The sequence below is a fragment of the Pseudomonas imperatae genome, from assembly GCF_057128625.1.
Genome location: NZ_JBSKHP010000024.1, coordinates 1 through 108,727, shown reverse-complemented (window position 1 = coordinate 108,727; position 108,727 = coordinate 1). Strand labels below are relative to the sequence as shown.

At 64.2% G+C, this 108,727-nt stretch carries 96 protein-coding genes; 55 read left to right on the top strand and 41 right to left on the bottom strand.

Annotated features, from left to right (window positions below):
* Positions 1 to 1,201 precede the first annotated feature (1,201 nt).
* The 4 genes from ACWKWX_RS25335 to ACWKWX_RS25320 all read left to right on the top strand — a co-directional run bounded on the left by ACWKWX_RS25335 (position 1,202) and on the right by ACWKWX_RS25320 (position 4,699).
* Positions 1,202 to 1,480, top strand: coding sequence for a DUF3077 domain-containing protein (locus ACWKWX_RS25335; protein WP_483829232.1), 279 nt, complete (start codon positions 1,202 to 1,204; stop codon positions 1,478 to 1,480).
* Between the two features lie 888 nt (positions 1,481 to 2,368).
* The gene (locus ACWKWX_RS25330) at positions 2,369 to 3,487 is read left to right on the top strand and encodes an acyltransferase family protein (RefSeq protein ID WP_483829231.1); all 1,119 of its coding nucleotides are present in this window, start codon (positions 2,369 to 2,371) and stop codon (positions 3,485 to 3,487) included.
* 383 nt (positions 3,488 to 3,870) lie between these two features.
* On the top strand, positions 3,871 to 4,200 hold the full coding sequence (locus ACWKWX_RS25325) for a type II toxin-antitoxin system TacA family antitoxin (RefSeq protein ID WP_416422710.1): 330 nt from the start codon (positions 3,871 to 3,873) through the stop codon (positions 4,198 to 4,200).
* Positions 4,157 to 4,699, top strand: coding sequence for a GNAT family N-acetyltransferase (locus ACWKWX_RS25320; RefSeq protein WP_416422709.1), 543 nt, complete (start codon positions 4,157 to 4,159; stop codon positions 4,697 to 4,699). Before ACWKWX_RS25325 ends, ACWKWX_RS25320 begins: the two co-directional genes overlap by 44 nt.
* Positions 4,700 to 4,770: 71 nt before the next feature.
* Here ACWKWX_RS25320 and ACWKWX_RS25315 read toward each other — a convergent pair whose 3' ends face one another.
* The 3 genes from ACWKWX_RS25315 to ACWKWX_RS25305 all read right to left on the bottom strand — a co-directional run bounded on the left by ACWKWX_RS25315 (position 4,771) and on the right by ACWKWX_RS25305 (position 7,412).
* On the bottom strand, positions 4,771 to 5,598 hold the full coding sequence (locus tag ACWKWX_RS25315) for an isocitrate lyase/PEP mutase family protein (protein ID WP_483829230.1): 828 nt from the start codon (positions 5,596 to 5,598) through the stop codon (positions 4,771 to 4,773).
* Between the two features lie 119 nt (positions 5,599 to 5,717).
* Complete coding sequence (locus ACWKWX_RS25310) at positions 5,718 to 6,896, bottom strand: GGDEF domain-containing protein (RefSeq protein WP_483829229.1); 1,179 nt, start codon at positions 6,894 to 6,896, stop codon at positions 5,718 to 5,720.
* Positions 6,897 to 7,124: 228 nt separating this feature from the next.
* Positions 7,125 to 7,412: a helix-turn-helix domain-containing protein gene (locus ACWKWX_RS25305; protein WP_476294956.1), complete on the bottom strand. Its 288-nt coding sequence runs from the start codon at positions 7,410 to 7,412 to the stop codon at positions 7,125 to 7,127.
* Between the two features lie 371 nt (positions 7,413 to 7,783).
* Here ACWKWX_RS25305 and ACWKWX_RS25300 point away from each other — a divergent pair, with 371 nt between their 5' ends.
* From ACWKWX_RS25300 to ACWKWX_RS25285, 4 genes are all read left to right on the top strand, one after another.
* On the top strand, positions 7,784 to 8,512 hold the full coding sequence (locus ACWKWX_RS25300; protein ID WP_483829228.1) for a class I SAM-dependent methyltransferase: 729 nt from the start codon (positions 7,784 to 7,786) through the stop codon (positions 8,510 to 8,512).
* Positions 8,509 to 8,904 (top strand): lysozyme inhibitor LprI family protein, encoded by a 396-nt coding sequence (locus ACWKWX_RS25295; protein ID WP_483829227.1) that lies wholly within the window; start codon positions 8,509 to 8,511, stop codon positions 8,902 to 8,904. The genes ACWKWX_RS25300 and ACWKWX_RS25295 overlap by 4 nt, the downstream gene beginning before the upstream one ends.
* Positions 8,905 to 8,991: 87 nt before the next feature.
* Positions 8,992 to 11,811: a chemotaxis protein CheB gene (locus ACWKWX_RS25290; protein ID WP_483829226.1), complete on the top strand. Its 2,820-nt coding sequence runs from the start codon at positions 8,992 to 8,994 to the stop codon at positions 11,809 to 11,811.
* A 12-nt stretch (positions 11,812 to 11,823) separates the two neighbouring features.
* On the top strand, positions 11,824 to 14,007 hold the full coding sequence (locus ACWKWX_RS25285) for a putative bifunctional diguanylate cyclase/phosphodiesterase (protein WP_483829225.1): 2,184 nt from the start codon (positions 11,824 to 11,826) through the stop codon (positions 14,005 to 14,007).
* A 6-nt stretch (positions 14,008 to 14,013) separates the two neighbouring features.
* On the opposite strand, the gene ppk2 is transcribed toward ACWKWX_RS25285, so the two are convergent.
* The gene (ppk2, locus tag ACWKWX_RS25280; protein ID WP_416422701.1) at positions 14,014 to 14,931 is read right to left on the bottom strand and encodes a polyphosphate kinase 2; all 918 of its coding nucleotides are present in this window, start codon (positions 14,929 to 14,931) and stop codon (positions 14,014 to 14,016) included.
* A gap of 305 nt (positions 14,932 to 15,236) precedes the next feature.
* Here ppk2 and ACWKWX_RS25275 point away from each other — a divergent pair, with 305 nt between their 5' ends.
* The 3 genes from ACWKWX_RS25275 to ACWKWX_RS25265 all read left to right on the top strand — a co-directional run bounded on the left by ACWKWX_RS25275 (position 15,237) and on the right by ACWKWX_RS25265 (position 16,761).
* The gene (locus tag ACWKWX_RS25275) at positions 15,237 to 15,647 is read left to right on the top strand and encodes a DUF4087 domain-containing protein (RefSeq protein WP_416422700.1); all 411 of its coding nucleotides are present in this window, start codon (positions 15,237 to 15,239) and stop codon (positions 15,645 to 15,647) included.
* A 63-nt stretch (positions 15,648 to 15,710) separates the two neighbouring features.
* Entirely contained in the window at positions 15,711 to 16,370 is a 660-nt protein-coding gene (locus tag ACWKWX_RS25270; protein WP_416422699.1) for a DJ-1/PfpI family protein, read from the top strand.
* Positions 16,371 to 16,491: 121 nt separating this feature from the next.
* Positions 16,492 to 16,761: a hypothetical protein gene (locus ACWKWX_RS25265; protein WP_416422698.1), complete on the top strand. Its 270-nt coding sequence runs from the start codon at positions 16,492 to 16,494 to the stop codon at positions 16,759 to 16,761.
* Here the strand turns inward: ACWKWX_RS25265 and alaC are convergent.
* The 8 genes from alaC to hmpA form a co-directional block, all read right to left on the bottom strand.
* Positions 16,758 to 17,978 carry an alanine transaminase gene (gene alaC, locus ACWKWX_RS25260; RefSeq protein ID WP_416422697.1) on the bottom strand — a complete coding sequence of 407 codons (1,221 nt, stop codon included), beginning with the start codon at positions 17,976 to 17,978 and terminating at the stop codon, positions 16,758 to 16,760. The two genes, ACWKWX_RS25265 and alaC, sit on opposite strands and share 4 nt — an antisense overlap.
* Before the next feature lie 317 nt (positions 17,979 to 18,295).
* Positions 18,296 to 19,183 (bottom strand): heme o synthase, encoded by an 888-nt coding sequence (gene cyoE, locus ACWKWX_RS25255; RefSeq protein ID WP_416422696.1) that lies wholly within the window; start codon positions 19,181 to 19,183, stop codon positions 18,296 to 18,298.
* A gap of 10 nt (positions 19,184 to 19,193) precedes the next feature.
* Entirely contained in the window at positions 19,194 to 19,529 is a 336-nt protein-coding gene (gene cyoD, locus ACWKWX_RS25250) for a cytochrome o ubiquinol oxidase subunit IV (protein ID WP_416422695.1), read from the bottom strand.
* Positions 19,529 to 20,158, bottom strand: coding sequence for a cytochrome o ubiquinol oxidase subunit III (cyoC, locus tag ACWKWX_RS25245; RefSeq protein ID WP_416422694.1), 630 nt, complete (start codon positions 20,156 to 20,158; stop codon positions 19,529 to 19,531). The genes cyoD and cyoC overlap by 1 nt, the downstream gene beginning before the upstream one ends.
* Positions 20,159 to 20,161: 3 nt before the next feature.
* On the bottom strand, positions 20,162 to 22,183 hold the full coding sequence (cyoB, locus tag ACWKWX_RS25240) for a cytochrome o ubiquinol oxidase subunit I (RefSeq protein WP_416422693.1): 2,022 nt from the start codon (positions 22,181 to 22,183) through the stop codon (positions 20,162 to 20,164).
* Between the two features lie 3 nt (positions 22,184 to 22,186).
* A complete protein-coding gene (gene cyoA, locus ACWKWX_RS25235; RefSeq protein WP_416422692.1) occupies positions 22,187 to 23,122 on the bottom strand; it encodes a ubiquinol oxidase subunit II in 936 nt (311 codons plus the stop codon).
* A gap of 587 nt (positions 23,123 to 23,709) precedes the next feature.
* Positions 23,710 to 24,216, bottom strand: coding sequence for a disulfide bond formation protein B (locus ACWKWX_RS25230; protein WP_416422691.1), 507 nt, complete (start codon positions 24,214 to 24,216; stop codon positions 23,710 to 23,712).
* Between the two features lie 244 nt (positions 24,217 to 24,460).
* Positions 24,461 to 25,630 carry an NO-inducible flavohemoprotein gene (hmpA, locus tag ACWKWX_RS25225; protein WP_416422690.1) on the bottom strand — a complete coding sequence of 390 codons (1,170 nt, stop codon included), beginning with the start codon at positions 25,628 to 25,630 and terminating at the stop codon, positions 24,461 to 24,463.
* A gap of 153 nt (positions 25,631 to 25,783) precedes the next feature.
* On the opposite strand from hmpA, the gene norR reads away from it, so the two are divergent.
* From norR to ACWKWX_RS25205, 4 genes are all read left to right on the top strand, one after another.
* The gene (gene norR, locus ACWKWX_RS25220; RefSeq protein ID WP_483829224.1) at positions 25,784 to 27,325 is read left to right on the top strand and encodes a nitric oxide reductase transcriptional regulator NorR; all 1,542 of its coding nucleotides are present in this window, start codon (positions 25,784 to 25,786) and stop codon (positions 27,323 to 27,325) included.
* Between the two features lie 173 nt (positions 27,326 to 27,498).
* Positions 27,499 to 28,398, top strand: a complete 900-nt coding sequence (locus ACWKWX_RS25215) for a chemotaxis protein (RefSeq protein ID WP_476294974.1) — start codon at positions 27,499 to 27,501, stop codon at positions 28,396 to 28,398.
* 7 nt (positions 28,399 to 28,405) lie between these two features.
* The gene (locus tag ACWKWX_RS25210; RefSeq protein WP_473005501.1) at positions 28,406 to 28,870 is read left to right on the top strand and encodes a GNAT family N-acetyltransferase; all 465 of its coding nucleotides are present in this window, start codon (positions 28,406 to 28,408) and stop codon (positions 28,868 to 28,870) included.
* Positions 28,871 to 28,949: 79 nt separating this feature from the next.
* Positions 28,950 to 29,273: a hypothetical protein gene (locus tag ACWKWX_RS25205; protein ID WP_483829223.1), complete on the top strand. Its 324-nt coding sequence runs from the start codon at positions 28,950 to 28,952 to the stop codon at positions 29,271 to 29,273.
* Positions 29,274 to 29,276: 3 nt separating this feature from the next.
* On the opposite strand, the gene ACWKWX_RS25200 is transcribed toward ACWKWX_RS25205, so the two are convergent.
* Positions 29,277 to 29,564 (bottom strand): hypothetical protein, encoded by a 288-nt coding sequence (locus ACWKWX_RS25200; protein WP_416422685.1) that lies wholly within the window; start codon positions 29,562 to 29,564, stop codon positions 29,277 to 29,279.
* A 238-nt stretch (positions 29,565 to 29,802) separates the two neighbouring features.
* Here ACWKWX_RS25200 and ACWKWX_RS25195 point away from each other — a divergent pair, with 238 nt between their 5' ends.
* The 7 genes from ACWKWX_RS25195 (at position 29,803) to ACWKWX_RS25165 (ending at position 39,749) form a co-directional block, all read left to right on the top strand.
* Entirely contained in the window at positions 29,803 to 30,966 is a 1,164-nt protein-coding gene (locus ACWKWX_RS25195) for an efflux RND transporter periplasmic adaptor subunit (protein WP_483829222.1), read from the top strand.
* A complete protein-coding gene (locus ACWKWX_RS25190) occupies positions 30,963 to 34,064 on the top strand; it encodes a multidrug efflux RND transporter permease subunit (protein WP_473005497.1) in 3,102 nt (1,033 codons plus the stop codon). The genes ACWKWX_RS25195 and ACWKWX_RS25190 overlap by 4 nt, the downstream gene beginning before the upstream one ends.
* 9 nt (positions 34,065 to 34,073) lie before the next feature.
* On the top strand, positions 34,074 to 34,751 hold the full coding sequence (locus tag ACWKWX_RS25185) for a heavy metal response regulator transcription factor (protein ID WP_008366030.1): 678 nt from the start codon (positions 34,074 to 34,076) through the stop codon (positions 34,749 to 34,751).
* Positions 34,741 to 36,105: a heavy metal sensor histidine kinase gene (locus ACWKWX_RS25180; RefSeq protein WP_473005496.1), complete on the top strand. Its 1,365-nt coding sequence runs from the start codon at positions 34,741 to 34,743 to the stop codon at positions 36,103 to 36,105. Before ACWKWX_RS25185 ends, ACWKWX_RS25180 begins: the two co-directional genes overlap by 11 nt.
* A 123-nt stretch (positions 36,106 to 36,228) precedes the next feature.
* Positions 36,229 to 36,450, top strand: a complete 222-nt coding sequence (locus ACWKWX_RS25175) for a hypothetical protein (RefSeq protein ID WP_416422680.1) — start codon at positions 36,229 to 36,231, stop codon at positions 36,448 to 36,450.
* 205 nt (positions 36,451 to 36,655) lie between these two features.
* Positions 36,656 to 38,002 carry an OprD family porin gene (locus ACWKWX_RS25170; protein WP_483829221.1) on the top strand — a complete coding sequence of 449 codons (1,347 nt, stop codon included), beginning with the start codon at positions 36,656 to 36,658 and terminating at the stop codon, positions 38,000 to 38,002.
* Between the two features lie 241 nt (positions 38,003 to 38,243).
* Positions 38,244 to 39,749, top strand: a complete 1,506-nt coding sequence (locus ACWKWX_RS25165; RefSeq protein ID WP_483829220.1) for a sensor domain-containing diguanylate cyclase — start codon at positions 38,244 to 38,246, stop codon at positions 39,747 to 39,749.
* 77 nt (positions 39,750 to 39,826) lie between these two features.
* On the opposite strand, the gene ACWKWX_RS25160 is transcribed toward ACWKWX_RS25165, so the two are convergent.
* Positions 39,827 to 40,282, bottom strand: coding sequence for a ferritin-like domain-containing protein (locus ACWKWX_RS25160; protein ID WP_416422677.1), 456 nt, complete (start codon positions 40,280 to 40,282; stop codon positions 39,827 to 39,829).
* A gap of 204 nt (positions 40,283 to 40,486) precedes the next feature.
* Between ACWKWX_RS25160 and ACWKWX_RS25155 the strand changes: the two genes are divergently transcribed.
* Positions 40,487 to 40,723: a DUF3820 family protein gene (locus ACWKWX_RS25155; protein ID WP_483829219.1), complete on the top strand. Its 237-nt coding sequence runs from the start codon at positions 40,487 to 40,489 to the stop codon at positions 40,721 to 40,723.
* Between the two features lie 78 nt (positions 40,724 to 40,801).
* Here the strand turns inward: ACWKWX_RS25155 and ACWKWX_RS25150 are convergent, their stop codons facing one another.
* Genes ACWKWX_RS25150 through zwf form a run of 3 tightly spaced genes read right to left on the bottom strand, consistent with a single transcriptional unit; the run spans position 40,802 to position 43,666 of the window.
* Positions 40,802 to 41,479, bottom strand: coding sequence for a bifunctional 4-hydroxy-2-oxoglutarate aldolase/2-dehydro-3-deoxy-phosphogluconate aldolase (locus tag ACWKWX_RS25150; RefSeq protein WP_416422676.1), 678 nt, complete (start codon positions 41,477 to 41,479; stop codon positions 40,802 to 40,804).
* 17 nt (positions 41,480 to 41,496) lie between these two features.
* Positions 41,497 to 42,210 carry a 6-phosphogluconolactonase gene (gene pgl / locus ACWKWX_RS25145; protein WP_473005495.1) on the bottom strand — a complete coding sequence of 238 codons (714 nt, stop codon included), beginning with the start codon at positions 42,208 to 42,210 and terminating at the stop codon, positions 41,497 to 41,499.
* Entirely contained in the window at positions 42,197 to 43,666 is a 1,470-nt protein-coding gene (zwf, locus tag ACWKWX_RS25140; RefSeq protein ID WP_416422674.1) for a glucose-6-phosphate dehydrogenase, read from the bottom strand. Before zwf ends, pgl begins: the two co-directional genes overlap by 14 nt.
* Positions 43,667 to 43,879: 213 nt before the next feature.
* On the opposite strand from zwf, the gene ACWKWX_RS25135 reads away from it, so the two are divergent.
* Positions 43,880 to 44,731, top strand: a complete 852-nt coding sequence (locus ACWKWX_RS25135; protein ID WP_416427542.1) for a MurR/RpiR family transcriptional regulator — start codon at positions 43,880 to 43,882, stop codon at positions 44,729 to 44,731.
* Positions 44,732 to 44,816: 85 nt separating this feature from the next.
* On the opposite strand, the gene ACWKWX_RS25130 is transcribed toward ACWKWX_RS25135, so the two are convergent.
* The 11 genes from ACWKWX_RS25130 to edd form a co-directional block, all read right to left on the bottom strand.
* Positions 44,817 to 45,671, bottom strand: coding sequence for a D-hexose-6-phosphate mutarotase (locus ACWKWX_RS25130; RefSeq protein ID WP_416422673.1), 855 nt, complete (start codon positions 45,669 to 45,671; stop codon positions 44,817 to 44,819).
* Between the two features lie 229 nt (positions 45,672 to 45,900).
* Positions 45,901 to 47,244, bottom strand: a complete 1,344-nt coding sequence (locus ACWKWX_RS25125) for a carbohydrate porin (RefSeq protein WP_476294984.1) — start codon at positions 47,242 to 47,244, stop codon at positions 45,901 to 45,903.
* Between the two features lie 100 nt (positions 47,245 to 47,344).
* Positions 47,345 to 48,505 carry an ABC transporter ATP-binding protein gene (locus ACWKWX_RS25120; RefSeq protein WP_416422671.1) on the bottom strand — a complete coding sequence of 387 codons (1,161 nt, stop codon included), beginning with the start codon at positions 48,503 to 48,505 and terminating at the stop codon, positions 47,345 to 47,347.
* Between the two features lie 4 nt (positions 48,506 to 48,509).
* Positions 48,510 to 49,355, bottom strand: coding sequence for a carbohydrate ABC transporter permease (locus tag ACWKWX_RS25115; RefSeq protein ID WP_416422670.1), 846 nt, complete (start codon positions 49,353 to 49,355; stop codon positions 48,510 to 48,512).
* Positions 49,348 to 50,256, bottom strand: coding sequence for a carbohydrate ABC transporter permease (locus tag ACWKWX_RS25110; protein ID WP_416422669.1), 909 nt, complete (start codon positions 50,254 to 50,256; stop codon positions 49,348 to 49,350). Before ACWKWX_RS25110 ends, ACWKWX_RS25115 begins: the two co-directional genes overlap by 8 nt.
* A gap of 101 nt (positions 50,257 to 50,357) precedes the next feature.
* Entirely contained in the window at positions 50,358 to 51,638 is a 1,281-nt protein-coding gene (locus ACWKWX_RS25105) for an ABC transporter substrate-binding protein (protein WP_416422668.1), read from the bottom strand.
* A gap of 106 nt (positions 51,639 to 51,744) precedes the next feature.
* The gene (locus ACWKWX_RS25100; RefSeq protein ID WP_483829218.1) at positions 51,745 to 53,010 is read right to left on the bottom strand and encodes a D-mannose isomerase; all 1,266 of its coding nucleotides are present in this window, start codon (positions 53,008 to 53,010) and stop codon (positions 51,745 to 51,747) included.
* A 295-nt stretch (positions 53,011 to 53,305) separates the two neighbouring features.
* On the bottom strand, positions 53,306 to 54,706 hold the full coding sequence (locus ACWKWX_RS25095) for a sensor histidine kinase (protein WP_416427541.1): 1,401 nt from the start codon (positions 54,704 to 54,706) through the stop codon (positions 53,306 to 53,308).
* Positions 54,707 to 54,737: 31 nt separating this feature from the next.
* Positions 54,738 to 55,457, bottom strand: a complete 720-nt coding sequence (locus tag ACWKWX_RS25090; RefSeq protein WP_416422665.1) for a response regulator — start codon at positions 55,455 to 55,457, stop codon at positions 54,738 to 54,740.
* 63 nt (positions 55,458 to 55,520) lie between these two features.
* Positions 55,521 to 56,477 carry a glucokinase gene (locus ACWKWX_RS25085; protein ID WP_483829217.1) on the bottom strand — a complete coding sequence of 319 codons (957 nt, stop codon included), beginning with the start codon at positions 56,475 to 56,477 and terminating at the stop codon, positions 55,521 to 55,523.
* The gene (edd, locus tag ACWKWX_RS25080; protein WP_416422663.1) at positions 56,474 to 58,303 is read right to left on the bottom strand and encodes a phosphogluconate dehydratase; all 1,830 of its coding nucleotides are present in this window, start codon (positions 58,301 to 58,303) and stop codon (positions 56,474 to 56,476) included. Before edd ends, ACWKWX_RS25085 begins: the two co-directional genes overlap by 4 nt.
* Before the next feature lie 279 nt (positions 58,304 to 58,582).
* Between edd and gap the strand changes: the two genes are divergently transcribed.
* The 8 genes from gap (at position 58,583) to ACWKWX_RS25040 (ending at position 68,962) form a co-directional block, all read left to right on the top strand.
* Positions 58,583 to 59,584, top strand: coding sequence for a type I glyceraldehyde-3-phosphate dehydrogenase (gene gap / locus ACWKWX_RS25075; protein WP_473005490.1), 1,002 nt, complete (start codon positions 58,583 to 58,585; stop codon positions 59,582 to 59,584).
* A gap of 183 nt (positions 59,585 to 59,767) precedes the next feature.
* Positions 59,768 to 60,283 (top strand): RNA polymerase sigma factor, encoded by a 516-nt coding sequence (locus ACWKWX_RS25070; RefSeq protein ID WP_473005489.1) that lies wholly within the window; start codon positions 59,768 to 59,770, stop codon positions 60,281 to 60,283.
* Between the two features lie 138 nt (positions 60,284 to 60,421).
* Positions 60,422 to 61,324 carry a FecR family protein gene (locus ACWKWX_RS25065; protein ID WP_483829233.1) on the top strand — a complete coding sequence of 301 codons (903 nt, stop codon included), beginning with the start codon at positions 60,422 to 60,424 and terminating at the stop codon, positions 61,322 to 61,324.
* Positions 61,325 to 61,518: 194 nt separating this feature from the next.
* Positions 61,519 to 64,092, top strand: a complete 2,574-nt coding sequence (locus ACWKWX_RS25060) for a TonB-dependent receptor (RefSeq protein ID WP_483829216.1) — start codon at positions 61,519 to 61,521, stop codon at positions 64,090 to 64,092.
* Positions 64,093 to 64,206: 114 nt separating this feature from the next.
* The gene (locus tag ACWKWX_RS25055; protein ID WP_416422659.1) at positions 64,207 to 64,821 is read left to right on the top strand and encodes a biliverdin-producing heme oxygenase; all 615 of its coding nucleotides are present in this window, start codon (positions 64,207 to 64,209) and stop codon (positions 64,819 to 64,821) included.
* Between the two features lie 58 nt (positions 64,822 to 64,879).
* The gene (locus ACWKWX_RS25050) at positions 64,880 to 65,275 is read left to right on the top strand and encodes a YbaN family protein (protein WP_483829215.1); all 396 of its coding nucleotides are present in this window, start codon (positions 64,880 to 64,882) and stop codon (positions 65,273 to 65,275) included.
* A 107-nt stretch (positions 65,276 to 65,382) separates the two neighbouring features.
* Positions 65,383 to 67,521, top strand: a complete 2,139-nt coding sequence (locus ACWKWX_RS25045; RefSeq protein ID WP_476294990.1) for a methyl-accepting chemotaxis protein — start codon at positions 65,383 to 65,385, stop codon at positions 67,519 to 67,521.
* A 79-nt stretch (positions 67,522 to 67,600) separates the two neighbouring features.
* Positions 67,601 to 68,962: a CoA transferase gene (locus ACWKWX_RS25040; RefSeq protein WP_483829214.1), complete on the top strand. Its 1,362-nt coding sequence runs from the start codon at positions 67,601 to 67,603 to the stop codon at positions 68,960 to 68,962.
* A gap of 93 nt (positions 68,963 to 69,055) precedes the next feature.
* Here the strand turns inward: ACWKWX_RS25040 and arcD (ACWKWX_RS25035) are convergent, their stop codons facing one another.
* Positions 69,056 to 70,483, bottom strand: a complete 1,428-nt coding sequence (gene arcD, locus ACWKWX_RS25035) for an arginine-ornithine antiporter (RefSeq protein WP_483829213.1) — start codon at positions 70,481 to 70,483, stop codon at positions 69,056 to 69,058.
* A 425-nt stretch (positions 70,484 to 70,908) separates the two neighbouring features.
* Between arcD (ACWKWX_RS25035) and arcD (ACWKWX_RS25030) the strand changes: the two genes are divergently transcribed.
* The 14 genes from arcD (ACWKWX_RS25030) (at position 70,909) to ACWKWX_RS24965 (ending at position 86,336) form a co-directional block, all read left to right on the top strand.
* Positions 70,909 to 72,336 (top strand): arginine-ornithine antiporter, encoded by a 1,428-nt coding sequence (gene arcD / locus ACWKWX_RS25030; protein WP_416422655.1) that lies wholly within the window; start codon positions 70,909 to 70,911, stop codon positions 72,334 to 72,336.
* Positions 72,337 to 72,367: 31 nt separating this feature from the next.
* Complete coding sequence (arcA, locus tag ACWKWX_RS25025; RefSeq protein WP_416422654.1) at positions 72,368 to 73,624, top strand: arginine deiminase; 1,257 nt, start codon at positions 72,368 to 72,370, stop codon at positions 73,622 to 73,624.
* A 27-nt stretch (positions 73,625 to 73,651) separates the two neighbouring features.
* A complete protein-coding gene (locus tag ACWKWX_RS25020) occupies positions 73,652 to 74,662 on the top strand; it encodes an ornithine carbamoyltransferase (protein ID WP_416422653.1) in 1,011 nt (336 codons plus the stop codon).
* A gap of 114 nt (positions 74,663 to 74,776) precedes the next feature.
* Positions 74,777 to 75,706, top strand: a complete 930-nt coding sequence (gene arcC / locus ACWKWX_RS25015) for a carbamate kinase (RefSeq protein ID WP_483829212.1) — start codon at positions 74,777 to 74,779, stop codon at positions 75,704 to 75,706.
* Between the two features lie 60 nt (positions 75,707 to 75,766).
* Complete coding sequence (locus ACWKWX_RS25010) at positions 75,767 to 76,138, top strand: DUF5064 family protein (RefSeq protein ID WP_416422651.1); 372 nt, start codon at positions 75,767 to 75,769, stop codon at positions 76,136 to 76,138.
* A 116-nt stretch (positions 76,139 to 76,254) separates the two neighbouring features.
* Positions 76,255 to 76,656 carry an MbcA/ParS/Xre antitoxin family protein gene (locus ACWKWX_RS25005; RefSeq protein WP_416422650.1) on the top strand — a complete coding sequence of 134 codons (402 nt, stop codon included), beginning with the start codon at positions 76,255 to 76,257 and terminating at the stop codon, positions 76,654 to 76,656.
* Positions 76,656 to 77,336 carry an RES family NAD+ phosphorylase gene (locus ACWKWX_RS25000; protein ID WP_483829211.1) on the top strand — a complete coding sequence of 227 codons (681 nt, stop codon included), beginning with the start codon at positions 76,656 to 76,658 and terminating at the stop codon, positions 77,334 to 77,336. Before ACWKWX_RS25005 ends, ACWKWX_RS25000 begins: the two co-directional genes overlap by 1 nt.
* 139 nt (positions 77,337 to 77,475) lie before the next feature.
* Positions 77,476 to 78,984 (top strand): sigma-54-dependent transcriptional regulator, encoded by a 1,509-nt coding sequence (locus ACWKWX_RS24995; RefSeq protein WP_473005479.1) that lies wholly within the window; start codon positions 77,476 to 77,478, stop codon positions 78,982 to 78,984.
* A gap of 288 nt (positions 78,985 to 79,272) precedes the next feature.
* A complete protein-coding gene (gene gcvH, locus ACWKWX_RS24990) occupies positions 79,273 to 79,650 on the top strand; it encodes a glycine cleavage system protein GcvH (RefSeq protein WP_416422647.1) in 378 nt (125 codons plus the stop codon).
* A 9-nt stretch (positions 79,651 to 79,659) separates the two neighbouring features.
* Complete coding sequence (gene gcvP / locus ACWKWX_RS24985) at positions 79,660 to 82,509, top strand: aminomethyl-transferring glycine dehydrogenase (RefSeq protein ID WP_416422646.1); 2,850 nt, start codon at positions 79,660 to 79,662, stop codon at positions 82,507 to 82,509.
* 141 nt (positions 82,510 to 82,650) lie between these two features.
* Positions 82,651 to 84,027: an L-serine ammonia-lyase gene (locus ACWKWX_RS24980; RefSeq protein ID WP_483829210.1), complete on the top strand. Its 1,377-nt coding sequence runs from the start codon at positions 82,651 to 82,653 to the stop codon at positions 84,025 to 84,027.
* A gap of 28 nt (positions 84,028 to 84,055) precedes the next feature.
* On the top strand, positions 84,056 to 85,177 hold the full coding sequence (gene gcvT / locus ACWKWX_RS24975; RefSeq protein WP_483829209.1) for a glycine cleavage system aminomethyltransferase GcvT: 1,122 nt from the start codon (positions 84,056 to 84,058) through the stop codon (positions 85,175 to 85,177).
* Between the two features lie 371 nt (positions 85,178 to 85,548).
* A complete protein-coding gene (locus tag ACWKWX_RS24970; RefSeq protein ID WP_007931076.1) occupies positions 85,549 to 85,761 on the top strand; it encodes a cold-shock protein in 213 nt (70 codons plus the stop codon).
* A gap of 89 nt (positions 85,762 to 85,850) precedes the next feature.
* On the top strand, positions 85,851 to 86,336 hold the full coding sequence (locus tag ACWKWX_RS24965; RefSeq protein WP_483829208.1) for an RDD family protein: 486 nt from the start codon (positions 85,851 to 85,853) through the stop codon (positions 86,334 to 86,336).
* Positions 86,337 to 86,386: 50 nt separating this feature from the next.
* Here ACWKWX_RS24965 and lptG read toward each other — a convergent pair whose 3' ends face one another.
* Both lptG and lptF read right to left on the bottom strand, forming a co-directional pair.
* A complete protein-coding gene (gene lptG, locus ACWKWX_RS24960) occupies positions 86,387 to 87,448 on the bottom strand; it encodes an LPS export ABC transporter permease LptG (RefSeq protein ID WP_416422642.1) in 1,062 nt (353 codons plus the stop codon).
* Positions 87,441 to 88,556, bottom strand: a complete 1,116-nt coding sequence (gene lptF / locus ACWKWX_RS24955; protein WP_473005474.1) for an LPS export ABC transporter permease LptF — start codon at positions 88,554 to 88,556, stop codon at positions 87,441 to 87,443. The genes lptG and lptF overlap by 8 nt, the downstream gene beginning before the upstream one ends.
* A gap of 301 nt (positions 88,557 to 88,857) precedes the next feature.
* On the opposite strand from lptF, the gene ACWKWX_RS24950 reads away from it, so the two are divergent.
* The 5 genes from ACWKWX_RS24950 to rlmF all read left to right on the top strand — a co-directional run bounded on the left by ACWKWX_RS24950 (position 88,858) and on the right by rlmF (position 95,330).
* Positions 88,858 to 90,348: a leucyl aminopeptidase gene (locus ACWKWX_RS24950; protein WP_473005473.1), complete on the top strand. Its 1,491-nt coding sequence runs from the start codon at positions 88,858 to 88,860 to the stop codon at positions 90,346 to 90,348.
* Between the two features lie 80 nt (positions 90,349 to 90,428).
* A complete protein-coding gene (locus ACWKWX_RS24945) occupies positions 90,429 to 90,857 on the top strand; it encodes a DNA polymerase III subunit chi (RefSeq protein ID WP_416422639.1) in 429 nt (142 codons plus the stop codon).
* A gap of 7 nt (positions 90,858 to 90,864) precedes the next feature.
* Positions 90,865 to 91,254 carry a DNA polymerase III subunit chi gene (locus ACWKWX_RS24940; RefSeq protein WP_473005472.1) on the top strand — a complete coding sequence of 130 codons (390 nt, stop codon included), beginning with the start codon at positions 90,865 to 90,867 and terminating at the stop codon, positions 91,252 to 91,254.
* A 185-nt stretch (positions 91,255 to 91,439) separates the two neighbouring features.
* The gene (locus tag ACWKWX_RS24935) at positions 91,440 to 94,286 is read left to right on the top strand and encodes a valine--tRNA ligase (RefSeq protein WP_416422637.1); all 2,847 of its coding nucleotides are present in this window, start codon (positions 91,440 to 91,442) and stop codon (positions 94,284 to 94,286) included.
* A gap of 99 nt (positions 94,287 to 94,385) precedes the next feature.
* Positions 94,386 to 95,330: a 23S rRNA (adenine(1618)-N(6))-methyltransferase RlmF gene (gene rlmF, locus ACWKWX_RS24930; protein WP_483829207.1), complete on the top strand. Its 945-nt coding sequence runs from the start codon at positions 94,386 to 94,388 to the stop codon at positions 95,328 to 95,330.
* 163 nt (positions 95,331 to 95,493) lie between these two features.
* Here rlmF and ACWKWX_RS24925 read toward each other — a convergent pair whose 3' ends face one another.
* Positions 95,494 to 95,775, bottom strand: a complete 282-nt coding sequence (locus ACWKWX_RS24925; RefSeq protein WP_416422635.1) for an HU family DNA-binding protein — start codon at positions 95,773 to 95,775, stop codon at positions 95,494 to 95,496.
* 410 nt (positions 95,776 to 96,185) lie between these two features.
* Here ACWKWX_RS24925 and yejK point away from each other — a divergent pair, with 410 nt between their 5' ends.
* Positions 96,186 to 97,193, top strand: coding sequence for a nucleoid-associated protein YejK (gene yejK, locus ACWKWX_RS24920; RefSeq protein WP_483829206.1), 1,008 nt, complete (start codon positions 96,186 to 96,188; stop codon positions 97,191 to 97,193).
* Positions 97,194 to 97,197: 4 nt separating this feature from the next.
* Positions 97,198 to 97,554: a glutaredoxin family protein gene (locus ACWKWX_RS24915; RefSeq protein ID WP_483829205.1), complete on the top strand. Its 357-nt coding sequence runs from the start codon at positions 97,198 to 97,200 to the stop codon at positions 97,552 to 97,554.
* A 62-nt stretch (positions 97,555 to 97,616) separates the two neighbouring features.
* Here the strand turns inward: ACWKWX_RS24915 and ACWKWX_RS24910 are convergent, their stop codons facing one another.
* From ACWKWX_RS24910 to ACWKWX_RS24870, 9 genes are all read right to left on the bottom strand, one after another.
* Entirely contained in the window at positions 97,617 to 98,555 is a 939-nt protein-coding gene (locus ACWKWX_RS24910; RefSeq protein WP_483829204.1) for a glutathione S-transferase family protein, read from the bottom strand.
* Positions 98,556 to 98,651: 96 nt separating this feature from the next.
* A complete protein-coding gene (locus ACWKWX_RS24905; protein ID WP_416422631.1) occupies positions 98,652 to 99,107 on the bottom strand; it encodes a DUF2442 domain-containing protein in 456 nt (151 codons plus the stop codon).
* A gap of 117 nt (positions 99,108 to 99,224) precedes the next feature.
* The gene (locus ACWKWX_RS24900; protein ID WP_416422630.1) at positions 99,225 to 99,530 is read right to left on the bottom strand and encodes a GIY-YIG nuclease family protein; all 306 of its coding nucleotides are present in this window, start codon (positions 99,528 to 99,530) and stop codon (positions 99,225 to 99,227) included.
* A gap of 12 nt (positions 99,531 to 99,542) precedes the next feature.
* The gene (locus ACWKWX_RS24895) at positions 99,543 to 100,013 is read right to left on the bottom strand and encodes a nuclear transport factor 2 family protein (RefSeq protein WP_473005463.1); all 471 of its coding nucleotides are present in this window, start codon (positions 100,011 to 100,013) and stop codon (positions 99,543 to 99,545) included.
* Positions 100,014 to 100,051: 38 nt separating this feature from the next.
* On the bottom strand, positions 100,052 to 101,278 hold the full coding sequence (locus ACWKWX_RS24890) for a CynX/NimT family MFS transporter (RefSeq protein WP_483829203.1): 1,227 nt from the start codon (positions 101,276 to 101,278) through the stop codon (positions 100,052 to 100,054).
* A 348-nt stretch (positions 101,279 to 101,626) separates the two neighbouring features.
* Positions 101,627 to 102,391 carry an amino acid ABC transporter ATP-binding protein gene (locus tag ACWKWX_RS24885; protein ID WP_158157103.1) on the bottom strand — a complete coding sequence of 255 codons (765 nt, stop codon included), beginning with the start codon at positions 102,389 to 102,391 and terminating at the stop codon, positions 101,627 to 101,629.
* Positions 102,392 to 102,401: 10 nt separating this feature from the next.
* Complete coding sequence (locus ACWKWX_RS24880) at positions 102,402 to 103,499, bottom strand: amino acid ABC transporter permease (protein WP_416422627.1); 1,098 nt, start codon at positions 103,497 to 103,499, stop codon at positions 102,402 to 102,404.
* Between the two features lie 10 nt (positions 103,500 to 103,509).
* Positions 103,510 to 104,688, bottom strand: coding sequence for an amino acid ABC transporter permease (locus tag ACWKWX_RS24875; protein WP_416422626.1), 1,179 nt, complete (start codon positions 104,686 to 104,688; stop codon positions 103,510 to 103,512).
* A 69-nt stretch (positions 104,689 to 104,757) separates the two neighbouring features.
* Entirely contained in the window at positions 104,758 to 105,786 is a 1,029-nt protein-coding gene (locus tag ACWKWX_RS24870) for an amino acid ABC transporter substrate-binding protein (RefSeq protein ID WP_416422625.1), read from the bottom strand.
* Between the two features lie 476 nt (positions 105,787 to 106,262).
* On the opposite strand from ACWKWX_RS24870, the gene ACWKWX_RS24865 reads away from it, so the two are divergent.
* Positions 106,263 to 106,919, top strand: a complete 657-nt coding sequence (locus ACWKWX_RS24865) for an alpha/beta hydrolase (protein ID WP_476295026.1) — start codon at positions 106,263 to 106,265, stop codon at positions 106,917 to 106,919.
* Positions 106,920 to 107,123: 204 nt separating this feature from the next.
* Entirely contained in the window at positions 107,124 to 108,587 is a 1,464-nt protein-coding gene (rhlB, locus tag ACWKWX_RS24860) for an ATP-dependent RNA helicase RhlB (protein WP_483829202.1), read from the top strand.
* Positions 108,588 to 108,727: the final 140 nt, after the last annotated feature.

Genomic DNA, 108,727 nt, shown 5'->3' with positions numbered 1-108,727 from the left:
CGAGCGCCGCCCGCGCGGCGCGACGCAGCCTGGCGGCAGCATCTACATTTGTTGCAACGTGCCATGGCCTGATGGATTGGCGTCGCCAGCCTTGTTTGCCCGCTTTAGATAGATATTGTCCTTCCGTTCCGGGCAGCGGCTTACCTGGGGGAGATGGCACAGGCGATAGTGCATGATTTGAAGATTCAGGTGGCACACAACAGCGCAGCGTGATCGCGTTGTGGCGCTGGACTGGATTAGCGGCTGGTTCGGCGCTTTGGGTTGACTGGGGATTGGCTGAGTTCGGCGGTAGGGCCACGAAACACAGAGAAACAAGACCAGAGGGAAGCAGCGCGACCGAAGCCGGTAAGATTTTCCCCGCCCGGATACGAAAATGGCCCCGCAGAGCGGGGCCATAAATACTTACCTAGTGTCATCACCAGCATGAACCAGAAGGACTTCTGGGAGAGGACGGGCTAGGGCTGCAGCACCAATATAATCGGTCATGCGAGGATGCGCAAATTTGAGCAATGCGATAGCAGAATCAGTCCTTGAAAGCCTTCTTTCCAAACCGAGAATCTCCCGCTATGCGCTTAATCCCCATGGCAACGCCTATCCATCGGACCATGGCACGTTGCAACAAATGTAGATGCTGCCGTCAGGCTGCGTCGCGTCGCGCGGGCGGCGCTCGATCTCAAGAGCGCCAGAGAAAACAAGGCATGCGCCTTCGCGCCCTGATGCGGTTGCACGTCAGGCACATCGGGCGTTCTTCGCAGGTTACGGCCTCGGATTGCGTCAAGGCCACCAAGCGCTAGCCGATGTTGTTTTGCCGCTGTTGAGATCGAGCGCCGCCCGCGCGGCGCGACGCAGCCTGGCGGCAGCATCTACATTTGTTGCAACGTGCCATGGCCTGATGGATAGGCGTCGACAGCCTTGTGTGCCCGCTTCAGATAGATATTGTCCCCCCGCTCCCTACACGATACCCTTCCGCCGTCGCCAACCAGCGACACGGACTTGGCGGTCCGTTCAGAACGCGCAACACCCCCAATCCTCACCCAGGCGGCTAACCCCTGCCCGGATGCAGATCTATGGCGGGTTGCGCAGGGACTTGTTCGCAAGTGCCGGTTCGTTCTGTCCGGTCCGCCAACCTTGTGCAATCCGTCACCCAAACCTGCTTGGCGGCAGGCGGTGCCGGTCTAACCTACAGAACGGATACTACCCAATGACCGATCCAACCCCGCACCAAACCCAAGGCCAAACCACCTTTGCCCCTTGCGGCCCCACCGCCACCCCACTGTTCACCGTCAACCCCGACGTCCCGCTCCTGGATGCCCTGGCCCACAGCGCCAACCTGCAACTCATCGCCAACCAACTGATGACAGACGCCGCCATGGGCGACGACGGTCCTCACCTGGCGTGGGCAGCAGCTTATTTGGGGGAGATGGCACAGGCGATCGTGCATGACCTGACGATACCGGTGGCATACAGCAACGCACGCTGATTGCGTTGTGACGCTGGGCTGGATTAGCAGCTGGTTCGGCGTTTTTTAATATCGGGTGGCTTAGAGCGCTTACGCGCCTCCAACAGGGCCCTCACATTACCTGCAGATGTATGAGCATTCGAAAGCCCCCACAACCTTGTGTCGAACGCACAAGGCTGGCAACGCCGATCCCACAGGCCATGGTACGTTGCAACAAATGTAGATGCTGCCGCCAGGCTGCGTCGCGCCGCGCGGGCGGCGCTCGTTCTTGAGAGCGACAGAAAAACCAAGGCATGCGCCTTCGCGCCCTGATGCGGTTGCACGTCTGGCACATCGAGCGTTCTTCGCAGGTTACGGCCTCGGATTGCGTCACGGCCACCAAGTGCTAGCCGGTATTGTTTTGCCGCTCTTGAAATCGAGCGCCGCCCGCGCGGCGCGACGCAGCCTGGCGGCAGCATCTACATTTGTTGCAACGTGCCATGGCCTGATGGATAGGTGTTGTCAGCCTTTCTTGTCCGCTCGGAAATGATGGATAGGTGGAGCAGACGCCCACTCCGTCGCATCTTTGACAAAACCTATTGACGACGCATTTAGTAACACCTTAAATGTCTCCATCAGGCATCAATCGTTCCCCCGGTTCTGCACAGTCTTGCAGGCCTGAAGCGAAGCCAATCTGGCTTCCACATCCCCTTCAAACATGTGCACACCTGCGCCTACGTCGCCCTTGGCGGTAGCGTGCCCCACCGTTTTCAACGCCAACCTGCCCATCACGGGGGCCCCATGCCCCTGCGCAGCGTTTGCGACTTGCCCCACCCTCGTCAACCCGGGCCAGGCTTACGGGTTAAACGCCCACTGACATGCCTCCCCCTTCCCGGGGCGCGTGTGGTTGCTTCTATAAAGGAACTTCCCATGACAGTCATCGACGCGCCAGTCCTGGCCCAGGAAAAAAGCGTGAATCGGCTTGCCTACCTCGATTCCCTCCGGGGCATTGCTGCAGTCCTGGTCGTCATCACCCACCTGTGGCTGCCTTCCCTAGGGGCGTGGTCGCTGCCTGATCACTTCCTGCTCGACATCGGCAAGATGGGGGTCATCTGGTTCTTCCTGCTCAGCGGGGTGGTCATCCCGTTCAGCCTGCACCCCGGCCCTGGCGGGGCCCGGCGCTTTATCGTGTCGCGTGGGCTGCGGCTGTACCCCACCTACTGGCTATCGATGGCGGTGTTCGTCGCCATGCTGGCGCTGACCGGCGCGGAGCTGCCGAGTGGCCGCGCCATCATGGCCAACCTGACCATGCTGCAGTCAGCTTTCGGCTACGACGACGTGGTGGGGCTGTACTGGACACTGTTCATCGAGTGGGTGTTCTACGCCCTGTGCCTGGGCCTGATGCTGATGAGCAGGCTGCACGATACGGCGTTCCGCGCCCTCTGCGCGCTGGGACTACTGCTGGTTGCGCTGGCCATGGGCATGGCGCGCATGCTGCTGCACCGCAAGCTGCCGGTCGCCCTGCCCCTGGGGCTTTCATTAATGCTGTTCGGCTCGATCTGGCGCGACTGGATACTGGGCCAGGCCACCGCCACCACCAAACGCTGCGCTGTTGCGCTGCTGGGCGCCTACTGCGTGCTGCTGCCGCCGACATTCTACGCGGCCTACGGCTTCGACACCGGCCTGGGCGAGTACTGGCTGCGTTACCTGTTCACCTACGCCCTGGCCATCAGCAGCTTCCTGGTGCTGACCCAGCGCGTGCGCCTGCAGCAGCCACTGCTGCTGTGGCTGGGCACCCGCAGTTATTCACTGTACCTGCTGCACCCCAGCATGGCGTTGCTGGCGGGCTACTGGCTGGGCAGTGCCAAGCCGTCGATTTTGCTGGCACTCGTGGCTACCGGCCTTGCGTTCCTGGCAGCCCATGTGAGTTACCACTACGTTGAGTGGCCCTTCATGCAGCTGGGCAAACGCCTCAACGGCAAAGCGCGGGCGCCCATGCCGTTCATTCCTGAGTTGCAGGTGCCTCAGGAAACCAGCAATCGATCATGATTTCAGTGGGATTTGCAGCAGAGAAACCGGCCCTGAGTCGGTTTTTTTGTGCCTGGGGTTTGGCCGGAGCGCTCTACCGTCCGCTTAGCAACTGGGTCGGCGCCTTGAAGGGCTCCGCGCCACTCCAGCCTCCCGACACAATCACATACGTACTATAGCCGTACGTCGTTTGACGCCGCCCCCGACCTGCCACTACCATACAACCTGTACGTCAGTTGTACGTACCGGACGCACTTGCAGTCAAACGCCTCCGATCGTAGATGCCACCCCCCAAGGAAGGAATCACCAGGAACCCCCACCCGGGGTGTTGTTCCCGAGAAGTCAGATGTAAGCACCACAGGACATGCATCAACTTACAATCAATACCCCCGAGGAACAGCACGATGTCTTTTTCAGCAGAGACACTTAAAGGTGCAAAAACCGCCAGGCTCGATCTGAAAACCACAGAGTTTGCGAAGGAATTCATCCGCAAGGCTGCTGCGATTTCCGGTTTGGACATGACGTCTTTCATCCTGGCATCCGCTTTCGAAAAAGCCGAAGCCGTCATGGAGACCTACCAACGCATTGAGCTTTCGGAAAAAGCCTTCGCCCGCGCCCATGAGTTAAATCAACAAAGCGCAGAAGCCCCAAAGCCCCACGAGAATCTGGTAAAACTTTTCAGGAGCAGAAATGAGCGATCCGGACCTGACCTACGCCCAGGTAAATCTGAATGAGGGTTTGGACACTGTAACTCTGCCGAAAACGTTTAACTGTGGAGACTCCGTCCTCGACAAATACGTGACTTCGGGAAACCTGAAGAGGGCTATCAAGGCAGAGAACCTGCATGCCACCGGCCTATTTGACGAGTCCCAGACGCTCATCGGCTTCATGACGCTGGGTTTCGCCTTACTCGACAAAGCGCGGGTAAAAACGTTCTTAAGGTCCAATCAACCTCCACAGCTTCCCGTCGCGAAAATAATCATGATTGCCGTGGACTCACGCTATCAAGGCCGTGGGCTTGGCACCGACTTGATGCTCGAGGCATTTACCAAGGCTGTCTCAGTGCACCGGACGATTCCCTTGAAGGGTGTCTATCTGGATGCCGCGCCCGGTAAAGCAACCTTCTATTCCGAGATGTTCGGGTTCACCGCCCTGGAGGAGCCTTCCACTGCCACCAGTACCCCGATGTATATCCCTATCCAAGACATCATAGCTGCGCTATGCGAGGGCTGATTCTGATTGCCAATACCTCGACCGCTGCGCCGCCTCGTCCAACACAGGCTACGGCATGAGCGTACTGCACATTATTGAGCCCCCATCACCCCGTTCGCCTCCCGAAACCCAAGCGCCTCATCAGCAAACTCAAACGTCCCGCCATCCCTCACCTCCCGCGCCGCCCGCAACAACGCCCCCAGCGCCGCCCGGGCAAACGAGCTGCCCAGGCTGACCCTGCGCACCCCTGCCCCTTCCAGCTCGCGGGCAGTGAGTTTCGACCCCGCCAGCCCCATCACCACGTTCACCGGCTTGCCCAGCGCCGCGCACACCTGGCGAATGGCCTCGAGGCTGGGCAACGACGGCGCGAACAGCACGTCGGCGCCAGCCCGTTCAAAGGCCACCAGGCGGTGGATGGTGTCGTCCAGGTCCGGGCGGCCCTGGCTGAAGTTTTCCGCGCGGGCCACGAAGGTGAACGGGAACGGCAGGCTGCGTGCAGCTTCGACGCCGGCGATTACCCGTTCCAGGGCGTGGTTGAAGTCGTAGATGGGCGCCGCGGCGTTGCCGCTGGCATCTTCGATGGAGCCGCCCACCAGGCCGATGTCGCCGGCCATGCGGATGGTGGCGGCAACAGCTTCAGGGCTGTCGCCGAAGCCGTTTTCCAGGTCGGCGCTAACCGGCAGACCGGTGGCCTGGACGATGGCCTGGGCGTTGGCCAAGGTTTCGGCGCGCGACACGGCCCCTTCGCCATCGCGGCGGCCGAGGCTGAAGGCCAGGCCGGCGCTGGTGGTGGCCAAGGCCTGGTAACCCAGTGATTCGAGGATTTTCGCGCTGCCGGCGTCCCAGGCGTTGGGCAGGATGAAGAGCTTGGGCTGGGTGTGCAGGGCCTGGAAGGCCAGGGCTTTGTCGAGGGTTTGCATGAGAGGCCTCGCCAATAGTGGAGAGGTTTAAGTTGTAGCAGATCGCGAAGAGTACGACGTTCCCTGGTGTTGCCGATGGCCAGCGCAGCCTGCCGGCAGCGGCTACACCGAGAGGCCACTCACTGCGCGCGCACCGGCTCCCCACCCGCGCAGGTCCAGTCCACCAGGCGAATGCTGTCGCGGCCGCCGCGCTTGGATTCGTACAGCGCCGCGTCGCCCAGTTCGATCAAGGCCGTCAGGCTGGCCGGCGGCTGGTCGAACAGGTTGGCGCCAATGCTCAGCGTCACGGCTTCTGGGGTGGCGAAGGCCTCTGCGGCGGCGCTGTGGAAGCGGTCGCGCAGGGCACTGCCCAGTTCGACGATGGCGTCGCGCGAGGCGTTGCTCACCAGGATCACGAACTCGTCGCCGCCCAGCCGCGCGGCCAGGGCGTGCTCGGGCAGCACCGCGCGGATCATCTCGCTCAGGGCAATCAACAGGCGGTCCCCGGCGGTGTGGCCGTGCAGGTCGTTGACCAGCTTGAAGTTGTCGATGTCGATCAGCAGCAAGGCGCCAGGCCGCACGCTGGACACATCCTGCAGCAGGCGCGGCGCCCGCTGTTCCAGGGCGCGACGGTTGTACAGGGCGGTGAGCGGGTCGCGGGCGGCCAGGCGGGCGATGTGCTGCTCGCGGCGGTAGCGCTCGGTGCCGGTCATGGACAGGGCGATCAGCATGATCGCCATGGCGCCTTCCACCAGGGAGATCTGGATGATTTCGCCGCGGAAGGCCGCCAGGTCGATCAGGGTGCCGGGGATGACCACCGACAGCGCCTTGGCAAAGTAGAACAGGCCGTGCAGCAACAGCACGTAGCGCAACTGCACGGCGCCCACGCTGAGGGACTTGCCGTGGGGGCGCAGCAGGAAGCTGGCGCGCAGGGTGACCAGGCCGATCATGCTAGATTGCGTGGCCATCATCGCCTTGGACCACCAGGGCCCGTCGGGCAGGAACAGCATGCCCAGCCAGATGGCGATGATCAGGTACCAGGCCTTGGACAGCCGCGCCTCGGTGAAACGCGCCACGCCCAGCAGGAACAACCAGTGGGCGGTCACCAGCAGGCCGTTGGCGAACCAGATGCCCACCACCAGCAGGCCGCTGCCGCGCAGCAGGGCCAGGGTAGAGCCAACGGTGATGATGGCGAAACCGGCGCTCCACTGCAGCAGCGATGGCGAGCGCACGCTGGCCCACTCCACCGCCAGGTACAGCGCGGCAGCGGCAGCCAGGGCGATGGTGATCGTCAACATTGTGGGTGGGTCGAGCGCCATGTTCTGACAAGGCCTGTGCGGGTCATTTGCGATGAGCGGATTGTAAGCGTTCGGGCCGGATTTTCGGAGAGCCTGGTCAAGTTTTCGGATGACGGCCTTCTGCGACACGCTGTCGCCTGTGCCATCGGCGGCGCGGGCGGAATCTTTATTGATCGGGCGGGTAATTTTCGGCGGTTGCGGGCAGGCGGTGAGCGCTGGTGGCTGGTGGCACTACCCAGGCTCGGTTAGTCAATCCAGCGCAGATAACTCGCGCAAAACCTCGGGGTGCAGGCTGGCAACGCGAAGCAACGTCTGCGCCGCCCCGGTTGGCTGACGGCGACCTTGCTCCCAATCCTGCAAGGTACGCAGGCTCACACCGAGCAGCTTGGCAAAAACGCTTTGGGAAACGCCAACCCGCGAACGGGCCTCAGCCGCACGGGACAACGCCACTGGGGTGATTCGTGCTGCATGGCCTGCCTTCATCTGGCGAACCGAGGTCAGCAAATCACGCTGGAACTGTTCCATCTCAGCGTCCATTGGGTACCTCGTGTTTGAGTCGCTTGAGCAACGAGGCAGGCACCCTACGCAAAGCCGTACAACCCAACAACACCCAGACTATTTCCGTATATGAACAGAAGCGCAAATCGCGCCCAACAAAAAACCCGCCGAAGCGGGTTTTGTGTTTTGGCCCATTCAACTCCCTGTCGAAGTGAATCCTTTCGTGGCCTGTCATCCTGACGCCGGGCAACTCCTTTGCCTCAGCTGTTGGACGTAGATTAAGGCCACGGGCGGGTTTCCCATAGAGGCGATTGGAAGCACGGCGTGTAATACATTGGCTATTACACTATAGGCTCCGTCGCACCCGCATGGCTGTAGTACGCTTGGGAAAACGCCAAGGACCGCTGCCCATGACCCAGAACATCTACGACAACCCGGATTTCTTCGCCAATTACGCCCAGCTGGGGCGCTCGGTGCACGGCCTGGACGGCGCCGCCGAGTGGCCGGCGCTGCAGGCCATGCTGCCGAACATGCACGGGGTGCGGGTGGTGGACCTGGGCTGCGGCTATGGCTGGTTCTGCCGCTGGGCCGCCGAACAGGGCGCGCGCAGCGTGCTGGGGCTGGACGTGTCGCAGAAGATGCTGGAGCGCGCCCGCGCCACCACCGGCGACGCACGCATCCAGTACGCCCAGGCCGACCTGGAACAGTTGGTGTTGCCCGAGTGCAGCGTGGACCTGGTCTACAGCTCGCTGACCCTGCATTACCTCAAGGACCTGCCCGGCCTGCTGGCCGCGGCGCACAAAGCGCTGGTGCCCGGCGGGCACCTGGTGTTCTCCATCGAGCACCCGATTTTCATGGCCGCGCGCCAGCCGGACTGGCTGACCACCGCGGACGGGCGCAAGACCTGGCCAGTGGACAGCTACCAGCGCGAGGGTGAGCGAGTGACCAACTGGCTGGCCGACGGCGTGGTCAAACAACACCGTACCCTGGGCACGCTGCTGAACGCGGTGATCGACGCCGGCTTCACCCTGGCGCATATCGAGGACTGGGGCCCCACCGCGCAAGAGCTGGCGGCGGTGCCAGCACTGGCCGATGAGGTGGAGCGGCCGATGCTGTTGCTGGTGGGGGCGCACCGATGAGAACATTTGTACTCCTGCTGCTCGGCACCCTGGCCACCGGCGCGTTCGCCGCCAGCGAACCCAAGCCCGACTGCGCCAATGCGTTGACCACGGTGCAGATGACCCAGTGCGCAGCGCTGGATGCGGACGCCGCCGAGGCGCAATTGAACACGGCGTACCAGCAGCTGTTGAAACGGCTGGGCCAGCCCGACACCGCCACGGACAAGTTCAGCCTGATGCGCCAGAAGCTGCAGGTGGCCCAGCGCGCGTGGATCAAGTTCCGCGACGCCGACTGCGACGCGGTGTACCAGGTGAACGCCTCGGGCACCATCCGCGGGCTGGCGGCGCTGGGCTGCAAGCGGGCCCACGCCGAGCAGCGCACCAAGGAGCTGCAGGCCTACCTGGGGCCATGACCCCCTGCGGCAGCGGCTACAGGTTTGACGCACCCGCGTATCAAACCCGTTAAGATAAGCCTCTCCCCCGCCACCGCAGGCCCCACCGTGTCATCACTCATCGTCGCCCTCGGCGCTTCCGCCGGTGGCCTGGGGCCACTGGAAGGTTTCCTGCGCCTGATGCCGGGAGATTCGGGCGCCTGCTTCCTGGTGATTCAGCACCTGGACCCCGACCACCCCAGCCTGCTGGCCGAGATTCTTGGCCGCGCCACCACCCTGGCCGTGCTGGAAGCCACTGACGGCGCGCGCCTGCTGGCCAACACGGTGTACGTGATTCCGCCCAACCACGACCTGCGCCTGGCCGGCAAGCGCCTGGTGCTGGGGCCGCGCCAGCAGCCCGCGGGCCAGCACCGGCCGATCGATACCTGCTTCGCCTCCCTGGCCGAGCAACACGGTGCGCGCGCGGTGGGCATCGTGCTGTCCGGCACCGGCAGTGACGGCACCCGTGGCTGCCGGGCCATTCTCGACCACGGCGGCAGGACGCTGGTGCAATCCCCCGAGGAAGCCGCCTACAGTGGCATGCCCGACAGCGTGATCCAGGCCGGCAATGCCACCCAGGTGCTGACCGTGGTGCAGATGGCCGGGGCGCTGTTCAGCGAGCCGCTGCCGGTGGCCAATACCGCCCTGCAACACATTCTGCTGCACCTGCGGCAGAGCACGGGCCACGACTTTACCCAGTACAAGAAAAGCACCATCGCCCGGCGCATCGAACGGCGCATGCAGGTGCAGCAGGTGGCCAGCGAGGCCGACTACGTGCAACTGCTGGAAACCAGCGCCAGCGAGGCGCAATTGCTGTTCAACGAGCTGCTGATCAACGTCACCCAGTTCTTCCGCGACCCGCTGGCGTTCCAGGTGATGCAGGCGCAGGTGCTGCAGCCCATGTTGGCGGCCAAGGGCCGCGACGAGATGCTGCGCATCTGGGTGGCCGGCTGCGCCAGCGGCGAGGAGGCCTATTCGCTGGCCATTTTGCTGCACGAGCTGCTGCAGGGCCGCGACCAGCCGTTGACCGTGCAGTTCTTCGCCACCGACCTCGACGCCGACGCCATCGCCACCGCACGGGCCGGGCTGTACCCGCCCAGCATCGCCGAGGACGTGGGCGCGCACCGGCTGCAGCGCTATTTCACCCAGGAGGAAGCTGGCTACCGGGTGCGCAAGGAAATTCGCGAGATGATCGTGTTCGCGGTGCAGAACGTGATCAAGGACCCGCCCTTCACCCGGCTCGACCTGCTGTGCTGCCGCAACCTGATGATCTACCTGGGCCACGCGCTGCAGAACCGCCTGGTGCCCAGCTTCCATTACGCGCTGAAGCCGGGCGGCGTGCTGTTCCTGTCCCCCAGCGAGAGCATCGGCGGCCACGCCACGCTGTTTTCGCCGCTGCATCGCAAGTGGAAACTGTACCGGGCCATCAAGGGTACGATGCCCGCCTCCATGCCGTTGAACCGCAGCCTGTCCTGGGTGCCCGAACGGATCGCCAAACTACCGGAACACCCCGCGAAAATGACCCGTGAAAGCAACATCGCCGAACTCACCCGCCGCGCCCTGTTGCAGGACTTCGGCCCCGCGTCGGTGGTCACCGACCTGACCGGCACCATCCTCTACATCCACGGCGACACGGGCAACTACCTGCGCCCGGCGCCCGGCCAACCCAGCCTGAGCGTCATCGACATGGCCCGCGAAGGCCTGCAACTGGCCGTGCGCAACGCCGTGCAGCAAGCGGCCGACGGCAGCCTGACGCAGCCGCTCACCGTCACCACCGATGGCATCAACCGCCAGGTGCAGGTCAGCGCCCGGCGCCTGGCCGACAGCGCCCAGGGCGAACGCCTGTTGCTGATTACCTTCCAGGACCTGCCCGGTGCGCCTGCCACCAGCAGTGAGTCGCTGAGCCAGCCTAGCCCCGAGAACGTCACGCGCCTGGAGCGCGACCTGGCCTACACCCGCGCCAACCTGCAGGCCACCATCGACGAGTTGCAGGACGCCAACGAAGAGCTGAGCTCGGCGAACGAGGAAATGCAGTCCACCAACGAAGAGTTGCAGTCCTCCAACGAGGAACTGGAGACCTCGCGCGAGGAGCTGCAATCGGTGAACGAGGAGCTGGTGACCGTCAACGCCGAGCTGCAGGCCAAGATCGAGCAGCTGGGCGACATGCAGAACGACATGAAGAACCTGCTGGACAGCATCAACATCGGCACCATTTTCCTCGACACCCACCTGACCATCCGCCGCTTTACCCGCGACGCGGTGAAAATCTACCGGCTGATCCCCAAGGACGTCGGGCGGCCGCTGGCTGACATCACGTCGTACCTGGACAACCTCGACCTGCTGGTGCCCGCGCAACAGGTGCTCGACACCCTGATACCCCGCGAGATAGAGCTGTGCACCACCACCGGCGACTGGTTCATGGCGCGCCTGCTGCCCTACCGCACCCTGGACAACGTGATCGACGGCGTGGTCATGACCTTCCACGACATCAATGCCCGTGTGGCCAACGAACAGGCGATCCAGGCCGCCCGCGAGCTGGCCGAAGCCATGGTGGACACGGTGATCGAACCGCTTTTGCTGCTCGATCACGACCTGCGGGTGGTGACGGCCAGCCGCTCGTACTATCGTGAATTCCACACCGGGCCGGCGCAGACTGCTGGCCGTCGGCTATATGAGTTGGGCAACGGCCAATGGGATATCGTGGCACTGCGCAATCAGTTAGGCACCATTCTGCAGGACAACACCAGTTTCGATGGGTTTGTGGTGGAGCAGGTGCTGGCCGGCGGCGGCCCGCACACCATCACCCTGAACGCCCGTCGTGTCGCCGGCAGCGGCGCGCGGCCACACCTGATCCTGTTGGCCATGCAACTCCAACCGTCGAAAACCTAGAGGGTCTGCTCCATGAAGTTGCCGACACCTGCACAGGCGTTACCCCAGGATGTGCAGGCCGGCAACACGCAGCTGCTGTACGACCTGCAGATGCACCAGGTCGAGCTGCAGATGCAGAACGAGGAGCTGCGCAACGCCCACCTGGCCCTGGAGACCTCCCGCGACCTGTACCTGGACCTGTACGAGCACGCGCCGGTGGGCTACCTGACCCTGTCTACCCAAGGGGTGATCGAAGCGGTGAACCGCACAGGCGAGAGCCTGCTGGGCTGCGCGCGCGAGCGGCTGCTGCAACGCCGCTTCGCCAGCCGCGTGGCCAGCCATGACCGCGACCGCTGGCAGCAGGTGTTCGTGCGCATGTGCCGTGGCGCCCAGCCCGAGGAATGCGAGCTGACCCTGCGCCGCGCCGATGGCAGCCTGTGGCAGGCGCGGCTGAACTGCGTGCAGCACCCCAGCCAGCCGCCCAGCGTGCGCGTGAGCATCACCGACCTCACCGCCCGCCAGCAGCTGGAAAGCCGCCTGAGCCTGGCGGCCAGCGTGTTTACCCATGCCCGCGAAGGCATCATGATCACCGACGCGGGCGGCACGATCGTCGAGGTCAACGACGCCTTCAGCACCATCACCGGCTACGCCCGGGCCGAAGCGCTCGGCCAGAACCCGCGCTTCCTGGCCTCGGGCCTGACCGAGCCGGGCCTGTATGCCGACCTGTGGCGCAGCCTCTGCGAAACGCACCACTGGCAAGGCGACCTGTGGAACCGCCGGCGCAACGGCGAGAATTTCGCCACCCGCCAGACCATCACCGCCATCCTCGACCCACAGGGCAGGGTACAGCACTACGTGTCGCTGTTCACCGACGTCACCGAACTGCACGAACACCAGCGCCAGCTGGAATACATCGCCCACTACGACCCGCTGACCCACCTGCCCAACCGCGTGTTGCTGGCCAGCCGCCTGCAGCAGGCCATGACCCGTGCCTTGCAGGCGGGCAGCAAACTGGCCCTGGCTTATCTCGACCTGGACGGTTTCAAGGCCATCAACGACCTGCACGGCCACGAGGCCGGCGACCGCGTGCTGACCACCGTGGCCCGGCGCATGAAACACACCCTGCGTGATGCCTGCACGCTGTCGCGCCTGGGCGGCGACGAGTTCGTGGCGTTGATCGTCGACCTCGACCATGTGTGCGACAGCGCGCTGATGCTTGAACGCCTGCTGGCCGCCGCCAGCGAAGTGGTACACATCGGTGCGCTGCCCATCGAGCTGTCCGCCAGCATCGGCGTCAGCTATTACCCGCAGGAGGGCGAAGTCAGCGCCGACCAGCTGCTGCGCCAGGCCGACCAGGCCATGTACCAGGCCAAGCTGGCCGGCAAGAACCGTTTCCACGTCTTCGATGCCCAGCACGACCTCGACCTGCGCGGCCACAACGCGCGCCTCGACCGTATCGACCGCGCCATTCGCGAACAGGAGCTGCGGCTGTACTACCAACCCAAGGTCAACCTGCGCACCGGCCTGGTGGTGGGCACCGAGGCGCTGCTGCGCTGGGAGCACCCGGAAAAAGGCCTGTTGCTGCCTGACAGTTTCCTGCCCTTGGTGGAAAGCAACGCGCTGTCGGAAGTGATCGGCGACTGGGTGCTGGACGGCGCCCTGAAGCAGATTCAGGCATGGCAGCGGCAAGGGGTGCAGGTGCCGGTCAGCGTCAACGTCGGTGCCCGCCAGCTGCAGCACCCCGACTTCGTCGCCAACCTGACCGAGCGCCTGGCCGCGCACACGGACGTCGACCCGCGCATGCTGATGATCGAGATCCTGGAAACCAGTGCGCTGGAGGATATCGAAGGCGTGTCGCAGACGTTGCGCACCTGCGCGGCCATGGGCGTGCGCTTCGCCCTGGACGACTTCGGCACCGGCTATTCGTCGCTCAGCTACCTCAAGCGCCTGCCGGTGGCGCAGCTGAAAATCGACCAGTCATTCATCCAGGGCATGCTCGATGCCCCCCAGGATATCTCCATCCTGCAGGCCATCCTGGGCCTGGCCAGCGCCTTCGACCGCGAGATCATCGCCGAAGGCGTGGACAACGCCGCCCAGGCCAGGCGCCTGCTACAGATGGGCTGCGAGCTGGCCCAGGGCTTTGGCATCGCCCAGCCCATGGCCGCCGAAGCGGTGCTGGGCTGGATCAACGACTGGCAAGCCAGGTCGCACTGGTAGGCCGGCTCAATACACCTGCGGCACAATCAACTCTTCGGGCACCGGGCTGCGGGTGTAGTCCAGCTGGCGCTCGCGCTGGGGCAGCTCGATGGCCGGGTGTTCCACTTCCTCGTACGGCATCTGCGACAGCAGGTGGTTGATGCAGTTGAGCCGCGCCTTCTTCTTGTCGTCGGCCTGCACGATCCACCACGGCGCCTCGCTGATGTGGGTGCGCTGCAGCATCACTTCCTTGGCCTTGGTATAGGCCTCCCAGCGGCGCCGCGACTCCAGGTCCATGGGGCTGAGCTTCCACTGCTTGAGCGGGTCGTGGATGCGGCTGAGGAAACGCAGGTGCTGCTCCTGGTCGGAGATGGAGAACCAGTACTTGATCAGCTGGATGCCGGAGCGTGCCAGCATGCGCTCGAACTCCGGCACGCTGCGGAAGAACTCCTCGTACTGCTCGTCGTTGCAGAAGCCCATCACCTTCTCGACGCCCGCGCGGTTGTACCAGCTGCGGTCGAACAGCACGATCTCGCCGGCGGCCGGCAGGTGCGACACGTAGCGCTGGAAATACCACTGGGTGCGTTCGCGGTCGTTGGGCGCCGGCAGCGCCGCCACGCGGCACACCCGCGGGTTGAGGCGCTGGGTGATGCGCTTGATGACCCCGCCCTTGCCCGCCGCGTCACGGCCTTCGAACAGGATCACCACCTTGTGGCCGGTCTTCACCACCCAACTCTGCAACTTCACCAGCTCGCCCTGCAGGCGGAACAGCTCGGCAAAATACTGCCGGCGCGCGTGCTTCTCGGGGCTTTCGGGGATGTTGTTGTCGAACAGCTCATCGAAGTCGAAGCCATCGTCCAGCAACTCGAGTTCAAGCTCTTCGTCACCGTGGTCGACCAGCTCGCGGTGAATGCGGTGCATCAGGGTATCGGCGCTGGCGTGCATGATGGATTCTCCCGTGGATGTCGGACGTTTCCGAGATGGTAGGGAGAATTTGTGACCGGGTGGTTAAGCCTGGCGGCAGCTGCTACAGAAGGTTTATAAGCGCCTAAAACGCCATCATGAAAATTGTGACCGCCTCGTCATTTTAAGCACAACGCCATCAAAAGCACTCACGACGCTACATTTTTGACACCAAAAACCGTCAATATAATGTTACTAATAATAAGGTTATTGAGAAGCCAATCCCATTCTCATTGTTCATCTGGCTGCCGCGCTTTAGGTCGGCATGCCCAAGACACGGAGGTCTTATGCGCCTATTTCGCATTCCAGGCAGCGTCGCGCTGCTCGCTGTTTCCCTCATGCCCCTGGCCCATGCCGAAGAGGCCACCCAGGAACGCCTGTGTGGCTGGTACGAGAACCCTACCCCGCGAGTCATCAACCTCATCGACCACGAAGGCAGCTGGAAAGTCGCCACCGCCGACGGCTACAGCGCGCCAGGGCAGAAGCCGATTTTTCGCGCCAGCCAGTGGATACGCACCAACGGTGACTACGGCTATGGTTGCGCCTGCCTGTCCGGCGACATCGATGAACAGACCCACACGGTCAATGCCATTGCCACCGCCACCGCGCGCACGCTGGCAGCGTGCCGCTCTGACGCCAGCCTGCGTGAACCGTCGGCGTTGAAGGGCAAGAACGTGGTGGGCGCCATTGTGATGTAGCACGCAGGATTGGCAGAATTTGTGTGATTGTTGTCATTTCCGCCAATCGTCGGTCGAGCGATGATGGTTCCACCTCTCTGCGTGGAAGCCATCATGCTCAACGACCTGATTCGCCAACGCCCGCTGGACATCAACCTGCTGCTGTACCCCGAAGTCGAGATTCTCGACTTCGCCGGCCCCTACGAGGTGTTCAGCGTCGCCAGCCGCGTGGCCCTGCGCGACGGCGTGCTGGCTCACCCGGCGTTTCGCGTGCACACCGTAGCCACCCAGGCAGGCATGGTGCGCGCCCGTTACAACCTGCGCGTGGAGGCTGACGCCAGCCTGGAAAGCGCCCTGCCCTGCGACATCCTGATAGTGCCTGGGGGCGTGGTCGACCAGCCGCTGGGGGATCCGCACACCCTCGACTGGATAGCCACGACTGCCGCCCGCACCGCGCTGGTGACGTCGGTGTGCACCGGTGCGTTCGTGCTGGCCAAGGCCGGCGTGCTGACGAACCAGCGGGTGACCACGCATTGGGATGACATTGAGCTGCTGCAGCGTGACTTCCCTGCGCTGACGGTGGTTGCAGACGTGCCCTTCGTGGACCTGGGAAGCCTGATCACCTCTGCCGGGATTTCTGCTGGCATCGACATGAGCCTGCATGTAGTCGCTCGCCTGCTGGGTGCCGATACCGCGGCGAGCACGGCCCGGCAAATGCAATACCCCTGGCAAGACCAGCCCTGAAGGAGAAATTTCCTAGATCGTTTCGGGAAGCGTCCGAGGCAATACTGGAAGCATCCGGTTACGGTGTGGTGCGAGCGTCCGGATAATGCAGCCGCTTCCATCTCAGTAACGGATAGTGACAATGCCCCGACACGCCCTGAACACGCTGCCCTTCCTGCTGCTGGCCTTGACGCCGTTCGGCGCCCTGGCCACGGAAGGCATGATCCACTTCAGCGGCGCGGTGACCACGCCCCTGTGCCCGTTGCTCCTGGCCCCAGAGCAGCCTGTGCCGGCCCGCTTCGCGGCTGAAGGCCCGGGCTGCGAGGACAGTGGCCGGGTCGCGGAACTGCGGGTTGAGACGGTTGGCGAGCCGCAGGAAGGGCTCGCCGTGGTCACGGTGCAGGTGTTCTAGGCCTTGGCGGCCTTGCCGAAGCCATCGGCGCGGAACATCTGGCGAATACCGCGCAGCGCCTGGCGGATACGGTCCTGGTTCTCGATCAGGGCGAAGCGCACGTGGTCGTCGCCGTACTCACCAAAGCCGATGCCCGGCGACACGCACACCTTGGCCTCGGCCAGCAGCTTCTTGGCGAATTCCAGGGAGCCCAAGTGGGCGTACTGCTCGGGGATCTTCGCCCACACGTACATCGAGGCCTTGGGGTTCTCGACCATCCAGCCCAGCTCGTGCAGCCCCTTGACCAGCACGTTGCGGCGCTGGCGATACTGCTCGGCGATGTCCAGCACGCACTGCTGGTCGCCTTCCAGGGCCGCGATGGCCGCGACCTGCAGCGGCGTGAAGGTGCCATAGTCGTGGTAGCTCTTGATGCGCGCCAGGGCGTTGACCAGCTCCGGGTTGCCGACCATGAAGCCGATGCGCCAGCCGGCCATGTTGTAGCTCTTGGACAGGGTGAAGAACTCCACCGCGATGTCCTTGGCGCCGGGCACCTGCATGATCGAGGGGGCTTTCCAGCCGTCGTAGACGATGTCGGCGTAGGCCAGGTCGTGCACCACCAGCACGTCGTACTGCTTGGCCAGGGCCACCACGCGCTCGAAGAAGTCCAGCTCCACGCACTGGGCGGTGGGGTTGGACGGGAAGCCGAGGATCATCATCTTCGGCTTGGGGATGGAGCCACGGATCGCCCGCTCCAGTTCCTCGAAGAAGTCCACGCCGGGCACCAGCGGTACCGAACGCACCTGGGCGCCGGCAATCACGGCACCGTAGATGTGGATCGGGTAGCTGGGGTTGGGCACCAGCACGGTGTCGCCCTGGTCCAGGGTGGCCAGCATCAGGTGCGCCAGGCCTTCCTTGGAACCGATGGTGACGATGGCTTCGTTTTCAGGGTCGATTTCAACCTGATAGCGGTCGGCGTACCAGCGCGAAATGGCGCGACGCAGACGGGGAATGCCACGCGAAGTCGAGTAGCCGTGGGTGTCTTCACGCTGGGCAACGCTGACCAGCTTTTCCACGATATGCGGCGGGGTGGCGCCGTCGGGGTTGCCCATGCTCAGGTCGATGATGTCCTCGCCACGGCGGCGGGCGGCCATCTTGAGCTCGGCGGTGATGTTGAAGACGTAAGGGGGAAGACGATCGATACGCGAAAAGCGGCGCGGCGAAGAACCGTTGTCAGCCATGTTGAAACCTCGAGACGTAAGCGCCCGGAACCGTCCGAGCGACGCGGCCAGTGCGCTGGCCAGAGGCATAACAATAAGCCTGGGGAGGAAAAGCTGTCCAGCCCCTTTTCAGGGATATTTGAATTATTTACGGTGAAACCAGAAATTTCACCTTAAAACAAAACACAATTCAGTGGATTATCTTGAATAAGTGAAAAATCCATGACGCGGCCTACCGGCCGCTGCTACGGGAGCTCTTAAACGCGAAAACGCCCAGGACCTTTCGGTACGGGGCGTTTTCGGTGTAGCAGGACAGCGATCGAGTCGCGTACCTACACTCAGTGAGCGTAGGTCAGCAGCAGCTCCGTCGGCGCCTTGAAGTCCAGGGACATCATCACGCTCAGGGCCGTGATGGTGAAGATGGAGAACACGAACAGCTTGCGTGCCCACACCTTGTCATCAACTGCCTTGTAACCGGTCCAGGCCATGTACAGCCAGTACATGCCCATCGCTGCCGCCACTGCCAGGTAGCTCATGCCTGCGTAACCACCAAGGGTCAGCATGAGGGTCGCCAGCAGGAACGCCAGGATGTAGAGCAGGATGTGTTTCTTGGCTACAACGATGCCACGCTTGACCGGCAGCACCGGAATCGATGCGGCCAGGTAGTCGTTGAAGCGGAAGATCGCGATGGCATAGGAATGCGGCATCTGCCAGAGGCTGAACATCACCAGCAGGGTCAATGCAGCCATGTCGAAGTGACCGCTCACGGCCACGTACCCGATGACGGGCGGCATGGCTCCGGAGAGGCTGCCGACCAGGGTACCGTGTACCGATTTGCGCTTCAGGTACAGGCTGTAGAAACCCACGTAGATGATGAAGCCGATCAGGCCGCCCAAGGCCGCCAGCGGGTTGGCCATCTTGTACAGCATGGCCAGGCCCGCCACACCCAGCAGGGTGGCGTAGGCCAGGGCGACCTTCAACGAGATCAGGCCCTGGACCAGTACGCGGTTCTTGGTGCGTTCCATCTTCACGTCGATGTCGCGGTCAATGCAGTTGTTGAATGCACAACCCGACGCCACCACCAGTGAAGTGCCAATCACCGTGGCCAGGAAAAGGGCGAAATCTACATGCCCTTGCGAGGCCAGGAAAAAGCCGCCTGCCACAGAAAGCACGTTACCGAAAATGATCCCCGGTTTGGTGATTTGGATAAAGTGCTTAACGGACATGCAGTTTTCCTCAGTGCGCCATCATGACGGTATGGATGCTGACCATGATCCACAGCGCCAGGCCAACCAACAGCACGATGACGATGCCTGCGAACACGAAGGCGATGACGTTGTTGCGTTGCGCCTCACTACGGTCCAGGTGCAGGAAGTACACCAGGTGAACCAGAACCTGGATCACGGCAAATGCCAGGATCAGGAACAGCGTCGCCGACTTGGAGAACACTGGGTGCATGACCAGGGCGAACGGGATCGCAGTCAGGATGATCGACAGTACGAAACCGATCATGTACGACTTGAAGCTGCCGTGGCTGCCCGAATCGTGGGCGTGAGCGTGAGCGTTAGCCATTACAGGGTCCCCATCAGGTAAACAACGGTGAACACGCAGATCCACACCACGTCCAGGAAGTGCCAGAACAGGCTCAGGCAGCTCAGACGGGTGTTATTGGTCGGAGTCAGGCCGTGTTTCGAGACCTGGTACATCATCACCGCCATCCAGATCAGACCGCTGGTCACGTGCAGGCCGTGGGTACCGACCAGCGTGAAGAAGCCCGACAGGAAGCCGCTGCGCGACGGGCCGAAGCCTTCCGAGATCAGCTTGTGGAACTCGTTGAGCTCCATGCCGATGAAGCCCAGGCCGAACAGGAAGGTGATGAACAACCAACCCAGCACGCCACCCTTGTTACCCTTGTGCAGCGCCAGCATGGCGAAGCCGTAGGTGATGGAGCTCAGCAGCAGGCAGGCAGTCTCGCCCAATACGTACGGCAGTTCGAAGATGTCATGACCCGACGGACCACCTGCAACGTTGCCCGACAGTACGGCGTAGGCAGCGAACAGCGATGCGAACAGGATGCAGTCCGTCATCAGGTAGATCCAGAAACCAAATACGGTCATTGGACCCGCATCATGGTGTTCGTGGTCGTCGTGCCCATGGTCGTGACCATGGGCAGTTCCAGCGTTCAATACTATGTTCGACATTGTTTAAGCCTGTTCAAGCGCGTTGACGGGGGTCTTGGAGACACCAGCCACGTTTGCTTTCGCCAAGATTTGTTGACGTTCGCCTTCGATGCGAGCCACTTCTGCTGCAGGGACCATGTAGCCTTGATCATCACGCGCAGCGTGGATGATGAAGTAGCCAACACAGCCGATCAGGCCAACAGCGGCCAGCCAGAAGATGTGCCAGATCATCGCGAAACCGAACACAGTCAGGAAGGCGCTCATCACCAGGCCTGTGGCAGTGTTGTTAGGCATGTGGATATCCGTGTACTTCGTCGGGAACGTGTACGCGGTACCGTTGCGCTTGGCTTCGGTGAAGGCATCGATGTCGTTTGCGGTTGGCAGCACGGCAAAGTTGTAGAACGGCGGTGGCGAGGAAGTCATCCACTCCAGGGTGTGGCCGTTGTACGGGTCACCGGTCACGTCGCGGTTCTGATCACGGTCGCGGATCGACACGTACAGCTGGATGAACTGGCAAGCGATACCGGCCAGGATCAGCAGTGCACCACCCATGGCCACGTACAGGTACGGGGTCCAGTCCGGGTTGTCAGTGTGGTTCAGACGACGGGTCATGCCCATGAAGCCCAGTGCGTACAGCGGCATGAATGCCACGTAGAAGCCCGAGATCCAGAACCAGAACGCTGCCTTGCCCCACTTCTCGTTCAGGGTGAAACCGAACGCTTTAGGGAACCAGTAGGCGAAGCCTGCGATGTAGCCGAATACAGCACCACCGATGATCACGTTGTGGAAGTGAGCCACCACGAACAGGCTGTTGTGCAGCACGAAGTCAGCACCTGGAATGGCCAGCAGTACGCCAGTCATGCCGCCGATCGCGAAGGTGATCAGGAAGCCCAGGGTCCACATGACCGGCGCGGTGAAGCGCAGGCGACCTTGGTAGATAGTGAACAGCCAGTTGAACAGCTTCACACCCGTCGGGATGGCAATCAACATCGTTGCCAGGCCAAAGAAGGAGTTGACGCTGGCGCCCGAACCCATGGTGAAGAAGTGGTGCAGCCAAACCATGAAGCCCAGTACCGCGATGCAGCCAGAAGCCAGAATCATCGACACGTGGCCGAACAGACGCTTGCCGGAGAAGGTCGAGACCACTTCGGAGAACACGCCGAACGCTGGCAGGATCAGGATGTACACCTCAGGGTGACCCCATGCCCAGAACAGGTTGACGTACATCATCGGGTTGCCGCCCAGCTCGTTCGTGAAGATATGGAAGTCCATATAACGATCGAGGGTCAGCAGGGCCAGGGTGGCGGTCAGGATCGGGAACGAAGCCGCGATCAGGACGTTTGCCCAGGTGCAGGTCCAGGTGAAGATAGGCATGTCCATCAGTTTCATGCCTGGGGTACGCATTTTCAGCACGGTGACCAGGAAGTTCACGCCGGTCAGCGTCGTACCGATACCCGACAGCTGCAGTGCCCAGATGTAGTAGTCCACACCCACGCCCGGGCTATAGCCCAGTTCCGACAGCGGTGGATAGGCAACCCAACCGGTACGTGCGAATTCACCGACGCCCAGCGACAGGTTGATCAGTACCACACCGGATACCAGCAGCCAGAAGCTCAGGGAGTTCAGGAACGGGAACGCAACGTCACGGGCGCCGATCTGCAGTGGAACTGCAAGGTTCATCAGGCCGGTGAAGAATGGCATCGCCATGAAGATGATCATGATCACACCGTGGGCGGTGAAGATCTGGTCATAGTGTTCAGGCGGCAGGTAGCCCTCGCCGCCGTTGGCGGACAAGGCAAGCTGCGAACGCATCATCAGGGCGTCGGCAAAGCCACGCACCAACATCACCATGGCGACGACGATGTACATCACGCCAATTTTCTTGTGGTCGACCGAGGTCAGCCATTCGGTCCACAGGTAGGACCATTTCTTGAAGTAAGTGATCGCCCCGACCAGCGCCAGCCCACCCAGGATGATCATACTGATCGTGACCATCACTATCGGGACATGGAAGGGGATCGCTTCCAAAGTTAATTTACCAAACATCGTTTACTCCTCTGCCCCAGCAGCTGAATGCGAACCCATGTCCATACCTTCCATACCGGCGACTTCTTTGCCTTCGTGCGCCATGTGGCCTGGATTCATACCCTCATACTTGTCGATGATGGTCTGGAACAGGTTTGGCGTGAACGAGGAATAAAGCGCGACAGGTGCTTTCTCGCTTGGTTTGGCCAGAGCAGCGTATTCAGCCGAATCAAGCTGTTTAGGTGAATTCTTCACTTCCGCGACCCATGCATCGAAGTCCGCCTGGGTGGTGGCGACTGCCTTGAACTTCATGCCGGTGAAACCTTCGCCGCTGTAGTTGGCGGAGATACCATCGAATTCATGTGGCTGACTGGCCAGCAGGTGCAGCTGGGTCGTCATGCCGGCCATCGAGTAGATCTGGCCGCCCAGGCCCGGAATGAAGAACGAGTTCATCACCGAGTCAGATGTAATGCGGAAATTGATCGGGGTGTTGGCCGGGAACTCGATCTTGTTGACGGTGGCGATACCCAGGTCCGGGTAGATGAACAGCCACTTCCAGTCCAGCGAAACGACCTGGATGGTGATCGGCTTCACGTCGGACTCGATCGGGCGATACGGGTCAAGGGCGTGAGTGGACTTGTAGGTGATCACGCCCAGCACGATCAGCAGGCACAGGGGAATACCCCAGATGGCGGCTTCGATCTTGTTGGAGTGGCTCCAGTCCGGCGTGTATTTGGCCGAGGTGTTGGTAGCGCGGTATTTCCACGCGAACACGATGGTCATCACAATGACGGGTACCACCACCAGCAGCATCAGCAGGGTAGCGGTAATGATCAGGTTTCTCTCGTCGAGACCGATCGGCCCTTTCGGGTCAAGCAGGGTCCACTTGCATCCACCGAGAAAAAGCATGCCGAAAAAGGGCAATATGCCAAACAGTCTGGGGTAACGCTTTTTGCTCATCTCACGACCTCTAAGCAGCTTGCATCAGTGCAATTGTGTTTTGATCGCCAACACTTCGTCCTGCCAAGCGTCAGCATTTATCGAGTTGGATACGGGCATGCCTAGAGATCAGCTGCTGCTGTTTGGCAGACCTGTGTGGTACGGTAATTTCTTATTGTGCCTTTGCAGGCTAAGTGTCGGTTAGTCGGCAATAGCCTGTCTGCAGACCAAATCCATTTGGGTGCGGAAACACAAGGTGGGCTCTCAACCCCGCGCCTGACGTGGCCTGGAGCACTGGCGGGGGGCATTTCTGCCACCTGTCGAGCGTCTCGCAAAGCCTGGCCCAGCGGATTTTGCGGGGATTGTAGATACCTCAGGTTTCATTGACTATGGCTTATTTAGCAACAATAAGTTTCCGCTAGTGTAACAATGAAGCCCACTTTCAAGGGATTGCGACACGATGTCGCACCCCCTGTCACACCCCTAAAAGCCTGGTTTTGCTAGGGATAAAGCCCTTACAAAAGGTCTGTGCTTATCGGTCACGCCTTGGCAAGGCGGTGGAATCGGCACGATTAATGATTTGTAACTTGACCTCGAAGGGCGCCGTTTCAGCCCTTGCGGCGGTTGCGATAGATGCCCAGCGGCACCAGGACGATCGTCAGCACGAAGGCTACCAGAGCCCATTGTGCCAAGGACAGCCCCAACACGGGTGGATAGGGCGTGGTGCAGAAACCGCTGACCTGGAACACCATGGGCCAGGCGTCGGCCAGGGGCAGGCCGTCGACGAAGGGCTGCAGCACGTCGACGCCGCAGCTGGAGGAAGGGTTGGCCAGCACGTAGACGTGATTGCCGGCCGCCACCGCGCCGCCGACGGCGCTGAGCACCACCAGCGCCTCGAACACCGTGAGGCTGCGCTTGCCGGGCATGGCGGCACCGATGAAGGCGAACAGGGCAATGAACAGCAGCGCGTAGCGTTGCAGGATGCACAGCGGGCATGGCGCCTCTTGCAGCACCACCTGCATGTACAGCGCACCGCCGATCAACGCCAGGCAGATGATGCCCAGCAAGACCAGGAAACGCTTCTCGCGGTTCAGCTGCGATTTCACATCACTCATTGCTTGTCCCTTCATTGGTGTGGGTAGGCTGTCGTGCCGTTGCGCCCGCCAGTCTACACGCTCACCAAGACCTTGAAAAAACAGGAAGGTTCCGGGACTTGCGCGGGACTGTGGAGTAAACCGCAGCGAAATTAACCCTGCGTTAACCCGCCGTTAACCCACTGACCGCGTAGCAGCTGCCGAAGGCGGCGTCCGGGACAATTGCATCGCCCCTGACGCGGCCTGGCGTCCGCTGCTACGTGATTCAGATTTCGGCAGCCGGGCCGAAGAACTCATAGTGCGCCTGCCCTTCCGGCACGCCCAGCGCCTTGAGGTTGCCCTTCACCGCCTTCATGAAGCCCTTGGGCCCCAGGAAGTAGGCGTCCAGGTCACGCTCGGCCGGCAACCAGCGGTTCAACAGCGCGTTATCCAACAAGCCCACCGCATCCGCAGCCCCGCCTGCCTCGGCGTAGCAGTAGAAGCGCTTGAGCTGCGGGTGGCGCGCCGCCAGGTTGTCCACCCAGTCGCGGAAGCCGTGCACCGCGGCATTGCGCGCGCAGTGGATGAAATAGATCGGCCGCTGGCTGGGCAACGCCGCTTCCAGCATCGCCAGGGTCGGGGTGATGCCCACGCCACCGCTGATCAGCACCAGCGGCTTGCTGCCGGCGTGCAGCACGAACTCGCCGGCAGGCGGGAACAGCTGCACCTGGTCGCCTACCTGCAGGCGCTCGTGGAGGAAGTTGGAGACCTTGCCCCCGGCCTCGCGCTTGACGCTGATACGGTACTGCCCGGCCTTGGCCAGGGCCGACAGGGAGTAATTGCGGCGGTGCTCCTCGCCGTCGATCAGCAGCTTGATGCCGATGTACTGGCCGGCGCTGAAATCGAGGATGGCCTGGCCGTCCACAGGCTCGAAGTAAAAGGACACAATTTCGCTGCTCTCCTGCACCCGCGCTGCCAGCTTGAAGTCCCGGCCGCCGCGCCAGCCGCCTGGGGCGTCAGCCTTCTGCTGATACACCTCGGCCTCGGCGGCAATCAGGATGTCCGCCAATTGCTGGTAGGCGTTGCCCCAGGCCGCCAGCACCTGCGGGGTGGCGATCTCGCTGCCCAGCACTTCCTCGATGGCACGCAGCAGGCAGGCGCCGACAATGGGGTAATGCTCAGCCTGGATCTGCAAGGCCACGTGCTTGTTGATGATGCGCGCCAGCAGGCCGCCCAGCTGGTCGAGCTGGTCAATATGGCGGGCATACATCAGCACGCCATTGGCCAGGGCCCGCGGTTGGTCGCCGCTGGCCTGGTTGGCCTGGTTGAACAGCGGGCGCACACTGGGGTTCTCCTCCAGCAGGGTGCGGTAGAAATGGGTGATGAGCGCTTCGCCGCCACTTTCCAGCAGTGGGACGGTGGATTTGACGATGGCGCGATCCTGGGCACTGAGCATGGCGTAACTCCTTGAAGCGTAAGTTGAAAAGGTTGCCCAAGGTATTTCACGCTTCATGCCAACTATTTTATCTATACAAATCAATAACTTAACAAAATACATGGTCAAAATGACCACAACCAACTACAGTCATTATGACTACACGAGGTCATTATGACTGCAAAACCGCTGCTCACTGCCCTGCTGCCACTGGTCTCCGACCTGTCCCGCGACCTGCCCGAACGCGAGCGCTACCGCCGCCTGCTGCAAAGCCTGCGCACCCTCCTGCCCTGCGATGCCACCGCGCTGTTGCGCCTGGACGGCGATTGCCTGGTGCCACTGGCCGTGGACGGCTTGAGCACCGACACCCTGGGCCGGCGCTTCAAGGTCAGCGAACACCCGCGCTTCGAGATCCTGCTGAACAACCCCGGCCCGACCCGCTTCGACAGCGACACCACCCTGCCCGACCCCTACGACGGGCTGGTGGACGGCCTGCATGAAGACCTGCACGTGCACGACTGCCTGGGCTGCCCGCTGTTCGTGGAGGAGCGCCCCTGGGGCCTGCTGACCCTGGACGCGCTGGACCCGCAGCGCTTCGACAGCCTCGACCTGGACGCCCTGGAGGCGTTCGCCAGCATGGCCGCCGCCACCGTCACCGTGGCCGAACGCATGGACCAACTGGCCATGCGCGCCGAGGACGAGCACCAGCGTGCCGAGGTCTACCGCCAGGCCAGCGGCCAGCAACCCCATGAAATGATCGGCCAGAGCCCGGCGCTGCAACGCCTGGGTGACGAAATCCGCCTGGTGGGCGGCAGCGACCTCACCGTGCTGATCACCGGCGAAACCGGGGTAGGCAAGGAACTGGTGGCCCAGGCCATCCACCAGGCCTCGCCGCGCGCCCGGCAGCCCCTGATCAGCCTCAACTGCGCGGCGCTGCCCGACACCCTGGTGGAAAGCGAACTGTTCGGCCACGTGCGCGGCGCCTTCACCGGCGCCACCAGCGACCGGCGCGGCAAGTTCGAGCTGGCCAACGGCGGCACCCTGTTCCTCGACGAGGTGGGCGAACTGTCCCTGAGCGTGCAGGCCAAGCTGCTGCGGGTATTGCAGAGTGGCCAGCTGCAACGCCTGGGCTCGGACCGCGAGCACCAGGTGGACGTGCGCCTGATCGCCGCCACCAACCGGGACCTGGCCGAGGAAGTCCGCGAGGGCCGCTACCGGGCAGACTTCTACCACCGCCTCAGCGTGTACCCGCTGCAGGTGCCGGCGCTGCGCGAGCGCGGCCATGACGTGTTGCTGCTCAGCGGTTATTTCCTGGAACAGAACCGCTCGCGCCTGGGCCTGGGCAGCCTGCGCCTGAGCGCCGACGCCCAGGCCGCGCTGCTGGCCTACCCGTGGCCGGGCAACGTGCGCGAGTTGGAACACCTGATCGGCCGCGCCGCGCTCAAGGCCCTGGGGCAACAGGGCAAGCGGCCGGACATCCTCACGCTAACCGCCGCCGACCTGGACCTGCGTGCCGCACCCGGCAGCGCACCGCTGATCACCGACGACGCCGTGGCAGCGGGCATCGACCTGCGCCAGGCCACCGACCTGTTCCAGCGCCAGCAGATCCAGGCCTGCCTGGCCCGTCACCAGCACAATTGGGCCGCCGCCGCCCGCGAGCTGGGCCTGGACCGCGCCAACCTGGCGCGCCTCGCCCGTCGCCTGGGCTTGAAGTAGCCCTGCGGGGCGCCCGGACGCGGCCTGCCGGCCGCTGCTACGCCCTCAGGGCCGCGTCCCGGCCACCACGCAGCCCCAGGATGACAAACAACCGCCCACCGGCCTAAAGCCTGCCCGCGCCGGGTCGATAAACCTGGCATCGAATTGAAACCGGTCTGACAGAGAAGGTCCCCATGTCGTCCAAGAATGCCCGCGCAGATTCACTCTCGCTCCTGCTGTTTACCTTGCGCAGCGGCAAGTTGATGGCGATCAACCTGTTGAAGGTCAGTGAAATCATCCCCTGCCCGCCCCTGACCCGCCTGCCGGAGTCGCACCCCCACGTGAAGGGCGTGGCCACCCTGCGCGGCACCTCGCTGTCGGTGATCGACCTCAGCCGTGCCATCGGCGAAATGCCGTTGCTGGACCCCAGCGGCGGCTGCCTGATCGTCACCGACATCAGCCGCTCCAAGCAGGGCCTGCACGTACAGGGCGTGAGCAAGATCGTCCACTGCCTGACCACCGACATCCGCCCGCCGCCCTACGGCGCCGGGGTCAAGTCGTTCATCACCGGCGTCACCCAGGTGGACGGCGCGCTGGTGCAGGTGCTGGATATCGAAAAAGTCATCCACGGCATCGCCCCTGCGCCCATCGAGGCCGGCCACGAGCAACTCAGCGAAGAAGACGCGCAACTGCTGGCCCAGGCCAACATCCTGGTGGTGGACGACAGCCAGGTGGCCCTGCAGCAGTCGCTGCTGACGTTGCGCAACCTGGGCATCGACTGCCACACCGCGCGCAGCGCCCGCGAGGCCATCGACCGCCTGCTGGAGCTGCAAGGCACCGCCGAGCAGATCAACGTGCTGGTGTCGGACATCGAAATGTCGGAAATGGACGGCTACGCTTTGACCCGTACCCTGCGTGAAACCCCCGACTTCAAGGACCTCTACGTGCTGTTGCACACCTCGCTGGACAGCAAGATGAACAGCGACAAGGCCCAGGCCGCCGGCGCCAACGCCGTGCTGACCAAATTCTCGTCGCCCGAGCTGACCCAATGCCTGATCCGCGCCGCCCGCGCGGTAGCCGGCGTGCCCCACTGACACCGCCATGGCCGAGTGCATCCTGATGCGCAAGGCCCTGGGCATTGCCGAGGCCGCCGTGCGGTGGCCGCTCGGCGTGCAACTGCGGCCCTGGGAGCCTGCTGCTGCCGCAGCCGCCCACGCCTTGCTGCTGAGCGTGCAGCAACTGGAACCCACCAGCACGCCCCAGGCCTGGCTGGAACAACTGGCCAGCGACCCCGAGTTCGACCCGCGCCTGTGCCGGCTGGCCTACGGCCCCGACGGCCTGGCGGGGTTCGCCATGGGCTGGACCAGCAGTTTCATCCGCCACCTGGCCGTGCAACCCGACGCCCGCCGCCAGGGCCTGGGCCTGGCCCTGCTCAACGACCTGTTCAACGCCTACCGGCGCCGCGACGAGGGCTTCGTCGACCTGACCCTGCTGGCAGACAATGCCAACGCGCTGAGGCTTTATGCCCGCGCCGGCATGGCCGAGGTGCGCCGCTATAGTCAGTAGCTATATTCAGTAACAATGCTGGCCGCAAACCGGCCTTGGCCCTGGGTCATACTTCGCGCTTTCGCCAACGAGGCTACCGATGACTACCACCCGCTTTTCCGCGCTTCTGCTGCTGTGCCTGTGCGCCACCGCCCAGGCCTCCAGCGATGAAGCCTGGGCTGCCCACGACCAGCAGGTGATCGACGCCTGCGTGGCGGCCAGCCAACTCAAGGACAGCCAGCCCGTGGGCCGCCCCGCAGAATTCGACGACAGCGTCGGCTACAGCGCCCTGCTGTTGCAGGGCCGCTACCCCCAGGCGCACATGAAGAACCGCCAGGGCCGCGAACTATGCTTGTTCGACAAGAAACAGCAGCGCGCCCAGGTCAGCGAGTGGGACTCGATCATCAGCGTGCGCAAGCCCTGAGCTTCACAGCCAGACAAACCGGTACACCAGGTCCAGCCAGGGCTGCAGCCTGTCGCTGCTGCCCAGCAACGCCAGGCACAGCACGTTGGCCAACAGGCTGGCGAACAACGAGGCCTTGAACCAGGGGTTATCCTGCAGCAGGGCCACCAGGCACACCGCCAGGCCGCCCAGGCTGGCCAGCCAGGCCTTGCTGCCTGGCGCCACCGGCAGGTAGTGCAGCACCACCAACAGCAGCGGCATCAGCACGAGCGCAACGGGGTTCAACCATTTACCCAGGTGGGGGCGATTCAAGGGCAACCTCTGCAGGTGGACAAAACGTAACCAAGTGTCTCGGTATCAAAAAGTTACCGCTATTGGGCGTTTCCCTTTTGCTTGTAGGAAAAAGCCGAGATTACGTTCAACGCCTGACCGGGCCAGCGCCGCTTTCCTGACAAAACTGACAGCGACCCGTCATGCTCGCGACCCGATTGCCGCTATATAAAGAGAAGCAATCCCCCTTCCCTGCCCACGACCCCGGCGTCTCACCCGCATGCGCACACCGATAACAAGAAAACTGCTGTTGGCCCTGATCATCATTGCCCTGCTGGGCGCCGCCCTCTGGTACTGGAAAAAGCCGGCGCACAAGGTCGCGGCCGCCGCGCCCATCCCTGTGCGCGTGGTGCAGGTCAGCCGCCAGGACGTGCCCAAGTACCTCACCGGCATTGGCACCGTGCAGTCCCTGCAAAGCGTGACCGTGCGCCCGCAGATCGACGGCATCCTCGCCAAACTGGCGGTCAAGGAAGGGCAGTGGGTCAAGCAGGGCGACCTGCTGGCCAGCATTGACGACCGCGCCATTCGCGCCAGCCTTGACCAGGCCCGGGCGCAGCTGGGCCAGAGCCAGGCACAGTTGCAGGTGGCAGGGGTCAACCTCAAGCGCTACAAGGACCTGAGCGTCGACAACGGCGTGTCGCGCCAGACCCTGGACCAGCAACAGGCGCTGGTCGACCAGCTCAAGGCCACCATCGAGGGCGACCAGGCCAGCATCGCCGCCGCCCAGGTGCAGCTGTCCTACACCCAGATCCGCTCGCCGGTGACCGGCCGCGTGGGCATTCGCAGCGTCGACGAAGGCAATTTCCTGCGCGTGACCGACACCCAGGGCCTGTTCACCGTGACCCAGATCGACCCCATCGCCGTGGAATTCGCCCTGCCCCAGCAAAGCCTGCCCACCCTGCAGGCCCTGGTGCACGGCAGCGAGCCGGCCCAGGTGAAGGCCTTCGTCGATGGCGACAGCGACAACGGCACCTTGCTGGGCACCGGCCACCTGAGCCTGATCGACAACCAGGTGTCGGCCACCACCGGCACCATCCGCGCCAAGGCGCAGTTCGACAACAAGGGCCAGGCCCTGTGGCCCGGCCAGTTGGTGAACGTCAGCCTGCAAAGCGAGCTGCTGCACAACGCTTTGGTGGTACCGCCCCAGGTGGTGCAGCGCGGCGTCGACAACCACTTCGTCTACCGGGTGAAGGCCAATAGCGTCGAGTCGGTGCCGGTCAAGGTGGTCTACCAGGACAGCAGCCTGACCGTGATCGACGGCGTGGCCGCCGGCGACACCCTGGTCAGCGACGGCCAGTCGCGGCTCAAGCCCGGCAGCACCGTCGAAGTGGTCAGGCAGCAACCCCCAGCGGTTGCCGACACCACCGTGGAGCCACAGCCATGAGCGTGCGCGGCGGCGTTTCAGGCTGGTGCATCGACCACCCGGTGGCCACCCTGCTGCTGACCTTCGCCCTGGTGCTGCTGGGTTGCATCGCCTTCCCGCGCCTGGCCGTGGCCCCCCTGCCCGAGGCCGAGTTCCCCACCATCCAGGTCAGCGCCGCGCTGCCCGGGGCCAGCCCGCAGACCATGGCCTCGTCGGTGGCCACGCCGCTGGAGGTGCAGTTCAGCGCCATCCCCGGCATGACCCAGATGACCTCCACCAGCGCCCTGGGCACCAGCAACCTGATCCTGCAGTTCACCCTGGGCAAGAGCATCGACACCGCGGCCCAGGAAGTGCAAGCGGCCATCAACACCGCCGCCGGCCTGCTGCCCAAGGACATGCCCACCCTGCCCACCTGGAAGAAGGTCAACCCGGCGGACAGCCCGGTGCTGATCTACAGCATCAGCTCGTCGCAGATGCCCGGCACCGAACTGAGCGACTACGCCGAGTCGCTGCTGGCCCGGCAGATCAGCCAGATCGAAGGCGTGGGCCTGGTGAACATCACCGGCCAGCAGCGCCCGGCGATCCGTGTGCAGGCCTCGGCCGACAAGCTGGCCGCCATCGGCCTGACCCTGGCCGACGTGCGCGTGGCCCTGCAGAACACCAGCCTGAACCTGGCCAAGGGCGCGCTGTACAGCGACTCCAGCGTCTCCACCTTTGCCGCCAACGACCAGCTGTTCGAGCCGGCTGACTACTCCCAGGTGATCATTTCCTACAAGGACGGCGCACCCGTGCACCTGACCGACGTGGCGAAAGTCATCAACGGTTCGGAAAACGCCTACGTGCAGGCCTGGTCCGGCGACCAGCCGGGCCTGAACCTGGTGATCACCCGGCAGCCCGGCGCCAACATCGTCGACACCGTGGAACGGGTGCAGGCCGCCATGCCCGGGTTGCAAGCCATGATGCCGGCGTCGGTGCAGGTCACCACGCTGATCGACCGCACCCGCACCATCCGCGCCTCGCTGCACGAGGTGGAAACCACCCTGCTGATCGCGGTGCTGCTGGTGGTGGCGGTGATGGCGCTGTTCCTGCGCCAATGGTCGGCGACGCTGATCGTTTCCAGCGTGCTGGGCGTGTCACTGGTGGCCAGCTTCGCGCTGATGTACGCGCTGGGCTTCAGCCTCAACAACCTTACCCTGGTGGCCATCGTCGTGGCCGTGGGCTTCGTGGTGGACGACGCCATCGTCGTGGTGGAAAACATCCACCGGCACCTGGAAGCGGGCGAGGGCATGCGCGAGGCGGCGGTGAAAGGCGCCGGCGAAATCGGCTTCACCGTGGTCTCCATCAGCTTCTCGCTGGTAGCGGCGTTCATTCCGCTGCTGTTCATGGGTGGCGTGGTGGGCCGGCTGTTCAAGGAATTCGCCCTGACCGCCACCTCCACCATCCTCATCTCGGTGGTGGTGTCGCTGACCCTGGCCCCCACGCTTGCGGCCATGTTCATGCGCGCCCCGGTGCACCACGCCGACGCCCGGCCCGGCTTCGGCGAGCGGCTGCTGGCCGGCTACGAGCACTACCTGCGCAAGGCCCTGGCGCACCAGCGGCTGATGCTGGGCATCTTCGGCCTGTCGGTGGGCCTGGCCATCTGCGGCTACATCTTCATTCCCAAGGGCTTCTTCCCCATCCAGGACACCGGCTTTGTGCTCGGCACCACCGAGGCGGCGGCGGACGTGTCCTACCCGGACATGATCAAGAAGCACCTGGAACTGGCGAAGATCGTCGGTGCCGACCCGGCCGTGCAGGCCTACTCCCACTCGGTGGGGGTGACCGGCAGCAACCAGACCATCGCCAACGGCCGCTTCTGGATTGCCCTGAAAGACCGCGGCGACCGCGATGTCTCGGCCAGCGAGTTCATCGACCGCCTGCGCCCGCAGTTGGCCAAGGTGCCGGGCATCGTCCTGTACCTGCGCGCAGGCCAGGACATCAACCTCAGTTCCGGCCCCAGCCGTGCCCAGTACCAGTACGTGCTCAAGAGCAACGATGGCCCTACCCTCAACCTGTGGGCCCAGCGACTGACCGAAAAACTGCGCTCGCTGCCGGCTTTCCGCGACCTGTCCAACGACCTGCAATTGGGCGGCAGCATCACCCACATCAGCATCGACCGCAGCGCCGCCGCGCGCTTCGGCATCAGCGCCGCCGACATCGACCAGGCACTGTACGACGCCTTCGGCCAACGGCAGATCAACGAGTTCCAGACCGAGACCAACCAGTACAAGGTGGTGCTCGAACTGGACGCGGCCCAGCGCGGCAAGGCCGAGAGCCTGAACTTCTTCTACCTGCGTTCGCCGCTGACCAATGAGATGGTGCCGCTGTCGGCGCTGGCGCGGGTCGACGCGCCCAGCATCGGCCCGCTGTCCATTGCCCACGATGGCATGTTCCCGGCCGCCAACCTGTCGTTCAACCTGGCCCCTGGGGTGGCGCTGGGCGATGCGGTGCAGATCCTCAACCGCGCCCAGAGCGAGATCGGCATGCCGGCCTCCATCACCGGCAACTTCCAGGGCGCCGCCCAGGCGTTCCAGAGTTCGCTGGCCAGCCAGCCGTGGCTGATCCTGGCGGCGCTGGTGGCGGTGTACATCATCCTCGGCGTGCTGTACGAAAGCTTCGTGCACCCGCTGACCATCATCTCCACCCTGCCTTCGGCCGGCCTTGGCGCGCTGATCATGCTGTGGCTGTGCGGCCAGGACTTCTCGATCATGGCGCTGATCGGCCTGGTGCTGCTGATCGGCATCGTCAAGAAGAACGGCATTCTGATGGTCGACTTCGCCCTGGAGGCCCAGCGCCATGAAGGCCTGTCGCCCCACGACGCGATCTTCAAGGCCTGCCTCACGCGCTTCCGGCCCATCATCATGACCACCCTGGCGGCCCTGCTGGGCGCCCTGCCGCTGATGTTCGGCTTCGGCGCCGGCGCCGAGCTGCGCCAGCCCCTGGGCATGGCCGTGGTTGGCGGCCTGCTGGTGAGCCAGGCACTGACACTGTTCACCACGCCAGTCATATACTTGCAGCTGGAGCGGCTGTTCCATCGGCGCCAGGCGGCCCCTGCCGCGGCGCTGCCAGCCGGCCATTGAGAGCGGACCATGCGTATCCTGATTATCGAAGACGAAGAAAAGACCGCGGACTACCTGTACCGCGGCCTCACCGAACAAGGCTTTACCGTCGACCTGGCCCCCGATGGCATCGAAGGGCTGCACCTGGCACTGGAAAGCGACTACGCGGTGATCGTCCTTGACGTGATGCTGCCCGGGCTCGACGGCTACGGCGTGCTGCGCGCCCTGCGCGCGCGCAAGCAGACCCCGGTGATCATGCTCACCGCCCGCGAGCGCGTGGAGGACCGTATCCGCGGCCTGCGCGAAGGCGCCGACGACTACCTGGGCAAGCCCTTCTCGTTCCTCGAACTGGTGGCGCGCCTGCAGGCCCTGACCCGCCGCAGTGGCGGCCATGAACCGGTGCAGATCAGCGTCGCCGACCTGTGGATCGACCTGATCAGCCGCAAGGCCAGCCGCGCCGGCCAGCGCCTGGACTTGACCGCCAAGGAGTTCTCGCTGCTCAGCGTGCTGGCCCGGCGCCAGGGCGAGATCCTGTCGAAGACCGCCATCGCCGAGCTGGTGTGGGACATCAACTTCGACAGCGATGCCAACGTCGTCGAAGTGGCGATCAAGCGCCTGCGCGCCAAGCTCGACGGGCCGTTCGAGGAAAAACTGTTGCACACCATCCGCGGCATGGGCTACGTGCTGGAGAGCCGGCGTGAGTACTAACTCCATCGCCGTGCGCCTGAGCGCACTGTTCACCCTGGTGGCGATGGTCATCTTCCTGTTGATCGGCTGGGCCCTGTACCGCCAGGTCGACAAAAGCCTGGGGCTGCTGCCCGAGGCCGAGTTGGACGCACGCTACAGCGTGCTGGAATCGGTGCTGACCCGCGACGGCTCGCCCGAGCGCTGGGCGAAAATCGTCGCCAAGCTGCACTTGCTGGAAGAAGAAGACCGCCGCCTGCATTTCTGGGTGGTCAGCGGCAACCCGGCGTTTGAATACGGCCACCCCGACCCGCAGGTGCGCGACTTCGCCCTGGGCAGGCCGGGCAAGCGCGACCTGGTGCTGGCCGAGCACGCCTACCCATTGAAAGTGCTGGTGAACGCCCTGCCGGCGGTGGACCAGCGGCCACCGCTGCGCTTCCTGGCCGGCATCGAGACCGACACCTTTTCGCAAACCCAGCACACGCTGTTGATTGCCCTGATCAGCTTCGCCGCCCTGGGCGTGCTGCTGGCCTCGGCCTTGGGCTACTGGGTGGCGCGGGTGGGGTTGCGGCCGCTGGTGAGCCTGTCCCGCGAGGCGCAGAAGCTTGCGCCACCGCGCCTGTCCGGGCGCCTGCAACTGTCGCCGCTGCCGCCGGAGCTCAACGAGTTCGTCATGGCCTTCAACTCGTCACTGGAACGGGTGGACCAGGCCTACGGGCGCCTGGAGGCGTTCAACGCCGACGTCGCCCACGAACTGCGCTCGCCGCTCACCAACCTGATTGGCCAGACCCAGGTGGCGCTCACCCGTGGCCGCTCGGCCGAGCATTACTTCGAGGTGCTGCAGTCCAACCTCGAAGAGCTGGAGCGCCTGCGCAGCATCATCAACGACATGCTGTTCCTGGCCAGCGCCGACCAGGGCAGCAAGGCCACGCAACTGACTGCCAGCTCCCTGGCAGAGGAAGTGGCTACCACCGTCGACTACCTGGAGTTCATCCTCGAGGACGCGCAGATCAGCGTGCGCGTGAGCGGCGACGCCCAGGTGCACATCGAACGCGCGCACTTGCGCCGCGCCCTGATCAACCTGCTCAACAACGCTGTGCAGCACACCGCCGCCGGCCAGCAGATCGACGTGCGCATCACGCCCCACGGCGACCAGGTGCACATTGAAGTCAGCAACCCCGGCCCCGGCATTGCCCAGGAACACCTGCCCAAGCTGTTCGAGCGTTTCTACCGGGTGGACGCCTCGCGCAGCAACAGCGGCGCCAACCACGGCCTGGGCCTGGCCATCGTCAAGGCCATCGCGCTGATGCACGGTGGCAGCGTTTTCGTGCGCAGCGAACAGGGCGCCAACACCTTTGGCATCAGCCTTCCCGCCTGATTGCGCGCCACTGTTACAAGTTTCGTAAAGGCTCTTATCTTTATTTTCACTTGTTCCGTGGCGCCTCGCTTTATATATTTGTTGCACACCAACGAACTTGCAGACGCAAGAAGGTTTTCCAAAATGTCCAAATCATTGGGTATTGCCGGCGCTATTATCCTGTCTTCCCTGATGTTGTCCCCGCTGGCCATGGCAGAAGAATCGCCAGCCTTCGCGGCGCGGAACGCGGCTATTCAAGCCAACTTCGAACAGCATCAAGAGGCCGTGGCGCTCAAGGCCCAGCAACATCAGAATATTCAGCAGGCGCAGGCTGTAAAGCCTCAGAGCGACGCCAAGGACAGCTGAAATTGGAATTGAACCCCTTTTCCCTCGACGTTGCTTAGATGATGGTTGTCCAAGCGATTGATCTTAAAGCCGCTGCTTTCAGCGGCTTTTTTTTCGTCTTTTGAAAACACAGAGTTACGCGTGATTTTACCAACAACAAAAAACTGAGCTGATGAAAATAACAACTGCCAAAGTTAAAAAACATTTACCAAGGAGTTTAGAAACAGTGAAATCCACTTTCCGCTTCAGCCCTTTGTTCGTTGCATTGGCTGCAACGATGTCCGGTACCGCGTTCGCTGACGACGCCCCCGCGGCCAACAACCAGGACGGCTTCATCGCCGGCTCCAGCCTGACCCTGGACTTGAAGAACTACTACTTCAACCATGATCGGCACAACGGCCAGAATGACAGCAAGGAGTGGGGCCAGGGCTTCATCGGCATCTTCCAGTCGGGCTTCACCGAAGGCACCGTGGGCTTCGGTATCGACGCCAACGCCATGCTCGGCCTGAAACTGGACGGCGGTGGCGGCACCAGCGGCTCGAGTATCCTGCCGACGTCGCCGACCACCAAGGAAGGCAACCTGTACAGCGACGCCCCAGGCTCGTTCTCCTCGGCCGGTGGCGCGGTGAAAATGCGCGCGTTCAACACCATCGTCCGTGCCGGTGACCTGTTCCTCAACAACCCGGTGATCGCCGGCGGCTCCACCCGGATGCTGCCCATGACCTTCCGCGGCTTCGAGGCGACCAACACCAGCATCGACCACCTGACCCTGGACGCGGGCCAGGTCAGCTTCGACAAGCTGTTCAACCAGAGCGGCAACGGCCGCATCGGCACCTACTACGGCACCTTGCCCGACGGCAAGGAAAGCAAGCACATGGACTGGGCCGGCGGCACCTACACCGGCCTGCCGGGCGTGACCACCAGCCTGTACGCTTCGCAACTCAAGGACATCTGGAACCAGTACTACTACGATCTGGACTACACCTGGGCGCTCAATGACCTGGTCAGCCTGAACCCCGGCTTCCACTACTACCACACCGAAGACAGCGGCCAGGCCCTGCTGGGCCCGATCGACAACAACACCTTCAGCCTGCACCTGGGCGTGACCGTGGGCCACCAGACGGTGACCGCGTCGATGCAGAAGGTCAACGGCAACACGCCGTTCGACTATATCCAGGACGGCGACAGCATCTTCCTCGACAACTCGCAGCAGTACTCGGACTTCAACGCCCCGGGCGAGAAATCCTGGAAGCTGCAATACGCCTATGACTTCGTCGGCTGGGGCCTGCCAGGCCTGACCTCGGCAGTGTCCTACACCCGCGGCACCATGGACCTGACCAAGGCTACCCAGGACGCGGACTCGGGCTACAACTACTACAACGCCGACGGCAAGGACGCCAAGCACTGGGAACGCGACGTCGATCTCAAGTACGTGGTGCAGGAAGGCCCGGCCAAGAACCTGGGCGTGCGCCTGCGCTGGGCCACCAACCGTGGCGGCGACGGCTACAAGACCGTGGACCACAACGCCGACGAATACCGCGTAATCGTCGACTACCCGATCAACATCTTCTAATCAAACGTTTGTTCATAAAAAAGCCGGCACTTGATGCCGGCTTTTTGTTTCCTGCCTAAACCTCGGAAAGGCTTGAGAAATCAGGAAAATTGTCTGACTGTTCAGTCAAACCGTTCATCTGGCAAATTGCCATCATCCTGCCGGACGGGTTGTCCGCTCTGATACACACCCCTAGAATACCGCCGCTTTGCGCGCCCCACGCCCGTGTTCGTGGCGACAAACCCGATCAGAGTTCGCCATCTTGCGCCATTCCCACCCACCCTCGCGGCCGCAACTCCGCGCCCCGCTGCGGTACCTGAACATCGGCTGCGGGCTGACGATCCTGGCCATCATTGCCATCGTCACGTTCCTGCTGGCCCGTGAACATACCAACGCCGAACGGGATGCCGCGCGGGCGGCGAACAACATCGTGCAGCTGATCAACATCGACGTGCAGCGCAACGTCGAACTCTACGACCTGTCACTCAAGGGCCTGATCGAGGCCTCGCAGCATCCCGACTACCAACGCATTCCGCAGAGCCTGCGGCACCGGGTGCTGTTCGACGCCGCCATTACCGGCCCCTACCGCGGTGATATCCTGTGGCTGGGGCCACAGGGCGATATCGTCGCCGACTCGCGCGCCTACCCGCCACGCAAGGCCAACTTCAGCGACCGCCCCAACTTCCAGTACCTGCGCGACCACCCCGACGCCGGCCTGCAGATCAGCGACCCCTTCCATGATCGCATCGGCAACCTGGGCTGGTGCATCAGCTTCGCCCGGCGTATCTCCTCGCCCAGCGGCGAGTTCCTCGGGGTGGCCTCCGGCGCCCTGCGCCTGGACTACTTCGCCGAGCTGTTCAAGCGCCTGACCATCGGCCGTGACAGCAGCGTCAACCTGATCAGCGAGCAAGGGCTGTTCCTGGCCCGCGAGCCGGAAGTGCCTGGCCAGGACCTGATCGGCCAGGACTTCAGCCAGCGCCCCAACTTCAAGCGCGTGGTGCGCGAGCGCAACGGCAGCTTCGTCTCCATCTCCAGCTTCGACCACAAGGAGCGCCTGTACATCTTCGCCAAGGTGGGGCAACTGCCCATGGTGGTGATCGTCGCCCTGTCCACCGAAGAGGTCTACGCCTCGTGGCGGCGCACGGCTCTGTTCGTCGGCACCGCCACCGCAGCCCTGTGCCTGGCGCTGCTGTGGCTGTGCCTGATGATGGGCCGCGAACTGCGCCGGCGGCTCAGCGCCGAGCGCGAACTGGCCACCCTGGCCTCCACCGACAGCCTCACGGGCCTGGCCAACCGCCGCAGCCTGGACCGCGCGCTGCGCACCGAGTGGGCACGCTCACAACGCAGCGGCAAGCCCATGTCGGTGTTGATGATTGATGTCGACCACTTCAAGGCCTTCAATGAACGCCACGGCCACCCCGGTGGCGACGAGGCCCTGCGACGGGTAGCCAAGGTGATTCATGGCTGCGTGCGCCGCCCCGCGGATCTGGCGGCGCGCTACGGCGGCGAGGAGTTCATGGTGGTGCTGGCGGAAACCGACCTCAATGGCGCGCTGATCATCGCCGAGACCATCCGCAACGCCATCGAGGGCCAGGCGCCGTTCGCCGACGACGACCAGCCGGTGACCGTCAGTATTGGCGTGGGCACCCGGCGCACGGGGGCGGGCATGAAGCTGGAGGACCTGCTGGCGGCGGCAGACCTGGCGCTGTACCAGGCCAAGGCCAATGGCCGCAACCAGGTGGGCTTCTGCGAGAAAGCGGTCGCCTGAGGGGACGCGGCCTGCGGCCGCTGCTACAGGTGCAAAAAAACGCCGGCACGGGGCCGGCGTTCGGGGCTGCTCAGGTATCAGCTGGCGCGTGCGATATTGCGCAGCGCCTTGACCTGGTCATGGTTGCGCTGCACACCGTGGAACTGACGTTCGACGATGGCATACACATTGGCCGGCAGCGGCTTGGCCAGGGCTTCCTTGTAGGCCTTGATGGCGTGGTCTTCACCACGCTCGGCTTCATTGAGCACCGCTTCTTCGTCCTTGCCGGTGAACACCGACTTCACGTCCACCCAGCGGCGGTGCAGGTCGCCGGCCACGCTGGTGGAGTCTTCGGGATCACCACCCAGCGCACGAACTTCCTGTTGCAGTTCGCCTGCGGCCTGGGCGCATTCCTGGGAACGCTTGACGAACAATGCCTTCAGCTCAGGATTCTTGATATCTTCCGCACAGGTCTTGAAACCTTCCTGGCCATCCTTGCTGGTCTGAATCAGGTCGTTGAGTACCGAGATAACTTCTTTGGTTGGATTAGACATTTTCGATTCCCTCTGGGTTGAAAGGTTACAGAGGTATATCGCAGACTTCGTGCCATCTTTTTTATTTAATTAAATCGTTTAAATTCAATAGCTTATGATTTTTACGAATTGACACCACACCGCGTTCTGCATGAAACAGCCGTTGGCCCTCATGCAGAATGCAACTCTGTTCACCGTTGTTTTGCGCCCCGGTATTTACCATCCATGAACCCGGAAAAACTTGAATTATTGATTACCCGTGAAATGCCCTTCGGCAAATACAAGGGGCGCATCATCGCCGACTTGCCCGGCCCCTACTTGAACTGGTTCGCCCGCGAAGGCTTCCCCAAAGGGGAATTGGGCGGCCTGCTGGCGCTGATGCAGGAAATTGACCACAACGGCCTGAGCGACCTGCTGGAGCCCTTGCGCAAGAAACACAACCGCCCAGCGCCGAAGTACTGATAAAACGCAGGCAAAAAAAAGGGGGCGCCGACCAAGCGCCCCCAAAAGCCGTAAAACAATCAACAGCAAGCAACAAATTCAGTCGAACAGGGCCAGCGCCTCGGCAGTGCACTCCTGGATGCGCGCCCAGTCACGGTTCTTGATCCAGGCGCTTTCCAGCATCCACGAACCACCCACGCACATCACGTTGGGCTGGGCCATGTAGTTCTTCAGGTTCGCCGGGCCTACGCCGCCGGTGGGGCAGAAGCGCACCGACGGGAATGGGCCGCCGAAGGCCTTGATGGCGGCCACGCCGCCGCTGACTTCCGCCGGGAACAGCTTGAAGCGGCGGTAGCCCAGGGCGTAGCCCATCATCAGTTCCGACGGGCTGCTGATACCCGGCAGCAGCGGCAGCGGGCTTTCAACGCCGGCTTCGAGCATGTCCTGGGTCACGCCCGGGGTCACGGTGAACTGCGAGCCCGCCGCCTCGGTGGCGGCCAGCATGTGGCGGTCCAGCACGGTGCCCGCGCCGACGATCAACTCGGGGCGTTCCTGGCGCAGGATCTGGATGGCCTTCAGGCCCAGTTCCGAGCGCAGGGTCACTTCCAGTGCAGTCAGGCCACCGGCCGCCAAGGCGTCCGCGAGGGGCAGAATGTCTTCTTCACGGGCGATGGTAATCACCGGAAGAATCTTCGCCTTGGCGGCCAGCTTGTCGATCAGGGCGACTTTATCCGCCATGCGGTTTTGCACCAGTTGTTGTTTTTCGAGTGTCGTCATAGCGGCTGATCCTTGGCTCAGGGGCACCAGTAGATATCCAGTGGGGAGTGTAGGAACGCGCGCACCGGCATCTGGGCAACGTCGTCGCCCGCCAGCGCGTCGCGCAACGTGTTCAATTTGCCCGCCCCTTGCAGCGACAGCGCGGTGTAGCGGGCGCTGGCCAGCAGGGCACGGCTCATGGTCAGGCGCTGGTGCGGCACGGTCGGCGCCAGCATCGGCAGGCAGCGACGGCTGCCGGCAGGCTCCAGCGCCTCGGCCAGGTTCGGGCTGTTGGGGAACAGCGAGGCGGTGTGGCCGTCGTCGCCCATGCCCAGCACCAGCACGTCGATCGCCGGCAGCTCGGCCAACAGCGCGTCGGTTTCCTGCGCCGCCAGCTCCAGGTTCTGGGCCGGGTTGTACAGGCTGACGAAACGCGCCTTGGCCACCGCGCCTACCAGCAGGTAGCGCTTGAGCAGGCCGGCGTTGCTGTCGGCGTGCTCCACCGGCACCCAGCGCTCGTCAGCCAGGCTGATGACCACTTTCGACCAGTCCAGTGCCTGGCGCGCCAGGCACTGGAAGAACATCACCGGGCTGCGGCCGCCGGAGACCACCAGGGTAGCGACACCCTGGCGCTCGATGGCGCCGCGCAGTTGTTCGGCCACATGGGCTGCCAGGCCTTCGGCCAGCAGCGCTGCACTGGCGAAGTCACGTGGGACCACTTCGCTTGGCAGTTTGAGTTCAGATATCGCCATACCAGGACCTCCCATCGCGGGTAATCAGTGCGATGGAGCTCATCGGCCCCCAGGAGCCCGCCGCGTAAGGCTTGGGCGCATCACCGGACTTTTTCCAGCCGGCGATCAACTGGTCGCACCATTTCCACGCATATTCGATTTCATCTTTACGGACAAACAGGTTCTGATTGCCCTGCATCACCTCCAGCAACAACCGCTCGTAGGCATCGGGGATGCGCGCGCTGCGGTAGGTGTCGGAGAAGTTCAGTTGCAACGGCCCGCTGCGCAGTTGCATGCCTTTGTCCAGGCCCTGCTCCTTGGTCATCACGCGCAAGGAAATGCCTTCGTCCGGCTGCAGGCGGATGATCAGCTTGTTGCTGATCTGCAGGCGCTGCTCGGGGGCGAAGATGTAGTGCTGCGGTTCCTTGAAGTGGATGACGATCTGCGACAGCTTCTGTGGCATGCGCTTGCCGGTACGCAGGTAGAACGGCACGCCGGCCCAGCGCCAGTTGCGGATGTCGGCACGCAGGGCGACGAACGTCTCGGTGTCGCTCTGGGTGTTGGAATTCTCTTCTTCCAGGTAGCCCGGCACGGGCTTGCCCTGGCTGTAGCCAGCGATGTACTGCCCACGCACCACCTGGGTGGTCAGGCCTTCGGCGCTGATCGGCGCCAGGGCCTTGAGCACTTTTACCTTTTCGTCGCGGATGCTGTCGGCCGACAGGTCGGCAGGCGGGTCCATGGCGATCAGGCACAGCAGCTGCAGCAGGTGGTTCTGGATCATGTCGCGCAGCTGGCCGGCCTTGTCGAAGTAGCCCCAACGGCCTTCGATGCCGACTTCCTCAGCCACGGTGATTTCCACGTGGGAAATGTAGTTCTGGTTCCACTGGGTTTCGAACAGGCTGTTGGCGAACCGCAGGGCAATCAGGTTCTGCACCGTTTCCTTGCCCAGGTAGTGGTCGATGCGGTAGATGCGGTTCTCGGGGAAGAACTGCGCCACGGCGTCGTTCACCCGGCGCGACGACACCAGGTCGTGGCCAATGGGCTTTTCCAGCACCGCGCGGGCACGGTCGGCCAGGCCGACCTTGTGCAGGTTCTCGCAGATGGCGCCGTACACGGCCGCGGGGGTGGCGAAGTAGGCGATCAGCTGCTCGCTGGGCCCTACCTGTTCGGCGAGGTTGACGTAGTCAGCCTCGTTCATGAAATCGACATGCACGTAGGTGACCCGGGCCAGGAAGCGGTCCAGGGTTTCTGGCTCGATCTGTGCCTTGGCAACGAACAGGCGCAGGTGTTCCTCGATATTGGCCAGGTGCTGCTGCGGCGTACCCGGCTCACGGGCAAGCGCCAGGATGCGGGTGTCAGCGTGCAGCAGTTCGGCTCGATCAAGCTGGTAGAGCGCCGGGAACAGCTTGCGCAGTGCCAGGTCGCCCAGGGCGCCGAACAAGGCAAAAGTGCAGGGTTCTACGGAAGTCGAAGGCATGATGTTTGTTCTTTTATCAAGTTAGACTAGAAATACCTTTTTTCAAGGCACCATTCAAGGGAAAATGTAGTAATAAACACAACATTTTCCCGGTAGATCAGATTCGAGTGGTGATCGCACCTAGCCCTCAGTACGATAGGCCACCCGTGAATACAGCCGCGCCAGACAGCTGTACTGGCTGCATCCTCGACCCAAGGACATAACATGGACCGCGTGCGCAATCTCCTGGAGCAGATCCAGAGCCGCCTCGAAGAGCTGAACAAGGCTGAACGCAAGGTCGCCGAAGTCATCCTGCTCAACCCCCAGCAAGCCACCCGCTTCAGCATTGCCGCGCTGGCCCAGGCCGCCTCGGTCAGCGAACCGACGGTCAACCGGTTCTGCCGTTCGTTCGGCGTCAGCGGCTACCCCGAGCTGAAACTGCAATTGGCCCAGAGCCTGGCCAGCGGCGCTGCCTATGTCAGCCGCGCCGTGGAAGCCGACGACGATCCGGCCGCGTACACCCAGAAGATTTTTGGCAGCGCCATTGCATCATTGGACAGTGCCTGCCAGCAACTGGATCCGCAGCTGATCAGCCGCGCCGTGGACATGTTGATCCAGGCCCGGCAGATCCACTTCTTTGGCCTGGGCGCCTCGGCGCCGGTGGCGCTGGACGCCCAGCACAAGTTTTTCCGTTTCAACCTGGCCGTGTCGGCCCATGCCGATGTGCTGATGCAACGGATGCTGGCGTCGGTGGCGCACACCGGTGAACTGTTCGTGATCATTTCCTACACCGGCCGCACCCGCGAGCTGGTGGAGGTGGCCCGCGTGGCGCGGGAGAACGGCGCCTCGGTGCTGGGCCTGACCGCCAAGGACTCGCCGCTGGCCAAGGCCTGCAGCATGAGCGTGCACATTCCGCTGCCCGAAGACACCGACATCTATATGCCGATGACTTCGCGGATCATTCAGTTAACCGTACTCGATGTACTGGCCACCGGCATGACCCTTCGTCGCGGCGCGGACTTCCAGCCGCATTTGCGCAAGATCAAGGAAAGCCTGAACGCCAGCCGCTATCCCATGGATGAGTAACCGGGTGTGGGAGCTGGCTTGCCAGCGAGCTGTTGAGGCCCTAAAAGCTCGCTGGCAAGCCAGCTCCCACAAGACAGCTGCTACGTTAGTTGAGCAGGCGGGCCTGCAGGCTGATGTGGGCTTTCTCGCCGGGCGCCAGGCTGAGGTTGTCCTGGCTGCCGCTGGTGGCTTCCACGCACAGGAAACCCTGGCTTTCATTGCCCGCCACGCCCATCAGTGGCCGTGAACCGGGGTGCCACACCACGGTGTCGTCGCTGTCGGCGGTATGAATCGCCAGCTTGCGTGCCCAGGCGCGGTCCTGCAGTTGCACCTGGTTGGCGCCGCTGAACACTCGCTGGCAGGCGCCGGTCACTTCCAGTTCGCCCTTGTGGGTGGTGGTCTTGCGGCTGAGCTTGTCGTAGCTCTGCACGCCTTCCAGCCCCGCCAGGCTCACCTCGTTCACATCACCGATGCGCCAGTAGGCCAGCAACGCGTGGCTCAGCTGGCAGGGCTCGCTGTCCTGGTGTTCGGTGCTCAGGCGCAGCTCCATCTGGTCGCCCAGGCGGGCGTGCAGGTCCACCTGCCAGTCGCACAGCAGCAGGCGCCAGTGCAGGGTCACGCCCTCCTCGTCCTCGCTGCTGGCGTGCAGTTTCCAATCCACCAGGCGCCCCCAGCCATGGGCCGGCCACATGCCTTCGCTGGGATGGCGGCCATACCATGGCCAGCACACCGGCACGCCGCCACGAATGGCGCCGGCCTGGGGCCAGTGGGCCGAGCACCACAGCCACGGCTTCTGCCCCTGGGGGCGGAAATGCAGGAGTTGCGCACCCTGGCGGCTGAACACCGCCTGGCACTTGGGATGGTCGATGACCAGCACGTCACGTTGCTGAAAACGCTCCCATTCGAAGGTAGGCCGGGGCCGCTGCGATTTGAAGAAGCGCTGGAGCGGGTGGTCGTGCATGACAGTAGAAATCCTGGACACGGCGTGAAAGCTCACCTGGGTACGGCTGATATTGTTAGAGGTAGCGCTATCTTACCGATATAAACCGAATTTTCGCCGAGCTTTTTGCCGCATGGTCTCACACGATACTCGTAGCAGCGGCCGCCGGCCGCGTCCTGGGGCAACGCGGTGGTCGTGACGCGGCCTGGTGGTCGCTGCTACGGGTGGAGCAGCGGCCACCGTTACGCGGTTAGAACTTGGTTTGCAGTTTCAGGCCAGCCACTACCGCGTTCTGCACTTCATCCACACCGCCTGGGTGCTTGATGTACTGCAGGTTCGGGCGCACGGTCAGCCAGTTGGTGACGTGGAAGCCGTAGTAGATCTCGGCGTCGTACTCGGTGCTCTGCACCGGCAGGTAGCCCGGGTTGTCGTAGTCTTCGATGCCGCTCAGCTGGTTGACCAGGCGCGCGCGGTCCTGGGCGTCGTCGTTGACGTGAATGCGGCCGATGCCCACGCCGATGTCATCCTTGGGACGTGCATCGAACGGGCCCTTGTACACCAGGCCTACCTGCTGGTAGTTGTCGATGTAGTTGGTGGCCTTGTCGTGCACGGTGAAGTTGGCGAACACGTTCAGGCCGCGGCTGGCATCACCGTTGTGGGTGGTGAGTTGCTGCTGCGCCACGATCCACCAGCCGTGCTTGCCGTTGTGCTCCTTGTAGGTGCCCGAGACAGGTTGTGGCTGGCCGTCGGCGCCTTCGTAGACGTCGTCGGCGTTGGCGCTGCTGTAGTAGTAACCCAGGCGGTATTCGCCTGGCAGGCCGTTGACCTGCGGGGTCCACACCAACTCCACCGGCAACAGGGTGCCCTTGGTGCCGCTGCCGTTGAGCTTGAAGCCGTTGTTGCGGTCCAGGTTCGACGGGTTCTGGTTGAACGCACCCACCTGCGCGTACCACTCGGGGGTGATGTTGTACTTGATGCGGCCGGCCCACTGGCTGACCGGCCAGTTGTACCAGATGCCACCCACCCAGTTACCCACCTGCGAGCCGCAGAAGGTCAGGTTCTGGAAGTCGCACGGGAAGCTGTTGAAGTCCTCGCCCGGGCCGAAGCGGCCGACCTTAACGTCCAACGCACCGTCGAAGAACTTCTGCTTGTACCACATCTGGGTCAGGCGCCAGGTCTGGCCCCGGCCCCACACTTCCTGGGACGAGCTGAGGGTGCCGGCGCGCGGGTCGCCGATACGGTCGTTGGAAATGTTGCGGCCGCTACGCTCGGTGACGGTCAGCTTGAACTCGGCGTCCTGCCAGCCGAGGATCTTGTTCAGGTCCATGTCCACGCCCAGCGCGAACTGGTCGCTGTAGCGCGCGGTGACGTGCTTGTCGTAGCCGCCCCCCAGGTTGCTGCCGGCTTCGCCCACGTACTCCAGGGTGAAGTCATAGCCCTTTTTCATCAGCTCCGTACGTTCGCCACCCCAGTCGCCGAGCATCCATGGCGATTCAGGGTCGAAGGCGTCGTACGCATGGGCGCTGGTGGCCAGACCCAGTGCGCTGAGCACTGAAATCTGCAACAAACGATTGCGTGCCAACTTGGTATTCATGCGCTTTTTCATCCCTTGCTTCCTCGTCTTATTGTTATTGGCTGTTGATTAAACGCGGTGTAAATCGGTGTTACCGGGCGACAGGCCGCCCGGCACGAATTCAGCGGCCCTTGAACTGGGCGACGTTGTCGCCCGCCACGGGTGCCTGTGCACGCCCCACCGCCCCCAGGCGCTCGCCGGTCTTGGCGTCGAACAACAACACCTTGGCCGGATCGAATTGCAGATTCAGTGTTTCCCCCACCTGTGGCGCCACGTCCGGGGCCAGGCGGCAGCAGACCTTGGTGCCGTTGAGCGTGACGAACACCAGGGTGTCGGGGCCGGTCGGCTCGGTGATCTGCACCTCGGCACGAATGGTCGGCAGGCCGTTGGCCTCGGTGCCGGCCAGCACGATCTGCTCGGGGCGCATGCCCAGGATCACTTCGCGGTCCTCAAGGCCCGCATCGTTCATCGCCAGCGGCAGCTCGCAGCGCGCCTGGCCGCTGTCCAGCAGCGCCTGCAGGCGGCCGTCCTTGCGCTGCAGGCGCAGGGGAATGAAGTTCATCGGCGGCGAGCCGATGAAGCTGGCCACGAACAGGTTGGCCGGGTCGTTGTAGATCTCTTTCGGCGTGCCGAACTGCTGGATGATGCCGTCCTTCATCACCGCCACCTTGTCACCCAGGGTCATGGCCTCGATCTGGTCGTGGGTCACGTACACCGTGGTGGTCTTCAGGCGCTGGTGCATCAGTTTGATTTCGGTGCGCATCTCCACCCGCAGCTTGGCGTCGAGGTTGGACAGCGGCTCGTCGAACAGGTAGATCTTGGGCCGCCGCGCCAGCGCCCGGCCCATGGCCACGCGCTGCTGCTGGCCGCCGGACAGCTGGCCCGGCTTGCGGTTGAGCAGGTGCTCGATCTGCAGCAGCTTGGACACCCGCGCCACTTCCTCGTCGATGGCCTCGGCCGACATCTTGCGAATTTTCAGGCCAAAGGCGATGTTCTCGCGCACGGTCATGGTCGGGTACAGCGCGTACGACTGGAACACCATGGCGATGTCGCGGTCTTTGGGGCTCATGCCGCTGATGTCGGCGTTGTCCACCAGGATCGCGCCACCGCTGATGCTTTCAAGGCCCGCGATGCAGTTCATCAGCGTGGACTTGCCGCAACCCGACGGCCCCACCAGGATCAGGAACTCGCCGGAATCGATCTTCAGCTGGATATCTTTCAAGGTGTCCGGCAGGCCGGCGCCATACGTCTTGATTACATTGCGCAGTTCTAGCGTTGCCATGTTTCTACCCCTTGACCGCGCCGGCGGTGAGCCCACGCAGGAAATACTTGCCGGCCATGATGTACACCAGCAGTGTTGGAAGGCCGGCGATCATTGCCGCGGCCATGTCTACGTTGTATTCCTTGGCACCGGTGCTGGTGTTCACCAGGTTGTTCAGCGCCACGGTGATCGGCTGCGAGTCGCCACTGGCGAACACCACGCCGAACAGGAAGTCGTTCCAGATCTGGGTGAACTGCCAGATCAGGCAGACCATGATGATCGGGATCGACATGGGCAGCAGGATCTTGTTGAAGATGGTGAAGAACCCCGCGCCGTCCAGTCGCGCCGCCTTGACCAGCGCATCCGGCACGCTGACGTAGTAGTTACGGAAGAACAGCGTAGTAAAAGCCAGCCCATATACAACGTGGACGATCACAAGACCGGTGGTTGTGTTGGCCAGGCCGAATTTGCCCAGGGTGAACGAAGCCGGCAACAGCACGGTCTGGAACGGCAGGAAGCAGCCGAACAGCAGCAGGCCGAAGAACAGCTGCGAGCCGCGGAAACGCCACATGGACAGCACGTAGCCGTTCATGGCACCGATGAAGGTGGAGATCAGCACGGCCGGCACGGTGATCTTCACCGAGTTCCAGAAGAACCCGCCGACGATGTCCCAGGCCTTCAGCCAGCCGATGCCGGTGAACACCTCGGGCAGGCTCAGCAGGTTGCCGGTGCGGATGTCGTCAGGGGTCTTGAAGCTGGTCAGCAGCATCACCACCAGCGGCACCAGGTACACGGCGGCCGCCAGGATCAGCGTGGCGTAGATGGCCACGCGGCTGAAACTGAGCGAGGATTTGCCATAGGCATTAGTCATGGCGCTTGGTCCTCAATTCCGAATACAGGTACGGCACCAGGATCGCCAGGATCGCGCCCAGCATCAGCATGGCGCTGGCCGAGCCGATGCCCATCTGGCCACGGCTGAAGGTGAACGAATACATGAACATGGCCGGCAGGTCCGAGCTGTAGCCCGGGCCGCCCGCGGTCATGGCCGCTACCAGGTCGAAGCTCTTGATGGCGATGTGCGCCAGGATCATGAAGGCGCTGAAGAACACCGGCCGCAGGCTGGGCAACACGATCTTCAGGTAGATGGTGGGCAGGCTCGCGCCGTCCACCTGGGCAGCACGGATGATCGACTGGTCGACCCCGCGCAGACCCGCCAGGAACAGCGCCATGACAAAGCCCGAGGCCTGCCATACCGCGGCAATCACCAGGCAGTACACCACGCGGTCCTGGTCAATCAGCCAGTCCAGGCGGAAGCCTTCCCAGCCCCAGTCGCGCAGCATCTTGTCCAGGCCCAGGCCGGGGTTGAGCAGCCATTTCCAGGCGGTGCCGGTGACGATCATCGACAGCGCCATGGGGTACAGGTAGATGGTGCGCAGGAAGCCTTCGCGGCGGATGCGCTGGTCCAGCAGCACCGCCAGGAACACCCCCAGCACCAGGCTGATGGCGATGAACAGGCCACCGAACACCGCCAGGTTCTTGCTCGCCACCCACCAACGGTCGTTGTCGAGCAGGCGCGCGTATTGCTGCAGGCCGACGAAGCTGTACGTCGGCATGAAGGTGGAATTGGTGAAGGACAGCAAAAAGGTCCAGAAGATATAGCCATAGAAACCGACCAGCACGAGCAGCATGCTAGGCGCCAGCACCACTTTGGGTAACCAGCGTTGCAGCGCGTCGAACGGCGAGGCCTTGCTGAACACAGCCACAGAGCTCATCGGGAACATCCAGGGTAAAGGTCAATCGGCACCGAATCCCTGCGCCGGGGGATGGGGAAGGGGAACCCCGGCGCAGGTATCGGACGCGTTATCCGTCGGTGTTACTTGGCCGACGAGATGCCCGCATACAGTTGCTTGGCGGCCTTGGCCGGATCGGCGTTCTTGTCACTCATGAAGTTGGTGACAACGTCGAAGATCGCGCCTTGTACTGCCAGCGAGGTAGCCATGTTGTGCGCCATGCTCGGTTCCAGCTTGCCGGCCTTGTCGGCTTCGGCGAAGTCCTTGGCCGAGGCCTGGCCACAGCTGTCGAACTTGCTCATGTCCAGGTCATTGCGCACCGGGATCGAGCCTTTGTTCTGGTTGAACACGTACTGGAATTCGGGCTCCAGGGCGACCTTGGCCAGGTCGTCACGCGCAGCGTTGTTGCCGGGGGTGTCGTTCTTCTTGGCCAGCTTGAACATGGCCAGGGAGTCGATGTTGTAGGTGTAGCTGCCCTGGGTACCCGGGAACGGCACGCACTCGTAGTCGCTGCCGGCTTTCTTGCCTGCCGCGCTCCACTCGCTCTTGGCCCAGTCGCCCATGATCTGCATCCCGGCCTTGCCGCTGATGACCTTGGCCGCTTCCAGGTTCCAGTCCTGGCCAGCGCCGTCAGGGTCCATGTAGCCCTTGAGTTTCTTCAGCTCGGTGAACACCTTGGTCATCTGCGCGCCAGTGAGGGTGGCCTCGTCCTGGTCGATGAAGGCTTTCTTGAAGCCGTCGGCGCCCATGATGCTCAGCACCATGTCTTCGAACACGGTGCTGTCCTGCCACGGCTGGCCACCGTGGGCGATCGGGATGATGCCTGCGGCCTTGAGCTTGTCGCCGGCGGCGTAGAGTTCTTCCAGGGTGGTGGGGGCCTTGGCGATGCCGGCCTTCTTGAAGGCTTCCGGGTTCACCCACAGCCAGTTGACGCGGTGGATGTTCACCGGCACGGCCACGTAGTGGCCTTCGTATTTCATGGTGTCGGAGACGGTCTTGGACAGCAGCTTGTCCCAGTTGTTGGCCTTGGCCACGTCGTCGACGTTGGTCAGCAGGCCCAGGGAAGCCCATTCCTGAATGTCCGGGCCCTTGATCTGCGCGGCAGACGGCGGGTTGCCCGACACGGCACGGGTTTTCAGCACGGTCATGGCGGCGGCGCCACCACCACCGGCGACAGCGCTGTCTTGCCAGGTGTAGCCGTCTTTCTCGACCAGTTGTTTCAAGACACCCACAGCCTTGGCTTCACCCCCGGAGGTCCACCAGTGCACTACTTCCACGGTGCCTTTGGAATCGGCGGCGTGGGCGGCGAAAGGAAACAGGGTGGCAAGCGAAATGACAGCGGCGAGGCGATTGATCGCGTTCATCGGATTCCCTTTTTTTGTTGTTATGCATTGCAAGTCTGATGCTTGCGCTGCGATGGAGTGTAAACAGGGTAGTTAGTACGCCAGGTAACGAAGCGATGCACAATTGTCACCAGCCGGTGACAATGTGCTGCCCGCCCACTTTGGCCAGGCTGCAGGCCAGGCTGGGCGCCAGCGGCAGGCGCGGCAACAGCACGGCCTGCAACGCATGGTACAGGTCGGGCTTGCCGGCCCAGACCTTGGCGCCAGGGCGGTTGTGTTCGTCCAGTTCGTGGTGCCAGCTGCCGTGCACGCGGTCCAGCAGGTGCTCGGCGGCGAACTCCCAGAAATCCCGGTACCACTGCTCGTAGCCGTGCTCGCCGGTGCGCCGCAGCAGCGCAGCGGAGGCGGCGATGGCCTCGCAGGTGACCCAATGCATGCGCTGGCGCACTACGGGCTGGTCCTGCCAGTCCAGGGTGTACACCAGCCCCGGCGCGCCATCGACGTGCCAGGCGGTGCGGCAGGCCTGCGCGAACAGCCCGCGGGCGTCGGTCAGCAGCCAGGTGGGCGCCGGGCGCACGGCATCCAGTAGCGCGGCTTCCAGGTGCAGCAACAGCCGCGCCCATTCGAAGGCATGCCCCGGGGTGCTGCCGTACGGGCGGAAGGGGTCGTCGGGGCGGGCGTGGTTGTATTCCAGGTCGGCTTCCCAGCCGGGGTGGAAATGCTCGATCACCCGGTACTGGTTGTGCGCCGCGTGCTGGTGGATCACCCGCTCGGCAATCCGCAGGGCGCGTTCCAGCCAGCGCGGGTCGTGGGTGGCGTCGGCCAGGGCCAGGAACGCCTCGACGCTGTGCATGTTGCTGTTGGCGCCGCGGTAGGCCTCCTCGCGGCTCCAGATGCGGTCGAAGGACTCGCGCATGGCGCCCTCCTCCTCGTGCCAGAACCGCGTGTGGATCACCTCCACGGCCTCGTCCAGCAGCGCCTGGGCGCCGGGCCTGCCTGCCGCCACCGCGCTGCTGGCGGCCAGGGCCACGAACGCGTGCAGGTAGGCGGCCTTGCCCAGGTCGCCGTCAGCGGCGTGGGCCACGGCGTACCAGCCGCCCTGGTCGGCGTCGCGCAGGCAACCGTTCAGCGCGGCCAGGCCGTGGTCCACCAGCGGCGCGTAGCCGGGCAGGCCTTGCAGGGCGCCCAGGGCGAAGCTGTGGGTCATGCGGGCGGTGATCAGCGTCTGCGCCGGCGCATCGGGCAGCCAGCCGCGTTCATCCAGGTGGCCGAAGCCTTCGGGCAGCCGCGAAGCGCGGGCAAAGTCCAGCAAACGCAGGCCTTCGGCGGCCAGCCAGTGGTGATGGGCGGGGGTGTTGAGCCAGCTGTTGAAGTCCAGGTGCAGCCTGTCCATGGGAGTGCCTTGGTTTTTTTATTGTGGTGGAGTGAGTCTAAACAACGGATGGCGGGGGGCGGGTAACCAAATGTCACAGGGTTATGCGGCGGCCCCACGACCCGGCCTAACGGCCGGTGCTACAGGTTTGGCGCCGGTACCTGTAGCACCGGCCGTGAGGCCGGGTCGCGCCGTGCAAACGGCGCTCGCAGCAGGCGCACCGCAGCCGCTGACGACAGGCTGCGCTGGCCGGCGTGAACCCTGGAGATTTCCCTTGGGGCATAGGGCCAGCGCAGCCTGCGGCAGCGGCTACGGGTTAGGTGCGGGGCAGGTAGAGGGTTACGCGCAACCCCCGCTCTGGCAAATTCTGCAGGCTCACTTCGCCGCCGTGGCTGTGCGCGATGTTGCGCGCAATGCCCAACCCCAGCCCATAGCCATGCTGGTTGCCGGACAGGCGGAAGTGCGGTTCGAACACTTTCTCCAACCGCTGCGCCGGCACGCCCGGGCCTTCGTCGTCGACGTGGAGGATGAACGCCCGGGCGTTGTCTTCCACGTGCAGGTGCGCCCGTTCGCCGTATTTGAGGGCGTTGTCGATCAGGTTGCCCATGCAGCGCTTCAGCGCCAGCGGCTTGCCCGGGTAGGCCTTCCACGCGCCGCCGTGCAGGGTCACGCGACCGTTGCCTTCGGGGGCCACGAAGGGCTCGATCAGGCAGTCAAGCACATGGTTGAGGTCCACCGGTTCGATGTTCTCGTGGATGTCGGTGTCTTTCACGCACTGCAGGGCGCCTTTGACCAGCAGCTCCAGCTCGTCCAGGTCACGGGTGAACTTGGCGGCCAGGGGGTCGTCCTCCAGCAGTTCCACGCGCAGGCGCAGGCGCGTGATGGGCGTGCGCAGGTCGTGGGAGATGGCGCTGAACAGCTGGCTGCGCTCGGTCAGGTAGCGGCTGATGCGCCCGCGCATGGCGGTGAAGGCGCGGCTCACTTCGATGACTTCGCTGCCGCCGCCCTCCACTTCCGGCTCCTCGGGCTCGGCGCCCAGGGACAGCTCCCGGGCGGCGCGGGCCAGGCGCTTGAGCGGGCGGCTCTGCCAGTGCACCAGCAGGCCGATGAACAGCAGCAGGAACGAGCTGGTGAGCAGGATGAACCACCACTGCTGGGCCGGCAGGCCTTCTTCCTCAAGGCTGGTGTAGGGCTCGGGCAGCAGCGAGGCGATGTACAGCCACTCACCTTCGCCCAGGCGGATCTGCGTCACCAGCACCGGCGGGTTCACCGGTTCCAGGGTCAGGGAATAGTGCGCCCACGAGCGCGGCAGCTCGTCCAGGGCCAGGCCGCTGTTGAAGATGCGCAGGTCCTGGGGGCTGACGAACTGTACGGAGATGTCCATCTGCGAACCCAGGCTTTCGTGCAGCACCTCGTCGACGGCGTCGATGACCGCAGTCTTGCGTTGGGTGGCCGGCAGCACGCGCATGTCCAGCGGGCGGTCGTTGAGCGACACCACGAAGCGCGTACCGCCCATGCTGCGCAGCTGGTCCAGCACCATGGGCCGGTAGGCCAGTGGCAGCGAGCGGAAGTAGCTGACGCTGGCCGACATCGAATGGGCCAGGCTGCGCGCGCTGGTGACCAGGCCTTCGAGCTGGGTGGCGCGCAGCTGCGAGACCCAGATCAGGCTCGACAGCCCCTGCGCCAGCAGCACCACCAGCAGGGTCAGCAGCAGCATGCGCCCCAGCAGCGAGCGCGGCACCAGGCGCTTAAGCCGTGACAACGTTGGCCGCCAGCAGGTAGCCACTGCCGCGCACGGTGCGAATCAGCCGGGGCGGTTTGTCGGTGTCGCGCAGGCGCTGGCGCAGGCGGCTCACGGCCATGTCGACGATGCGGTCCAGGGGCATCAGGTCGCGGCCACGGGTGGCGTTGCCAATGGTGTCGCGGTCGAGGATCTGCTGGGGGTTGTCGAGGAACAGCTTGAGCAGGGCGAAATCGGCGCCCGAGAGGAACACTTCCTCGCCGTCGGTGTGGAACAGCCGGTGGCTGATCATGTCCAGGCGCCAGTCGTCGAACGCCACCACCTCGCCGCCGCGCTCCTGGCCAAACTGCGCGCGGCGCAGCAGGGCCTTGATGCGCGCCTGCAGTTCGCGCGGGCTGAACGGCTTGCCCAGGTAGTCGTCGGCGCCCAGTTCCAGGCCGATGACCCGGTCGGCCTCGTCGGAGCTGGCGGTGAGCATGATGATCGGCATCTGCGCCTGGCGCGGGTGCTGGCGCACCCAGCGGCACAGGCTGAAGCCGTCTTCGTCGGGGAGCATGACATCGAGGATAGCCAGGTCCGCCGGGGCCTCGTTCAAGGCCTGGCGAAATTGCTGGCCGTCACCCGTGGTGCGCACGGTGAAGCCGGCACGGGTGAGGTAGGTGTCCAACAGTTCGCGGATTTCCTGGTCGTCGTCGACCAGGAGGATCGTTTTGCCGGCAGTGGTCACGTGCTGCGTCCTTGTGTCCAGCGTCGGGTCGAGACGCCCGATCAATAAACGCAGATTAAACGCCTACCCCCGTGCTTGCTGCAAGGCCACACCGGCGCCAATCAGCCCCGAGAACTCGGCGGTCACAACCCAGACGGGAATGCCCTGGAAGTATTCGCTCATGCAACCCTTGTCGGCGAAGCTGTCGGCGAAGCCACTGGCCAGGAACAGCTCGATGAACCGCGGGATCACGCCGCCGACGATGTACACGCCACCGCGACCACCGACGGTGAGCACGTTGTTGCCGGCCACGCGGCCCAGGAAGCGGCAGAACTGCTCGATTACTGCCAGCGCCACCGGCTCGCCGGCCAGCGCCGCCGAGGTGATGGCCGCAGGGGTGGCCAGGGTCGCTTCATGGCCGTCGACCGCGCACACCGCCTGGTACAAGCGCAGCAGGCCGCCACCACTGAGGATGGTCTCGGCGCTGACATGGCCGATCTCGTCCTGGATGTGCTGACGCAGCTGTGCTTCGCGGGCGTTGCCCACCGGCAGGTCGACATGGCCGCCCTCGCCAGGCAGGGCCATGTAGCGCTGCTCGCCCAGGTTCAGCAGGGTGCCCACGCCCAGCCCGGTGCCCGGGCCGATGACTACGGCGGCGCGCTCAGGGTCCGGGGTGCCGGGGCACACGGTCTTGAACTCGCCGTCTTCCAGGCGGGTCATGCCCAGGGCCATGGCGGTGAAGTCGTTGATCAGCAGCAGGTGCTCAACCGCAAGCGTCTCGCAGAAGGCCTTGCGGCTCAGGCGCCAGTGGCTGTTGGTGAAGCGGAATTCGTCACCGCTGACCGGCCCGGCCACGGCCAGGCACACGGCGCCAATGGCCCCGCGCTCATGGCCCAGGTCCTTGAGGTACACGCCGATGGCCTGCTCGGGGCTGGTGTAGTCCGCGGTAGGGAACACCCGCACCGAGTGCAGGTTGTTGTCTTCCCACAACGCAAAGCGCGCGTTGGTACCGCCAATATCGCCAACAAGGGCGAGCTTCATTTGAGAATCTCCAGGCCGGACGTGAAGGCGCTGGCGCCCTGCTCCGCCGAGCTGAAGGCCAGTCGCATGAAACCGAACAGCTCGCGACCACAGCCCACCGCGTTGGCCAGTTGGCCCACGGCGGGGGTGCGCGCGGCAAATTCGCTGGCATCCATCAGCACCTCCAGGGTGCCCTTGACGCCATCCACGCGGATGATATCACCGTCGCGCACCTTGGCCAGCGCGCCGCCGTCGAAGGCTTCCGGGCACACGTGGATGGCGGCCGGGATTTTGCCCGAGGCACCGGACATGCGCCCGTCGGTGACCAGGGCCACTTTGAAGCCGCGATCCTGCAGAACGCCGAGGAACGGGGTCATTTTGTGCAATTCGGGCATGCCGTTGGAACGCGGGCCCTGGAAGCGCATCACTGCGACAAAATCACGCTCCAGCTCGCCGGCCTTGAAGGCGTCGGCCAGGTCCTGCTGGTCTTCGAACACCCGCGCCGGGGCTTCGACGATCTGGTGCTCGGGGGCCACGGCGGAGACTTTCATCACGCCACGGCCCAGGTTGCCTTCCATCACCCGCAGGCCGCCTTCGGGCGAGAACGCACGGGCCACCGGGCGCAGGATGTTCTCGTCGAGGCTGTTGGCCGGGCCTTCGCGCCATACCAGCTTGCCGTTGTCCAGGAACGGTTCCTGGGTGTAGCGGCTCAGGCCATGGCCGGCCACGGTGTTGACGTCTTCGTGCAACAGGCCGGCGGCCAGCAGCTCACGCACCAGGAACGACATGCCGCCGGCGGCCTGGAAGTGGTTGATGTCGGCCTTGCCGTTCGGGTACACGTGGGACAGGGTCGGCACCACCTCGGAGAGGTCGGCCATGTCCTGCCAGGTCAGAATGATGCCCGCCGCCATGGCGATCGCCGGCATGTGCAGGGTGTGGTTGGTGGAGCCGCCGGTAGCGTGCAGGGCAACGATGGAGTTGACCAGCGACTTCTCGTCGACGATCTCGCCAATGGGCATGAAGCTGGCGCCGCTGGCCTTGGTCATGCGCGTGACCTGGTGCGCCGCTTCCACGGTCAGCGCGTCACGCAACGGCGTGTTGGGGTTGACGAAGGAGGCGCCCGGCAGGTGCAGGCCCATCACTTCCATCAGCAGCTGGTTGGTGTTGGCGGTGCCGTAGAAGGTGCAGGTGCCAGGGCTGTGGTAGGACTTCATCTCCGACTCCAGCAGCTCTTCGCGGCTGGCCTTGCCCTCGGCGTAACGCTGACGCACGTCGGCTTTTTCCTTGTTGGAAATGCCCGACGGCATCGGCCCGCCTGGCACGAAGATCATCGGCAGGTGGCCAAAGCGCAGCGCGCCCATCATCAGGCCCGGCACGATCTTGTCGCAGATGCCCAGCATCAACGCGGCGTCGAACATGTTGTGCGACAGCGCCACGGCGGTGGACATGGCGATCACTTCGCGGCTGGCAATGCCCAGCTCCATGCCCGGCTCACCCTGGGTGACGCCGTCGCACATGGCCGGCACGCCGCCGGCGAACTGGCCCACCGAGCCGATCTCGCGCAGGGCCTGCTTGAGCTGCTCGGGGTAGGTCTCGTAGGGCTGGTGCGCCGAGAGCATGTCGTTATACGACGACACGATGGCCACGTTGGCGGAGTTCATCATCCGCAGCGCGTTCTTGTCCTCGGTGCCGCACCCCGCCACGCCGTGGGCAAAGTTGGCACATTGCAGCTTGGCACGCATCGGGCCATCGCTGGCAGCCCCGCGGATCAGTTGCAGGTAACGCTCGCGCGTCGCGCGGCTGCGATCAATCAGCCGTTGGGTAACCTCTAGAACACGGGGATGCATGTGAAGAACTCCAGGCTATGGGGGCAACCGCTGCACTCCTTCCCATTATCCCATTCGCCGCCCAGGCTCGTCGCACAGGCTTGCTTTTGATCAACAGGAACAGCCGCGCCGGTCACTCGTTGTAGATAAGACAAAATATTGCCATCAAAAAGGCTTGTTTTCTATTTTTTTGCGAATAATCTTGTAATTCCAATAACAAAACAGATTCTGTGAACGTTCTGCGGCTCCTTGGCTTCACATCTATAGGGCGCCCCACACAATCTGAACGCAGGTACCGACATGACTCTTCGCATTGCCATCAACGGTTTTGGCCGCATCGGCCGCAACGTGCTTCGCGCACTGTATACCCAAGGCTACCGCCAGGACCTGCAGGTCGTCGCCATCAACGACCTGGGTGACAGCGCCATGAACGCCCACCTGCTGAAGTTCGACAGCGTGCACGGCGCCTTCGATGCCACGGTGGAATCGGACCAGGAAAGCATCACCGTCAATGGTGACCGTATTGCCGTCAGCGCCATTCGCAACCCGGCCGACCTGCCGTGGAAAGCCGAGCGCATCGACGTGGTATTCGAATGCACCGGCCTGTTCACCGACCGCGCCAAGGCTGCCGCGCACATCAGCGCCGGCGCCCGCAAGGTGATCATCTCGGCCCCCGCCAAAGGCGTGGACGCCACCGTGGTGTACGGCGTGAACCATGACGTGCTGCGCGCCTCGCACCAGATCATCTCCAACGCCTCGTGCACCACCAACTGCCTGGCCCCGGTGGCCCAGGTGCTGCACCGCGAGCTGGGCATCGAGCAAGGCCTGATGACCACCATCCACGCCTACACCAACGACCAGGTGCTGACCGACATGTACCACAGCGACCCGTTCCGGGCGCGTTCGGCCACCCAGTCGATGATCCCCAGCAAGACCGGCGCCGCCGAAGCCGTGGGCCTGGTGCTGCCAGAACTGGCCGGCAAGCTGACCGGCATGGCCGTGCGCGTGCCGGTGATCAACGTGTCGTTGGTGGACCTGACCCTGAACCTGTCCCGCGAGACTAGCGCGGACGAGGTCAATGCGTTGATGAAAGAAGCGGCCCAGCATTCGAAGATCCTGGGCTACAACACCCTGCCGCTGGTGTCCTGCGACTTCAACCACAACCCGCTTTCGTCGATCTTCGACGCCAATCACACCAAGGTTGCCGGCAAGATGCTGAAAGTCATGGCTTGGTACGATAACGAGTGGGGCTTCAGCAACCGCATGCTGGATAACTGCCTGGCGCTGTGGAACGCGCAATAACCTGCGACCTGTAGCCGCTGCCGCCAGGCTGCGCTGGCCCGTGAGCCCCTTGAAGATTTTCAGCGAGGCATAGGCCCAGCGCAGCCTGCGGCAGCGGCTACGCAAGCTTGTTACACGGAAACACTTGACCAACGGCATAGATGATAAGCATTATCATTAACACCTTCCTGGTCCGGTACCGCCGTGAGTCAGTCACACTTCAATTCCGTCTTCCTGGCCCAGCGCCTCAGCCTGCTGCGCACCCTGCAGCGCATGGTCGACAACCCCAGCACCGCCGAAGACCTGCTGCAGGAAACCTACCTGCGGGTGACGCGCGCCCTGGGCGAGCGCGCCATCGAGCACCTTGAACCCTTTGTCTTCCAGACCGCGCGCAACCTGGCGCTGGACCACCTGCGCGCGCGCCGCGTGCAGGAACGCACGATGCTCGAGGACGTGCCCAGCGACGTGGTGCACAACGTGGCCGCCTGCCAGAGCACTCCGGAGGAAGCCGCCCATGCCGAGCAACTGCTGATGCGCCTCAATACCAGCCTGAGCCAGCTGACGGCCCGCCAACAACGCATATTCATCCTCAGCCGCCTGCACGGCTGCAGCTACCTGGAGATCGCCGGCGAACTGGACGTCTCCGCCAGCACGGTGCAGAAGGAACTGAAACTGATCATGGCCATCTGCGTCGGCGTGGCGCAACGCATGGACGTCTGACAGACGTGCCGTAGGACGCCTCTGAAGTGACACGACGTTCACCGCACAGGCTCCGACTCTTTGGTAAGCTTTGCCCCTTACCGCCGCCATGAACTCGCCGCCCGAGGAACCCGAGTGACCGAACCCGACGACAGCGCCATGGACCAGGCACTGGACTGGCTGATACGCCTGGACTGCGCCAGCGCCGACGAGCGCCTGGCCTTCGAGCAATGGCTGGCCGCCACGCCCGCCAACGCCCAGGCGTTCGCCCGTGCCAGCGCCGTGTGGAACGGCACGGCGGTGAACCAGGCCGCCCAACAGTTGCAGACGGTCACTGCGCGCTCGTGGCGCACGCGCCTGCGCCCATTCTTCAAGCCCATGGCTGCGGCAGCGGTCATCCTGGTGGGGGTGTTCAGCTTCACCAACCTGCCGCTGCGCCTGGAGGCTGACCACCTGACCGTGGTGGGCGAACGCCAGCGCCTGCAACTCGACGACGGCTCCAAGGTGCTGCTCAACACCAACACGGCGTTCTCCTCGGACATCGACCAGCACCGCCGCGAGGCGCGCCTGTACCAGGGCGAGGCCTTCTTCCAGGTCGCCGGCAACCGCCAGCAACCCCTGCAACTGCAGGCCGGCCCGGTGCGCGCGAGCATGCGCGACACCGATTTCGCCGTGCGCCTGCTGGACGGCGTGGCCCAGGTGCAGGTGCAGCGCGGCAACGTCGACCTGCTCAGCGAAGATGATGCCCACGTGCGCCTGAGCGCCGGCGACAGCATCCGCGTGGGGCCCAAGGGCTTTGGCCAGCGCCAGCACCTGGACGCGCAGAAAGACCTGGCCTGGGTGCAGGGCCGCCTGGTGTTCGAGAACTGCCCGTTGAGCCAGGTGCTGGACGAACTGCGCCGGTATTACCCGGGGTGGATCGTCAACACCAACGAGCGCCTGGCCAAGGTGGAAGTCACCGGCAACTACCGCCTGGAAAACCCGCTGGACGTGGTGCGCTCGCTGGCGCACATCACCTCGGCGTCGGTGAGCGAGTACCCGGCGTTGGTGATTCTGAACTGACCCCCCTTGTGGGAGCTGGCTTGCCAGCGAGTTGTTGAGGCCCAAAAGCTCGCTGGCAAGCCAGCTCCCACGCGCGATCCAATTTATTTTTACGCGATCACGCACCCTGCTTCGTCTCGTTATAGCCAATGCAACTGATTCGCATTTTGACTCAGTTCATAACTATAACGCCGCGCGACAGGGAGCGCCCTTCGATGTCCTCAGGTTTCAATCGTTTCAGCACCGCCAAACCCGGCCCACGCACGCTGTCCGTGCTGACCATGGCCATCATGCTGGCCGCCACCCAGGTGGCCCCGGCCATGGCCGCGGCACCGGCCGGCGGCAGCCAGGCCATGGGCAACTACAGCTTCGCCATCGGCCAGCAGTCGCTGGTGTCGGCCATCAACGCCTTCACCCAGGTGACCGGCTGGCAGGTGGGGCTGTCGGCAGACCTGGCCAAGGACGTGCAATCGCCGGGCGTGCGCGGCTCGCTCAAGCCTGAACAGGCTCTGGAGCGCCTGCTGGTGGGCACCAACCTGAGCGTGCACAAGCTGGGCCCCAACAACGTCGTGCTGGAAGCGCGCAACAACGGCGCCATCGCCCTGCAGCAGGTCACCGTCAGCGCCACGCGCAACGCCCAGGACGTCAACAGCGTGCCCGCCACCGTGACCGTGCAGGACCGCCAGACCCTGGACCGCAACAACGTCAACACCATCAAGGAACTGGTGCGCTACGAGCCCGGCGTGTCGGTAGGCGGCGCCGGCCAGCGCGCAGGCATCACCGGCTACAACATCCGCGGCATCGACGGCGACCGCGTGCTCACCCAGGTCGACGGCGTGGAAGTGCCGGCCAGCTTCTTCAATGGCCCCTACGCACAGACCAACCGCAACTATGTTGACCCGGAAATCGTCAAGCGCGTGGAGATCCTGCGCGGGCCGGCCTCGTCGCTGTACGGCAGCAGCGCCATCGGCGGCGCCGTCAGCTACTACACCCTCGACCCGGACGACATCATCAAGCCCGGCCAGGACTTCGGCGCCCGCCTGAAGACCGGCTACAGCTCGGCCGACCGCAGCTGGCTGAAGTCCGGCACCATCGCCGGCCGCGAAGGCGACTTCGACGGCCTGCTGCACCTGAGCCAGCGCGACGGCCACGAGACCCAGTCCTACGGCGACCACGGCGGCACCGGCCTGAGCCGCACCGCGGCCAACCCCGAAGACGCCAAGACCACCAACGTGCTGGCCAAGCTGGGCTGGAACTACGGCGACGATGCACGCCTGGGCCTGACCTACGAAAAGTACAAGGATGACCGCGACACCAACCAGAAAAGCGCGGTGGGCGGCCCCTTCGTCAACGGCGCCGGCTTTGGCATGTACAAGGCCCGCAGCGGCAACACCACCACCTCACGCGAGCGCTTCGGCATCGAGAACAGCTTCGGCCTGGACAGCTACCTGGCCGACCACGTGAAGATGAGCCTCAACTACCAGATCGCCAAGACCGACGAGAGCACCAAGGAAATCTACGCGCCGTCGCGCGTGGTGTACCGCACCCGCGACACCCAGTACAAGGAACGCACCTGGATCTTCGATGCCCAGCTGGACAAGTCCTTCGCCATCGCCGACACCGACCACCACCTGACCTACGGCACCACCCTCAAGCAGCAGAAGGTCACCGGCCTGCGCACCGGCGAGGGCATCTGCATGTCGGTAGCCACCTACTGCAGCGCCATCGGCGCGGTGAGCACCAACACCTCCGACACCCTGACGCCAGCCAGCGACTTCCCGGACCCGACCGTCAACACCTACAGCCTGTTCGCCCAGGACGAGATCAAGTGGGACCAGTGGACCTTCCTGCCGGGTATTCGCTACGACTACACGCAGATGAAGCCGCACATCACCCAGGAATTCCTCAACACCGCTGCCCAGAGTGGCGACGACGTCAGCGCCGAAGAAAAAACCTGGCACAAGGCTACCCCGCGCCTGGGCGTGACCTATGCCTTCAACGACAACTACACCTGGTACGGCCAGTACGCCGAGGGCTTCCGCACGCCGACCGCCAAGGCGTTGTACGGCCGTTTCACCAACACCTCCCAGGGCTACACCGTGGCGCCCAACCCGAACCTCAAGCCTGAGAGCAGCAAGAGCTTCGAGACTGGCCTGCGTGGCCAGTTCGAACACGGCACCTTCGACCTGGCGGTGTTCTACAACAAGTACCACGACTTCATCGACGAGAACTCGCTGACCCCGGGCTACACCGAGACCACCTTCCAGAGCGTCAACATCAAGAAGGCCACCATCAAGGGCGCCGAGGCCAAGGGCCGCCTGAACCTGGACACCTTCGGCCTGGCCAGCGGCCTGTACACCCAGGGCTCTGTGTCCTACGCCTACGGCCGCAACGACGACAGCGGCGAGCCGCTCAACAGCGTCAACCCGCTGACCGGGGTGTTCGGCCTGGGCTACGACCAGGACACCTACGGCGGCCTGCTGAGCTGGACCGTGGTGAAGAAGAAGGACCGCGTGGACAGCAGCAGCTTCCACACCCCGGACGGCACCAGCACCCAGTTCAAGACCCCTGGCTTCGGCATCCTCGACCTGACCGGCTACTACAAGGTCACCAAGGACGTCACCGTCAGCGCCGGCCTGTACAACCTGACCGACAAGAAATACTGGCTGTGGGATGACGTGCGCGGCTACGACAGCGTGGGCGAGGCCTCGGTGACCCAGCCGGCCAACCTCGACCGCCTGACCCAGCCTGGCCGCAACTTCTCGGTCAACCTGGTGTGGGACATCTGATGTCAATCGCGGTACCGTTGCCCTGGGCAACGGTACCGCAGCATTTTTTTTACTGAGTTTGCCCGGCTGATTCGTCTAGTAAGGCAGCCTTTCCCTTTTTTCAGGATCCTGCATATGAGTGCCATCGAAACCAACGCCGCCCCGGCCGCCGAGCAGCCGGCCCTGCGCTCGCTGCGCCTGCGCCAGGCCAGTGCCGTGCTGCACGACCAACTGGAACACGCCGTGGGCGCCCACGCGCCGTTCGAAAGCCGCGAAAGCTACGGCCGTTTCCTGCAGATGCAGTACCTGTTCCAGTCCGAACTCAAGGGCCTGTACACCGACCCGGAACTGAACCAGCTGTTCCCCGACCTGGCCTCGCGCTGCCGCGCCGACGCAGCCCTGGCCGACCTTGCCGACCTGGGCCTGGAGGTGCCGGCCGCCGTGCCGGGCGCCCTGGCGAACCCCAACCGCGCCACGGCGCTGACCTGGATCCGCGTGTCGGAAGGCTCGAAGCTGGGCGCCGCCATCCTGATCAAGCGCGCCGAGGCCATGGGCCTGAGCGAAACCTTCGGCGCCCGCCACCTGGCCGAGCCTGAAGGCGGCCGCATGCGCGGCTGGAAAGCCTTCAACGCCATCTTCGACGCCCTGCCCTTCACCCCCAGTGAAGAAGCCGACGCCGATCGGGCCGCGGTTGACGCCTTCGCGCGCCTGCAAATACTCTTGCAGCACACGTATTCCGCTCACGCTTGAGTCGACACCGGCCGGTGGCGTGCCACCGGCCGGCGAACACCTTTTACACGCTGATTCCATGACCCGCCCACTGCCCTCCAAAACCGCGCGCATCCTGTTTGGCCTGCTCGCCTACGTCAGCCTGGGCATTGGCCTGGTGGCCATCGTCATTCCCGGCCTGCCTACCACCGAATTCATCCTGCTGGCCGCCTGGGCCGCCACCCGCAGCTCGCCGCGCCTGAGCACCTGGCTGGAAAACCACCGCCTGTTCGGGCCCATCCTCAGCAACTGGCGCAACGGCAAGATCGTCGCCCGCCGGGCCAAGGTCAGCGCCACCTTGAGCATGCTCGCCTGCTCGGTGATCATGCTGCTGACGCTCAAGCACGCCTGGCCGGTGTTCGCCGCCATCGGCTGCATGCTGGTGGTGAACCTGTGGATTTGGTCGCGCCCCGAGCCTTCTGTCAAAAATATTTAAAGTTAGGCGCGTATACGCCGATCTCCCGGTATCGCTGAAGTGCTTCGGCGGGCGGGGTCGTGCTCGACCCCCGCTGTCCCGACTGGTCAACTTGTGAGTGCGCGCCCATGTTCGACAACCTTTCGATACGTCTGAAAATAGTATTGCTGGCCGGCCTTTGCCTATTGGGCGTGGCGGGCTTGATCGTCGGGATAAACCTGTACCAGACCAGCCAGAATGATGCGCTGGTGAGCGCGTCCAGCCGCAAGATGCTGACCGAAAGCGTCCAGAATTTGCTACAGAGCAAGGCCGCGGAAAAAGCCGCGCAGATGCAGAAGACCTTCGGCGACAACCTGCTGGTGGCCAACGCCGCCGCCGACCAGATCATGGGCCTGCGCGCCTTGGCCGTGAAGCGTGGCCTGCCGCCGGCGGCCCTGCGTGAAGAGCTCAACCAGGCGCTGAAAGCGGTGTTCGAACGCAACCCGAAAGTGCTGGGCGTGTGGACCTCGTTCGAGCGCCAGGCGCTGGACGGCCACGACGCCGAATTCGTCAACGACGACAAGCGCACCTCCAACGAAAGCGGGCGTTTCGCCCCCTACTGGAGCCGCTCCAACGGCACCGCGCTGAACACCGTCACCTCCGAAGGTGACATGAACAAGACCGAGCTGAACCTCACCGGCACCCCGTACAACATTTGGTACACCTGCGCCCGCGACAGCGGCAAGCCGTGCCTGCTGCAGCCCTACACTGACACCGTGGGCAACAAGCTGATGCTGATGACCAGCATCGCCGTGCCGCTGCTGGACCAGGGCAAGGTAGTGGGGGTGGTGGGCGTGGATCTGGCGCTGGACTCGCTGCAGACCTCGGCGGAAAAAGCCCAGGCCGACCTGTTCAACGGCGCCGGGCGCATCATGATCGCCTCCACCGCCGGCGCCCTGGCGGCCAACAGCGGCGACGCCAGCCTGCTGGGCAAGAAGATCGACCAGGTGCTGGGCGCCGACGGCAGCGAGATCATGCGCCTGATCGCCAGCGACCAGCCCAAGGTGCTGAAACAGGGCGACACCATTCGCGCCGTGTACCCGGCCGCGCCGATCACCGGTGGCACGCCGTGGGGCGTGGTCATCGACCTGCCGGAAAAGGTCCTGCTGGCCGACTCGGTCAAGCTGCAGGGCGTGCTCGACGCCGCCCAGACCCGCGGCACCATCACCGCCATCCTGGTGGGCATCGTCGCCACCCTGGTCGGCCTCGTGCTGATCTGGCTGACCGCCAGCGGCGTGACCCGCCCGATCAACAGCGTGGCGGCCATGCTCAAGGACATCGCCAGCGGCGACGGCGACCTGACCCAGCGCCTGAAATACACCAAGAAGGATGAACTGGGCGAGCTGGTGAGCTGGTTCAACCGCTTCCTCGACAAGCTGCAACCCACCATCGCGCAGATCAAGCAGAGCGTCACCGACGCCCGCACCACCGCCGACCAGTCTTCGGAAATTGCCCGCCGCACCAGCGACGGCATGCAGGTGCAGTTCCGCGAGATCGACCAGGTGGCCACCGCCTCCAACGAAATGAGCGCCACCGCCCACGACGTCGCCAACAGCGCGTCCAACGCCGCCAGCGCTGCCCGTGGCGCCGACCAGTCGGCCAAGGACGGCATGTCGATCATCGAGCGCAGCACCCGCGACATCAACCTGCTGGCCGAGGAAGTCAGCAAGGCCGTGGGCGAGGTCGAGACCCTGGCGGTGAACAGCGAGCAGATCGGCAGCGTGCTGGAAGTAATCCGCAGCATCGCCGAGCAGACCAACCTGCTGGCCCTGAACGCTGCCATCGAGGCCGCCCGCGCCGGCGAAAGCGGCCGAGGCTTCGCCGTGGTGGCCGACGAGGTGCGCAACCTGGCCAAGCGTACCCAGGACTCGGTGGAAGAGATTCGCCACGTGATCGAGCGCATCCAGAGCGGCACCCGCGGCGTGGTGCAGACCATGCACTCCAGCCACGCCAAGGCCCAGGAAAACGCCGGGCAGATCCACCAGGCCGTGCAGGCCCTGGGCAAGATCAGCCAGGCGGTGACGGTGATCAGCGACATGAACCTGCAGATCGCCAGCGCCGCCGAGGAACAGAGCGCGGTGGCCGAAGAGGTCAACCGCAACGTCTCGGCCATTCGCACGGTGACCGAGACCCTGACCGGCCAGGCCACCGAGTCGGCCCAGGTCAGCAGCCAGCTGAACGCGCTGGCCACCCAGCAGATGAAATTGATGGATCAATTCCGCGTTTGATGGTCCAACCCTGTGTATTGTTGCTGCAATGCACAGGGACTGTTGCCCCACGGTCCTTCACCTTGGAGGGCCGTTTGCGATGTCCGAACTACTCGCCACTTTCGCCCAGGCGCTGCAGCTGCCGCTGGAGCGACTGCCCGCCACCAGTTTTCCCGGCATGGGCGCCCTGCCCTCGACCTTCGCCGTCAGTGACCTGGCCAGCGCCAGCATTGGCGCGGCAGGCCTGGCCGTGGCCGACCTGCTGCGCCAGCAAGGCGTGCCCGCAGGCAGCCTCAGCGTCGACCGCCGCCTGGCCTCGTTTTGGTTCGCCAGCAGCCTGCGCCCCATGGGCTGGGCGCCGCCACCGCCCTGGGACCCGATCGCCGGCGACTACGCCACCCGCGACGGCTGGATTCGCCTGCACACCAATGCGCCCCATCACCGCGCTGCGGCCCTGCAGGTGCTGGGCCCGTGCGAGGACCGTGACAGCGTGGCCAAGGCTGTCAACCAGTGGGACGCCGAGGCACTGGAGCGCGCCGTGGTCGACGCCAACGGCTGCGCGGCGCAGATGCTGCAGTTGACGCAGTGGACCGGCCATGCCCAGGGCCAGGCCGTGGCCGGCGAGCCGCTGGTGCAGCTTGAACAGTTCGATGCGCAGGGCGTGCAGGGCTGGCGTGGCAGCCGCGCGCAGCCGCTGGCCGGGATCAAGGTGCTGGACCTCACGCGCATCCTCGCAGGGCCTGTGGCCACGCGCTTCCTCGCCTCGATGGGCGCCGACGTGCTGCGCATCGACCCGCCGGGCTGGGAAGAGCCGTCGCTGGCCCCGGAGGTGACCCTGGGCAAACGCTGCGCCCGCCTGGACCTGCACGACAGCCTGGACCGCATCAGCTTCGAGCGCCTGCTGGCCCAGGCCGATATGTTCGTCCACGGTTACCGCGCAGACGCCCTGGAGCGCCTGGGCTTCGGCGCCGAACGGGTGCGCCAGCTGAACCCCGGGCTGATCGACATCAGCCTGAATGCCTACGGCTGGACCGGCCCGTGGCGCAACCGGCGTGGCTTCGACAGCCTGGTGCAGATGAGCACCGGCATCGCCGCCGCCGGCCAGCAGTGGCGCCAGGCGGACAAGCCCGTGCCCTTGCCGGTGCAGGCGCTGGACATGGCCACCGGCTACCTGGCCGCCGCAGCCGCCATCAATGGCCTGCGCGAGCGCCTGGCCAGCGGCCGCGGCAGCGCGGCGCGGTTGTCACTGGCGCGCACAGCCAAGGCGCTGATCGACCATGGCCAGGTCACCACCGACTTGCCCCTGGCCGCAGAAACCGGCGCCGACCTGGCCAGCCAGATCGAGCACACCCCCTGGGGCCCGGCCCAGCGCCTGACGCCGCCGCTGGCCCTCGCCGGCACGCCCATGCAGTGGGCCTGCCCCGCCGGCCAGCTGGGCGCCAGCCCTGCGAGCTTCAGCTGAACCGCGGCGCAGTCGTTGTGGGAGCTGGCTTGCCAGCGAGCTTTACGGGGGCGAAAAACTCGCTGGCAAGCCAGCTCCCACAAAGGCCATTGCTCACAACGCCAGCACCCCGCTGTACAACCCATACGCCGCCAACCCGGCTCCCACCAGCACCGCCGCGAATATCAGTTTCTCCCACCCCGTGAACAACGGCTGCCCCTGCTCGCGCTTGGCCTTGGCGAACAAAATCACCCCCGGCGCGTACAACAGCGCCGACAGCAGCAGGTATTTCAACCCGCCCGCGTACAGCAGCCAGATCGCATACAGCAGCGCCACCGCCGCAATCAGCAGGTCACGCTGGCGCACCGCTGCCAGCCCCTCGTAGGTCTCGCCCCGCACTGCCAGCAGCACCGCATAGGCCGCCGACCACAGGTACGGCACCAGGATCATCGACGACGCCAGGTAGATCAGGCTGTTGTAGGTGCCCGCCGACACCAGGGTGATCAGCAGGAACAGCTGGATCATCAGGTTGGTCATCCACAGCGCGTTCACCGGCACGCCGTTGGCGTTTTCCTTTTTCAGGAAGCGCGGCATGGTGGCGTCGCGTGCGGTGGCGTAGAGGATTTCCGCGCATAGCAGCGCCCACGACAGCAGCGCGCCGAGCAGCGACACCGCCAGCCCCAGGCTGATCAGCAGCGCGCCCCAGCGCCCAACGAGATGCTCCAGCACCGCCGCCAGCGACGGGTTCTGCAGGCCGGCGAGTTCGCCCTGGCTCATCACCCCCAGGCTCAGCACGTTCACCAGCACCAGCAGCGCCAGCACGCCCAGGAACCCCAGCACCGTGGCCCGGCCCACGTCCGCGCGACGCTCGGCGCGCCCCGAATACACGCTGGCGCCCTCGATGCCGATGAACACGAACACCGTCACCAGCATCATGTGCCGCACCTGCTGCAGCACGCTGCCCAGGCTGGGGTTGCCGGCGCCCCAGATGTCCTGGGTGAAGATATCCGCCTTGAACGCCACGGCGGCGATGACAATGAACATCACCAGCGGCACCACCTTGGCCACGGTGGTCACCTGGTTGATGAACGCGGCCTCCTTGATGCCCCGCAGCACCAGGAAATGCACCGCCCACAGCAGCAGCGACGCGCAGCCGATGGCCAGCGGCGTGTTGCCCTGGCCGAACACCGGGAAGTAGTAACCCAGGGTGCTGAACAGCAGCACGAAGTACCCCACGTTGCCCAGCCAGGCGCTGATCCAGTAGCCCCACGCCGACGAGAAGCCCATGTAGTCGCCGAACCCGGCCTTGGCGTAGGCGTACACCCCGGAATCGAGCGCGGGTTTGCGGTTGGCCAGGTTCTGGAACACCAGCGCCAGCATCAGCATGCCCACGGCGGTGATGCCCCAGCCGATCAGCACCGCGCCCACCTCGGCGCGTTCGGCCATGTTCTGCGGCAGGGAGAAGATACCACCGCCAATCATCGAGCCCACCACTAGCGCGATCAATGCGCCCAATCGCAACTTCTGTCCATGTTCCGCCATGCGATTCTCCAGTGGCTAGTTGGGGCTACCCCGCGCAGTTAAATATATAAACAAGGGCAGCGCCGACAGCTTTAAGACTAAAAGAATATTATTTCAATCGCCACCAGCACTAAGAAAAGATAGCCAGCTAATTAACCATTCAGTACGATTTTCTAAGCACTGAACAAATGGTAAAAATTCTCGATAAAGGTTGCGAAATCGAAAAACCGGGCTAACTTGAAAGCTCTCGGCATCGCCAGCCCATGGCGAATAATCGCACGGAAGCCCCACAGCACAAGGCTTCCGTGCGACCGAGATTCATCTTTCCGCAAAACAAACGAACTTCCATTGCAACATGGAATAAGCACATTAGATGACCTGGATCATGCTCGAAGGTTAGGAACGGACTTACCCTATCGCCTCTTCTCCTAGCGTGGAGTCAAGCAATGTCAGCAGCTAACGACAAACTAAGGCTCGGCGCATTGGTAGCGCTGGTCGTGGGTTCGATGATTGGTGGCGGAATATTCTCACTGCCGCAAAACATGGCCGCCAGTGCCGACGTGGGCGCAGTATTGATTGGTTGGGCAATCACCGCCGTGGGCATGTTGACCCTGGCGTTCGTGTTCCAGACCCTGGCCAATCGCAAGCCCGACCTGGACGGTGGCGTGTACGCCTACGCCAAGGCCGGCTTCGGCGCCTACATGGGTTTTTCCTCGGCCTGGGGCTACTGGATCAGCGCCTGGCTGGGCAACGTCGGCTACTTTGTGCTGCTGTTCAGCACCCTGGGGTACTTCTTCCCGGTGTTCGGCGAGGGCAACACCCCGGTTGCCATCGTCTGCGCGTCCATTTTGTTGTGGGCGGTGCACTTCCTGGTGCTGCGCGGCATCAAGGAAGCGGCGTTCATCAACCTGGTGACCACCGTCGCCAAGGTGGTGCCACTGGTGCTGTTCGTGCTGATCGCACTGTTCGCCTTCAAGCTGGACATCTTCACCGCGGATATCTGGGGGCGCATGAACCCTGACCTGGGCAGCGTGATGAACCAGGTGCGCAACATGATGCTGGTCACCGTGTGGGTGTTCATCGGCATCGAGGGTGCGAGCATTTTTTCCGCCCGCGCGGAAAAACGCTCGGACGTGGGCAAGGCCACGGTCATCGGCTTCATCACCGTGCTGCTGTTCCTGGTGCTGGTGAACGTGCTGAGCCTGGGCATCATGACCCAGCCGGAACTCGCCAAGCTGCAGAACCCGTCCATGGCCGCCGTGCTGGAGCATGTGGTGGGCCACTGGGGCGCGGTGCTGATCAGCGTCGGCCTGATCATTTCGCTGCTGGGCGCCCTGCTGTCGTGGGTGCTGCTGTGCGCCGAGATCATGTTCGCCGCCGCCAAGGACCACACCATGCCGGCGTTCCTGCGCAAGGAAAACGCCAACCAGGTGCCGGTCAACGCGCTGTGGCTGACCAACGCCATGGTGCAGGTATTCCTGGTGATCACCCTGTTCTCGGCCAGCACCTACCTGTCGCTGATCTACCTCGCCACCTCGATGATCCTGGTGCCCTACCTGTGGTCGGCAGCCTATGCGCTGCTGCTGGCGGTGCGCGGGGAAACCTATGAACAGGCCCTGGCCGAGCGCCGCAAAGACCTGTTCATTGGCGCCATCGCGCTGATCTACGCCATCTGGCTGCTGTACGCCGGCGGCGTCAAATACCTGCTGCTCTCGGCCCTGCTGTACGCCCCCGGGGCGCTGCTGTTCGCCAAGGCCCGGCGCGAGGTGGGCCAAGCCATTTTTACCAACGTGGAGAAATTGATATTCGCCCTGGTGATCGTCGGTGCCCTGTTCGCGGCCTACGGGCTGTATGACGGGTTCTTAACGCTTTAACCCCTGTTTGTGAATCTGGAGGAACACTGCAATGTCCACGGAAAAAATCAAATACGGCGTGCATTCCGAGGCGGGCAAGCTGCGCAAGGTGATGGTCTGCTCCCCAGGCCTTGCCCACCAGCGCCTGACCCCCAACAACTGTGACGAACTGCTGTTCGACGATGTGCTCTGGGTGAACCAGGCCAAGCGCGACCACTTCGACTTCGTGACCAAGATGCGCGAGCGCGGCATCGACGTGCTTGAAATGCACAACCTGCTGACCGATATCGTCGGGCAACCCGAAGCCCTGGACTGGATACTGTCGCGCAAGGTAGTGCCCAACCAGGTCGGCGTCGGCCTGGTGGACGAGGTGCGCAGCTGGCTGCGCAGCCTGGAGCCGCGCAAGATCGCCGAATTCCTGATTGGCGGCGTGTCGGCCGACGACCTGCCCGACAGCTTCGGTGGCAAGACCATCCAGATGTTCCGCGACTTCCTTGGCCACTCCAGCTTCATCCTGCCGCCGCTGCCCAACACCCAGTTCACCCGCGACACCACCTGCTGGATCTACGGGGGCGTAACGCTGAACCCCATGTACTGGCCGGCGCGCCGCCAGGAAACCCTGCTGACCAGCGCCATCTACAAGTTCCACCCCGAGTTCACCGACGCCGACTTCCAGGTGTGGTACGGCAACCCCGACGAGGACCACGGCAGCGCCACGCTGGAGGGCGGCGACGTGATGCCTATCGGCAACGGCGTGGTGCTGATTGGCATGGGCGAGCGCACCTCGCGCCAGGCCATCGGCCAGCTGGCGCAGAACCTGTTCAAGCACAAGGCGGTGGAGCGGGTGATCGTCGCCGGCCTGCCCAAGTCCCGCGCCGCCATGCACCTGGACACCGTATTCAGCTTCTGCGACCGCGACCTGGTGACCATCTTCCCGGAAGTGGTGAAGCAGATCGTCGCCTTCACCCTGCGCCCTGACGACAGCAAACCGGGCGGCATCGACATCCGCCGCGAGGAAAAGCCCTTCCTCGACGCCGTGGCTGCGGCCCTCAACCTCAAGGCCCTGCGCGTGGTGGAAACCGGCGGCAACAGCTTCGCCGCCGAGCGCGAACAGTGGGACGACGGCAACAACGTGGTGGCCGTGGAGCCCGGCGTGGTCATCGGCTACGACCGCAACACCTACACCAATACCCTGCTGCGCAAGGCCGGTGTCGAGGTCATCACCATCAGCGCCGGCGAGCTGGGCCGCGGCCGCGGCGGCGGCCACTGCATGACCTGCCCGATTGTCCGCGACCCTATCGACTACTGATCGCCCCTCTGCCAAAGGAGATCCATCATGGCTTTCAACATTCGCAACCGCAGCCTGCTCAGCCTGGAACACCACACCACCCGCGAGCTGCGTTACCTGCTGGACCTGTCCCGCGACCTCAAGCGCGCCAAGTACACCGGCACCGAGCAGCAACACCTGAAGGGCAAGAACATTGCGCTGATCTTCGAGAAGACCTCGACGCGCACCCGCTGCGCCTTCGAAGTGGCCGCCTATGACCAGGGCGCCAATGTCACCTATATCGACCCCAATTCCTCGCAGATCGGCCACAAGGAGAGCATGAAAGACACCGCCCGCGTGCTCGGGCGCATGTACAACGCCATCGAGTACCGCGGCTTCAAGCAGGACATTGTCGAGGAACTGGCAAAATACGCTGGCGTGCCGGTGTTCAACGGCCTGACCGACGAATACCACCCCACCCAGATGATCGCCGACGTGCTGACCATGCGCGAACACAGCGACAAGCCGCTGCATGACATCAGCTACGCCTACCTGGGCGATGCGCGCAACAACATGGGCAACTCGCTGCTGCTGATCGGCGCCAAGCTGGGCATGGACGTCCGCATTGCCGCGCCCAAGGCGCTATGGCCCCACGAAGACCTGGTGGCGCGCTGCAAGCAGTACGCAGAGGAAAGCGGCGCGCGCCTGACCCTCACCGAAGACCCGAAAGCCGCCGTGAAGGGCGTGGACTTCGTGCACACCGATGTCTGGGTGTCCATGGGCGAGCCCGTGGACGCCTGGGGCGAGCGCATCAAGCAGCTGTTGCCCTACCAGGTGAACGCCGAGCTGATGAAGGCCACCGGCAACCCGCGCAGCAAGTTCATGCACTGCCTGCCGGCGTTCCACAATTCGGAGACCAAGGTGGGCAAGCAGATTGCCGAGCAGTACCCGCACCTGGCCAACGGCATCGAGGTAACCGACGACGTGTTCGAGTCGCCGGCGTGCATCGCCTTCGAGCAGGCAGAAAACCGCATGCACACCATCAAGGCGATCCTGGTGGCGACCCTGGCGGACCTGTAGACACCCGCGTAGCAGCTGCCGCCAGGCTGCGTCCGAGCGCACGACCGAGGTGCCTGGGGACGCCGCCTTCGGCAGCTGCTACGGGGGATCATTTGCTGATGAGAGGACTTATCCATGCGTATCGTCGTTGCACTGGGCGGTAACGCCCTTCTGCGGCGTGGTGAACCCATGACCGCCGACAACCAGCGCGCCAATATTCGCATCGCCACCGAGCAGATCGCCAAGATAGCCCCCGGCAACGAACTGGTGGTGGCCCACGGCAATGGCCCGCAGGTGGGCCTGCTGTCGCTGCAGGCCGCGGCCTACACCTCTGTCACGCCCTACCCCCTGGACGTGCTGGGCGCCGAGACCGAGGGCATGATCGGCTACATGATCGAGCAGGAACTGGGCAACCTGCTGGACTTCGAAGTGCCATTCGCCACCTTGCTCACCCAGGTGGAAGTGGACCGCAACGACCCGGCGTTCCAGCACCCCACCAAGCCCATCGGCCCGGTGTATTCCAAGGAAGAGGCAGAGCGCCTGGCGGCGGAAAAAGGCTGGAGCATCGCCGCCGATGGCGACAAGTTCCGCCGCGTGGTCGCCAGCCCCAAACCCAAGCGCATCTTCGAAATCCGCCCCATCAAGTGGCTGCTGGAAAAAGGCACCATCGTCATCTGCGCCGGTGGCGGCGGCATCCCCACCCTGTACGGCGAAGGCCGCAAGCTGCAGGGGGTGGAAGCGGTGATCGACAAGGACCTGTGCTCGGCGCTGCTGGCCGAGCAACTGGACGCCGACCTGCTGGTGATCGCCACCGACGTGCAGGCTGCATTCATCGACTGGGGCAAACCCACCCAGCAAGCCATCGCCCAGGCGCACCCTGACGCCCTGGACCAGCTGGGCTTCGCCGCCGGGTCCATGGGGCCCAAGGTGCAGGCAGCCTGCGAGTTCGCGCGCAATACCGGCAAAGTAGCGGTGATTGGCTCCCTGGCCGACATCGACGCCATTGTCCAGGGCAGCGCCGGCACACGCATCAGCACTGCCACGCCGGGCATCCGCTACCCGTAGTCGAACCAGAGGATGGGCCCCAGGGTCTATCCTCTACTTTTTCCGTGAAGGAGCCCCGCCATGGCCCAGTTCGAACCCGGTCACCTGCACATCCAGCGCACCGCGCTGCAACCCACCGACTTCAGCTACGACATCAAGCTCGACTACCAGGTGCTGCACGAGGCCAGCCGCGGCAAATACGTACAGTTCGACGTCGAAGGCCACATCAACGACAAGACCTTCAAGGACCAATTCGAACTGGGCAAGGACGACTGGTACAACTTCGCCAGCGCCGCCGACCACATCGCCCGCAAGAACGGCCTGCCCACCACCAGCGTGTTGTCACTGTCGATGCACAGCCATTACGACGCGGTGTTCGAGGACATTCGCAGCAAGATTGGCGCGCAGTCGGGGGATGCGGTGTCGCCTGAGCATCTTGACCCCTATGGTTGATTGAGAAACGCCTGACAAGAATCTGGGACCTTGCCTTCATCCGAATATGAATCATCTGATTTAATTCATTCGCATCGGGAGTATGATCGTTTCACCTGTCATATTCGGAGAAGACCATGACCTCCTCGGCCCCCTTGAAACATCCTGCCAGCGACAACGCTGAAATGGGTCGAGTGGCGCTTACATTCTTCTTCAACCTGATGGAGCACTGGCAATGCACGGCCGACCAGCAAAGAGTGCTGCTGGGCAGCATCGGCAACACCACCTACTTCAATTGGAAAAAACGTCCAACCGTGCGGCTGCCCCATGACACCCTGGAGCGTATTTCCTACCTGATGGGCATTCACAAAGCCCTGCGCATTCTGTTCAGCAACCAGCCGGAACGCAGCTATGAATGGCCCCGGCTGGCGAATTCGGCAGCGCCGTTCAACGGTCGCTCCGCGTTGGACTACATGCTGGGTGGGCGCGTGGTGGACCTGGCTGATGTACGGCGCTACCTCGACGCAGTGCGCGGTTGATGGCCCCCCCTGTGCTGCCTGATTGGGACCAGGCCTTTCGCATCGTCAACAGCGCCTTCCCGCCCATCAGCGTTTTCGAGGACACCCTAGACCCCGCAGACCTGGAAACAGCGTTTCTTATCGAGGGGCTGACCAACGATCGTTTGTGTGATGAAGCGGGGCAAATCCAGCGTGTCCCCCCGCAGGACCGAATGTGCGGGCCAGGGGCCACGCCTGTCATGGCGGCGTTCACCCATATCGGCCGGGCGAGCCGCTATACCGATGGAAGTTTTGGCGTTTACTACTGCGCCAATGCGATTGAGGCGGCGATCGCCGAGACTCGCCATCACCAGGAAGCGTTCTGGCGCGCCACCGCGCAGGACAACATCGAGGTGACCATGCGGACTTACATCAACAAGGTCACCAAACCTCTGGTGGATGTAAGAGACCGCGAGGACTTTCATTCCCAGGATGCTTCGAGCTACCCCTCGACTCAAGCATTCGCCCGTCAGCAACGCGATGAACAGGCATGGGGACTGCTGTATCGCAGCGTGCGCTCGCCGCGACATGAATGCGTGGCAGCCCTGCGACCACCGGCACTATCTCCCACCACCCAAGGCCCGCATTTCCGTTACTGCTGGGACGGCAAATCGCAAACCTTCAGCCACGTACTCGAAATCCGAGAGCTCCCCAACCCGTAGCAGCGGCCACAGGCCGCGTCCCCTGCCCCACCCATCAAGTACGTCCGGACGCAGCCTTCGGCAGCCGCCACGGGGGTGCGCGAAGCAGGCCAGACAAGGCATACTCGCCCTCCCTGCTGTCCAGATTCCCTGCCTGCCCATGCGCATTCACGTCAGTTTCATCGATCGAGTCGGTATCACCCAGGAAGTCCTCGCCCTGCTGGGGGCGCGCAATCTCAACCTCGATGCCGTGGAGATGGTGCCGCCCAACGTCTACATCGATGCCCCGACGCTGAGCCCCAAGGTGCTGGACGAGCTGCGCGAGGCGCTGCTGAGCGTGCGCGGCGTGCAGAACGTCAGCGTGGTGGACATTCTTCCCGGCCAGCGCCGCCACCTGCAGCTGGACGCGCTGCTGGCGGCCATGACCGACCCGGTGCTGGCCCTGGACAGCGCCGGCAACGTGTTGCTGGCCAACCCGGCGCTGATCAGCCTGTATGGTCGGGAGCCTGCGGGCGAGTCGGTGACCGAGCTGTTCCGCGACCCCAACCTGCTCGACACCCTGCTGGACCAGGGTTTCCGCCTGCCGCTGCGCGAAGTCAGCGTCAACGGCGAGACCCTGCTGCTGGACGCCACGCCCATCACCGACGCCGGCGCGCTGCTGACCCTGTACCCGCCCAACCGCATCGGCGAGCGCCTGGCAGCGCTGCACCACGACCACGCCGAAGGCTTCGACTCGCTGCTGGGCGATTCGCCGCCAATTCGCACCCTCAAGGCCCGCGCCCAGCGCGTGGCGGCACTGGACGCACCGTTGCTGATCCAGGGCGAGACCGGCACCGGCAAGGAGCTGGTGGCGCGTGCCTGCCACGCCATCAGCGCGCGCCACAGCGCACCGTTCCTGGCGCTGAACTGCGCGGCCTTGCCGGAGAACCTCGCTGAAAGCGAGCTGTTCGGCTATGCCCCCGGCGCCTTCACCGGTGCCCAGCGCGGCGGCAAGCCGGGGCTGATGGAGCTGGCGCACCAGGGCACGGTGTTCCTCGACGAAATTGGCGAGATGTCGCCGTACCTGCAAGCCAAGCTCCTGCGTTTCCTTAACGACGGTAGCTTCCGCCGGGTGGGGGGCGACAAGGAAGTGAAGGTCAACGTGCGCATTCTCAGCGCCACCCACCGCGACCTGGAAAAGATGGTCAGCGAGGGCGCGTTCCGCGAAGACCTGTTCTACCGCCTCAACGTGCTCAACCTCGACGTGCCGCCCCTGCGCGAACGCGGCCAGGACATCCTGCTGCTGGCGCGCTCGTTCATGCAGCAGGCCTGCACGCAGATCCAGCGCCCCATTTGCCGCCTGGCGCCGGCCACCTACCCGGCGCTGCTGGGCAACCGCTGGCCGGGCAACGTGCGCCAGTTGCAGAACGTGATTTTCCGCGCGGCGGCCATCTGCGAAGGCTCGCTGGTGGACATCGGCGACCTGGACATCGCCGGCACCGCGGTGGCGCGGCACACCAGCGACGGCGAGGTGGACAGCCTGGAACAGGCCGTGGGCGATTTCGAAAAGGCCCTGCTGGAAAAGCTGTACGCAAGCTTCCCCTCGACCCGCCAGCTGGCCACCCGCCTGCAGACCTCGCACACGGCCATCGCCCACCGCCTGCGCAAGTACGGCATTGGCGGGAAATAAATCACGGAATGATATCGTTACATCGTACCGATATCATTCCACCTCGTTCCAGAGGCCCATTCCCAAGGGCCTGATCCCCCAAGGCTTTTTTTCTCCGCCGACCCCGTAGCGATTTCGCTACACCCGCAAATTACCAAACTTCCCCCGAACCCGCTAAAACCCTGATTTCAAAGGCTAAAGCCCGGGTTGGCAACGAACTTGCTATGTAACTCTCAGACCCCGTCCGGTGCCCTGCCCCGGACACATCCATTGCGTAGGCCAGCCGTCATCTGGCCCCGAGGAGTTTCCATGAGCGAGTTGCGTTTTACTGTCGAACACGAATGGCTGCGCGTTGAAGCGGACGGCAGTGTCACAGTCGGCATCACCCCCTTTGCCCAGAACGCCCTGGGTGACGTGGTGTTCGTGCAATTGCCGGAACTGACCACCTACGCCAAGGATGCCGAAGTCTCGGTGCTGGAATCGGTGAAGGCCGCCAGCAGCATCAACATGCCGCTGGACGGCGAAGTGGTCGAAGTGAACAACGAACTCGACGCCAGCCCCGAGCTGGTCAACGAAGACGCCCTGGGCGCCGGCTGGTTCTTCCGCTTCATCCCGGCCGACGCCAGCCAGGTCGGCGAGCTGCTGGACCAGCAGGCCTACGACAACCTGATCGCCGCCCAGGCCTGAGGATTCACGATGACCACCTCGCTGACCACCACCAACGAATTCATCGCCCGTCACATCGGCCCGCGCGCCGCCGACGAGCAAGCCATGCTGGCCACCCTGGGCTATGACAACCTCGACGCGCTGACCGCCAGCGTCATCCCCGACAGCATCAAGGGCACCGCCGTGCTCGACCTGCCGGCCGGCCAGGGTGAAGCCGAGGCCCTGGCCGCCATCAAGGCCATCGCCGCGCAGAACCAGCTGTTCAAGACCTACATCGGCCAGGGCTACTACAACTGCCACACCCCGGCGCCGATCCTGCGCAACCTGCTGGAAAACCCTGCCTGGTACACCGCCTACACCCCGTACCAGCCAGAAATCTCCCAGGGCCGCCTGGAAGCGCTGCTGAATTTCCAGACCCTGATCAGCGACCTCACCGGCCTGCCGATCGCCAACGCCTCGCTGCTGGACGAAGCCACCGCCGCCGCCGAAGCCATGACCTTCTGCAAGCGCCTGAGCAAGAACAAGGGCAGCCACCGCTTCTTCGCCTCCGCCCACTGCCACCCGCAAACCCTGGACGTGCTGCGCACCCGTGCCGAGCCCCTGGGGATTGAAGTGGTAGTGGCCGACGAGGCCCAGCTGGATGACGTCAGTGAGTACTTCGGCGCGCTGCTGCAGTACCCGGCCAGCAACGGCGACATCTTCGACTACCGCGCGCTGGTGGAGCGCTTCCACGCCGCCAACGCCCTGGTAGCCGTGGCCGCCGACCTGCTGGCCCTGACCCTGCTGACCCCGCCGGGCGAGTTCGGCGCCGACGTGGCCATCGGCAGCGCCCAGCGCTTCGGCGTGCCGCTGGGCTTCGGTGGCCCGCACGCGGCCTACTTCTCCACCCGCGACGCGTTCAAGCGCGACATGCCCGGCCGCCTGGTGGGCGTGTCCATCGACCGCCACGGCAAGACCGCCCTGCGCCTGGCCATGCAAACCCGCGAGCAGCACATCCGCCGCGAGAAGGCCACCAGCAACATCTGCACAGCCCAGGTGCTGCTGGCCAACATCGCCAGCATGTACGCCGTGTACCACGGCCCGGCTGGCCTGGTGCAGATAGCCCGCCGCACCCACAGCCTGACCGCCATCCTGGCCCAGGGCCTGAGCGCCATGGGCGTCACCGTCGAGCAGCAGCACTTCTTCGACACCCTCACCCTGGCCACCGGCAGCGCCACTGCCGAGCTGCACGCCAAGGCCCGCGCCGCCGGCCTCAACCTGCGTGAAATCGACGCCCAACGCCTGGGCCTGTCGCTGGACGAGACCACTCGCCAGGCCGACGTCGAAGCCCTCTGGGCGCTGTTCCCAGGCCAGCAGCCAGCGTTCGACGCCCTGGCTGCCAGCGTTGCCGACGCCCTGCCGGCCGGCCTGCTGCGCCAGTCGCCGATCCTCGCCCACGAAGTGTTCAACCGCTACCACTCCGAAACCGAGCTGATGCGCTACCTGCGCAAGCTGGCCGACAAGGACCTGGCGCTGGACCGCACCATGATCCCGCTGGGCTCGTGCACCATGAAGCTCAACGCCGCCAGCGAGATGATCCCCATCACCTGGCCGGAATTCGGCAGCCTGCACCCGTTCGCCCCGGCCGAGCAGAGCAAGGGCTACCAGCTGCTGACCGACGAGCTGGAAAGCATGCTGTGCAAGGCCACCGGCTATGACGCCGTGTCGCTGCAGCCCAACGCCGGCTCCCAGGGCGAGTACGCCGGCCTGCTGGCCATTCGCGCCTACCACCACAGCCGTGGTGACGAGCGTCGCGATATCTGCCTGATTCCGTCGTCGGCCCACGGCACCAACCCCGCCACCGCCCACATGGCCGGCATGCGCGTGGTAGTGACCGCCTGCGACGAGCGCGGCAACGTCGACATCGAAGACCTGCGCGCCAAGGCCATCGAGCACCGCGAGCGCCTGGCCGCGATCATGATCACCTACCCGTCGACCCACGGCGTGTTCGAGGAAGGCATTCGCGAGATCTGCGCCATCGTCCACGACAACGGCGGCCAGGTGTACATCGACGGCGCCAACATGAACGCCATGGTCGGCCTATGTGCCCCGGGCAAGTTCGGCGGCGACGTCTCGCACCTGAACCTGCACAAGACCTTCTGCATCCCGCACGGCGGTGGCGGCCCGGGCGTCGGCCCGATCGGCGTGAAGTCGCACCTGGCACCCTTCATGCCCGGCCACGGCACCATGGCGCGCAAGGAAGGCGCCGTCTGCGCCGCTCCGTTCGGCAGCGCCTCGATCCTGCCAATCACCTGGATGTACATCCGCATGATGGGCGGCGAAGGCCTCAAGCGCGCCTCGCAGCTGGCCATCCTCAACGCCAACTACATCTCGCGCCGCCTGGAAGAGCACTATCCTGTGTTGTACACCGGCAGCAACGGCCTGGTGGCCCACGAGTGCATCCTCGACCTGCGCCCGTTGAAGGACAGCAGCGGCATCAGCGTCGACGACGTGGCCAAGCGCCTGATCGACTTCGGTTTCCACGCTCCGACCATGTCGTTCCCGGTGGCCGGCACGCTGATGATAGAGCCGACCGAAAGCGAATCCAAGGCTGAGCTGGACCGCTTCTGCGACGCCATGATCCGCATCCGCGAAGAGATTCGCGCGGTGGAGAGCGGCGCCCTGGACAAGGACGACAACCCGCTGAAGAACGCGCCGCACACCGCTGCCGAACTGGTGGGCGAGTGGACCCACGCCTACAGCCGCGAACAGGCGGTGTACCCACTGGCCTCGCTGGTGGAAAGCAAGTACTGGCCGCCGGTCGGGCGCGTGGACAACGTGTTTGGCGACCGCAACCTGGTGTGTGCCTGCCCGTCGATCGAGGCGTATCAGGACGTTTGAGGAAATTGCCTGGGGGCACCCTGCCCCCATCGCAAGGATTGACGATTGTGGGAGCTGGCTTGCCAGCGAGATTTTTGCGCCGCCGAAAAGCTCGCTGGCAAGCCAGCTCCCACAATGCCCGCAAGGCTCTGGAGAACTTGTATGTCCCTAAGCGTTTTCGACCTCTTCAAGATCGGCATCGGCCCCTCCAGTTCCCACACGGTGGGGCCCATGCGCGCCGCCGGGCGCTTCGTCGAGGGCCTGCGCCGCGACGACCTGCTGCTGGCCACCGCCACGGTCAAGGCCGAGCTGTACGGCTCGCTGGGCGCCACCGGCAAGGGCCACGGCAGCGACAAGGCGGTGCTGCTGGGCCTGGAAGGCTCGCACCCCGACACCGTCGACACCGCGACCGTGGACGCCCGCCTGCAGGCTATCCGCGCCAGCGGGCGCCTCAACCTGCTGGGCGAACACAGCATCGCCTTCGTCGAAAAACAGCACCTGGCGATGATCCGCAAACCCCTGCCCTTCCACCCCAACGGCATGATCTTCCGTGCCCTGGACGAACACGGCCTGGAGATTCGCAGCCGCGAGTACTACTCAGTGGGCGGTGGCTTCGTGGTGGATGAGGGCGCGGCGGGTGCCGACCGCATTGTCGAAGACACCACGGTGCTGCCCTTCCCGTTCAAGACCGGCAAGGAACTGCTGGCCCATTGCGCGGCGCAGGGCATGACCATCAGCCAGCTGATGCTGGCCAATGAAAGCGCCTGGCGCCCGGAAGCCGAGACCCGCGCCGGCCTGCTGAACATCTGGCAGGTGATGCAGGACTGCGTCGAGGCCGGTTGCCGCAACGAAGGCATCCTGCCCGGCGGGCTGAAGGTCAAGCGCCGTGCCGCGGCGCTGTACCGCCAGCTGTGCAAGAACCCCGAGGCCGCCCTGCGCGACGCGCTGTCGGTGCTGGACTGGGTCAACCTCTACGCCCTGGCGGTGAACGAGGAAAACGCCTTCGGTGGCCGCGTGGTCACCGCCCCCACCAACGGCGCGGCCGGCATCGTGCCGGCGGTGCTGCATTACTACATGCGCTTCGTGCCCGGTGCCAACGAGGACGGCGTGGTGCGTTTCCTGCTCACCGCCGCCGCCATCGGCATCCTGTACAAGGAAAACGCCTCCATTTCCGGCGCCGAGGTGGGCTGCCAGGGTGAGGTCGGCGTGGCTTGCTCCATGGCTGCCGGCGCCCTGTGCGAGGTGATGGGCGGCAGCGTGCAGCAGGTCGAGAACGCCGCCGAAATCGGCATGGAACACAACCTGGGCCTGACCTGCGACCCCATCGGCGGCCTGGTGCAGGTGCCCTGCATCGAGCGCAACGCCATGGGCTCGGTGAAGGCCATCAACGCCGTGCGCATGGCCCTGCGCGGCGACGGCGTGCACTACGTGTCGCTGGACAAGGTTATCCGCACCATGCGCCAGACCGGCGCCGACATGAAAAGCAAATACAAAGAGACCGCCCGTGGCGGCCTGGCCGTCAACATCATCGAGTGTTGAGGCACCCTTTCGAATTCAGGAGTCAACGATGTCCGAAGCACTGCAACACACCCCGCTGCACGCCCTGCACCTGGAACTGGGTGCCCGCATGGTGCCCTTCGCCGGCTACGACATGCCGGTGCAATACCCGCTGGGCGTGATGAAGGAGCACCTGCACAGCCGCGAGCAGGCCGGCCTGTTCGACGTGTCGCACATGGGCCAGATCCGCCTGGTCGGCAGCGACGCCGCCAAGGCCCTGGAAACCCTGGTGCCGGTGGACATCGTCGACCTGCCCGTGGGCATGCAGCGCTACGCCATGTTCACCAACCCGCAGGGCGGCATCCTCGACGACCTGATGGTCGCCAACCTGGGCGACGACACCCAGTTTCTGGTGGTCAACGCCGCCTGCAAGGACCAGGACCTGGCCCACCTGCGCGCGCACATCGGCGACCGCTGCCAGATCCAGCCGCTGTTCGAGGAACGCGCCCTGCTGGCGCTGCAAGGCCCTGCCGCAGTCACCGTGCTGGCGCGCCTGGCGCCGCAAGTGGCGCAGATGACCTTCATGCAATTTGCCCCGGTGCAGCTGCTGGGCGTGGCCTGCTATGTCAGCCGCTCGGGCTACACCGGTGAAGACGGCTTCGAAATCTCGGTGCCGGCCGCCAGTGCCGAGGCCCTGGCGCGCCGCCTGCTGGCCGAACCGGAAGTAGCGGCCATCGGCCTGGGGGCACGCGACTCGCTGCGCCTGGAAGCCGGCCTGTGCCTGTACGGCCACGACATGAACGAGCAGACCACGCCGATCGAGGCCAGCCTGCTGTGGGCCATCTCCAAGGCTCGCCGTGCCGACGGCGCCCGTGCCGGTGGCTTCCCTGGCGCCGAGGCGATCTTCGCCCAGCAACAGGCCGGCGTGGCCCGCAAGCGCGTGGGCCTGCTGCCCCAGGAACGCACGCCAGTGCGTGAAGGCGCGGAGATCGTCGATGCCAGCGGCGCCATCATCGGCACCGTGTGCAGCGGCGGCTTTGGCCCTACCCTGGGCGGCCCGGTAGCCATGGGCTACGTGGACAGCGCCCACGCGGCGCTGGACACCCCGGTGTGGGCCATCGTGCGTGGCAAGAAAGTGGCCATGAAGGTCAGCAAGATGCCGTTCGTGCCGCAGCGCTACTACCGCGGCTGAGGGGCCGGCAATGACAGCTCAGGGCGGGCTGTCATTTTGCCGCAACGTGCAGGGTGTTCTATTCGATTTCGAACTGGCGTTAGACCATTCGAAAATACCTGAATGAAAGAGTCGGAAACCCCCGTAGGAAAAGGCTCGAACGGTCGTAAAAAAGGTGAAAAACCTGCGTGGCTCAGGGCTTGTTTTTCTGGCTGAAGTTAGCGTAGAGTTTCCTCACTGTGTTTGCATGGGTCGCTATGGTTCGTGACCTGGGCAGTAGCTCTGTGTATTGCTACAACCCGTTCGACGTCTCTTACTTTCCTGCAACCAGCCCAGTATCTCTTTCACCTGAAAGAAGCTGTCATCAATTCAAGTTCCAAGGAAATAAGAAAATGTCCCAACGTCAGAGCGGTACCGTCAAGTGGTTTAACGACGAGAAAGGTTTTGGTTTTATCACTCCAGAAAGCGGTCCGGATCTGTTCGTGCACTTCCGCGCTATCCAGGGCAACGGCTTCAAGAGCCTGAAAGAAGGCCAAAAAGTGACTTTCATCGCCGTTCAAGGCCAGAAAGGCATGCAAGCTGACGAAGTACAAGCCGAAGGCTGATTCGTCCAGTTGCGCAAAAAGCCCCTGCCGGGAACGCCAGGGGCTTTTTTGTGCCCGCGATTTGCTCGCACCCACACGGAGAGGCAAGGATGACCCGACGACTGACCCCACAAGGTGACTTCGCCCCCGCCGCCTTTGGCCGGCGCATGGCGGCCGTGCTGTATGACTTCCTGCTGTGCATTGCCCTGCTGATGGTGACCACGCTGGTGTACAAGCTGATCATGATGGCGTTCATCGGCGAGGCACGCCTGCGGGCGCTGTCGGAGTCCGGCTCGCTGGACGGCGACCCCTTCCTCTCGACCCTGCTGTTCTGCGCCCTGTTCGCCTTCTTCGCCAAGTTCTGGATGCACGCCGGGCAGACCCTGGGCATGCAGGTGTGGGGCGTGCGCGTGCAGAACGCCGACGGCACCGCCATCAGCTTGTGGCAGGCGCTACTGCGCTTCATCGTCGCCATTGGCTCGTGGCTGTGCTTTGGCGCCGGGTTCTGGTGGGCCCTGGTGGACAAGCAGAAGCGTGGCTGGCATGACCTGTATTCAGGCACGCAGCTGGTGTATATCCCCAAGAAGGCCCGTTGATGGGCACAAAAAAACCGACCCAAGGGTCGGTTTTTTCATGAGGCGAAGGCTTACCCCGCGCGGCGCAGCAGCCACCAGCCCACCGCCGCACACACCAGCGACGGGATGACCACCGCCAACAGCGGCGGGAAGCCGAACACCAGGCTCGAGGGGCCCAGCAGGTCCTGGACGATGCGGAAGGTGAAGCCCACCAGCACGCCGGTGAACACACGCTGGCCCAGGGTTACCGAACGCAGCGGGCCGAAGATGAACGAGATCGCCATCAGCACCAGCGCGGCGGTCACCAACGGCTGCAGGATCTTGGTCCAGAACGCCAGCCAGTAGGTGGAGTTGCTCAGGCCCTGGTCCGCCAGGTAGTGGATGTAGCTCCACAACCCGGTGATGGACAACGATTCGGGAGCCATCACCACGGTGCTCAGCAGCTGCGGCGTGACGGTCACGTCCCACTGTTCGGTGGGGTTGCTGATGACCTCGGTGCGGTCGTCATGGAACACCGTGGTGGCCACGTCGGTGAGGTTCCAGTGGCCATCGGCGTACTGGGCCTTCTTGGCGAAGCTGGCGGTCTTGATGTGGCGCTCGTTGTCGAAGGTGTAGCGGGTCACGCCATACAACAGGCCGGCAGGCTGCACGGTGTTGATGTGGATGAACTGCTCGCCCTCGCGGTGCCACAAGCCGTGGCGACCGCTTTGCGCGTCGCCGATGCCCTGGGCCAGCGAGCGGTCGGCCTGGGCCTTGGCCTCGGTGACCGGGGCGACGTATTCGCCTATCAGCAGGCCGCAGACCATCAGCACCAGCATGGGCTTCATCACTGCCCAGACGATGCGCGACACCGACACGCCGGCCGCGCGCATGATGGTCAGCTCGCTGTTGCTGGCCAGGGTGCCCAGGCCGATCAGGCAGCCGATCAGCGCCGCCATCGGCAGCATGTCGTAGAGCCGGCGTGGTGCGGTCAGCAACACGAACCAGGCCACGTCGGCGAGGCCGTAGGTGGGGCTGATGTCGCTCATCTCGTCGATGAAGGCGAACAGCGTGGCCAGGCCGAGGATAACCCCCAGCACGGCGAGGATTGCCATCAGCACGCTGCTGCCGATGTACCGGTCGAGCTTAACCATGGGCCACCTCCGTCGCCGCGCGACGGCTGGCCAGCTTCAGGCGCAGCGGTTCCCAGTACATCAGCGCCAGGCCGATGGCCAGGAACAGCCCGTGCACCCACCACAGCCCCAGGGCGGAATGGATCTTGCCTTTTTCCAGGGCACCACGCGCCGAGATCAGGATGGTCAGGTAGGCCATATACAGGAGAATCGCCGGCAGCAATTTGAGGAAGCGGCCCTGGCGCGGGTTGACCCGGGCCAGCGGCACGGCCATCAGGGTGACGATGAACACCAGCAACGGCAGCGACAGGCGCCATTGCAGTTCGGCAGGGTCATTGACCTCGCCGGAGAACAGCTTGGCGCTGGGGATGGCGTCGCGGTCGGTGACTTCTTCACTGACCTCGGGCTTGGGCAGCATCACGCCGTAGGTGTCGTACTTGATGGCACGGTAGTCGGCCTGGCCGGGGATGCCGTCGTAGCGGTAGCCGTTGGTCAGGATCAGGTAGCGGCTGCCATCGGGGTGGCGGTCCTGGCGGCCCTTCTCGCCCAGCAGCAGGGTGATGCCGCGGTCCTTGGCGTCCTGCCCCAGGCGCTTCTGCGAGATGAACACGCCGCCCAGGTTGATGCGGTCGTCACTCATGCTCTCGGTGTAGGTCACCCGGCTTTCGTCACGCAGGGCCTGGAAGCGGCCTGGCTCGAGGGTGTCGAACTCGGTCATGGCGTCCTGCTGGTTGAGCACCATGGAGAACTGCTGCGCGCCCAGGGGCGCCAGGCTCAGGCTCAGCCAGGCGACGATGACGGCCACCACCGCGGCAGGTGCCATGGTCATGGCCAACAGGCGCTGCTGGCTCATGCCGGTGGCCGCCAGCACGGTCATCTCGCTTTCCAGGTACAGCCTGCCATAGGACAGCAGGATGCCCAGGAACAGGCCCAGGGGCAGGATCAGCTGCAGGAAGCCCGGCAGGCGGTAGCCCATGATGAGGAACAGCACGCCTGGGTCCAGGGCGCCGGAAGCGGCCTGGGCCAGGTACTTGACGAAGCGCCCGCTCATGATGATCACCAGCAGGACCGCGCTGACGGCACTGAGGGTGAGCATGACTTCGCGGGACAGATAACGGAAGACGATCAAACCGGACACTCCAGGGTTGTCAGGCTCAGACGGCCGAACAAGGGATACATAGCTGACACTTCTACGGGTGGATTCGCACCAGGCGAACCGGAAAAAAGTTGGCGCATTATCCTGTGATTGGGCCTGCCTGTCACTTCGCGTGCATACCCAGTTACGCAAAGCCTGCGCGAAGGGTTGTCAGGCTCCGTCGGCAGGGCTCAAACTGGGGACTTTGACCCGGCCCGCCACGGGCAGTGCCGGGGGCTGTATTCGCACGACCAACGCTGCCGTGCACACCAATAGATCATTAGGGGACCCGGAAATGGAACTGGTTGTAAAAAGCACAAGCGCCGAAAGCCTGAAGACCGCGACCCTGGTCGTCGCCGTGGGCGAAGGCCGCACCCTGGGTACCGTCGGCAAGCAGGTCGACGAGCTGAGCAGCGGCGCCCTGACCGCCGTGCTCAAGCGTGGCGACCTGGCCGGCAAGCCGGGCCAGACCCTGCTGCTGCACAACCTGCCGGGCCTCAAGGCCGAGCGCGTGCTGTTGGTAGGCACCGGCGCCGACGAACTGCTGGGCGACCGTGCCTGGCGCAAGCTGGGCGCCGCCGTGCTGGGCGCGCTCAAGGGCCTGGGCGGCAGCGACGCCGTGCTGGCACTGGACGAGCTGGGCGTGAAAGGCCGTGACGCCTACGGCAAGACGCGCCTGCTGGCCGAGACCCTGCTGGACGGCGAATACGTGTTCGACCGCTTCAAGAGCAAGAAGGCCGAGCCCCGTGCCCTGAAGAAAATCACCCTGGTGACCGACAAGGCCAGCCAGGCCGACGTCGAGCGCGCCGTGACCCACGCCAGCGCCATCGCCGCGGGCATGAGCTTCACCCGCGACCTGGGCAACCTGCCGCCGAACATCTGCCACCCAAGCTACCTGGCCGAGCAGGCCAAGGAGCTGGGCAAGGAACACAAGAACCTCAAGGTCGAGATCCACGACGAGAAGAAACTCAAGGAACTGGGCATGGGCGCCTTCATGGCCGTGGCCCAGGGCAGCGAGCAGCCACCGCGCCTGATCGTGCTCAACTACCAGGGCGCCAAGAAGTCCGAGAAGCCGCACGTGCTGGTGGGCAAGGGCATCACCTTCGACACCGGTGGCATCAGCATCAAGCCGGCCGCCGGCATGGACGAGATGAAGTACGACATGTGCGGCGCCGCCAGCGTGTTCGGCACCCTGCGCGCCGTGCTGGAGCTCAAGCTGCCGATCAACCTGGTGTGCCTGCTGGCCTGCGCCGAGAACATGCCGAGCGGCGGCGCCACCCGCCCTGGCGACATCGTCAGCACCATGAGCGGCCAGACCGTGGAAATCCTCAACACCGACGCCGAAGGCCGCCTGGTGCTGTGCGACACCCTGACCTACGCCGAGCGCTTCAAGCCGGCCTCGGTGATCGACATCGCCACCCTGACCGGCGCCTGCATGGTCGCCCTGGGCGCCCACACCTCGGGCTTGATGGGCAACAACGAGGAACTGGTGGCCCAGCTGCTGGAAGCCGGCCAGCAGGCCGACGACCGCGCCTGGCAGCTGCCGCTGTTCGATGAGTACCAGGAACAGCTGGACTCGCCGTTCGCCGACATCGCCAACATCGGCGGCCCGAAAGGCGGCGCCATCACCGCCGGCTGCTTCCTGTCGCGCTTCGCCAAGAGCTACCCGTGGGCGCACCTGGACATCGCCGGCACCGCCTGGGTCAGCGGCGGCAAGGACAAGGGCGCCAGCGGCCGCCCAGTGCCCCTGCTGACCCAGTACCTGCTGGACCGCGCTGGCGCGTGATGCCCCTGACGCGGCCTGGCGCCCGCTGCCCGTAGCAGCGGCCGCCAGGCCGCGTCACCAGCGCCGCACATGGACCCAACATGACCAAAGTCGACTTCTACATCCTGCCCAGCCCGCTGCCCGCAGCGCGCCTGGACTTCGCCTGCAAGCTGGTGGAAAAGGCCTGGCGCCTGGGCCACCGGGTGTACCTGCACTGCAGCGATGCCGAGCAGCGCGAGCAACTCGACGCCCGCCTGTGGGCCTTCAAGGGCGAAAGCTTCGTGCCCCACAGCCTGGCAGAACAAGACCCGGACGCCGTCATCGCCCTGGGCCTTGCCGACGCACCCGCCAGCCACCAGGACCTGCTGGTGAACCTGGACCTCAAGGTACCGGCCTTCGCCGGCCGCTTCGCCCGCGTGGCCGAGGTGGTGGTCGAAGACCCTGCTATTCGTCAGGCCGCACGGGAGAGTTTCCGTTTCTACCGTGAACAGGGCTATCCTCTGCAAGATCACCGCTTACAGCGACTCTGAGCCAACGATGGACACTGCAAACAAGCTGCCCAAGTCCGTGCACCTGCTGGACGACCTCGAGTCGATCCGCAAGCTGCTCGGCGATGACACCCTGCAACCGCCGCTGCTGACCGACACCGTGGTCAGCGCCGAACAGATCCCGCTGCTCTTCGACCAGCTCGAAGCCCAGCAACGCGCCGAGGCCCAGGCCCAGGCCGCACCACCCGAGCCGCCGCCCGCCCCCGAGCCGGCCACCCCCGCGCAGAACCGCCAGGACACCCTGTTGCACCTGGACGCCGAACTGCGCGCCGCCGCGCAATTGATCATGCAGGACGTGATCGACGACTTCGCGCCGCACATCGAGACCGAGATCAAGCGCCGCCTGGAAGCGCGCATGGAACGGCTGCTCAACCCGTAACGCTGCCATACCTGTGGGAGCTGGCTTGCCAGCGAGCCGTTGGCTGCTGAAAAGCTTGCTGGCAAGCCAGCTCCCACCATTCTCTCCCCTGCCAGGCATTCCAGCAGCCTGCCTACCGATCCCGGCCTATCCCCGTTATACTAATCGGCTTTCCTGAATAAATGCCTATTAGGGTCCCGCCGAGCATGGATAAGACCTACCAGCCGCACGCCATTGAAACTTCCTGGTACCAGACCTGGGAGTCCGAGAACTATTTCGCTCCGCAAGGCGCGGGCGACTCGTACACCATCATGATCCCGCCGCCGAACGTCACCGGCAGCCTGCACATGGGCCATGGTTTCAACAACGCGATCATGGACGCCCTGATCCGTTTCCGCCGCATGCAGGGCCGCAACACCCTGTGGCAGCCGGGCACCGACCACGCCGGTATCGCCACCCAGATGCTGGTGGAGCGCCAGCTCGAAGCCCAGGGCCAGAACCGTCATGACCTGGGCCGCGAGAAGTTCCTGGAGAAAGTCTGGGAATGGAAGGACCAGTCGGGTGGCAACATCAGCCGCCAGATCCGCCGCCTGGGCTCGTCCGTGGACTGGAGCCGCGAGCGCTTCACCATGGACGACGGCCTGTCGGAAGCGGTGAAGGAAGCCTTCGTGCGCCTGCACGAAGACGGCCTGATCTACCGCGGCAAGCGCCTGGTCAACTGGGACACCAAGCTGCACACGGCGATTTCCGACCTGGAAGTGGAGAACCACGACGAGAAAGGCTCGCTGTGGAACCTGCGCTACCCGCTGGCCGACGGCGCCAAGACCGCCGAGGGCCTGGATTACTTGATCGTCGCTACCACTCGTCCGGAAACCATGCTGGGTGACGCGGCCGTGGCCGTGAACCCGAACGATCCGCGCTACCAGGCCCTGATCGGCAAGTTCGTCGAGCTGCCGCTGGTTGGCCGCCGCATCCCGATCATCGCCGACGACTACTGCGACCCTGAATTCGGCACCGGCTGCGTGAAGATCACCCCGGCCCACGATTTCAACGACTACGAAGTCGGCAAGCGCCACAACCTGCCGCTGCTGAACATCTTCGACAAGAACGCCAACGTGCTGCCGGCTGCCCAGGTGTTCAACCTGGACGGCACGCTGAACGACAGCGTCGACGGCACCCTGCCCGCCGAATACGCCGGCCTGGACCGCTTCGAGGCGCGCAAGCAGATCGTCGCCGCCTTCGACGCCGCCGGCCTGCTGGTAAGCGTCGACGACCACGCGCTGAAAGTGCCGAAGGGCGACCGCTCGGGCACCATCATCGAGCCGTGGCTGACCGACCAGTGGTACGTGTCCACCAAGCCGCTGGCCGAGCCTGCGATCGCCGCCGTGGAAGACGGCCGCATCCAGTTTGTGCCCAAGCAGTACGAAAACATGTACTTCTCGTGGATGCGCGACATCCAGGACTGGTGCATCAGCCGCCAGCTGTGGTGGGGCCACCGCATTCCAGCCTGGTACGACGAGTCCGGCAAGGTCTACGTCGGCCGCAGTGAAGAAGAAGTGCGCGCCAAGCACGGCCTGGGCGCCGACGTGGTCCTGAACCAGGACAACGACGTGCTCGACACCTGGTTCAGCTCGGGCCTGTGGACCTTCTCCACCCTGGGCTGGCCGGAACAGACCGAGTTCCTGAAGAAATTCCACTCCACCGACGTGCTGGTCACCGGCTTCGACATCATCTTCTTCTGGGTCGCCCGGATGATCATGCTGACCATGCACCTGGTGAAAGACCCGGATGGCACCCCGCAGGTACCGTTCAAGACCGTCTACGTGCACGGCCTGGTGCGTGATGGCCAGGGCCAGAAGATGTCCAAGTCCAAGGGCAACGTCCTCGACCCGCTGGACATCATCGACGGCATCGAGCTGGAAGCCCTGGTGCAGAAACGCACCAACGGCCTGATGCAGCCGAAACTGGCGAAGAAGATCGAGAAGCAGACCCGCGACGAGTTCGCCGACGGCATCGCCAGCTACGGCACCGACGCCCTGCGCTTCACCTTCTGCTCGCTGGCGTCCACCGGCCGCGACATCAAGTTCGACATGGGCCGCGTGGAAGGCTACCGCAACTTCTGCAACAAGATCTGGAACGCCACCCGCTACGTGCTGGACAAGGGCGAGGACTGCGGCCAGAACGGCGAGGCCTACGAGCTGTCCCTGGCGGACCGCTGGATCATCTCGCAGCTGCAGCGCACCGAAGCCGAAGTGACCCGCCAGCTGGACCAGTTCCGCTTCGACCTGGCCGCCCAGGCCCTGTACGAGTTCATCTGGAACCAGTACTGCGACTGGTACCTGGAGCTGTCCAAGCCTGTGCTGTGGGACGAGAACGCCCCGGTGGAGCGCCAGCGCGGCACCCGTCGCACCCTGGTGCGCGTGCTGGAAGTGGCCATGCGCCTGGCACACCCGTTCATGCCGTTCATCACCGAGGAAATCTGGCAGCGCCTGGCGCCGCTGGTCGGTGCCGAGGGCAAGACCATCATGCTGCAACCTTGGCCAGTGGCCAACGAAGCACGCATCGACGAGGCCGCAGAGCAGGACATCGAGTGGCTGAAAGGCCTGATGCTGGGCGTGCGCAACATCCGTGGCGAAATGAACATCGGCCCGGGCAAGCCCCTGGCGCTGTTCCTGAAGAACGCCAGCGCCGAAGACAAGCGCCGCCTGGTCGAGAACGAAGCCCTGCTGAAGAAGCTGGCCAAGCTCGAAGCCATCACCGTGCTGGAAGCCGGCGCCGAAGCCCCCCTGAGCGCCACCGCGCTGGTGGGCGAGCTGGAAGTGCTGGTGCCCATGGCCGGCCTGATCGACAAGGACGCTGAACTTGCGCGCCTGGACAAGGAAATCCAGCGCCTGCAGGGTGAAGTGGCCCGCGTGGGCGGCAAGCTGTCCAACGCCGCCTTCGTCGACAAGGCACCGCCTGCGGTGATCGACAAGGAGCGCGCGAAGATGGCCGAGGCCGAGCAAGCCCTGAGCAAGCTGGCCGAGCAGCACGCGCGCATCGCCAGCCTGTAAACCCTCCGGCGGCCCCATCGCGACCAAGGTCGGCTCCTACCCTGTAGGAGCCGACCTTGGTCGCGATGGGGCCAGCACGGACAACGGAAGTTTCCCCTCATGTCCGCCCCCAGCAAGCCCACCTTCCACCCCCGCAACCGCCACCAAGGCCGTTACGACTTCCCGCAACTGATCAAGAGCAGCCCCGAGCTTGGCCAGTACGTGATCCTCAACCCCTACGGCAAGGAAAGCATCGACTTCGCCAACCCGGCGGCGGTCAAGGTGTTCAACCGTGCCCTGCTCAAGGCCCTGTACGGCATTCAGCATTGGACGATCCCGGAAGGCTACCTGTGCCCGCCCATTCCCGGGCGCGCCGACTACATCCACGCCGCCGCCGACCTGCTGGCCGAAACCAACGGTGGCGAGATCCCCCGTGGCAGCTCGGTGCGCGCGCTGGACATCGGCACGGGTGCCAACTGCATCTACCCGCTGCTGGGCCACAGCGACTACCGCTGGCAGTTCACCGGCTCCGACATCGACAGCGTGGCCCTTGCCTCGGCCAAGGCCATCGTCCAGGCCAACAAGCTGGACAAGGGCATCAGCCTGCGCCAGCAGGGCAACCCGAAGCACATCCTCACCGGGCTGCTCAAGCCCGACGAGCGCTTCGACCTGACCCTGTGCAACCCGCCGTTCCACGCCTCGCTGGAAGAAGCCACCCGCGGCAGCCAACGCAAATGGCGCGCCCTGGGCAAGGCCGACCCCAAGCGCAAGCTGCCGGTGCTGAACTTCGGTGGCCAGAGCAACGAGTTGTGGTGCGAGGGCGGCGAAATTCGTTTCGTCACCCAGCTGATCAACGAGAGCGTGGCGGTGGGCCAACAGGTGCTGTGGTTCAGCACCCTGGTGTCCAAGGCTTCGAACCTGCCACCAATCCAGTCGGCGCTGAAAAAGGCCGGCGCGCTGCAGGTGCGGGTGGTTGAAATGGGCCAGGGGCAGAAGCAGAGCCGCTTCGTGGCCTGGACCTTCCAGACCGACGCCCAGCAGCAAGCCTGGTATAAAAAAAACTGACGCTGTAGCCGCTGCCGCCAGGCTGCGCTGGCCCTGTCCCTCACTTGAGATTTCCAGGGTTCACACCGGCCAGCGCAGCCTGGCGGCAGCGGCTACAACGCGGGCACAAAAAAGCCGTGACCGGGTCGCCCCGGTCACGGCTTTTTCATGACGGGTTACAAGATTACTTGTTAACCGAATCAGTCAGCACTTTGGCTGGAACAAACTTGACGACTTTCTTGGCAGCGATTTCGATCGGTGCGCCAGTCGAAGGGTTACGGCCGGTGCGAGCTGGACGCTCGGAGATTTTCAGCTTGCCAATGCCTGGCAGGGTGATTTCGCTGCCATTTTCCAGCTGGTCGGCAACGATCTGGCCCAGTTGCTCGAGAGCATTGCGCGCGGTGGTTTTCGGCGCGTCGATGGCTTCAGCGATGTCGGCGATCAGTTGGTCTTTGGTCAATGCCATGGTGGTGTTCCTTCCCTATCAAATTCAGTTGGATTGCAGAGTGCAACATCAGTCAAAAACGCCGTAACCCCTGGGGTTCGGCAATCGGTCTACAGTCACGCCAATCGCGAATGTAGATGCACAAATCGGTATTTGGTTCGACCTGACGGCAGCTATCTGCGGGCGATGCGCCCTTGTGGAGCGCAAGACCGGGCAAAACTAGCACACAGAACCAGAAATATCCGCCTCTACCTGGCCATTTGTTCAGGTTTATCACTGGTTTGGTTGAAAAATAGACAAAAGTCTCTAAATCACAGGCTGAAACGGCCCAGCCGGGCCGCCAAACCCCCAGTTGCGTTACACTTGGCGCCTTTGCGCACGGCCGACCTGCTCGCCCCTGCCCTGCCCCTTTCGACGAACCGAGAAGCCCCATGCCGATCCGTCACTGCATTGTCCACCTGATCGAAAAGAAACCCGACGGCACCCCTGCCGTGCTCCACGCCCGCGACTCGGAACTGGCCGAATCCCAGGCCATCGAGAACCTGCTGGCCGACCTCAACGACAGCTACAACGCCAAGCAAGGCAAGGCGTGGGGCTTCTTCCACGCCGAGTCCGGCGCCCACCCGTTCAGCGGCTGGCTGAAGCAGTACATGGAAGCCGAGCAGGACTTCACCGCGTTCAGCCGCACGGCGGTGGAACACCTGCAGAAGCTGATGGAAGAGTCCAACCTGTCCACCGGCGGCCACGTGCTGTTCGCCCATTACCAGCAAGGCATGACCGACTACCTGGCCATCGCCCTGCTGCACCACAGCGAAGGCGTGGCGGTGAACGCCGAGCTGGACGTGACCCCCTCGCGCCACCTGGACCTGGGCCAGTTGCACCTGGCGGCGCGCATCAACATTTCCGAGTGGCAGAACAACAAGAACTCCAAGCAGTACATCTCGTTCATCAAGGGCAAGAACGGCAAGAAGGTCTCGGAGTACTTCCGCGACTTCATCGGCTGCCAGGAAGGCGTCGACGGCCCGGGCGAGACCCGCACCCTGCTCAAGGCCTTCAGCGACTTCGTGGAAAGCGAGGACCTGCCCGAGGAAGCCGCCCGCGAGAAGACCCAGGCGCTGGTGGACTACGCCACCACCCAGACCAAGCACGGCGAGCCCGTGGCCCTGGAAGAGCTCTCCGGGCTGATCGACGAAGACCGCCCGCGCGCCTTCTACGACCACATCCGCAACAAGGACTACGGCCTGTCGCCGGAGATCCCGGCGGACAAACGCACCCTCAACCAGTTCCGCCGCTTCACCGGCCGCGCCGAGGGCCTGTCCATCAGCTTCGAGGCGCACCTGCTGGGCTCCAAGATCGAATACGACGAAGAAGCCGGCACCCTGATCATCAAGGGCCTGCCCACCCAACTCACCGACCAGCTCAAGCGTCGCAAGGACTGAGCGGGTGCTGAACAAGACCCTCAAGCGCGTGCTGCCCATCCTGCTGGTGGTGGTGATCTTCCAGCAGTGGGGCAAGATCGAGGCCTTCTTCAACCCCACCTCGCAGCTCTCGGCGCAGGCGCGCGCCAACGCCCAGGTCACCCTGTACGCCACCGACTGGTGTGGCTACTGCAAGGACTTCAGGCGCTTGCTGGACCGCCAGGGCGTGGCTTACAAGGAGTTCGACATCGACAAGGACGTGGAAGCACGCAAGCGCTATGAGGCGCTGGGCGGGCGGGGCATACCGATGCTGGACGTGAATGGCACGCTACTGCGCCAATACGACGAAGCACAAATCCTGCAAGCCCTCCAGCACCCGTAGCAGCTGCCGCAGGCTGCGTCAGGGGCCCACGTGGTTGCCCATGACGCGGCCTGTGGCCGCTGCTACAGGTTGTGCGCCAGCTTGAAGCCCAGCCGCGGGAAGTGCACGTGCACCACGCCCGCCCTGGGGTCTTCGCGGCGCACTATCAGCTCCTCGGCACCGGCGTACAGCAACTCGCCCACCACCGGGTCGACGCCATAGTCGATGGCCGCAACGCTCACCTGGTCGCCCACCTTGAAACCGTTCGGGTCGCTAAAGCCGTCTTCCGGCAACAGCGCCGGCGCAGTGGAGCGCGCAATTTCCAGGGCCTCTTCGGCACTCAGCTCACTGTAGGCGCCATGCCCGAAGCCCAGCACCCGGCCCAGCCAGGCATGCACGGCCGGGTATTCATCCACCAGCGGCGAAGTCACCGGGGTGCCCTTGAGGAACCACAGCGGGTGGGCCACGGCGAAGTCGGCAATCGACGGCTCGCCAAACAGGTAGTCGCGCTCCTCGCGCTGCAGTTGCTGCTCCAGGCGCGCCATGAACACCGGCCACTGGTGCTTGGCCTGCTCCAGCGGCAGCCTGCTGGCAGTGCCGCCGCTGAACAGCTGGGCACGGTCGGCGACGAACGCCTTGATCGCTTCCGGCGGCAGGCGGGCGAAGCGTACCGCTACCGACTCGGGCTGGAACACCAGGCTGACGGCGTGCTGGAACAGCACCGAATCGGCCCAGGCGGCAAAGGTGGCCACGGTGAATTCCTGGCCTTCGGGGAAGAACGCTGGCAGGGCTTTTTCCTGGTCCAGGCGACGGGCGATCAACGCCGTGTCGCAGTAGATATCGGCGCCTACCTGCAGCACCGGGGTCTTGCGGTAGCCACCGGTCAGCGCCACCAGGTCAGGCTTGGGCATCACCGGCGAAATCAGCACCGAGCGCCATGACAGGCCCTTGAAGCCCAGCATCAGGCGAGTCTTTTCGGCGAACGGGGATGTTGGGTAGTGATGCAGGATCAGCTCGGTCATCGTCGGCTCCGCCACGAGGGGTAAACCCCAAGCTTACCCGTGTGGGCGGGGATGGCCTACCTGATCAGGCTGATAGGGGGTCATCACTTCCAGTGATCAGGCAGCGTGCGCATGCTCAAGCGTTTCCCAGCCCAGGCACGCTAAAGCCAATGTCCTCGGAACAGGCTCGCGTCCACTGCTATACCGGCTGATGCTACGCGAACTCACGCCTAAAGCTTCTGCGGCCTGTTCCAGCGTCATTCGGTGCCGTAGCCGCCAGCGAATGAACAGACGGGTATTTTCATCTGGCGCCGCTTGGGCAAGGGCATCAAGAAACAGCGTATCGGCGCCTATTTGAATATCGAGCTCGGGCCACTCCACTGTCCAGCCAGCGTCGCCCAGGACTGCACCGCTGAACGCCTCGGCATCGGACAGGGGCTTGAGGCCTGGATAACACTTGAGGCTATCACGCATATCCAGCTTGAACTGCTGCCCATTGGTAAAGGTCAGTGCCAGGGCTGCACCGGAAAGTGCCTGCACAGCCCGCAGGCGGGGGCGTTTCATCGATGCCATGCGTTCGACTCCTTTGCCCTTCCCTGCCGATAATGCACTCGCGAAGCATGAACGTATCGCCATTTTGGCGATACGCAAACAGCGAAACCGTCGCCGAATATTACGACCTAGTCCGCGTCAGCCCGTCAGCGCCTCATCACTCACATCAATCGCCACATACGACGCCACCAACCGCTCCTTCGCGCTCTTGCGCAGCCGCTTGATCAGCCGCTCCTGGCGCAGGGCCTCGCCCTTGTCGGGCCAGCACTCCACGTACACCAGCGCGGTGGCGGGGCTGGAGGCGAAGAAGCGCGCGCCCTTGCCGCTCTGGTGCTGGGCGAAGCGGCGCTGGGGGTTGTCGCTGATGCCGCAGTACAGCGCGCCATTGGCAGCGCGCACCAGGTAGACGTACCAGGGTTTGCAGATTGTCTGCACTTCAGTCATCGGTTCTTGCGCTCAACGGCCGGCCTGAAACGCCCGCAAGCCCTTCAACGCCTGCTGCCGGACCTTGCCCTTGAGCAGGGGCGACCAGCCCAGCAGCAGGCCCGGGGTGCCCAGGGCCTGGCGCGACCAGCGCCAGAAGTCGAAGTGGTCGTGGTGCTCGCAGATCTTGCCGTCGCGGAACACGAAGCGGGCGTGGATGTGGTTGACCACGGTGCGGCCGGTCTGGCTGAACAGGTAGGTGGCCACCCAGCGCGCGGCGCCGGTGCTGTCGCCGGCGTGCACGTGGTCGAAGGTCAGGGAGAAGTCCTTGGCGCGTGCGGCCAGCATGCGCCACATGTCGCCGGCGTCCTTGCCGCGCAGCGTGCCGAAGGCCGGGTCGCTGAATACCACGTCATCGGTGTAGCAGGCCGCCATGGCCTCGGCGTCCAGGCGCTGGAAGGCCAGGTAGAAACGGGTGATCTGGGCTGCGTTGGCTTCGCTCATGGGCGGCACTCTCCTTGGTAGAGTGCCATCCTAGCAGGTCAGATCTTCTCGCTGGTGACCTGCACGTGCAACGAACGCCCGGCGCCCATGCCGGCGATGATCGCCAGGCTGCCGATCACGGCGAAGATCCAGCCCACGGCGCTCCAGCCGCCGGTCCAGTCGTGCACCAGGCCTACCGCCAGCGGGCCCATGGACGCCAGGGTGTAGCCTACGCCCTGGGCCATGCTCGACAGGTTGGCGGCCACGTGGGAGTCACTGGCGCGCAGCACGATCAGGGTCAGCGCCACGGCGAACATGGCGCCCTGCCCCAGCCCCAGCACCACGGCCCAGGCCCACAGGCCGCCCAGCGGCGCATACAGGCAGCCGAACAGCCCGGCCAGGGTCAGGCCCATCACCGTGACGATGGCGATGCGCTGGTCCTTGCCACGGGTGGCCAGCCAGGGCGCGATCAGCGAGCTGCCGAGCTGGATGATGATCGAGAACGACATCACCAGCCCCGCTTCGGCGGCGCCCAGGCCGCGGCCCATGAGCATCGACGGCAACCAGCCGAAGACGATGTAGGCCAGTGACGATTGCAGCCCCATGAACAGCGTCACCTGCCAGGCCAGGCGGTCACGAAACAGGCCGCGCACGCGGTAGGCGGCATGGTGCGCGCCGTGCTTCTGGCGTGCCTGGGGCAGCCAGAACACCGCGGCCGCCAGCGCCGGCAGCACCCAGAAGCCCAGGCCCACGGTCCAGCGGTTGTCGAACACCTCGGCCAGCGGCACGCTGCTACCGGCCGCCAGGGCAGCGCCCAGGCACAGGGCCATGGTGTAGACGCCGGTCATGGTGCCGGCGTTCTTCGGGAAGTCGCGCTTGACGATGCCCGGCAGCAGCACGCCGATGATGCCGATGCTGGCCCCCGACAACACGCTGCCGGCGAACAGCCCGACCACCGCGAACTGGCTGCGCAGGGCGATGCCCGCCGCCAGCAGCAACAGCACGCCCAGCACCACCCGCTCGGCGCCGAAGCGCCGCGAGAGAATCGGCGCCAAGGGCGCGAACAGCCCCAGGCACAGCACCGGCAGCGTAGTCAGCAAGCCGGCGGTGGCGGCGCTCAGGCCCAGGCTGTCGGACACCTGGTCCAGCAGCGGCGCCATGCTCGACAGCGCCGGGCGCAGGTTCAGGGCCACCAGCACCAGGCCCAGCAGCAGGAGCCAGGGTTTGGGCAGGGTGGCGGGTTGGTCGGCGGAGGCGCTGAGCGTCTCGGTGGTTTGGCTGGGCATTAGGCAGGTTCCTGGAATTGCAGAGGTCCCGCTTTGGATATCTATAGGTAATCGCGGGCAAGACAGAAGGGTAAAGTTTGAGGAAAGGCGTAGCAAGGTAAATTGCTAGCCATCTGTTGAGCGGTCACCCAGGATGTCGAAAAAAAGGCTGGCAACGCCACCCCCACAGGCCATGGCACGTTGCAACAAATGTAGATGCTGCCGCCAGGCTGCGTCGCGCCGCGCGGGCGGCGCTCGATCTCAAGGGCCCCGGAACAACATCGGCTTGCACCCAAAGCGCCATGACGCGTTTTCGAGCCCCATAAAAAAACCCGGCACCAGTGCCGGGTTTTCATCACATGAACAGCATCAATGCAGAATCTGGCTCAAGAACAACTTCGTCCGCTCGTTCTGCGGGTTGTCGAAGAAGTCGTTCGGCGCCGCCTGCTCGACGATCTCGCCCTTGTCCATGAAGATCACCCGGTTGGCCACGGTGCGGGCGAAGCCCATCTCGTGGGTCACGCAGAGCATGGTCATGCCGTCTTCCGCCAGGCCGATCATGGTGTCCAGTACCTCTTTCACCATTTCCGGGTCGAGCGCCGAGGTCGGTTCGTCGAACAGCATGATCTTGGGCTTCATGCACAGGGCGCGGGCGATGGCCACTCGCTGCTGCTGGCCGCCCGAGAGCTGGCCGGGGAATTTGTTGGCCTGCTCCGGGATGCGCACGCGCTCCAGGTAATGCATGGCAATTTCCTCAGCCTTGCGCTTGGGCATCTTGCGCACCCACATGGGCGCCAGCGTGCAGTTCTGCAGGATGGTCAGGTGCGGGAACAGATTGAAGTGCTGGAACACCATGCCCACTTCGCGGCGGATGGCTTCGATCTGCTTGAGGTCGTTGGTCAGCTCCACGCCGTCCACCACGATGCGGCCCTGCTGGTGTTCTTCCAGGCGGTTGAGGCAGCGGATGGTGGTGGACTTGCCCGAGCCCGACGGCCCGCACAGCACGATGCGCTCGCCCTGCTTGACGTTCAGGTTGATGTCTTTCAGTACGTGGAACTGGCCGTACCACTTGTTCACGCCCTGCATCTGGATAATGCCATCGGCGCCCACAGGCTGTTTGATTGCTTCGCTCATGATGACACTCCTAACGCTTGTGGCCAGTGTCCAGCTTGCGCTCCAAATGCACGGAGTAGCGGGACATACTGAAACAGAAAATCCAGAAAACGGCGGCGGCAAACACATAGCCTTCGGTGGCCATGCCCAGCCATTTGGGGTCGGCACCGGCTTGCTTGACGCTGTTGAGCAGGTCGAACAGGCCGATGATGATCACAAGGCTGGTGTCCTTGAACAACGCGATCAAGGTGTTGACGATGCCGGGAATCACCAGCTTGAGCGCCTGCGGCAGAATCACCAGGCCCATGCTGCGCCAGTAGCCCAGGCCCATGGCGGAAGCCGCCTCATACTGGCCCTTGGGAATGGCCTGCAGGCCCCCGCGCACCACTTCGGCCACGTAGGCGGACTGGAACATGATCACGCCGATCAGCGCGCGCAGCAGCTTGTCGAAGCTCATGCCTTCGGGCAGGAACAGCGGCAGCATCACCGACGACATGAACAGCACGGTGATCAGCGGCACGCCGCGCCAGAACTCGATGAAGGTCACGCACACCACCTTCACCGCCGGCATCTTCGAGCGCCGGCCCAGGGCCAGCAAAATGCCCAGCGGCAACGCGCCGGCAATACCCACGGTGGCGATCACCAGGGTCAGCATCAAGCCGCCCCATTGGCTGGTGGCCACGTTCTCCAGGCCCAGGTAGCCACCGTGCAGCAGGGTGTAGGCCACGATCGGGAAGATCACCAGGAAGCTCAGGCCGTACACCGCCTTGCGTGGCACGCGCGGGATGAACAGCGGCGCTGCCCCCAGCACGGCCAGCCACACGGTGAGGTCGACGCGCCAGCGCAGTTCCTGCGGGTAGTAGCCGTACATGAACTGGCCGAAGCGCTGCTCGATGAACACCCAGCAGGCGCCGGCCTTGGTGCAGTCCTCGCGGGTGGTGCCGGTCCAGTTGGCGTCCAGGAACGCCCAGCTCAGCAGCGGCGGTATCACCAGCCACACCAGGTACAGGGCCAGCAGGGTCAGCAGCGTGTTGAACCAGCTGGAAAACAGGTTGGCGCGCATCCATGCGACAGGGCCGACCGCCAGGTTGGGCGGTGGCATGTTGGGTTTGAATACATGCGACGTCATGGCCGTTTCCTCACCGCTCGATCAGCGCAATGCGCTTGTTGTACCAGTTCATCAGCAGGGAAATGCTGATGCTGATCGCCAGGTACACGCTCATGGTAATGGCGATGACTTCGATCGCCTGCCCGGTCTGGTTGAGCACCGTGCCGGCAAACAGCGAAACCATTTCCGGGTAGCCGATACCGGCCGCCAGCGAGGAGTTCTTCGCCAGGTTCAGGTATTGGCTGGTCAGCGGCGGAATGATCACCCGCAGCGCCTGGGGAATGATCACCTTGCGCAACGTGGGCCCGGGGCGCAGGCCCAGGGAACGCGCGGCCTCGGTCTGGCCGTGGCTGACCGACTTGATGCCCGAGCGCACGATCTCGGCGATGAACGCCGCGGTGTACACCGTTAGCGCCAGGGTCAGCGCCAGCAGTTCAGGGATCATCACCCAGCCGCCGACGAAGTTGAAACCGCGCAGCTCGGGCATTTCCCAGTGCAGCGGCGCGCCGAACACCAGCGCGCTGAGCGCCGGGATCACCACCAGCAGGGCCAGGCCGACCCAGAACTTGTGGAACGGCTCGCCGGTGTCCTCGAAGCGCTTGTTGGCCCACTTGACCATCACGACGATGGCAACGATGGCCACCACCACGGCGATCAGGAACGGGTACAGGCCATCGGCCTTGAGGGCCGCCGGCATGTTCAGGCCACGGTTGCTCAGGTAGAAGGTGTTCCACAGGTTATGGCTGCCGCGGGGGCCAGGCATGGTCAGGAACACAGCGAAATACCAGAACAGGATCTGCAGCAGTGGCGGGATGTTGCGGAAGGTCTCGACGTAGACGGTGGCGAGCTTGTTGACCATCCAGTTGGACGACAGGCGTGCCACGCCGATGACGAAGCCCAGCAGGGTCGCCAGGATCACGCCGATGAAGGTCACCAGCAGCGTGTTGAGCAGCCCGATCACGAAGACGCGCGAGTAGGTGTCCGACTCGGTGTACGGGATCAGGTGCTGGGCAATGCCGAAGCCGGCACTGCGTTCAAGGAAGTCGAAGCCCGAAGTGATGCCGCGGTGTTGCAGGTTGGTCTGGGTGTTGTGGAACAGGTACCAGCCCAGCGAGACCACCGCCACGATGGTGATGATCTGAAACAGCCACGCACGCACACGTGGATCGGTCAGGGAGAACCCTTTGGGTGCGCCGATTTGATTTTGCATGAAGTGCCCCGGAAGAAAGGGAATGTAACAGCGCCTGGCGGCATACGGGCCGCCAGGCGCGGGGCTTGCTTAACGTACTGGTGGGGCGTACTGGATGCCGCCGTTGTTCCACAGCGCGTTCAGGCCGCGGTCGATGGCCAGCGGGGTGCTCTTGCCCAGGTTTTTCTCGAACACTTCGCCGTAGTTACCCACTTGCGAGACGATCTTCACTACCCAATCCTTTGGCAGCTTGAGGTCCTTGCCGTACTCGCCGTCGCCGCCCAGCAGGCGTGCCACGTCAGGGTTCTTGGTGGACTTGGCTTCTTCCACGACGTTCTTGGAAGTGATGCCAGCTTCTTCGGCGTTGAGCATGGCGAACAGGGTCCACTTGACGATGCTGAACCACTCTTCGTCGCCTTTACGCACCACCGGGCCCAGGGGCTCCTTGGAGATGGTTTCCGGCAGGACCACGTAATCGCCCGGCGAGGCCAGCTTGGAGCGCTGTGCGTAGAGCTGCGACTTGTCGGAGGTCAGCACGTCGCAACGGCCGCTTTCCAGGGACTTGGCGCTTTCGTCGGAGGTGTCGAAGGTGATCGGGGTGTACTTCAGGCCGTTGGCGCGGAAGTAGTCCGAGACGTTCAGTTCGGTGGTGGTACCGGCCTGGATGCAGATGGTTGCACCGTCCAGTTCCTTGGCCGACTTCACGCCCAGCTTCTTGTTGGCCAGGAAGCCAACGCCGTCGTAGTAGGTGACACCGGTGAACATCAGGCCCATGCCGGCGTCACGGGAGCTGGTCCAAGTGGTGTTGCGCGACAGCACGTCGATTTCACCGGACTGCAGGGCGGTGAAGCGCTCCTTGGCGTTCAGCTGGCTGAACTTGACCTTGGTGGCGTCGCCGAACACGGCAGCGGCCACGGCGCGGCAGACGTCGGCGTCGATGCCCTGGATCTTGCCGGTGGAGTCCGGAACGGAGAAGCCAGGCAGGCCATCACTGACGCCGCACTGAATGAAACCTTTCTTCTGAATCGCGTCCAGAGTGGCGCCTGCCTGGGCAAAGCCGCTTACCCCCAGAACGGTGGCGGCGGTCAGGACAGCCAGGGTGGATTTCAGCATTTTCATTCAAACCTCCAAATTGCTCTTGTTGTGTCGAGCTGTGTTCTGCCGCACCCTTTTGAGGCGATTTCGACCCGTTGCTGGCTTGTTTTTGGGTCAAGCGGTACAGAACTCATTTTTTGATTGTGTAAGTGCAGTTCACCTTCGGGATTCCTGCAAACTCACGGCTCCTTGATCGGTCGAACAGATGAGGCGTTATGGTTCGCCCCTGTCGTTTCGCATGACCCGTGGAAGGGCTGCAATCCGCTTGAATACCATCCCGCTTTCGCCATGGGGCGTACAGCCTGATAGTGTTACCGGATACATCTTTCCTTCCACTTGGCGGATACATAGCAAAGCGCGTACCACGTTACAGAGCGCAAGCGTTTCAGCGCCCGTCAATAGGAAAACGTGTAGCCTTGCGACATCTTTTTCCGGTATCGCCCCGATACGCCCTTTTGCAATGCACTTTATGAGAGCGTTCGCCCAATTTTGGAGCAGTCATGAGCAACCCGATGATCCTCGAACCTACCCAGCCAGCCGACGCCTGTGTGATCTGGTTGCACGGCCTGGGCGCCGACCGCTACGACTTCCTGCCGGTGGCCGAGGCCCTGCAGGCCAGCCTGCCCAGCGCCCGCTTCATCCTGCCCCAGGCGCCCACCCGGCCGGTGACCATCAACGGCGGCTATGAAATGCCGAGCTGGTACGACATCAAGGCCATGACCCCGGCGCGGGCCATCGACGAGGCGCAACTGGACGAGTCGGCCGACATGGTCAAGGGCTTGATCGAAGCGCAAGTGGCCGCCGGTGTGCCAGAACAGCGCATTTTCATCGCCGGTTTCTCCCAGGGTGGCGCCGTGGTGCTGCACACCGCCTTCCTGCGCTACCCGGGCACCCTGGGCGGGGTGCTGGCGCTGTCCACCTACGCGCCTACCTTCAATGAACAGGTGCAACTGAGCGCCACCCAGCGCGCCACGCCGGTGCTGTGCCTGCACGGTGACCAGGATGACGTGGTGTTCAACGCCATGGGCCGCAGCGCCCACGACCACCTCAAGCAGTGGGGCGTGGCGGTGGAGTGGCTGGAATACCCGATGGGCCATGAAGTGGTGATTGAAGAGATTCGCGACATCGCCGCGTGGCTCGCAAAGAAACTCGCCTGAAATAACATCCCGTAGCCGCTGCCGCCAGGCTGCGCTGGCCCGCGTGAACCCTGAAGATCTACAGCGTGGCACAGGGCCAGCGCAGCCTGCGGCAGCGGCTACGGCGAGGTTGCAGCCCTGTGTATCGGCAGCTGCTACTACGCGCCCGATTCTTGCATTACACTGCCCCGCGTACATTCCTTAATCAAATATAATGAGAAGACCGTGCTCAAAGCACTCAAGAACCTGTTCGGAAAAAGCGAGGCTGAGCCGCTCGCAGCCGAAATGACTGCTCCTGTAGCACCGAGCCCAGCTCGGGAAGCGGCCATCCCCACGCCCGTGGAAACCTTCAAGGAAACCGAGACCCTGTCAGCCCCAACGCCCGCCCCCGCCCCTGTTACCAACGCCGAAGCCGAAGCCGAACTGGTCAAGCCCTCCCCCCGCGAACGCAAGCCCAAGCCGGCCGCCGCGCTGTGGAAACTGGAAGACTTCAAGGTCGACCCCCAGGAAGGCAAGACCCGCTTCCACGACTTCAAGCTCTCCGCTGAGCTGATGCACGCCATCCACGACCTGGGTTTCCCCTACTGCACGCCCATCCAGGCGCAGGTGCTGGGCTACACCTTGAAGGGCAAGGATGCGATCGGCCGCGCCCAGACCGGCACCGGCAAGACCGCGGCGTTCCTGATTTCGATCATCACCCAGCTGCAGCAGACCCCGCCGCCCAAGGAACGCTACATGGGCGAGCCACGGGCGCTGATCATCGCCCCCACCCGCGAGCTGGTGGTGCAGATCGCCAAGGACGCGGCCAACCTGACCAAGTACACCGGCCTGAACGTGATGACGTTCGTCGGCGGCATGGACTTCGACAAGCAGCTCAAGCAGCTGGAAGCCCGTTACTGCGACATCCTGGTGGCCACCCCCGGCCGCCTGCTTGACTTCAACCAGCGCGGCGAAGTGCACCTGGACATGGTCGAGGTGATGGTGCTGGACGAAGCCGACCGCATGCTCGACATGGGCTTCATTCCCCAAGTGCGCCAGATCATTCGCCAGACCCCGCCGAAAAGCGAGCGTCAGACCCTGCTGTTCTCCGCCACCTTCACCGAAGACGTGATGAACCTGGCCAAGCAGTGGACCACCGACCCCGCCATCGTCGAGATCGAGCCGGAGAACGTCGCCAGCGAAACCGTGGAACAGCACGTCTACGCCGTGGCCGGCAGCGACAAGTACAAGCTGCTGTACAACCTGGTGAACGACAACGGCTGGGAGCGGGTGATGGTGTTCGCCAACCGCAAGGACGAAGTGCGGCGCATCGAGGAAAAACTGGTGCGTGACGGCGTCAACGCCGCGCAGCTGTCAGGCGACGTGCCCCAGCACAAGCGCATCAAGACCCTGGAAGGCTTCCGCGAAGGCAAGATTCGCGTGCTGGTGGCCACCGACGTGGCCGGGCGTGGGATTCACATCGATGGCATCAGCCACGTGATCAACTTCACCCTGCCCGAAGACCCGGACGACTACGTGCACCGTATCGGCCGTACGGGCCGTGCGGGCATGAGCGGCGTGTCGATCAGCTTCGCCGGCGAGGACGACTCCTATCAGCTGCCGTCGATCGAGGCGCTGCTGGGGCGCAAGATCAGCTGCGAGATGCCGCCGACCGAGCTGCTGCGCCCCGTGCCGCGCAAGCATTCCTGATACACCGCGGCGACGCCATCGCGACTAAAGTCGGCTCCTACGCTGTCCGTGGTAGGAGCCGACTGATGTGGCCTAATTATCCCGGACACGCCCAAAGGAGCGGTAATCTACCGCTCAACCAAGAGGTGTTCGATGTCCCG

What these genes read in the sequence shown, in the direction of transcription:
- ACWKWX_RS25335 (WP_483829232.1), top strand. Translation starts at nt 1,202, where the DNA reads ATGACCGATCCAACCCCGCACCAAACCCAAGGCCAAACCACCTTTGCC.
- ACWKWX_RS25330 (WP_483829231.1), top strand. Translation starts at nt 2,369, where the DNA reads ATGACAGTCATCGACGCGCCAGTCCTGGCCCAGGAAAAAAGCGTGAAT.
- ACWKWX_RS25325 (WP_416422710.1), top strand. Translation starts at nt 3,871, where the DNA reads ATGTCTTTTTCAGCAGAGACACTTAAAGGTGCAAAAACCGCCAGGCTC.
- ACWKWX_RS25320 (WP_416422709.1), top strand. Translation starts at nt 4,157, where the DNA reads ATGAGCGATCCGGACCTGACCTACGCCCAGGTAAATCTGAATGAGGGT.
- ACWKWX_RS25315 (WP_483829230.1), bottom strand. Translation starts at nt 5,598, where the DNA reads ATGCAAACCCTCGACAAAGCCCTGGCCTTCCAGGCCCTGCACACCCAG.
- ACWKWX_RS25310 (WP_483829229.1), bottom strand. Translation starts at nt 6,896, where the DNA reads ATGGCGCTCGACCCACCCACAATGTTGACGATCACCATCGCCCTGGCT.
- ACWKWX_RS25305 (WP_476294956.1), bottom strand. Translation starts at nt 7,412, where the DNA reads ATGGACGCTGAGATGGAACAGTTCCAGCGTGATTTGCTGACCTCGGTT.
- ACWKWX_RS25300 (WP_483829228.1), top strand. Translation starts at nt 7,784, where the DNA reads ATGACCCAGAACATCTACGACAACCCGGATTTCTTCGCCAATTACGCC.
- ACWKWX_RS25295 (WP_483829227.1), top strand. Translation starts at nt 8,509, where the DNA reads ATGAGAACATTTGTACTCCTGCTGCTCGGCACCCTGGCCACCGGCGCG.
- ACWKWX_RS25285 (WP_483829225.1), top strand. Translation starts at nt 11,824, where the DNA reads ATGAAGTTGCCGACACCTGCACAGGCGTTACCCCAGGATGTGCAGGCC.
- ppk2 (WP_416422701.1), bottom strand. Translation starts at nt 14,931, where the DNA reads ATGCACGCCAGCGCCGATACCCTGATGCACCGCATTCACCGCGAGCTG.
- ACWKWX_RS25275 (WP_416422700.1), top strand. Translation starts at nt 15,237, where the DNA reads ATGCGCCTATTTCGCATTCCAGGCAGCGTCGCGCTGCTCGCTGTTTCC.
- ACWKWX_RS25270 (WP_416422699.1), top strand. Translation starts at nt 15,711, where the DNA reads ATGGTTCCACCTCTCTGCGTGGAAGCCATCATGCTCAACGACCTGATT.
- ACWKWX_RS25265 (WP_416422698.1), top strand. Translation starts at nt 16,492, where the DNA reads ATGCCCCGACACGCCCTGAACACGCTGCCCTTCCTGCTGCTGGCCTTG.
- alaC (WP_416422697.1), bottom strand. Translation starts at nt 17,978, where the DNA reads ATGGCTGACAACGGTTCTTCGCCGCGCCGCTTTTCGCGTATCGATCGT.
- cyoE (WP_416422696.1), bottom strand. Translation starts at nt 19,183, where the DNA reads ATGTCCGTTAAGCACTTTATCCAAATCACCAAACCGGGGATCATTTTC.
- cyoD (WP_416422695.1), bottom strand. Translation starts at nt 19,529, where the DNA reads ATGGCTAACGCTCACGCTCACGCCCACGATTCGGGCAGCCACGGCAGC.
- cyoC (WP_416422694.1), bottom strand. Translation starts at nt 20,158, where the DNA reads ATGTCGAACATAGTATTGAACGCTGGAACTGCCCATGGTCACGACCAT.
- cyoB (WP_416422693.1), bottom strand. Translation starts at nt 22,183, where the DNA reads ATGTTTGGTAAATTAACTTTGGAAGCGATCCCCTTCCATGTCCCGATA.
- cyoA (WP_416422692.1), bottom strand. Translation starts at nt 23,122, where the DNA reads ATGAGCAAAAAGCGTTACCCCAGACTGTTTGGCATATTGCCCTTTTTC.
- ACWKWX_RS25230 (WP_416422691.1), bottom strand. Translation starts at nt 24,216, where the DNA reads ATGAGTGATGTGAAATCGCAGCTGAACCGCGAGAAGCGTTTCCTGGTC.
- hmpA (WP_416422690.1), bottom strand. Translation starts at nt 25,630, where the DNA reads ATGCTCAGTGCCCAGGATCGCGCCATCGTCAAATCCACCGTCCCACTG.
- norR (WP_483829224.1), top strand. Translation starts at nt 25,784, where the DNA reads ATGACTGCAAAACCGCTGCTCACTGCCCTGCTGCCACTGGTCTCCGAC.
- ACWKWX_RS25215 (WP_476294974.1), top strand. Translation starts at nt 27,499, where the DNA reads ATGTCGTCCAAGAATGCCCGCGCAGATTCACTCTCGCTCCTGCTGTTT.
- ACWKWX_RS25210 (WP_473005501.1), top strand. Translation starts at nt 28,406, where the DNA reads ATGGCCGAGTGCATCCTGATGCGCAAGGCCCTGGGCATTGCCGAGGCC.
- ACWKWX_RS25205 (WP_483829223.1), top strand. Translation starts at nt 28,950, where the DNA reads ATGACTACCACCCGCTTTTCCGCGCTTCTGCTGCTGTGCCTGTGCGCC.
- ACWKWX_RS25195 (WP_483829222.1), top strand. Translation starts at nt 29,803, where the DNA reads ATGCGCACACCGATAACAAGAAAACTGCTGTTGGCCCTGATCATCATT.
- ACWKWX_RS25190 (WP_473005497.1), top strand. Translation starts at nt 30,963, where the DNA reads ATGAGCGTGCGCGGCGGCGTTTCAGGCTGGTGCATCGACCACCCGGTG.
- ACWKWX_RS25185 (WP_008366030.1), top strand. Translation starts at nt 34,074, where the DNA reads ATGCGTATCCTGATTATCGAAGACGAAGAAAAGACCGCGGACTACCTG.
- ACWKWX_RS25175 (WP_416422680.1), top strand. Translation starts at nt 36,229, where the DNA reads ATGTCCAAATCATTGGGTATTGCCGGCGCTATTATCCTGTCTTCCCTG.
- ACWKWX_RS25160 (WP_416422677.1), bottom strand. Translation starts at nt 40,282, where the DNA reads ATGTCTAATCCAACCAAAGAAGTTATCTCGGTACTCAACGACCTGATT.
- ACWKWX_RS25155 (WP_483829219.1), top strand. Translation starts at nt 40,487, where the DNA reads ATGAACCCGGAAAAACTTGAATTATTGATTACCCGTGAAATGCCCTTC.
- ACWKWX_RS25150 (WP_416422676.1), bottom strand. Translation starts at nt 41,479, where the DNA reads ATGACGACACTCGAAAAACAACAACTGGTGCAAAACCGCATGGCGGAT.
- pgl (WP_473005495.1), bottom strand. Translation starts at nt 42,210, where the DNA reads ATGGCGATATCTGAACTCAAACTGCCAAGCGAAGTGGTCCCACGTGAC.
- zwf (WP_416422674.1), bottom strand. Translation starts at nt 43,666, where the DNA reads ATGCCTTCGACTTCCGTAGAACCCTGCACTTTTGCCTTGTTCGGCGCC.
- ACWKWX_RS25130 (WP_416422673.1), bottom strand. Translation starts at nt 45,671, where the DNA reads ATGCACGACCACCCGCTCCAGCGCTTCTTCAAATCGCAGCGGCCCCGG.
- ACWKWX_RS25125 (WP_476294984.1), bottom strand. Translation starts at nt 47,244, where the DNA reads ATGAATACCAAGTTGGCACGCAATCGTTTGTTGCAGATTTCAGTGCTC.
- ACWKWX_RS25120 (WP_416422671.1), bottom strand. Translation starts at nt 48,505, where the DNA reads ATGGCAACGCTAGAACTGCGCAATGTAATCAAGACGTATGGCGCCGGC.
- ACWKWX_RS25115 (WP_416422670.1), bottom strand. Translation starts at nt 49,355, where the DNA reads ATGACTAATGCCTATGGCAAATCCTCGCTCAGTTTCAGCCGCGTGGCC.
- ACWKWX_RS25110 (WP_416422669.1), bottom strand. Translation starts at nt 50,256, where the DNA reads ATGAGCTCTGTGGCTGTGTTCAGCAAGGCCTCGCCGTTCGACGCGCTG.
- ACWKWX_RS25105 (WP_416422668.1), bottom strand. Translation starts at nt 51,638, where the DNA reads ATGAACGCGATCAATCGCCTCGCCGCTGTCATTTCGCTTGCCACCCTG.
- ACWKWX_RS25100 (WP_483829218.1), bottom strand. Translation starts at nt 53,010, where the DNA reads ATGGACAGGCTGCACCTGGACTTCAACAGCTGGCTCAACACCCCCGCC.
- ACWKWX_RS25095 (WP_416427541.1), bottom strand. Translation starts at nt 54,706, where the DNA reads ATGCTGCTGCTGACCCTGCTGGTGGTGCTGCTGGCGCAGGGGCTGTCG.
- ACWKWX_RS25085 (WP_483829217.1), bottom strand. Translation starts at nt 56,477, where the DNA reads ATGAAGCTCGCCCTTGTTGGCGATATTGGCGGTACCAACGCGCGCTTT.
- edd (WP_416422663.1), bottom strand. Translation starts at nt 58,303, where the DNA reads ATGCATCCCCGTGTTCTAGAGGTTACCCAACGGCTGATTGATCGCAGC.
- gap (WP_473005490.1), top strand. Translation starts at nt 58,583, where the DNA reads ATGACTCTTCGCATTGCCATCAACGGTTTTGGCCGCATCGGCCGCAAC.
- ACWKWX_RS25065 (WP_483829233.1), top strand. Translation starts at nt 60,422, where the DNA reads ATGGACCAGGCACTGGACTGGCTGATACGCCTGGACTGCGCCAGCGCC.
- ACWKWX_RS25060 (WP_483829216.1), top strand. Translation starts at nt 61,519, where the DNA reads ATGTCCTCAGGTTTCAATCGTTTCAGCACCGCCAAACCCGGCCCACGC.
- ACWKWX_RS25055 (WP_416422659.1), top strand. Translation starts at nt 64,207, where the DNA reads ATGAGTGCCATCGAAACCAACGCCGCCCCGGCCGCCGAGCAGCCGGCC.
- ACWKWX_RS25050 (WP_483829215.1), top strand. Translation starts at nt 64,880, where the DNA reads ATGACCCGCCCACTGCCCTCCAAAACCGCGCGCATCCTGTTTGGCCTG.
- ACWKWX_RS25045 (WP_476294990.1), top strand. Translation starts at nt 65,383, where the DNA reads ATGTTCGACAACCTTTCGATACGTCTGAAAATAGTATTGCTGGCCGGC.
- ACWKWX_RS25040 (WP_483829214.1), top strand. Translation starts at nt 67,601, where the DNA reads ATGTCCGAACTACTCGCCACTTTCGCCCAGGCGCTGCAGCTGCCGCTG.
- arcD (WP_483829213.1), bottom strand. Translation starts at nt 70,483, where the DNA reads ATGGCGGAACATGGACAGAAGTTGCGATTGGGCGCATTGATCGCGCTA.
- arcD (WP_416422655.1), top strand. Translation starts at nt 70,909, where the DNA reads ATGTCAGCAGCTAACGACAAACTAAGGCTCGGCGCATTGGTAGCGCTG.
- arcA (WP_416422654.1), top strand. Translation starts at nt 72,368, where the DNA reads ATGTCCACGGAAAAAATCAAATACGGCGTGCATTCCGAGGCGGGCAAG.
- ACWKWX_RS25020 (WP_416422653.1), top strand. Translation starts at nt 73,652, where the DNA reads ATGGCTTTCAACATTCGCAACCGCAGCCTGCTCAGCCTGGAACACCAC.
- arcC (WP_483829212.1), top strand. Translation starts at nt 74,777, where the DNA reads ATGCGTATCGTCGTTGCACTGGGCGGTAACGCCCTTCTGCGGCGTGGT.
- ACWKWX_RS25010 (WP_416422651.1), top strand. Translation starts at nt 75,767, where the DNA reads ATGGCCCAGTTCGAACCCGGTCACCTGCACATCCAGCGCACCGCGCTG.
- ACWKWX_RS25005 (WP_416422650.1), top strand. Translation starts at nt 76,255, where the DNA reads ATGACCTCCTCGGCCCCCTTGAAACATCCTGCCAGCGACAACGCTGAA.
- ACWKWX_RS25000 (WP_483829211.1), top strand. Translation starts at nt 76,656, where the DNA reads ATGGCCCCCCCTGTGCTGCCTGATTGGGACCAGGCCTTTCGCATCGTC.
- ACWKWX_RS24995 (WP_473005479.1), top strand. Translation starts at nt 77,476, where the DNA reads ATGCGCATTCACGTCAGTTTCATCGATCGAGTCGGTATCACCCAGGAA.
- gcvH (WP_416422647.1), top strand. Translation starts at nt 79,273, where the DNA reads ATGAGCGAGTTGCGTTTTACTGTCGAACACGAATGGCTGCGCGTTGAA.
- gcvP (WP_416422646.1), top strand. Translation starts at nt 79,660, where the DNA reads ATGACCACCTCGCTGACCACCACCAACGAATTCATCGCCCGTCACATC.
- ACWKWX_RS24980 (WP_483829210.1), top strand. Translation starts at nt 82,651, where the DNA reads ATGTCCCTAAGCGTTTTCGACCTCTTCAAGATCGGCATCGGCCCCTCC.
- gcvT (WP_483829209.1), top strand. Translation starts at nt 84,056, where the DNA reads ATGTCCGAAGCACTGCAACACACCCCGCTGCACGCCCTGCACCTGGAA.
- ACWKWX_RS24970 (WP_007931076.1), top strand. Translation starts at nt 85,549, where the DNA reads ATGTCCCAACGTCAGAGCGGTACCGTCAAGTGGTTTAACGACGAGAAA.
- ACWKWX_RS24965 (WP_483829208.1), top strand. Translation starts at nt 85,851, where the DNA reads ATGACCCGACGACTGACCCCACAAGGTGACTTCGCCCCCGCCGCCTTT.
- lptG (WP_416422642.1), bottom strand. Translation starts at nt 87,448, where the DNA reads ATGGTTAAGCTCGACCGGTACATCGGCAGCAGCGTGCTGATGGCAATC.
- ACWKWX_RS24950 (WP_473005473.1), top strand. Translation starts at nt 88,858, where the DNA reads ATGGAACTGGTTGTAAAAAGCACAAGCGCCGAAAGCCTGAAGACCGCG.
- ACWKWX_RS24945 (WP_416422639.1), top strand. Translation starts at nt 90,429, where the DNA reads ATGACCAAAGTCGACTTCTACATCCTGCCCAGCCCGCTGCCCGCAGCG.
- ACWKWX_RS24940 (WP_473005472.1), top strand. Translation starts at nt 90,865, where the DNA reads ATGGACACTGCAAACAAGCTGCCCAAGTCCGTGCACCTGCTGGACGAC.
- ACWKWX_RS24935 (WP_416422637.1), top strand. Translation starts at nt 91,440, where the DNA reads ATGGATAAGACCTACCAGCCGCACGCCATTGAAACTTCCTGGTACCAG.
- rlmF (WP_483829207.1), top strand. Translation starts at nt 94,386, where the DNA reads ATGTCCGCCCCCAGCAAGCCCACCTTCCACCCCCGCAACCGCCACCAA.
- ACWKWX_RS24925 (WP_416422635.1), bottom strand. Translation starts at nt 95,775, where the DNA reads ATGGCATTGACCAAAGACCAACTGATCGCCGACATCGCTGAAGCCATC.
- yejK (WP_483829206.1), top strand. Translation starts at nt 96,186, where the DNA reads ATGCCGATCCGTCACTGCATTGTCCACCTGATCGAAAAGAAACCCGAC.
- ACWKWX_RS24910 (WP_483829204.1), bottom strand. Translation starts at nt 98,555, where the DNA reads ATGACCGAGCTGATCCTGCATCACTACCCAACATCCCCGTTCGCCGAA.
- ACWKWX_RS24905 (WP_416422631.1), bottom strand. Translation starts at nt 99,107, where the DNA reads ATGGCATCGATGAAACGCCCCCGCCTGCGGGCTGTGCAGGCACTTTCC.
- ACWKWX_RS24900 (WP_416422630.1), bottom strand. Translation starts at nt 99,530, where the DNA reads ATGACTGAAGTGCAGACAATCTGCAAACCCTGGTACGTCTACCTGGTG.
- ACWKWX_RS24895 (WP_473005463.1), bottom strand. Translation starts at nt 100,013, where the DNA reads ATGAGCGAAGCCAACGCAGCCCAGATCACCCGTTTCTACCTGGCCTTC.
- ACWKWX_RS24890 (WP_483829203.1), bottom strand. Translation starts at nt 101,278, where the DNA reads ATGCCCAGCCAAACCACCGAGACGCTCAGCGCCTCCGCCGACCAACCC.
- ACWKWX_RS24885 (WP_158157103.1), bottom strand. Translation starts at nt 102,391, where the DNA reads ATGAGCGAAGCAATCAAACAGCCTGTGGGCGCCGATGGCATTATCCAG.
- ACWKWX_RS24880 (WP_416422627.1), bottom strand. Translation starts at nt 103,499, where the DNA reads ATGACGTCGCATGTATTCAAACCCAACATGCCACCGCCCAACCTGGCG.
- ACWKWX_RS24875 (WP_416422626.1), bottom strand. Translation starts at nt 104,688, where the DNA reads ATGCAAAATCAAATCGGCGCACCCAAAGGGTTCTCCCTGACCGATCCA.
- ACWKWX_RS24870 (WP_416422625.1), bottom strand. Translation starts at nt 105,786, where the DNA reads ATGAAAATGCTGAAATCCACCCTGGCTGTCCTGACCGCCGCCACCGTT.
- ACWKWX_RS24865 (WP_476295026.1), top strand. Translation starts at nt 106,263, where the DNA reads ATGAGCAACCCGATGATCCTCGAACCTACCCAGCCAGCCGACGCCTGT.